This window comes from Streptomyces sp. NPDC001348, from assembly GCF_053597535.1.
Map to the genome: position 1 here is coordinate 213,383 of NZ_JBSFIK010000002.1, position 86,684 is coordinate 300,066.

Below are 86,684 nucleotides of genomic sequence, written 5' to 3' on the forward strand. Positions count from 1 at the left end.
CCGAGCCCGCGGCAGTCCAGCCAGGCCAGACAGGTGGCCTCGCCCGGGCGGTACCGGACGGCGGGCAGGTGCTCGGCGAGCAGACGGGCGAGCAGACGCCGGTTGTCGTCGAGGCCGGCCAGCAGGGCGTCCAGCCAGCCGGTGCCGTCCCGCAGGGCGGCCGTGTGCGCGATGACGCCGACGTGGCTGGGGCCGTGCCCCACCTCCTCGGGCAACCGGGCGAGGTCGGCGGCGGCCTCGGGTCCGGCGAGGGCCAGCGCGGCCTTGAGGCCCGCCAGGTTCCAGCCCTTGGACGCCGACATCAGCGACAGGCCGCGCTCCCCGCCCGGCACGCCCAGGTACGGCACGAAGACGGCGCCCGGGGCGACCAGCGGTGCGTGGATCTCGTCGGCCACGACCCGCACGCCGTACCGCTCGGCGAGCGCGGCGACGGCGGCCAGTTCACCGGCGGTGTGCACGGTGCCGGTGGGGTTGTGCGGGCTGCACAGCAGGTACGCGGCCCGCCCACCGCCGGCGACCGCACTGCGGAAGGCCTCCTGCAGGACGTCGAGGTCGATCCGCTGGTCCGCCCCGAGCGGCGCCTCGACCACGCGCCGGTCCATGTGGGTGACGAACTGGAAGAACGGCGGGTACACCGGCGGGTTGACGACCACCGGATCTCCCGGGCCGGTGACCAGTTTGAGCATCTCGACGACGCCCAGCATCACGTCGGGCACGATCGCCGCGCGTTCCACGGCGAGGCCGTGCCGGCCCCACCGCTCGGCGGCGAACGCGACCAGCGCCTCGGCGTAGGCGGTGCCCGCCGGATAGCCGGTGTCCCCCAGCTCCAGTGCCCGGGTGACCGCGCCGGTCACGGCCGGGGCGAGCGGCACGTCCATCTCCGCCACCCACATCGGCAGCACGTCCGACGGGTAGGTACGCCATTTCATGCTGGTGCGGCACCGGAGGCGGTCGAGGGTGAGTGCGCGCAGCGGATTCGGTTCACCGGATGTGTCGTGAGGGATGCTGCTCATGGGCTCAAGATAGGGGGCCGGAGCGTGACCGGGTACGGGACGCGGCTGGAGACCGCCCGCTCGACCGCTCGTCCCGGCCACGGACGGCCGGGGACGACCGGCGCGGACCGGGCGGAGCCGAGAAGATCACCGCAGCGGTGAACGCCCGCGCCCCGGCGCGCGTATGAAGGACAGGGCGCTCAACGACCGGAGAGCCCCGCGGTGTTGTAGGGGCACCGCACGCGTTCGGGTTCGGGAGCCATGCGATGAGGCACGCACGACGACGGGTCGTCCGGCGGGTGACACAGCTGGCGGCGGTCGGCGGACTCCTGCTGGGCGGGGTGATGGTCACCCAGGCCATGGCGAGCGAGAGTCCCGGCACGTCCGCCGTGCCCTTCAGTACGGCGAGCGGGGCCGGGAACACCGGCACCGCCCTGGTGGCCGAGCTCGGCACCTCGCGCACGGCGGGCAGCTGGATCGGCGCCGACGGGCGGCCGGTCGTCGCGGTCACGGACGACGGGGCGGCGGCCACGGTGAAGAAGGCGGGGGCCGAGCCGAAGGTCGTGCGGCACAGCATGAACGAGCTGAAGTCGGCCACCGCCGCGCTGCGTTCGGCGCCCCGTGTGGCGGGCACGGCATGGTCCGTGGACTACAAGACCAACCAGGTGGTGGTGCAGGCCGACAAGACCGTGTCGGCCGCGGACTGGAAGCGGCTGTCGAAGGTGGCGAAGGGCATCGGCGGCTTCGTGCGCATGGAGCGCACCGGGACCACCTTCACGACCCGCCTCAACGGGGCGCAGCCGATCCTGTCGACCACCGGCCGGTGCTCGGCGGGCTTCAACGTCACCAACGGCAAGAGCGACTTCATCCTGACGGCCGGTCACTGCGGGCCCGCCGGTTCCACCTGGTTCGCCGACAACCAGGGCAACCAGCAACTGGGCACGACGCTCCAGAGCAACTTCCCCGGCAACGACTTCTCCCTGATCCAGTACGCGTCCGGGAAGGCCGGGGACGGCGCGGACGTGGTGGCCATCGGCAACGGCAACGGCGTCCGGATCACCGGAGCGGCCGATGCCACGGTCGGGCAGAAGGTGTTCCGCAGCGGCAGCACCAGCGGCCTGCACGACGGAACGGTGACGGGACTCAACGCGACCGTGAACTACCCGGAGGGGACCGTCACCGGGCTGATCCAGACCAACGTGTGCGCCGAACCGGGCGACAGCGGCGGCCCGCTGTTCTCGGACGGCGTCGCACTGGGAGTGACCTCGGGCGGCAGCGGCGACTGCACCACGGGCGGTACGACCTTCTTCCAGCCGATCACCAAGGCCATGTCGGCGCTGGGCGTCCGGCTGATCGTGTCGGCGCAGAACGCCACCGGGAACCAGGGCGCCTCTCCCGCTCCGTCCGGTGCGGCCACCCAGAGCACCGTCGCGCCCAACGCGGCCTCCCCCGGCTCGTCGGCGCCGGTCACCGGCACCGTGGAGGGCACGACCTTCCTGTCCCGGCTCACCGACACCAGGAACGTCGGTCCCGGCCTGCTGGTGATCGCGGGGAGTCTGATCGCCCTGGTCGCGACGCGGTACTTCCGTTCGGAGCAGGAACGCAGGGCCTACCAGAGGTACTACGGGGCCACGTGGGGCTGATCCGGCCGGAGACGGACGAGAAGGGCACCCGTGCGCTCACGGGTGCCCTGGACGGTACTGCGGGGTCGGCGGATCAGGCCGCGGGGTCCGGCTGAGGGGTGGCGGCGGCCCACTCCAACACGAGCCGCTGGTACTCCTCACGCTGCTCGGTGGTCAGTGTCCCGCCCGACCGGAGCCAAAGGGCCCGGATCTCCTCGTTGACCTCCGCGGCCGATCGCTCGGTGACGGCTTCAACAGTGGTGGACATGATGTGAAGCATATGCCGATCGGCGTGAAGGTGCCGTGAGTAAGTGCATGGAATACGGACATAACGGACCGTGTTGCTCGTCACGTCAAGAGAGCGGCAAGCTACGGCGAGTTCACCCTTCGGCGCCGCCGAGGACCAGCACCTGGATCGCCAGCACCGCCGCCCCGCGGGCCCAGTCGTGGAAGTCGGAGACCTTCGTCTCCAGGCGGACCGGTGCGGCCAGCGGGTGACGGCCTGCCCGGATGCCCTCCTCGACCGTCGCCCCGGCCACGTCCATCAGCCCGACCCCCTCCCCCGCGAGCAGGATCTTCTGCGGCATCGCGAAGTTGGCGATCTGCGCGATCAGCGTGCCCAGCGCCCGCGCCGCGTCGTCGATCACCCGCGCGGCCATCGGCTCGCCCTCCGCGGCGCCGGCGAGGATCTCCTCGTACGTCACGTCGCGGCCGGTGGCGGCCCGGACCTGGTAGCGGATGCTGGGGATGGTGAGCAGGGACACGGCGCTGCCGCGTGCGCCGTCCGGGGTCAGCGGGCCGTGCGGCTGGATGATCCAGTGGTGTCCAAAGCCGCGGTCCTCCCCGGCGTGCGGCACCCGCTTGCCCCCGAGCACCAGCCCGTAGCCGATGCCTGCCCCGATCGTCAGTACGACGAAGCGCTCCAGACCGCGTCCGGCACCGAACCAGGTCTCCGCCTCGACGAGGGCGGCGACGTCGTTCTCGACGACCACGGGCAGCCCGGTGCGCTCCCCCACCAGTCCGGCCAGGGGCACGTCACGCCAGCCCAGGTACGGGGAGTCGCCGACCACGGCCCGCTCCCGGACCAGACCGCCCACGCCGATGCCGATGCCCACGAGCGGGGCGCCGGCGGCGGCGCCCAGTTCGGCGGTCATGGCGGCCAGTGTGCCGGCCACCTCCTCGGGGTCGTGGCCGGTGAGCGGGCGGCCCAGACGTGCCGTGACCTCACTGCGGAGTGTGGTGACGACGCCGTAGACCATGTCACCGGTGACCTTGAACCCGAGGAAGGCACGGGAGCCGGCGACGACATCGAGGGGCTGTGACGGTCGCCCCTGCCGCGCCAGGGCCGTGGCGCCGGTGTCGGGCACCTCCACCAGCAGGCCGGACGCGATGAGCGGCTTGGTCAGCCGGGTGAGACTGCCCGCCGAGAGATCCAGCCGCCGGGCGAGTTCGGTGCGCGAGAGGGGGCCATGGAGGAGCACCTCGATCGCCACGGAGCGCTCCGCGGGGCTCAGAGGGGGCCACCCGAGTCCGGAATTCTTCTGCATCAGAAGTAATGATGCCATCCCGGCCCCGGTCGGGAGCCGAGACGGTGCGCCGGAAGTCGACCCTTGACATCGAGATTCTTTCGGGCCAAAAGTAAGTCCATGACTTTCTCCCTCGGCATCGTCGGAGCCGGACAGTTCTCCGGTCAGTTCGCCACGCTCTTCCAGGCCCACCCGGGGGTCGGCGACGTCTTCGTCACCGACCTGCTGCCGGAGCGGGCCGAACGGCTCGCCGCCGCGCAGGGGCTCGCGGGGACCTTCCCGTCGTACGAGGCCATGCTGGAGTCGACGGCGGTGGACGCGGTCGCGATCTTCACCCAGCGCTGGACCCACGGCCCGCTGGTCCTGCAGGCGCTGACGGCCGGAAAACACGTGTACAGCGCGGTGCCCATGGCGATCACCACCGAGGAGATCGCGGCGATCGTCGAGGCGGTCCGGACTACCGGCCTGACCTACATGATGGGCGAGACCAGCCAGTACAACCCGGCGACCGTGCACGCCCGCAACCAGATCGCCGAGGGCGCCTTCGGGCGGCTGTTCTACGCCGAGGGCGACTACGTCCACGACATGGACCTGGGGTTCTACGAGGCGTACCAGTACAGCGGCGGCGAGAACCGGAAGTCGACCGCCAGCTATCCCCCGCTGCTGTATCCGACGCACTCGGTGGGCGGGGTGCTGGGCGCCTGGCGGACGCACGCGGTGAGCGTGTCGGCGATCGGCGTGGTCGACGAGCGCGGGGACGGCGTGTTCGACAAGGAGGTCAGCCGGTTCGGGAACGACTTCTCCAACGCGACCGCGCTGTTCGAGGTGGCGGGCGGTGGTTCGTTCCGTACCAACGAGTTCCGGCGGGTCGGCTACCCCTCCCACATACGGGAGTCGCGGTTCCGGTTCTTCGGCACGGACGCGAGCATGGAACAGCTCGCCACGGTCGCGCTGTGGCAGGACAAGAAAGGCGTGAAGGACATCACGGAGCTGCTGGAGCCGAAGCCCACGATGTCCCCGGACGACCCCTCGCTCCAGCACATCGCGCCGGAGCTGCGGGCGGCGTTCACCTCGGGGTCGGCGCCCGTGCACGACCGGTCGCGGCTGCCCAGGGAGTTCGACCACCTGCACAACGGCCACGAGGGCAGCCACCACTTCCTGGTGGACGACTTCGTGACCGCCGTGGCCACCCGCACCCTGCCGTCGGTGAACGCGTGGGTCGCGGCCCGCTACACCCTGCCGGGCATCGTCGCGCACGAGTCCGCGCGGCAGGGCGGGGTACGGCTGGAGATCCCCGACTTCGGGGACGCCCCCCGGGCGTGAGGCTCAGGTGCCCGGCTTGCGGCCGTAGACGAAGACGTCGTCGCCGGTCTTCAGCAGCGACCAGTACTTCTTGGCGTCCTTCGTCGTCATGTTGACGCAGCCGTGCGAGCCCGGCGGGTTCCACATGCTGAGGTTCACCGAGTGGAAGGCCTGGCCGCCGTCGAAGAACTGGCTGTAGGGCATCGGCACGTTGTAGACGGTCGAGACGTGGTCGATGTCCCGCCAGTAGATCTTCTTCAGACCGGTGCGGGTCTCGAACTTGTCCCGCCCGGTGCGCACCGGCACCGGGCCGTAGACCAGTTTGTCGCCGTCCTGGATCCAGCTCAGCTGGAGGCTGAGGTTCACACAGGCGATGCGGCCCTTGTTCACCGGGCACTTGCCGTCCTTGTTGGGATTGTTCCCGACGGCCTTCTGCTTGTTCATCAGGTCCATCACACCCCAGGTGACGGGACCCGCGTAGCCGATGGCGGGTGTGATGCCGTGCTTGTTCTGGAAGGCCTGGATCGCCTTGCAGTCGGCGGAGGACTGCTTTCCGTCGACCGGGCGGCCGAGGAACTTCTCCACCTGCTTCTGGTACGGCCCCGCCTGTGTCGTGCAACTCGCCGCCTGCGCCGGAGCGGTGCCCAGCGCGAGCGTGAGCGGCGCCACAAGTCCGGTTATCCCGAGCGCCACCGCGCTCCGTCTGCGTATGTCCCCCATGCCAACCCTCTGCCCTTCAGTCGCGGTCACCATGCCCCCGATGCCGGAAAAGAAGACTCGTGGGAGGGGAGGGCGGTTGTAGGAACCATCACGCTGTGACCGAACAGGGAACTTCGTTACCGACGGGCCCCGATCAGCGGTAGCCCGTGGTGTCGGCCGGCTCGCCCCTGTCCTGTACCTCCACCAGGTAGCGCCAGGCGTCCGGGCGGCTGCCGTCCAGGTCCGTGAAGCCGTACACCCGGGCGAGCCCTCCGCTGGAGAGGGAGGTGCCGTTGAAGCGGGCCACGCCCGGATCGGCGGCGAGGGCGGCGACGGCCCGCCCGATGTAGCGCGGGGTCTCGGAGATGGCGAAGTGGGGCTCGCGCCGCAGGGCGTCGCGCCAGTTGCCCTCCCGTACGCCGAAGGTGTCGAGCATGATCTCGGAGCGCAGCCAGCCAGGGGTCAGGGCCACGGCGGTGGCGCCGCGTGGGCCGAGTTCATGGCCGAGGGCGAAGGCCATGCGCAGCACGGAGGCCTTGGCCAGGTCGTAGAAGAAGTTCACCCGGTAGGTGTCGCGGTTGTAGTCGGCGGTGCCGTCGGTGACCTCGACGACCAGGCCGCCGGGGCGCCGCAGCAGCAACGGCAGCGCGTGGTGGCTGGTGATCGCGTGGGTCTCGACGGCGAGGCGGAGCAGGCGCAGCCCCTTGTCGAGGTCGTGCTCCCACAGCGGGGTGTCCCAGGCGAAGAGGTGCTCGGCGCCCCAGATGTCGTTGACCAGGACGTCGAGGCGCCCGCGTTCGCCGGCGATCCGGTCGACGAGGGCACGGACCTGGTCGGGGTCCAGGTGGTCGGCGGGTACCGGGACGCCCCGGCCGCCGGCCTCGGTGACCAGGTCTGCGGTGTCCTCGATGGTCTCGGGGCGATCGTACTCCGAGCGCCGCGCGCGGGTGCTGCGTCCGCTGACGTACACCGTGGCGCCGGCCGCGCCGAGCTCCACCGCGATCCCGCGTCCCGCGCCGCGCGTCGCGCCCGCGACCAGTGCGACCTTGCCTTCCAGCGGACCCGGCATGTCCGGCCTCCCTTACCTGTACGACTGCTGTCGAGGTTCAGAGTGACGGGGAAGCCGGACACCTTCTGTCGCCATTTTCAGCGGCGCAGCCTGTCCTCCAAGGCGTCGTGTCCGGGGACGAACCAGAGGTGGCCGCCCTGGTTCGACTCGTACACGAAGTCCCGCAGGGCCGTGCTGTCCTCGACGTGCGAAGAGATGTCCCCGACGACGGCGAGCCGCAGCCGGTAGTTCACGAACTTCTGCACGACGGCCCCCGCGACGCCCGACCGCAGCCGGAAGAACTCGTCCGCGACCCGCTCGACCGGCACCGCGACCAGCTCCGCGTCCTGCCCGAAGGCGTCGCCGATCAGCTCGAGCGCCGCGGCCTCGCCGTCGAGGGACGGACCGTCGGCGGCGCAGCGCAGGACGCGGACGTCGTGGAGTGTTTCGAGGGTGTTGGTGGTCATGTCCCTGATCGTACGGCCGAGTTGGGGATCAGTGCCCGCGCTTTGTCCACTCCTCCAGGTGAGGCGCCTCCGCCCCGATGGTGGTCGGATCACCGTGGCCGGTGAGGACCTCGGTCTCGGGGGGCAGGGTGAGGAGGCGGTCGCGGATGGAGCCGATGATGGTCGGGAAGTGCGAGTAGGAACGGCCGGTGGCGCCCGGGCCGCCCTGGAAGAGGGTGTCACCGGTGAAGACGGTGCCCAGTCCGGGGTCGTACAGACACACCGCTCCGGGCGCGTGGCCGGGTGTGTGCAGCACGGTGAGGTCGGCGCCGGCCGCCTCGATGACCTGACCGTCGGCGAGGTGGGCGTCCGGGTCGCGGTCGGGGTGGGTGAGCTTCCACAGGGGCAGGTCGTCGGGGTGCAGCCAGATCGTGGCGCCGGTGCGGTCGGCGAGGGCGGGAGCGGCGTCGATGTGGTCGTTGTGGGCGTGGGTGCACACGATCGCCGTCAGACGGCGGTTTCCCACCGCCTCGGCGATGGCGTCGGCGTCGTGTGCGGCGTCGATGACGATCACCTCGTGGTCGTCGCCGACGATCCACACGTTGTTGTCGACGTCCCAGGTGCCACCGTCGAGAGTGAACTGCCCGGACGTGACGAGGCGTTCGATGCGCGCGGCCATCACAGCACCACCACCGAGCGCAGCACGTCGCCGTGGTGCATCCGCTCGAACGCCTTCTCCACCTCGTCGAGCCGGATGGTCTCGGTGACGAACTTGTCCAGCGGCAGCCGCCCCTGCAGGTGCAGGTCGATGAGCATCGGGAAGTCCCTGCTCGGCAGGCAGTCGCCGTACCAGGAGGACTTCAGCGCCCCGCCGCGGCCGAAGACGTCCAGCAGGGGCAGTTCGAGCTTCATCTCCGGTGTGGGCACCCCGACGAGCACGACCGTGCCGGCCAGGTCGCGGGCGTAGAAGGCCTGCCGGTAGGTCTCCGGGCGGCCGACCGCCTCGATGACGACGTCCGCGCCGAAGCCGCCGGTCAGCTCGCGGATCGCCTCGACGGGGTCGGTCTCCTTGGAGTTGACCGTGTGGGTGGCGCCCAGCGAGCGGGCCGTCTCCAGCTTGCGTTCGTCGATGTCCACCGCGACGATCTTCGCCGCGCCGGCCAGGTGGGACCCGGCGATCGCCGCGTCCCCTACGCCGCCGCACCCGATCACGGCGACGGTGTCGCCCCGGCCGACGTCGCCGGTGTTGATCGCGGCGCCGATGCCGGCCATCACACCGCAGCCCAGCAGTCCGGCCACCTGCGGGGAGACCGACGGGTCGACCTTGGTGCACTGCCCGGCCGCGACCAGTGTCTTCTCCGCGAAGGCGCCGATCCCGAGGGCCGGGGAGAGTTCCGTGCCGTCGGTCAGGGTCATCTTCTGCCCCGCGTTGTGGGTGTCGAAGCAGTACCAGGGCCGCCCGCGCAGACATGCCCGGCAATGGCCGCACACCGCCCGCCAGTTGAGGACGACGAAGTCGCCCGGCGCGACATCGGTGACGCCCTCGCCGACCGACTCCACCACGCCCGCCGCCTCATGCCCCAGCAGGAACGGGAAGTCGTCACTGATGCCGCCCTGCTTGTAGTGCAGGTCGGTATGGCAGACGCCGCAGGCCTGGACCCGCACCACGGCTTCACCCGGCCCCGGGTCCGGTACGACGATCGTCTCGATCCGCACGGGCTGGTCCTTGCCCGGTGCGATCACGCCGCGTACTTCCTGCGCCATGGTCAGGCTCCTTCCGTCGAAGCTCCCGCTTCGGTGATGCTCCTGCACTGCTGACCCTACGTGCGACCGATCCGTGACCGCAGCGCGCACGGCGCAGGTCGCCGAGCTTTCTCGGGGCACCCGCCGCGACGGGCGGACTGCGCTTGCCGAGGCCGCCGGGGCGGAGGAGTCTCGAAAGGAGGGCCCGCGCGGCCCGCTGCTCCTCGCGTCGCGGGCCCTGGAAGGAGATCATCATGGGCACCGCGTCAGGATCCGCCTTCAGCACCGAGACGCTGCGTCGAGGGATAGAGGGCGGCAAGAACACCCTGCTGTCGCTCTACTCGGACGACGCGGAGATCCGCATCGTCGACCGCAACTCCCAGCCCAGTCACCCGAAGGTGCTGCACGGCCGCGGCGAGATCGCCGAGATGCTCGACGACGTCTACAGCCGCGACATGACGCACAAGCTGGACGGCTGTGTCGTGCAGGGCGACCGTGCCGCCTTCACCGAGTCCTGCGAGTACGCGGACGGCGTCCGGGTCCTCGCCGAGTCGATGATCACGTTGCGCGACGGCAGGATCACCGAGCAGATCATGATCCAGGCATGGGACGAATAGGGGGGAGGACCGCGAGGATCCAGGTCAGCTCCCGTCTGACCTGGACCTTCTCCACGCGGGCGGCGCTGGGGCGGACCCGCCGTGCTCTGCCTCGGCGGCCAGGACCGGTTTCCGCAGCAGGTCGGACGGTGTCCGCCGCTCTGCTTCGGTCAGTGCTGCGAGCAGCGCGCTCCCGCCCGCGTCCGCGGACCCGGCCTGTGCTTCGAAGGCGGCGTGCCCTGCCGCGGTGAGCCGCACCCGCATCCGCCGCCGGTCGCCCGTCTCATGGGTACCGATCAGCCCGGCCTCCTCGATCGGCCCGAGCCGGGCCCGACAGCGGCCCCGCGGGTCAGCCCCAGCAGATCGGCCGGCCGGGACGGGCTGCACCCCGGCGCTCGACCGCCGGCGACGGGCCACCACGCCGGGCCGCCGGCCTCCGAGGACCGCAACTGAGCCGCGCGGCACCTCCGTTAGGGTGGGGGCGGGCCGTGACTGGCGCTGAGGTGGAGCACCACCGGGGAGCGGTCCGCACCGTCGATGCCGTGCGCCTGGGCGATGAGGACCGACCAGCTCAGGAGTGGACCATGTCGCAGGCCCGGCTCATGGACGGCACCACGCTCGCCCGCCGCATCGTCGAGGACGCCGCCGGGAAGGCCGCCGAACTCACCGCCCGGACGGGTACGGCGCCCTGTCTGGCGACCGTGCTGGTCGGTGCGGATCCGGCGTCCGTCACCTACGTCCGGATGAAGCAGAACCGCTGCCGCAAGGCGGGCATCGAGTCGCGGCACGTGGCGCTGTCCGCCGCCACGACCACCGGGGAGCTGGTCGGAAGGCTGCGGGAACTCTCCGACGACCCCGGCGTCCACGGGATCCTGTTGCAGCACCCGGTGGGTGACCACATCGACGAGCGGGCCGCGTTCGAGGCGATCGCGCCCGAGAAGGACGTCGACGGCGTCACCTTCGCCTCCTTCGCCACGATGAGCTTCGGTCTGCCCGGGTTCGTGTCCTGCACCCCCGGCGGGATTCTGCGGCTGCTCGACGAGTACGGCGTCGACCCGGCCGGCCGGCGGGCCGTCGTGGTCGGCCGCAGCGCGATCCTGGGCAGGCCGGTCGGCATGCTGCTCCTGGCCCGCGACGCCACGGTGACGTACTGCCACTCACGCACCCGTGACCTGTCGGCGGCGGTCCGCGAGGCGGACATCGTGGTCGCCGCGGTCGGGCGCCCCCGGCTGGTCAAGGGTCAGGACATCAAGCCCGGGGCGGTCGTGATCGACGCGGGCTACAACCCGGGGAACGTCGGTGACGTCGACTTCGACTCGGCCGTGGAGCGGGCCTCGCTGATCACGCCGGTGCCGGGCGGCGTCGGGCCGATGACGATCGCCACGCTCCTGGAGCAGACCGTGGAAGCCGCCGCCCGGCAACTGGAGGCGTGATCAGCGGGTCGCTACGTCAGCGACCACCGCTGGTTGGTCTGGCCGTTGCAGGACCACAGGTCCAGCAGGCTGCCGTTGGCCGTGGCGTTGTTGTACACGTCCAGGCAGAGACCGGTGTTGACATTGGTGATCGTGCCGTCGCCGTTCACGTTCCACTGCTGGTTCTTCTGGCCGTTGCAGTCCCAGACGACGACCTTGGTGCCGTTGGTGGTGCCCTGGTTGTAGGCGTCCAGGCACTTGTTGCCGTAGACCACCAGTTCCTTGCGGGAGGTGTACGTCCAGGACTGGTTCTGGCCGCCGTTGCAGTCCCACACCTCGGCCTGCGTGCCGTTGGCGATGGTGTTGTCGTAGATGTCGAGGCAGCGGCCGGACTGCTTGCCGACGACCAGGGCGCCTGCCGCGCCGGGAAGTGGTCGGACCGTGATGGAGTCGAGGGCGGGGGCGTCGGAGAAGGTGAGCTTGTTGGACGAGCCCTTCGACAGGGCGACCGCGACGGAGACCGTCCCCGCGCTCGACCCGGTGGGCGGGAAGGAGACCGTCGTGCTGCCCTGGCCGTTGACCTGGAGGGTGGCCGTGCGTGCGGTGGAGGCGGTGTTGGTGTAGGAGACGTCGACGGTCTTCACCCCGGTGCTGCTCGCGGCCACGCCGGTGAAGCCCGACGTACCCGAGTACGTGCTGCTCGCGGCCTCGGTGCCACCGGTGACCGTGAGCATCACCGAGCCGCCCGCGGGGACACTTGCCGTGTAGCTCGTGCCGTGGCTGCCCACGTCGGACCGGGCCCACAGGTCGCGGACCGTCGCGGGGGCGTCGGTCAGGCCGAGGTCGGACCAGCGTACGGTGATGTCCTTGGCCGCGGACGTCCGGTTGAGGAGCACGACCGCGCGGTTGCCGTTGCCGGACAGCACCTTGCCGTACACCTGCAGTCCGGTGCCGTCCTCGGCGACCTTGACGCCCTGCAGTCCGCGCGGGTCCTGGTCGACGGCGATGACCTCGGGGTTCTTCAGGATCGAGGCGGTCTCCGACGTCATCGTCGTCAGGTCGTTGCCGGCCAGCAGCGGGGCGCCCGAGATCGCCCACAGGTTCATGTGGGTGCGGTTCTGGGCGGCGGTGAAGCCGTTCATGCCGACCATCAGCATGTCCGGGTCGTTGTAGTAGCCGGTGTGCTGGGCGGTGGGGTGCAGGGTCTGGTCGAAGTTCGACAGCAGGTTCGTCATCGACGGCTTGTTGCCGTAGTAGATGATGTCGGTGCTGGTCCGCCACATCGGGGCCTGGCCCGGCGCCCAGTTCCAGGGGTTCTGTTTGCCCCAGTTGCAGATCGAGAGGGTGAGCGGACGGCCGGTCGTCGCCGTGGCCTTGGCGACCGCGTCGCTGATGGACCGGTACGTCGTCTTCGCGTCGAGTCCCTCGGCGTCGCCGCCGCACCAGTCGACCTTGACGAAGTCGAAGCCCCACTCGGAGAACTGGAGCATGTCCTGGGCGTAGTGGCCCTCGCTGCCCGTGTTCGCGGCGGCGGGCCGGCCGGTCGGGTAGTAGTAGCCGCAGCCGTTCCTGCCCGCGTCGGTGTAGATGCCGGCCTTGAGGCCCTTGCTGTGGATGTAGTCGGCGACGGCGCTCATCCCGCCCGGCCACTCCGAGGTGTCGACGGTGATGTTGCCGTCCCCGTCCCGGGTGCCCTGCCACCAGCCCTCGTCGATGTTGACGTACTTGTAGCCGGCGGCCGGCAGACCCGCGGCGACGAAGGCGTCGGTCTGCTGTTTGATGACGTTGTGGTCGATCTTCGCGGCGAAGCTGTTCCAGGAGGCCCAGCCCATCGGCGCGGTGGGGACCGGAATCTGACGGCTCGTCGCGGCCTGGGCAGCGACCGGCTGGGCGAAGAGGAGCGCGGCGGCCGCGGTCAGGGCCAGGGCCAGGGCGCGTACGGCGGCGGCTCCGCAGCGGCCGACGAGAGCGCCGCGCCGGGGCGGGGGTGGGGGGTACATGCGGCTCCTCCAGAGAATCTTCAAGGCTCGCACGGTATTTCGAACGCAGATCGGCAATCCGAACGCTTCGCGCGCCGACCGTAGAGCCGCCGGAGGGTGAAGTCAACGGATGCGACAGGAGTGACCGGACGGGCATCGCGGACCCGAACGCGACAGCACCACCGGGTCGTTGACCCCCGGTTCGATGGGTGGAGGGTCGCGCGCCACCCGAAAAGGGACCCCGGCCGACGGGGGCTACACGTTCAGCGGCCGCCGGACTCGAAGTGCCGCCGGGCGGACTCGATGTGCCGGAAGTACCGGTAGGTCCATTCGCACATCCCGTCGACCGTGGCCCGCAGTCCGTGGCCCGCTTCGGTGAGGGTGTACTCGACGCGGGGCGGGACCGTGGGATGGACGGTCCGCTCGACCATGCCGTTGCGCTCCAGCATGCGCAGGTTCTGGGTGAGCATCTTGTGGCTGATGCCCTCGACCCGATCGCGCAGCTCACTGAAGCGCAGGGTGCCCTCCCCGAGGGCTTCGATGATCAACAGCGCCCACTTGTTGGCGACGTCGGCGAAGATCTCGCGCCCCAGGGAGTCTGCCCGCCGCAGGTCGGCCTCCTCGGCCGAGCCGCTGAACTGCTTGGTCACCATCAGGTTCCCCAGTCACCGAAAAGTGCGTTCTTCCATGTCAACGGCCACTCTCCTACCGTTCCCGAGTAACCACAAGAGACCACGAGGGTCTGGTTTTGACGAACACCGGCTCGCGAGGGCCCGGACGAAGAGGCGGACAGATGGCCATCACCCTGAAGAACCCCGACGGGCTGCCGAAGATCGATGTCTACCGGCAGGTGGCGATCGCCTCCGGTTCGAAGCTGGTCTTCATCGCCGGGCAGGTCGCCTGGGACGCGGAAGGGGCCACGGTCGGCGAGGGCGACCTCGCCGCGCAGGTCGAGCAGTGCTACCTCAACATCGCCACCGCGCTGGGCGCGGCCGGCGGTTCCTTCGACGACGTGGCCAGGCTGACCGTCTACGTCGCCGACTGGACCGGCGACAAGATGCCCTTCCTCCTGGAGGGAGCCTCCCGGGCTGCCGCGAAGCTGGGTGGCACTCCGGTCCCGCCGGCCACACTGATCGGCGTCGCGGCGCTGGACGTCCCCGAGCATCTGGTCGAGATCGAGGCCACCGCGGTCCTCGACTGAACCGCGGAGGTCGTGTGCCGTGCCGGCCCGCATGCCACGGCGCCATCCGGCCGGCGCGCCGAGGCACTCCCCGCGGCACCGGTCCGTGCGGCTCAGCGCCTTGGCGCCCACCCCTGCGGGCGGAGGATTCCCAGCAGCTGCCGTGCCAGTTCGTCGACCACCTCGTCCAGGGTGGCGTCCACCCACCCGGCGCTCCAGTCGTGGAGCAGGCCGTTGACGCTGCCGATGAAGGCGGTCGCGGCCAGGCGGTAGTCGCGGTCCTCGGCGTCTTTGCGGGCGGCGGCGGCACTCGCCTCGGCGCAGATGAGGTCCACCCAGCCGGCGCGGCGGGCGAGCCTTTGTTCCTCCAGGCGCGGGCTGACGCCGATGATCTCGACGAAGGTGATGCGGATGCGGCGCGGGTCGGAGGTGACGTCGCGGGCGTAGGCACGGAACAGCACGGTGACGCGCTCGGCCAGCGGCAGCGCCTCCGCCTCCGCCAGGGCTGCCAGCACCGCCTGCTCGGCCCAGTCGTTGACCTGCAGGTGCAGTGCCGCCAGCACGTCCTCCAGGGTGCGGAACTCCTCGTAGAACTGACGCGTGGACAGCCCTGCCGCCTGGCTCAGCGCGGCGACGGTCGTCGCCCGGAAGCCCGGACTGTCACCGAACAACTGGAGCGCCGCGTCCAGGAAACGGCGGCGCCGCTCGGCCTGCCGCTCCTCCGCGGACCTGCCGCCGTAGCGGCCCGTCGGCGGCCTGAGTCTGCCCGTCATGCTCCCCCTCCGTCCTCCGCCGATGGCCAATCTTGTCGTGCACGCATCTTGTCGAGTAGGCCACCCCCTCCTTACTTTTCAGTAAGTTCATTTTGAAAGCACCCGTGTTCAGATTCCTCAGAGGAGGGAGCAGTCATGCCTGCCCCCAGATCCAGGCACCTTTGCTCCATAGCCGCCGCCCTCGTCCTGGCCGCCGCCGGCCCCGCCACGGCCGCGTCCGCCGCCTCCACCAGTGCCGCTTCCGACGCCTCCGCCCTGCGCGAGGTGCTGTTCGTGGGCAACAACTGGGACGGCACCGCGGACGTCATCAAGTCCTCAGGGGACTTCGCGAAGGTCGGCCGGATCAACGTCATCCCGGACAAGGACCAGCGGATGGGGGAGATCAACGCCGACCCGATCAAGTGGATCTACTTCCAGGCGATCCGCAACAGTGTCGGCGAGGGCCACGACCAGTTCGCGGACGACATGTACTCGACCCCCGACGGCAAGTCGGTGGTGGTCTCCCGCCCGAGCTTCGCCGACGTCGTCTCCATCGACCTGGCCACCGGGAAGATCAACTGGCGGTTCCCCGTCGCCGGTTACCGTGCCGACCACATGGCCGTCTCCCCCGACGGCACCCGGGTCGCGGTCTCCGCCTCGACCGCGAACAAGGTGCACGTGCTGGACATCAACACCGGCCGGCAGCTCGGTTCGTTCGCCACCGGTGACAAGCCGCACGAGAACATCTTCACCAAGGACGGCAAGTACATCTGGAACATGTCCATCGGGGACGTCAACACCTCCCTCGACGACCCGTCCGCGGACTGGACCAAGGGCGACCGCCACATCACGGTGGTGGACGCGACGACGTACAAGCAGGTCAAGGTCATCGACATGCGGAGCCGACTGGACGCCTTCGGCCTGAAGAACTTCTCCGACGCGGTCCGTCCGGCCGTCTTCTCCCCCGACGAGTCGAAGTTCTACTTCCAGGTGTCGTTCTTCAACGGCTTCCTGGAGTACGACGTCGCCTCCGACAAGATCACCCGGATGAAGACCCTGCCGAAGAACCCGGCGACCAGCGAGGACCGCACCACCTGGGTCAACGACTCGCGCCACCACGGCATCTCGATGAATCCCGCGGGTACCAAGCTGTGCGTGGCGGGCACCATGGACGACTACGCGACCGTCGTCGACCGCGCCACCCTCCAGGAGGGCCCGCTGGTCACCGCCTCCAAGCCCTACTGGGCCACGGTCAGCGGCGACGGCAAGGACTGCATCATCTCCGAGTCCGGCGCCGACCAGGTCACGGCCATCGACTTCACCACCGGCCAGAAGGTGACGTCCGTGCCGGTGGGCGACCACCCGCAGCGCGTCCGGCTGGGGCACGTGCAGGCCGACTGGACGGGGCCGTCGGGCAGTTGACGCCCCTGAGCGGCCTCCGGGGTGCGGCGGCGCCCCGGAGGCCGGCACGGCTCAGAAGTGCGCCGCCGCCCACGCCGCCAGCTCGGACTTCGCCGCGCTCAGCAGGTCCGCGGAGGGGGTGCTCGTCGTGCCGTCCGTGACCAGTGCGTAGTGCAGGACCCCGGAGTCGGTGTCGGTGAGCAGCAGGCGGCGGCTGCCGGTGCCGCCCGGTTCCGGCGCCACGCCCACGGGGGTCGAGGCGGTGTACGCCGGGGGCGCGTACACGGTGCCGAGGTCGGAGAGGACCGTCGTCGCCGAGGCGGGGAAGGACGCCGGGAGGTGCAGTTCGGTGGGTGCCGTACCGCTGCCCGAGCGCCACACCAGCAGACCGTACCGGCCGGAGCCGACCAGCCGGGAGACGTTCGGCAGGGAGCTGGGCACCGGGTTCCAGGTCAGGGTGGTCGAGCCGTCCCGGGAGCGGTCCTCGTAGGTGAAGGCGAGCGTCGTGCCCGCCGTCGCGGCCGGGTAGAGCCGGTCGAGGAGGCGCGCGTCCTGACGCAGGGTCACCGCGCCGGAGTCGTCCAGCCGTACGGCGGACAGGTCCTCGTCGTTCCAGGCGTCGCCCGAGGTGAGCACCTTGCCGGGGTTGCCGTTCATCAGCTCGTGGTGACGGCCGCTGTAGATGTCCCACTGCCACTGGGTGCCGGACAGCACCGGACCCGAGGACGCCGGGCTGTTCCACCAACGCGCTCCCGGCAGACGGGAGTCCAGGGCCTGGTACATGGCCTTGAGCACGGTCGGTGCCTTGTCCGACACCGTCCCCGCCAGCGGGTGCCCGAACTCGCCGACCACGGCCGCGGTCCCGGCCGCCGAAGCCCGGTCGCGGATGGTGCCGAAGTCGGTCGCGTACTGGCCGTCGGCCGCCTTGCCCCACATCAGGATGCCGGAGATGGCCTTCTGGTCGTAGAAGTGGGTGTTGAAGACATAGCGTGATCCGAGGGTGCCCGCGTCCAGCAGGCCGCCCTCCTGTTTCTGGGAGTCGATGTTGGAGTTCCAGAAGAGGCCGGGCTCGACCAGGGCGGGCTTCGCCTGCCAGCCGGCCGCGTCCATCGCGCCACGGAACCTCACGTAGAACGGCCACAGCAGGTCCCGTTCCCAGGTGCGGTTGGTCTGCCCCGAGTCGTAGGTGCCCGCGTACGGCTCGTTGTACGGGTCGAAGCCGACGACGCCCGCGAACTCGGTGTCGCTCAGGTGCTGCGCCAGGTACGACATGGTCGTCCGGGCCGTGGCGAGGAAGGCGTCCTGGAGGCCGTGGTTGTTGTGCCAGAAATCGTAACCCGCCTTCGTCACGGCCGCGTTCTGTGTGATGTTCTGCCCCCAGAGAAAGCAGATACCGCACGACTCGGCCGGGTAACCACCGGCGGTCACCGCCCACTCGGGGGCACCGTCACCCGTGTACCAGCTTCCGGGGCCGAAGAGGTACCGGGAGTAGAGGTCCTGGTGGAAGTCGGGGTAGACGCGTAGCCCCGCGTCGAGGAAGGCGCGCATCTGGTCGGTGACGGCGGCCAGATAGGCGGTGTCGACCTGGCCGCGCACGGGCTCGGCGTGGGCCCAGCTGAGCAGGAACCGGACGGAGTTCGCGCCGCCGAGGGCGCGCAGCGCGGTCGCGGACTTCTTCGCGTCGGCGACCGACGCGAAGGGCAGACCGCCGTTCTCCTCCAGCTTGGTCTCGCCGGAGACGTTGTAGCCGCGCAGGACGACCTCACGGCCCTGCCCGTCGGTGAAGCGGCCGTTCTGCACGGTGAGGGAGGTGCCGTCGAACCACAGGGAGTCGGACGGGACGGCAGTGGCGGGTGGGGCGGCGGTGGCGGGTGGGGCGCCCGCCACCGACAGGAATCCACAGAGGACAACCAGGACAACGGTCAGACGTGCCCGGATTTTCGACATGTCCACTACATTCCGGCGGTGTCAGGACACAGTCAACAGCACTGACTCCGAAGTAAGGACTTTTTTCCTGCCATTTGGCCGGATTCGCGTGTAGGCCCGAGAGGGACGGGTAGGGGGCGCAACAGCAACGGATGAGGCATGCATGTCCTCTGCGGTACTTCCCGGAAGGAGGTCCGTGACAGCGCATCATCCACAGTGCCCGGGCCGCTCCCCATCACGGGGCGGCCCGGATCTCGTTCCGCTCACCGCCGCGGCAGCCGGTGCAGTGCCACCTCCGTCAGCGTGCCGTCCGCGACGGTCGCCGTCAGGTAGGTGCAGTGGGGCTGCCGGCGGCGGTCGGTCGGGGAGCCGGGGTTGAGCAGCCGCAGGCCACCGGGGGCGGTGGTGTCCCACGGAATGTGACTGTGGCCGAAGACCAGGACGTCGAGCTCGGGGAAGCGGGCTGCGCAGCGGACCTCGCGGCCCTGGGCGGGGCCGGTCTCGTGGACGACGCCGAAGCGCAGCCCGCCCAGATCGGCGTACGCCACCTCGGGGAGGCGGGCGCGCAGCTGAGGCCCGTCGTTGTTGCCGTACACGGCGACGAGCCGGCGGCTGCGGACCTCCAGCAGGTCGAGGGTGGCGGTGTCGACCCAGTCCCCGGCATGGATCACGACATCGGCCCGCGGCAGTTCGGCCAGGAGCTCGTCCGGCAGCCGCTTGGCGCGCTTGGGCAGATGTGTGTCGGACATGAGGAGCAGGCGCACGCGGTCAGGCTATCGGGGCGCCTGCCCGAAGCGTCGTCACCCGGACTTGGCGAGGCGCCGGATGCCGCGGAGCGCGGTCACCGCGGCCAGGCCGGTGCCGAGCGCCGTGGCGGCGGGGTGGTGGGCGAGGGTGGTCTGCCAGGAACGGCTGTGGGAGCTGTCGTCGAAGACGCCGTGCGCCCCGTGGTCGTCGCCGGGCAGCCGGTCCACGGGCTCGAAGAGGTTGCTGCGGCCGGTCGGTGCCTCCTTGTCGGTCTGCTGGGACTCGAAGCCGGTGCGGGCCAGATAGCGGTCGAGCAGGGCCGGCACCAGCCGGTTGGCCCAGATGGTGGCCACGGTGGTGGCACCGACGTAGTACTGCTTGCGGCGCGGGTGGTCGGCGGCGTACACCACACCCCGGGCGGCGACCTCGGGCTGGTAGATCGGCGGAACGGGGCTGGGGTGCTTGCGCAGGCGGGAGCGCACCCAGTCGAACTGGGGGGTGTTGACGGCGGGCATCTGGGCGACGGTGACGTGCACGTTGCTCCCGCGGTGCAGCAGCTCGACGCGCAGGGAGGAGGTGAAGCCGTTGATGGCGTGCTTGGCGCCGCAGTACGCGGACTGCAGCGGGATCGACCGCTCCCCCAGTGCCGAGCCGACCTGCACGATGGTGCCGCGGTCGCGGGGCAGCATCCGCCCCAGCGCCGTCCGGGTGCCGTTGACGAAGCCGAGGTAGGTCACCTCGGTCACCCGCCGGTACTCCTCGGCGGTGATCTCGTCGAACGGCGCGAACACGGAGCTGAAGGCGCAGTTGATCCAGACGTCGATGGGGCCGAACTCCTTCTCGGCGGCGTCGGCGACGGCCTCGACCTGGTCGGCGTCGGCGGTGTCCGCGACCTGCACCAGCGGCCGGCCGCCGAGCGCGGCGACCTCGTCGGCGGCGGCCTCCAGCCCGCCACGGCCGCGGGCGACCAGGACGACGTCGGCGCCCCGCTGGGCGTAGAGACGGGCGGTGGCGCGGCCGATACCGGCGCTGGCACCGGTGATGACGACGGTGGCGGGCATGGTCAGCTCCTTCCGGGGTGAGAGTGGTCTCGGCCCAGCCGGGCCGCGGTCTCCAGCAGTACGGCGTGCACGAAGGCCTGCGGGATGTTGCCGCGCAGCTGCCGCTGGGCGACGTCGTACTCCTCGGCGTACAGTCCCGAGGCGCCGCAGGCGCCGCGGTTGCGTTCGAACCAGCGGTGCGCGGACACGGTCCGACCCTGCTGGTGCTCGGCCATCGCCATGACGAACCCGCAGAGCAGGAAGGCGCCCTCGGCGTCCGCGAGGGGCCGGTCGTCGTGGCGGAAGCGGTACAGGAAGTGGTCCTCGGCGAGCGCGCGGCGGCAGGCCTCGAGAGTGGCGCGGGTGCGCGGGTCGTCGGGGGGCAGGGCGCCGCGTACCGGGGGCAGCAGCAGTGCCGCGTCCACGGCGGGGTCGTCCGGGCTGCGCTGCCAGTACCCGTCGGCGTGCACGGAGGTGGCCGTGACGGCGGCGAGCAGGGTGTCGGCGAGCCGGGCGCAGGTGTCCGCGCGGGGGTGGCGCGGTTCGGCGGCGGCGAGGGCGCGCAGTCCGGCGACGCAGACCAGACGGCTGTGGGTCCACTGCCGGGGGGAGAGCTCCCAGATACCGGCGTCGGGCTCGCGCCACCGGTCGGCGACGGCGCGTACGGCGATGTCGGCGGCCTCGGCCGCGGTGGCGTCGAGCCGGTCGTGCCGGGCCGCCGCGGCGAACAGCAGCAGCGCCTCGCCGAAGCAGTCCAGCTGGAACTGCTGCTCCACCCGGTTGCCGACCCGGTCGAAGCCTCCCGGGTAGCCGGGCAGGTCCAGCTCGCGCTGGCCCGGGACGGGTGTGCCGTGCACGGTGTAGGCCGGGGTGAGGCGGGGGCCGTCGGAGCACAGCCGCTCGGCGACGAAGCGGACGGCGTCGTCGAGGAGCTCGGGTACCCCGGCGGCGGCCGCGGCCTGCCCGGCGTAGCTCTGGTCGCGGATCCACACGTACCGGTAGTCGTAGTTGCGTCCCTCCTCGGCGCGTTCCGGGAGGCTGGTGGTGGCCGCCGCGACCATGCCGCCGCCGGAGGTGGTCAGACCGCGCAGGACGGCGCAGGCGAGCCGGGCGTCGCCGGGGGCGATGGTGTGCTCGAGCCGGGGCACCGCCCGCCGCCAGGCCCGCTCGGTCGCCGCCCAGGCCTGTTCGGCGTGCGGCGGGGTGCGCGGGAGCGGGGAGGGGGAGCACTCGAGGACCAGGTCGTGGCTCTCCCCGGGCTTGAGGACCAGTTCGGCGGTCAGCCCGTGCTCGCCGAGAGTGGCGGAGGGGGCGCCCTGCCAGCGCAGCCGGTGGGCGCCGGTGTACAGGTGCCACACGCCGGCGTCGTCACGGTGGGCGGAGTCGAGCGGGGCGCGGCCGTAGTCTGCGTGCGGGTCGAGGACGACGGTGAGGTGCGCGGGGCCGTCGACGGCCTGCACCCGGCGCAGCAGAACCACGCGGTTCGTCTCGCCGGGGAAGGCCAGCGCCTCGCGGCACTCGACGACGCCCTCGGTGGTGACCCAGCGGCTGCGCCGGATCAGGCTGCCGTTCTCGTAGTAGCCGCCGGGTACGTGGGGAGCGCGGGGCGTGACGGCATAGCCGCCCCGGCCGCCGATGAGGGAGGCGAGCACGGCGTCGTCGTGCCAGCCGGGCGCGCACAGCCAGACGACGCCGCCGTCGGGGCCGATCAGCGCGCCGCGTTCGCCGTCGGCGAGCAGGGCGTAGTCGTGCAGTGCGTGCGGGGGGAAACGGCTGCTCATGGGATCTCCTCGCTCAGCGCACGCGGTAGGGCCGGGCACGCTCGGCGGCGAGGGTCAGTCCCAGTCCCGGCGTTCGGCCGGCGCCTGGAACGACGCTGCCACCCGCCGGGTCGAGCACGCCGTCGAAGAGGATCCGCTCGATGCGCACATGGTCGTGGAACCACTCCAGGTGGCGCAGGTTGGGCACCGCGGCGGCGGCGTGCGCGTGGGCGTGCGGGGCGCAGTGCCCGGAGATGTCCAGGCCGCGGGCCTGGGCGAGGGCGGCGGCCCGCAGCCAGACGGTGATCCCTCCGCAGCGCGTGACGTCGGCCTGGAGACAGTCCACCGCGTCGGCGGCGAGCATGTGCTCGAAGTACGGGAGCGTGTAGCCGTACTCCCCCGCCGTCACGTCCATGGGGGCGTGGGCGCGGATCGACGCGAGGCTGGTGAGGTGGTCGGAGGAGACCGGTTCCTCGAACCAGGTCACCCCCTGTCCGGCGAGAGAGTCGGCGAGTCGCAGCGCCTGCTTCGCGCTGTAGCCGCCGTTGGCGTCCACGTACAGGGCGGTGGCGTCGCCGACGCTCGCGTGGGCCCGCTGGACCCGGTCCAGGTCGCGGTCCTCGCGGGTGCCCCAGGACTCCCCGATCTTGATCTTGACGCGGGGGATGCCCTGCTCCTCGGCCCAGCCGCGCAGCTGCCGGTCCTGGCGCCGGTCGTCGTAGGTGGTGAAGCCGCCGCTGCCGTAGACGGGCACGTCGTCGCGGGCGGCGCCCAGCAGGTCGACTAGGGACAGGCCGAGCAGACGGGCCTTGAGGTCCCACAGCGCGATGTCGACGGCGGCGATCGCCTGTGCGGCCACGCCGGGTCCGCCCGCGTTGCGCACCGCGCGGTGCATCTCCTCGTTCAGGCGGGGCACGTCGAACGCCGGGGAGCCGGTGACGACGCCGGCGAGCAGGTCGTTCACGAGATCCGCGGTGGCGGCGGGCGCGTAGGTGTAGCCGAGTCCGCTCGCGTCACCGGCGCGGACGGTGACCAGGACGAGCGTGGTGCTGTCCCAGGCCAGGGTGCCGTCGGCCTCGGGCGCGTCGGTGGGCACGGTGTAGACGGAGGTGTCCACTCGCTCGACGACCGGCTGGTCGGTCATGTCTCCTCCCGGGCGTGGGCCCGTGTCCGGGCGCGTTCGGTGGTGCGGTGGTGCTGCCGGGGTCATCGGTTGCGGCGCCGCAGCCGCAGCGCGGTGCCGGCGGCGGCCGCGCCGGTCAGGGCGGCGACCGAGGCGGTGGTCGCCCAGCGTGCGGTGCGGGAGGGCTCCGGCGGGCGCTGTGCGAGCCGTTCGGGCCGGTCGCTCGGCAGGTTGCCGTCCATCGCCAGGGCCAGCACCTCGGCGAGGTGCAGGGCACGGCGGCCGGTGTCGCCCTGCTCGATCTGGGTGCGGCAGCTGAAGCCGTCGGCGAGCACCAGGCTGTCGGGGGCCGCCTCGCGGACGGCGGGCAGGACGCCCTGTTCGGCGACGGCCATGGAGACCTCGTGGTGGCCCCGTTCGAAGCCGAAGTTGCCGGCCAGGCCGCAGCAGCCCTCGTCGAGGACGCCGGCGTCGAGGTGGGCGCGGCGCATCAGCTCCCGGTCCGCGTCGAACTTCATGATCGCGTGCTGGTGACAGTGGGTCTGCACGGTCGCCTGCCGGGCGAGCCGGGGCGGTTGCCAGTCGTCCGGCGCGTGGTGGACGAGCTGCTCGGCGAAGGTGCGCACCTGCCCGGCGAGCCGGCACACGTCCTGGTCGGCGGGCATCAGCTCGGGCGCGTCGGACCGGAACACGGCGGTGCAGGACGGTTCCAGGCCGATGACCGGGGTGCCCGCCTCCAGGTACGGGCGCAGTGCGTCGAGAGTGCGGCGCAGCACCTTCTTGGCGACGGTGAGCTGTCCGGTGGAGATCCAGGTCAGGCCGCAGCACACCGGTTCGTCGGGTACGGCGACGTGGAAGCCGGCGTCCTCGAGGACCCGTACGGCAGAGATCGCGATGGAGGGGTGGAAGTAGGTGCTGAAGGTGTCGGGCCACAGCACCACGGTCCGCGGGTCGGCCGGGTCGGGCTGCTCGGTGCCGCGTTCCCGCCACCACTGGACGAAGGACTGTTCGGCGAAGACCGGCGCGGGCCGGGCCGCGTCCACGCCCGCCAGCCGCTTGCCCAGCCGGGCGAGGCCCGGCGCGTGCAGCGCGCCGTTGACGAGCGAGGGGGCGACCCGGGAGAGGCGCGCCCACAGCGGCAGCCAGCCCATGGCGTAGTGGGCGGCGGGGCGTACCCGGCCCTCGTGGTGGTGGGCGAGGAACTCCGCCTTGAGCGTCGCCATGTCGACCCCGGTGGGGCAGTCCGACTTGCAGCCCTTGCAGGCCAGGCACAGGTCGAGGGCGTCGTGGACCTCGGTGGAGCGCCAGCCGTCCTTGACGGCGGAGTCGGCGTGACCGTTCAGCATCTCGAACAGCAGCCGGGCCCGGCCGCGCGTGGAGTGCTCCTCCTCCCGGGTGGCCCGGTACGAGGGGCACATCACGCCTCCGGAATGGCCGCGGCAGTTGCCGATGCCGACGCAGCGCATGACCGCACGGGTGAAGGAGTGGTCGTCCTCCGGGTAGCCGAAGTGCGTCTCGGGGGTGGCCGGGCGCCAGGAGGGGCCCAGGCGCAGCTGCCCGTCGACGGGGTTGGGGCGGACGACCTTGCCGGGGTTCATCCGGTCACGGGGGTCGAACAGGGCTTTCAGCTCGCCGAACGCGGTCACCAGCCGCTCGCCGAACATCCGGGTGAGCAGTTCGCCCCGGGACTGGCCGTCGCCGTGCTCGCCGGACAGGGAGCCGCCGTAGGAGGCCACGAGGTCGGCGGCGCGCTCCAGGAAGCGGCGGAAGTCCCCTACGCCCCCGGCGGTCTTCAGGCCGAAGGGGATGCGGGTGTGCACACAGCCCTGTCCGAAGTGCCCGTACAGGGAGGGGTGGTCGTAGTCGAACTCCTCGAAGAGTTTCTTCAGGTCGCGCAGGTAGTCGCCGAGCCGTTCGGGCGGTACGGCCGAGTCCTCCCAGCCCTCCCAGGTCTCGCGGTCGTCCGGGGGCCGCGCGGTGACGCCGAGACCGGCCTCGCGGGCCTTGAGCATCTTCTCCTCGCGGTCGGGGTTGTCGGAGAAGGCGACGTCCTTGTCCTTCTCGTCCCGGCCGATGGCCCGCAGGAGTGCGTGTGCCTGTGCGTCGACGTCGTCCTGGCTGTCACCGCTGTACTGCACCATCAGCCAGCTGTCGCCCTCGGGAAGGACGGCGAGGGAGTCCAGGTAGGCGCCCTCCTCGCGCATCAGCTGAGCCATCCGCCCGTCCAGCGCCTCCAGTTGGCTGGGCGAGCAGTGCTCCAGCAGGCGCGCCACGTCGTCGCCGGCGGCGCAGATGTCGTCGTAGCCGAGCACCAGCAGCGACTTGTACGGCGGCACCGGCACCAGGGCCAGTTCGGCGCGCAGCACGGTCACCAGGGTGCCTTCGCTGCCCACCAGGGCCCGGGCGACGTCGAAGCCGTTCTCGGGGAGCAGGGAGTCCAGGTTGTAGCCGGAGACCCGGCGGGGGATCTTGGGGTAACCGCGGCGGATGTCGGCCAGGTACTCGCCGGCGATGCGGTCCAGTCCGGCGTAGATCTCGGCGAGCCGTCCGCCCTCCGCGGTGATCCGCTCGCGTTCGGCGGCGGACGTCGGTCCCACCCAGGCACGCACGCCGTCGTAGGTGAGGATCTCCAGGCGGCGCACGTTGTCCACGGTCTTGCCGTACGCCTGGGCGGACGCGCCGCAGGAGTTGTTGCCGATCATCCCGCCGAGCGCGCAGTGGCTGTGCGTGGACGGCTTGGGACCGAACTGAAGCTTGTGGTCGGCCAGTTGCCGGTTGAGTTCGTCCAGGACGATGCCGGGTTCGACCACACAGGTGCGTGCCTCGGGGTCCACCGAGACCAGCGCGTTGCAGTACTTGCTCCAGTCGATCACCACGGCGGTGTTGGTGGACTGCCCGGCCAGGCTGGTGCCGCCGCCACGGGAGAGCACGGGGGCGTCGAACCGGGCGCAGACCGCCACCGCCCGCGCGCCCGCCTCGACGGTGCGGGGCACGACGACGCCGATGGGGACCTGCCGGTAGTTCGAGCCGTCCGTGACGTAGGCGCCGCGGCTGCCGGCGTCGAAGCGGACCTCGCCGTCCACTTCCGCGTGCAGCGCCGCCTCCAGTCCGGTCACGTCCGGAGGGGTCATCTGCTCACGTCCTCGAGTCTCTCCCCATGGCCTTCGCCCGGTCACGGACGTGCGAGTACCCAGGGATCGCCGGGTCCAACTGAGCTCCGCGGGCGGCGTCACGAAGACGGCCGACCCCGCCCGGGCCGAGCCGGCTCCTTACCCAGATCGAGCCGATCCCTTACCGAGACCGAACAGACGTCCCCGCAAGTGGCCGGGTTAGCATTCGGCCACGCGCACATGCCACCCAGGCGACGGGTGGCGACCGAAAGGGGCTCGAAAGCCGGATGCCGGTCAAGGTCAGCGTCATCGTCCCCGTGTACAACCCCGGGCCCTACATCGAGGACTGCATCGCCTCGTTGCTGCGGCAGTCACTGCCTCCCGACGAGTTCGAGGTGGTCTTCGTCGACGACGGCTCCACCGACGGGACGCCCGCCCACCTGGACGAACTGGCCGCCGAGCATCCCCACGTCCAGGTGATCCACCAGGCGAACTCCGGCTGGTCGGGCAAGCCCCGCAACGTCGGCATCGAGGCCTCCCGGGGCGAGTTCGTGATGTTCGTCGACAACGACGACTACCTCGGCGACGAAGCTCTCGAACGTATGTACGAGTACGGGGTGGCGAACAAGGCCGACGTGGTCGTCGGAAAGATGGCCGGAAAGGGCCGACCGGTCCCGGTGGAGCTGTTCCGCCGCAACCACCCGCACGCCACCGTCGAGAACGCCCCGCTGATCGACAGCCTCACCCCGCACAAGATGGTCCGCCGCGCGTTCCTGGACCGCACCGGCCTGCGCTTCCCGGAGGGCCGGCGGCGACTGGAGGACCACGTCTTCGTCACCGAGGCCTACCTTCGCGCCGACAACGTCTCCGTGCTCAGCGACTACGTCTGCTACTACCACGTCAAGCGGGACGACGCGTCCAACGCGGGCTTCCAGCGCTTCGACCCGGTCGGCTACTTCAAGAACCTCCGTGAGGCCCTGGACGTCGTCGAGCGGTACACCGAGCCCGGCCCGCTGCGCGACCGGTTGCTGCGCCGCTGGCTGCGCGTGGAGATGGTCGAGCGGATGAGCGGCCGCCGTCTGCTGCGCAAGCCCGACGACTACCGGCGGGAACTGTTCCGGGAGATGCGCGGCGTCGTCCTGGAGCGCTTCGGCCCCGGTGTCGCGACCGGGCTGCGCCCGGGGCAGCGGATCGTCGCCGAGCTCATCCGCGAGGACCGCTACGACGACCTGGTCGCCTACGCCGAATGGGAGAGCGGCGTCACACCGAAGGCGGTGCCCACCGGGGTGGAATGGCGCGACGGGAGACTGCGGGTCGCCTTCACCGCCGAGTACCACCGCGACGGCCGGGCGCTGACCTACCCCGCCGACCCGGCCGTCGCCGCCGCCGACGGCGCGCCCCGGGACCTCGACGAGGCGGCCGCCCGGCTCGGCGGGGCCGCCGTGGACGGTTTCGGCAGGGCGACCGCCCACCTGCTCCTGCGCGACCGCGACAGCGCCGCGTCCTTCTTCCAGAAGGTGGACCTCGCCCGCGAGCGCGTTCCGGCCGGGGACGGCCGCATCCGGCTGGTGCTGCACGGCACGGCCACCGTCGACCCCGCCGACGCGGCGGGCGGCGCCCCGCTGCACGCCGGCCTGTGGGACGCGTACGTGCGGGTCGGCCTCGGCGGCTGGACCAGGGAATGCCGGCTGGGCCCGGCCCCGCGGCACGACCGCCCCGCCCCGCCCGCGGGGCTCGTGGCCGGGCGCGTGGTACTGCCGTACTGGACCAAGCAGCACGACAACTTCTCCCTGGACGTCGACCGGGCGACCAGGGCACTCGGACTCGGCGGACTGACCCCCGAGGACGCGACGGTCTCCGGGGACCGGCTGCTCAGCCTCGCGCTGCCGCTGTACGTCGCCGACCGCACCGAGGTGGTGCTGCGCTGGGTGGGCACCGCCTCCGGCGGCCCCCTCACGGAGACCGGGACGCTGACCCCGGCCGAGGGCGACGGCTCCCTGCTGCGGACCACGCTGCCCCTGTCCGCGATGCGGGAGGCGTCGGGATGGCGGCCGGAGGTGTGTCTGACGCCGGATGCGGCCCCGCCGCGTTTCCTCGCCCTGCCGCTGGCCCTGCACGTCAGTCGTACCGGCCGCGTCCGGTTGGCGGGTCCGCCCGTGCCCGGCCCGGCACGGCGGCTGGCGCGCGCGGCGCGGCGGATGGCGGGCGCGGCCCGGCGCAGGATCGGTTCCACCAGCGAGACACGGAAGGCGTGACGGCGTGCGTGCACTGGAGATAGCGGACGCCTGGGTGCTGGAGCCCAAGGTGTTCCCGGACGCCCGGGGCAGCTTCCACGAGTGGTACCGGGGCCAGGAGTTCCGTGCGGCCACCGGATACGACCTCGCGCTCGCTCAGGCCAACTGCTCGGTGTCGCGGCGGGGCGTGCTGCGCGGGATCCACTTCGCCGACGTACCGCCCGGCCAGGCCAAGTACCTCACCTGCGTGCGGGGCGCCGTCCTGGACGTGGTCGTGGACATCCGCGTCGGCTCGCCCACCTTCGGCCGGTGGGAGGCCGTACGGCTGGACGACGACACCCACAACGCCGTGTTCCTCGCGGAGGGGCTGGGGCACGCGTTCATGGCGCTCACCGACGACGCCACGGTGGTGTACGTGTGCTCGGCCGGGTACGCGCCCACGCGTGAGCACGGGGTGCACCCGCTCGACCCCGCGCTGGGCATCGCCTGGCCCGGGGGCATCGAGCCGCTGCTGTCCGAGAAGGACGCGGCGGCCCCCTCACTGGCCGAGGCGGAGCGGTCCGGGCTGCTTCCCAGCTACGCGGACTGCTCCGCCCACTACGAGCGGCTTCGTGCGAGCGCGCTGCGCAGGTGAACGAGCAGGGAGGACGGCGCCGGGCGGCTCAGGGGCTGACGCCGAGCTGCTGCACCGCCCGGCGCAGGGGTCCCCAGCCGCGGGACCGCTTGGTGCCGCGGTCGCGGGCCGCCACCAGCGGCTTCCAGAAGCCCGCGTCGATCAGCGTCCGGGGCTTCACGGCCGTGGTGCGCTCCAGGATCTGCTCGGGCACCTTCTGCGGGTCCGGGACCTCGAACTCCGCGATGATCTCGTCGTACCTGTCGCCCAGCACCGTGTTGTCCGGGTCGGCGCCGAAGACGACCAGCTGCCCGGTGGGCGCGGTGTCCACCAGGACCGTCACCAGGTCGGGACGGTACCGGTTCAGGATCTCGACGAGCTTGTAGACGTCACCGGTCCAGGCGTCGGTGTGCCGGTCGCGGGCCGCCTCGTCGACGTTGCGCGGGAGCATGTCGTCGAAGACGATCACGCTGGCCCAGTCCGAGTGCTTCTCGATGTTGATGAAGTCGCGCAGCGCGTACTCGAACAGGTGCATGCCGTCGATGAACGACAGGTCCAGGGTGGTGCGCCGCCAGTATCCGAACGGGCTGCGGTTGCGGGCCAGGTTGCGCAGCGGGTGGCGGCCGCCCCTGAGGTGCGCGAGGGGGTTGTCACGGGCGAAGAAGTCGTCGCTGGTCGCCTTGGCCAGGTGGACGTCGCAGCGGATCTCCGTGACCACCTTGAACGCCGGGTCGATCGCGATGCTCGGCACCCGGGACAGTGTCAGGCTGCGGCCGTCGTTGACGCCGATCTCCAGGTAGTTGCGGTTCGCGGTGACCTTGTGGAGTTCCCGCAGGAACTCGTGCCGTTTCACTGAGAGATCTCCTTGCGGATGTGGGGCAGTGCTTCGTGCAGGGCGGACCGCCAGTGCCGCAGCGGTTCCAGGCCCGCCTCCCGCCACCGGTCGTGGCCCAGGACGCTGTAGGCGGGGCGGGGGGCGGGCCGGGCGAAGGCCCGGCTGTCGGTGGGGCGCACCCGGTCCGGGTCGGCGCCGGCGAGCCGGAACACCTCCCGGGCCAGCTCGTACCAGCTGGCCTCACCGGAACCGGTGGCGTGGAAGATACCGTGTGCGGCCGCGTCCCGGGAGGGCTTCGCACCGAGGTCCGCGATCCGGACGGCGACGTCCGCGCTCCAGGTCGGCTGCCCGCGCTGGTCGTCCACCACGTCGAGGGTGTCCCGGCGGCCTTCCAGCTCCAGCATCGTGCGCACGAAGCTGCGGCCGTGGACGCCGTACAGCCAGGCTGTGCGCACCACGGCGCAGGCCCCGGGGAGTTCCTCCAGGACCGCCCGCTCCCCCGCCAGCTTGGTGCGGCCGTAGGCGGTGCGCGGTGCCGGGGGGTGGTGCTCCGCATAGGGGGTGGCGCGGGCCTCTCCGGAGAAGACGTAGTCGGTGGAGACATGGATCAGGCGGGCGCCGTGTCCCGCGCACGCGCGGGCCAGCAGCCTCGGTCCGTCACCGTTGACGGCGAGTGCCCGGGCCTCGTCGGTCTCGGCGTCGTCGACGGCCGTGTACGCGGCGCAGTTGACGACGACGCCGGGCCGGTGCTCTTCGAGGGCCCGGTGGACGGCGTCGGCGTCGGTGATGTCGAGGCCCGCGCGGTCCAGGCCCGTCACGTCCTCACCGCGCCGCCGCAGCTCCTCGACGGTGTCGCGGCCGAGCATGCCGCCCGCGCCGGTGACCAGCCACCTCATCAGGCCCCCTGACGGGTGCGCTGCCTGAGCGGTTCCCACCAGGCCCGGTTGTCCCGGTACCAGGCGACCGTGTCGGCGAGGCCGGTCGTGAAGTCGCGGCGCGGCCGGTAGCCGAGCTCGTCGCGGGCCTTGCTCCAGTCCACGGAGTAGCGCAGGTCGTGCCCCTTGCGGTCGGCGACGTACGCCACCCGGTCCCAGCCCGCCCCGCAGGCGTCGAGGAGCAGCCCGGTGAGTTCCTTGTTGCTCAGCTCCGTGCCGCCGCCGATGTTGTACACCTCGCCGGGGCGGCCCTTGGTGCGCACCAGTTCCACACCGTGGCAGTGGTCGTCGACGTGCAGCCAGTCGCGGACGTTGCGCCCGTCGCCGTAGAGCGGGACCTGCCGGCCGTCGAGGAGGTTGGTGACGAACAGCGGAATGACCTTCTCGGGGAACTGGTGCGGGCCGTAGTTGTTGGAGCACCGGGTGACCCGCACGTCCAGGCCGTGGGTGCGGTGCTGGGCCAGGGCGAGCAGGTCGGAGGAGGCCTTGGAGGCGGAGTACGGGGAGTTCGGGGCGAGCGGGTGGGTCTCGGGCCAGGACCCGGTGTCGATGGAGCCGTAGACCTCGTCGGTGGAGACGTGCACGAACGGGCCGACGCCGTGGCGCAGCGCCGCGTCCAGCAGCGTCTGGGTGCCGAGCACGTTGGTGAGCACGAACTCGCCCGCTCCCGCGATCGAGCGGTCCACATGGGACTCGGCGGCGAAGTGCACGACCTGGTCGGCTTCGGCCATCAGCTTGTCGACCAGGCCGGCGTCGCATATGTCGCCCTGGACGAACTCGAGGCGGGGATGGCCGGCGGGCAGGTTGGTGAGCGTGCCCGCGTAGGTGAGCTTGTCCAGCACGGTGATGTGCGGCGCGTCGGGGCCGTCGTCGGCGAGGAGAGTGCGGACGTAACGGGAGCCGATGAACCCGGCGCCGCCGGTGACGAGGAGATTCATGAACGGATCTGCACCTTGCTGTGGTCGCCGAGGACGAGTCGGTGGGCGCTGGGTACGTCGGGCGCCGGGGTCACCTCGACGTGCCGGCCGATCAGCGAGGACTCGATCCTGCCCACCCCGTCGATGGACGAGTCCCGCAGCACTATGGAGAACTCCAGCTCGCTGTCCGTGATCCGGCAGTTCTCCGCGATGGAGGTGAACGGTCCCACGTAGGAGTCGCCGACGAGGGTTCCGGCGCCGATGACGGCCGGGCCGACGATCCGCGAGTTGACGATCCGCGCGCCCTCCTCGACGACGACCCGTCCGACGGTCTCGGACGCCTCGTCCACCTCGCCGTCGATGCGCCGGTCCATGCCCTCCAGGACCATGCGGTTGACCTCGAGCATGTCGCCCACGTTGCCGGTGTCCTTCCAGTAGCCCCTGATGACCGTGGAGCGGACGTCGGCACGGGCGTCGATGAGGTGCTGGATGGCGTGGGTGATCTCCAGCTCGCCCCGCCAGGACGGCTTGACGGCCCGCACGGCCTCGTGGATCACCGGGGTGAACAGGTAGACCCCGACCAGGGCCAGATCGCTCTTGGGGTGCTCGGGCTTCTCCTCCAGGCCGATCACCCGGCCCGAGGGGGCGAGCTCGGCGACGCCGAAGGAGCGGGGGTCCGGGACCCGGGTCAGCAGGATCTGCGCGTCGGGGCGGCTGACGCGGAAGCCCTCGACCAGGTCGCGGATGCCGCCGACGACGAAGTTGTCCCCGAGGTACATCACGAAGTCGTCGTCGCCGAGGAAGTCCCGCGCGATCAGCACCGCGTGGGCGAGGCCGAGGGGACGTTCCTGGGGTATGTAGGTGACGTCCAGGCCGAACTTGGAGCCGTCGCCGACGGCTTCCTGGATCTCGGCGGCCGTGTCCCCGACGATCACGCCGACCTCGGTGATCCCGGCCGCGGCGATGGATTCCAGCCCGTAGAAGAGCACCGGTTTGTTGGCCACCGGGACCAGCTGTTTGGCGGAGGTGTGGGTGATCGGCCGCAGCCGGGTACCTGCACCGCCGGAGAGCACCAGAGCCTTCATCTGCCACACCTTATCGGCCATAGTCCAAAACCGGCCTTTGTGTGTCGTGCCGGTTCGTTAAGACGATGCGCCTCTGATGTGCGGTTCTGGTGAGACCGGAGTGAAGCGGTCCGCCGATTTTCAGCCGGGAGTCAGTCCTCCCCGCGGACGATATTGCCGTCCTGGCCCTGCGGCGCCTCGCGCGGGCCGCCGCGCTCGACTATGGCCGGCAGGCAGGTACGCAGCCCCTTTCCCCACCGTCGGCGGGCCTTCGCCCAGCCCGTCTCGGCCATGCCGGCGACGGGTTTCTCACTGCTGTACACGGTCACGACGTCTCACTTCTTCCTTGCATCCTCTTACTGCCTTCTTGCCGCCTTTTCACGTACGGCCACCGCCGCCACCGCCGAACGACCCGCTCGAACCGGGCTCCCAGCGCGGGCGCCGCTGATCGTCGGCCCGCTTGGTCCCGGTGGGGTTGAGCTGATGCGGGGTGAGCCGCTCGCTCTCGTCGGCCGCCTGGGGCACCTCGTCCCACGAGCGCGCCTGGCGTTCCTCCTGCACCGGCCCGGATACCGGGCGCGTGGGCTGCTCTTCCGGCCTGGGCGGTGTCGGTTCGCGCCGGCGCACCTTGAATCCCAGCCGGAAGGCCCAGATCAGCCCGGCGACGACGGCGACGCCCACGACGAGGATGGCGATGTACCCGAAGGCGGAGACGGCTCCTGCGGCCTCGCTGATGGCAGTGTCCATGGACGCCGGGTACCCGGGCGGGCGCGGCGAATGCCTTGCCCGGGTGGTTCCGGCGTGGCGTGGGCGGGCCGCTCCGCCGCCCGGGTAGCGTCACGGACGATGTCGGAACTATCGGAGATTCCGGACGGCGGCGACGTCCTCGAGCGGTACACCCGTACAGCACCCCGCCCGGGCCGGGCCCTGGTGCGCTGGGCCACCACCACCGACCACAAGGTGATCGGCCGGCTGTACATGGTCACGGCCTTCTGCTTCTTCCTCCTGGCCGGGCTGCTGGCGCTCGGGATGCGCACCGAGCTGGCGCGTCCGGGCCTGCAGTTCCTGAGCGCCCAGGGCTACGACCAGTTCGTCACGATCCACGGCACGATCATGATGCTGCTGTTCGCGACACCGATGTTCGCGGGGTTCGCCAACGCCGTCATGCCGCTGCAGATCGGCGCCCCGGACCTGGCCTTCCCGCGCCTGAACGCGCTGTCGTACTGGATGTACCTGTTCGGCGGTCTGATCGTGGTGGCGGGCTTCCTGGTGCCCGGCGGCCCGGCCGCCTTCGGCTGGTTCGCCTACGCGCCGCTGAACAGCGCCTACTTCTCCCCCGGCGCGGGCGGCGACCTGTGGGCGATGGGACTGGTGGTCTCGGGTGTGTCGACGACGCTGACCGCGGTGAACTTCGTCGCCACGGTTCTCTGCCTGCGCGCCCCAGGGATGACGATGTTCCGGATGCCGATCTTCACCTGGAACGTGCTGTTCACCTCGATCCTGGTGCTGCCCGCGTTCCCGGTGCTGACCGCGACGCTGCTGGCGCTGGAGGCGGACCGGAAGTTCGGGGCACATGTGTTCGATGCGGCGAACGGGGGCGCGCTGCTCTGGCAGCACCTGTTCTGGTTCTTCGGGCATCCGGAGGTCTACATCGTCGCGCTGCCGTTCTTCGGGATCGTCACGGAGATCCTGCCGGTCTTCTCGCGCAAACCGCTCTTCGGCTACCTGCCGCTGATCGGCGCGACCATCGCCATCACGATGCTGTCCGCGGTGGTGTGGGCGCACCACATGTTCGCCACCGGCGCGGTGCTGCTGCCGTTCTTCTCGATCATGTCCTTTCTGATCGCGGTGCCCACGGGAATCAAGTTCTTCGCCTGGATCGGGACCATCCGGTACGGCTCGCTGTCGTTCGAGACACCGATGCTGTGGTCGATGGGCTTCATGGTGTCCTTCCTGCTGGGCGGGCTCAGCGGGGTGCTGATCGCCTCACCGCCGCTGGACTTCCACCTCACCGACTCGTACTTCATCGTGGCGCACCTGCACTACGTGCTGTTCGGCACGGTGGTGTTCGCGATGTTCGCGGGCTTCTACTTCTGGTGGCCCAAGATCACCGGCAAGATGCTCGACGAGCGGCTCGGGAAGATCCACTTCTGGCTGCTCTTCCCGGGGTTCCAGCTGACCTTTCTCGTCCAGCACTGGCTGGGCGAATCCGGTATGCCCCGCCGCTACGCGGACTACCTGCCCGGTGACGGGTTCACGCTGCTCAACAGCATCTCGACGGCCGGGGCCTTCCTGCTCGGGGTCTCCACACTGCCGTTCCTCCACAACGTCTGGCGCACCGCCACCCGGGCGCCGGCCGTCACGGAGGACGACCCGTGGGGGTACGGGCGGAGCCTGGAGTGGGCGACGTCCTGTCCGCCGCCGCGCCACAACTTCGTGGCGCTGCCCCGTATCCGGTCGGAGGCGCCCGCCTTCGACCTGCACCACCCCGCGATCGTCAGGCGGGCGGAGGAGGAGGGGCTGCGGTGAAGGCCGAGGCGTTCCTGTTCGGCGGTGTCGCGCTGTTCTTCGCGGGGACCGCCGCTCTCTACGGGGCGTGGTCGGGCGAACCGGCGGGTACCGCGGCCCTGGTCGTCGCCTTCGGGATGGCAGGCGTGGTCGGCTTCTTCTGCGCGGTGCAGTACCGGCGCCGGGGGGCGCGGGCCCAGGACCGGGGGGACGCCGAGGTCGCCGACGGCGCCGGGCCGGTGGCGTTCTTCCCGGACCGGAGCCCCTGGCCGGTGGTCACGGCACTCGGCTTCGCCCTGGCGGCCACCGGTGTGGTGTTCGGGCTGTGGCTGTTCCTCATCGGTTGCGGCGTGCTGGCCCGCGGGGTGTTCGGGCTGGTCCTCCAGTACGCGGATCGGTGACGGGCCGCCGGGGGGCACCGGGCGGGAAGGTGTCGGCCGGGCGGTGGGCGCTGTCGTAGCCGCCGGTGACGTCCTGGCGCACCTCGCCGGTGGGCTCGCCCTCGTCCAGTCGGTGCCGTTCCGTCTCCACCAGGGCCAGGCACACCCACCGGGTCAGCAGGAACGCGGCCACCGGGGCCACCACCAGCGCGACGCGCAGCACCCAGGTCAGGGTGTTCAGCGAGATCCGGAAGGTCTGGGCGACGATGTCGTTGCCGCCCGCCAGCAGCAGCACGCCGTAGAAGACGGTCCCGGCGACACCCAGGCCGGTGCGTACGGGGCGCTCGCGCGGCCGGTCGCACAGGTGCCGTTCCTGGTGCCACTCCCCCGTCAGGCGCTGCTCCACGAAGGGGTAGGCGTACAGCACGAGGAACAGCAGGGCGGGGAGCACGACCGCGGGCAGCAGCACGTTCCACATGAAGGTGTGCCCGGCGATGTTCGTCTCCCACGGCGGTGTCAGCCGCAGCGCGCCCTCCAGGAAGCCGACGTACCAGTCGGGCTGGGAGCCGGTGGAGGCCAGGTCCGGCCGGTAGGGGCCGTAGTTCCACACCGGGTTGACCTGGGCGAGGCCGGCCAGCAGCACCAGGACGCCGAAGACGATGAGGGACAGGCCCGCGGAGGAGGCGGAGAACTGCGGTACGAGGGGTTTGCCGAGGACGTTGGCGTTGCTCCGGCCCGGTCCGCGCCACTGGGTGTGCTTGAGGTGGAAGACCAGGACCAGGTGCACGGTGACCAGGGCGATCAGCGCACCGGGCAGCAGCAGGATGTGCACCGGGTACAGCCGGGTGACGATGTCGTGGCCGGGATACTCGCCGCCGAAGACGAAGAAGCTGACGTACGTGCCCACGACCGGCAGGGAGGCCATGATGCTCTGCGCGATGCGCAGCCCGGTGCCGGAGAGCAGGTCGTCGGGGAGCGAGTAGCCGGCGAAACCCTCGGCGAGGGAGAGGACGAACAGGGTGAGTCCGACGACCCAGTTCAGCTCGCGGGGTCTGCGGAAGGCACCCGTGAAGAAGATGCGCAGCATGTGCAGGCCGATCGCGGCGACGAACACCAGCGCGGCCCAGTGGTGGGTCTGCCGGATCAGCAGGCCGCCGCGCACGTCGAAGCTGATGCGCAGGGTCGAGTCGAAGGCCTCCGACATCAGCACCCCGCGCAGCGGCGGGTACGAGCCCGTGTAGACGACCTCGCGCATCTCCGGCCTGAAGAACAGGGTCAGCCAGACACCGGTCAGCACCAGGACGAGGAGGCTGTAGAGCGCCAGTTCGCCGAGGAGGAACGACCAGTGCTCGGGGAACGCCTTGCGCAGCAGCGAGCCGGCCTCGACGACCGGCAGCCGGGCGTCCGCGGCATCGGCGAGCCGTTCACCACGGGGCCTGCGGTCCGGCTCGGGCGGCACGGGTGCCGTCACGTCCCTTCCGGTTCCGCGGCCGCCCGCTGCACCTCCGTCTCGATCTCGGCCCGCGACCTTCCCGTCTCCTTCGCGTACTCGCCGAGCGCCGTCTGCACCTCGCGGGCCAGGTCGCGCCAGGCCCGCAGCGCCGTCTCGTAGGTCGACGACTGGGGGCCGGTCCACTGCCCCTGGGCCGGTGGGCCGTACGCGTCACGCAGTGCCATGGCCCTCTCGTGCGCCGCCGCGGCCGCGCGCTGCTTCTCCACGAGCTCTTCGAAGGTGTGTGCCACGTCAGGAAACCTAGGCAAGGCGGCCGTGCGGACCCGGGCGACCTGCCGTACGCGGCTCGCACCCGCACCCGAGTGGCGGGTCGGCCCCGGTGCCGCGACCGGTCAGTCCTCGAGGGTGAGATCGGCCCAGACCTGTTTGCCGCCGCTGACCGGCAGCGTTCCCCATGCCGCCGACACGGCGTCCACGAGCAGGATGCCGCGGCCTCCGGTGGCCTCCCAGCCGATGCTGGTGGGCTTGACCGGCGTGCGCGGCGAGGCGTCCGTGACGGCGACGCGCAGCCGCCGGCTGACGAAGGTGAGGTCCAGGCGGACCTGGCCGTCGGTGTGCACCAGGGCGTTGGTGACGAGCTCGGAGACGACCAGCAGCACGGCGTCGACGTCGTCGGCGGGCAGGTCCCAGGCGCGCAGGGTGCGCCGGGTGAAGCGGCGGGCGTGCCGGACGGCCTCCGGGACCCGCCACACCGTCCACCCCTCCCGGAGCGGGCGCACCGCCAGTCCGTCGTATCGCAGCAGAAGCAGTGCGACGTCGTCGCCGCGGTGGGCGCCCGTGAGCAGTGTGTCGGCGACGAGGCCGAGGTGGGCGGGGTCGGACGCGGACAGGTCGCGGGCGAGCCGGTCCAGCCCGGCGTCGAGCTCCTCCTCGGCGGACTCCACCAGGCCGTCCGTGGTGAGCGCCAGCACGGTGCCGCGCCGCAGCCGCAGTGGGGTCATGGGGAACTCGGCCTGGGCGGCCACCCCGAGCGGCGGACCGCCCTCCGTCTCCACCACGGTGGTGGTGCCGTCGGGATGGCGCAGCACCGGCGGCAGGTGCCCGGCCCGCACACACCAGGCGGTGCCCTCCTCCATGTCCACGTCGACGTAGGCGCAGGTGGCGAAGAGGTCGGTCTCCATCTCCAGCAGCAGGCGGTTGGTGTGGGAGAGGACCACGTCCGGCGGGTGCCCTTCGGCCGCGTAGGCACGCAGGGCGGTGCGCATCTGGCCCATCAGGGTCGCGGCACCCGCGTTGTGGCCCTGCACGTCGCCGATGACCAGGGCCACGTGGTTGTCGGGCAGCGGGATCACGTCGTACCAGTCGCCGCCGACCTCGAGCCCTGCGGTGGTGGGCAGGTAGCGGGCGACGGCGACCCCGCCGGGCAGCCTGGGCAGACGGCGCGGGAGCAGGGTGCGCTGCAGCATGCCGACGAGCTCGTGCTCGGCGTCGAAGGCGTGGGCGCGCATCAGGGCCTGGCCGGCCAGGGTGGCCGCGGCGGTGAGCAGGGCACGCTCGTCGGGCCCGAAGTCGTGCGGATGGTCCCAGCCGATCAGGCACGCCCCCGCCATACGGCCCTGCGCGGGCAGCGGCAGAACGGCGAGGCCGCCGGGGCCCACCTCGGCGAGGGCGGGCTCCAGCCCGGTCACGGCGGACCAGATCCGGGTGCGGCCCTCCCGGAGCGCGGCGGCCAGGGTGGGCATCGCCCGCACCGGCGCGTCCGGCCACTCGGTGCGCCATTCCGCACGCCACACCTCGGGCCAGACCTCCGGTTCGGGCGGGTCGAGGACGGTGACCACCAGACGGTCGTTCTCCAGCTCGGCCAGGGCGATCCGGTCGGCCTGCAGCGGTCTGCGCAGGGCGGCGACCACGGCCTGGCTGACGTCCCTGACGGTGCCCGCGGTGGCGAGCGCGGCGGCCAGGCGCTGCACCCGGGCCACGTCGGTGACGGCGGACCGCAGGGTGGAGGCGTCCGCGACGGTACCGACCAGGCGGGCGGGCAGGCCCTCACCGCCCGGGAGCAGCCGCCCGCGCAGCCTCAGCCACTTCGGCGGGCCGGACGGCTGCAGGATGCGGAACTCCAGCTCGCGGTCGCCGATGGACATGTGGCCGGCCTCGACGACCGACATCAGCGCGGGCAGGTCCTCCGGCACCGTCCGGCCGAGCAGGGTCTCCACCTTGCCGTCGAACCGGTCCCTGGTGATTCCGAACAGCTCCAGGATCCCCTCGCCGACCTCGATGCGGCCGGTGTCCATGGCCAGGCTGAAGGCGTCGGCGGGCAGTTCACCGGTGTCGGCGGCACCCACCGGGGCGGGCCAGGCGACGGCCCGCGCGATCAGTTCGAGGCAGGCGCGGTCCTCGGTGCCGAACCCCCCGGGGCTCTCGGTGACGGCGAGCAGACAACCACCCCCGTCCATGGGCACCGGCAGGCACGCCAGGGAGAAGTCCGGGGCGGGCGTGCGCCGCCCCTGCGGTCCGCCGGCGATCGCCTCGGGGCCCAGCCACACGGGCCGACCGCCGCGGTGCGCCTCGGCCGCCGCGGACCGGCCGGCGGCGGGATAGCTGTCACGGAGCCCGTACAGCGTGCGCGGCAGGCCCGCCGACTCGACCAGGAACAACGAGACGCCGTTCGCGGCCGGCGCGTACACCCCGGCGAACGCGGCACCGGCGAAGACGAGGGCGTGTTCGAGGACGCGGCGCAGCCGGTCGGGAGAGCCGAGGTCGGCGGTGACCGCTTCGAGGGCAAGTTCGGCACGCTCCGTTCTCGTTCTGTTCACCGCAGCGCCCTCACCGACCACGTTCGCCATTACAGCGCTTATGGGATTCCCGCGCAGCCCCTGTGACAGTCCGGCCGTCCGCGGCAGGCGGCGCTCGAAACGGGCCGAACATGTCTTTACCCATGCGTTCCGCACAGTGATGTCGTGACAGCCGTGACTGTCCGCGTACCCCCGGGGCCTGGGAAGGTCGTTGCGGGCCAAGGAGGGGAAGGCAGGACAAGGCATGGACAAGCGGTACGAGGTGTACGCGCTCGCCGACCGGCACTTCTACGACACGCCCGACCGGCTGTCCGAAGCCGGTCCGGAGGCCGCGCCGCTGTACGACACGGCGCGGCGCGACGTCCCGGAGGGCTGGCACGCGGGCCGGACCGGTGACTGGCTGATGCTCACTCCGCTGGACGCGGACGGCACGCCGCTGCCGTCGCCCGCGCAGGGCTGGAAGATCCACGCCTCGGCGACCCGGGACAACGCGGAGCGGATCGCGGCGACCGTGTGGGACTACTGCGTGCCGCGCCGCATCCCCTTCAAGTTCGTGCCGGCCCCCCACCTGCTGCATCTGCGCAACGCCAAGTACGCGGGCCGGGACACCAGCGGCAAGTTCGTCACCGTGTACCCGGACGGCGAGGAGCAGCTGCACCGGGTGCTGCGTGAGCTGGGGGAACTGCTCGAGGGCTGCGAAGGGCCGTACATCCTGACCGACCTGCGCTGGCACGACGGTCCGCTGTACGTCCGCTACGGCGCTTTCGCGCGCGCCTTCGTCGTCGACGAGCGGGGCTCGCTGGTGCCCGCGGTGCGCGACGGCGAGGGCAGGCTGGTGCCGGACAACCGGGCGCCGTCCTTCCAGGTGCCCGGATGGGTGACGCTGCCCTCCTTCCTCGAGCCGCATCTCGCGGCCCGCAACACCACGACGGTCGGTGAGCTGCCCTACCGCATCGAGAAGGCACTGCACTTCTCCAACGGCGGCGGGGTGTACGCGGGCACCGACACCCGTGACGGGCGCCGGGTGGTACTGAAGGAGGGAAGGCCGCACGCGGGTCTCGCCGCCGACGGCGCGGACGCGGTGGCACGGCTGGAACGGGAGAAGGCCGCCCTGGAACGGGTCGCGGGGACCGGAGTGGTGCCCGAGGTGCGGGACTGGTTCACCCTGGGCGACCACCGTTTCCTGGTGATGGACCTCCTCGAGGGCCGGCCGCTCAACTCCTTCTTCGCCGAACGGCACCCGCTGCTGACCGCCGACCCCGATCCGCGGGCCGTCGCCGACTACACGGCGTGGGCGTTGCGCATCCACCGGGCGGTCGAGGAGGCGGTCGCGGCGGTGCACGACCGCGGACTGGTCTTCAACGACCTGCACGTCTTCAACATCATGGTGGCCCCCGACGAGGAGTCGGTGTTCCTCATCGACTTCGAGGCCGCGGCCCCGGCCGATGAGATGGGCCGCCAGATCGTCGCCCACCCCGGTTTCTTCGCGCCGCCCGACCGCCGGGGCAAGGACGTCGACCGCTACGCGCTGGCCTGCTTACGGCTGGCCCTGTTCCTGCCGGTGACCACGCTGTTCGTGGTCGACCGCGGCAAGGCCGCGCATCTGGCCCGGGTCGTCGCCGAGCAGTTCCCGGACGTGCCGCGCGCCTTCCTGGACGAGGCGGTCGCGGAGATCGGCCGCGACCCGGCCGGGCCGGCCCGCACGGTGGAACCCATCCAGCCGGTGGTGCCGGGCGACTGGCCCTACAGCCGGGACTCGATGGTCAAGGCGATCCTCGCCTCGGCCACCCCGGAGCGCGAGGACCGGCTGTTCCCCGGTGACATCGCCCAGTTCAACGACGGCGGCGGACTCGGCCTCGCACACGGCGCGGCCGGTGTGCTGTACGCGCTGGCCGAGGCCGGAGCGGGCCGCTACGAGGAGGGCGAGCGCTGGCTGCTGGCCCACACCGCGCCACCACCGGCCGGCACACCGCTCGGCCTGTACGACGGCCTCGCGGGCGTCGCCCACGTCCTCGACCGGCTGGGACACCGGCAGCGCGCCCTGGACCTGGTCGACGGGATCCTCCGGGAGAGATGGCAGCACCTCTCCTCCGACCTGCACGGCGGGCTGGCCGGCCTGGGCCTGGTCCTGGACGGCCTGGCGCGCACGACCGGCGAGCGGGAACTCGCCGAGCGCGCCGCCGAGGCCGCGGACCTCCTCGTCGACCGCCTCGCCGAACCCGTCCCGGAGGGCGCCGGACGACGGGCCGGGCTGCTGCGGGGCGCCACCGGCCCGGCACTGTTCCTGCTGCGCCGGTACGAGGCGACCGGCGAGCCCCGCCTGCTGACGGCGGCCGCCGAGGCGCTGCGCCGGGACCTGGCACGCTGCGTGCTGCAGGACAGGACCGGCGGACTCGAGGTGGACGAGGGCTGGCGGACCCTGCCCTACCTCGGTGACGGCAGCGCGGGCATCGGGCTGGTCCTCGACGACTTCCTGGCACACGCCACCGGCGGCACCGAGGAGTTCGAACGGGCCCGGGCCGGCATCGTCACGGCGGCCACCTCCCGCTTCTACGCGCAGCCCGGCCTGTTCCAGGGCCGCGCCGGAATGATCCTGCACCTCAGCCGCACCACCGCACCGGGCGCGACACCGTCGCGGCTGGCCGGCCAGATCACCGGGCTGGGCTGGTTCGCCATGGCCTACCAGGGCCAACTGGCTTTCCCCGGACACCAGATGATGCGGCTGTCCATGGACCTCGCCACCGGAACGGCCGGGTGCCTGCTCGCCCTCGCGGCGGCGCTCGACGGCGAGCACACCGCGCACCTGCCGTTCCTGCCGCCGCCACCGGCGGCCCCCACCACGCGGCTCCGCGTCTGACGGAGTCGTGACACAACCCCCGTCCCCATCAAGGGGTTCAAGGGAACCGACGCACAACCGACCGAAAGGACACTGCAATGGCACTCCTCGACCTGCAGACCATGGAGTCCGACGAGCACACCGGCGGCGGCGGCGCGAGCACGGCGAGCCTGCTCTCCTGCGTCTCGGCGACGAGCGTACTGCTCTGTCTCTGACGAGCACCGGCCCGCGGCTCCGGGCGGCCCTCTCCTGCGGGAGGGGCCGTCCGGGGCCTCACCCATGACGTCGTTCCTCCTCGCCCCCCTCCTCGATGTGAGGCCGCAGACTCATGACGACCCGCGTTGACGACGGCCCGGTGGCCGCCGAGGCCCACGCCCTGCTGCGCGGGGCCGTCCGGCACGACCGGGTGCGCGGCGCCGCGCTGTGCGCGGTGAGCAGCGCGGCCACCGCCGTCGGACTGCTGCTGCCGGCCGTACTGGGCCGGACCCTCGACCTGCTGCTGGCGCACGGCCCGGCGGCCCGCTGGGTGTGGTGCTGCACCGGGCTGGTCGTGCTGCTCGCCGTCCTCGACGGGTGCGAGAGCGTGCTGTCCGGCACGGTCGACGCGCGGGCCACGGCCTGGCTGCGGCGGCGGCTCGCCGGGCACGTGCTGGCGCTCGGCCCGCGCGCCACGGACCGCTTCGCCTCCGGTGACCTCGTCGCCCGCCTGGTCGGCGGCGCGGCTCAGGCGGGGACGGCGCCCGGCGCCCTCGCCGCACTGCTGGCCGCGCTCGCCGGACCCGTGGGGGGCGTGGTGGCGCTCGGCCTCATCGACTGGCGGACCGCGGCCGTCCTGCTCGCCGGTGCGCCGCTCCTCGCGCTGCTGCTGCGCGCCTTCGCCCGCGACACCTCCGAGTGCCTGGCGGACTACCAGCGGGTGCAGGGCTCGATCGCGGCGGCCATGGCGGAGGCGGTCGGCGGCTCCCGCACCATCCGCGCGGCGGGCACCGAGGACCGGGAGACGGCGCGCGTCCTGCGGCCGCTGCCGGAACTGTCCCGGGCGGGACGCCGCATGTGGCGGGTGCAGGGGCGGGCCGCGGCACAGGCGGTGGCCGTGGCACCGCTGCTGCAGCTGGGTGTCGTCGCCGTGGCCGGGTTCCTGCTCACCCGGCACCGGCTGTCCGTGGGCGAGGTGCTCGCCGCCTCCCGGTACGCCGTCCTCGCGGGCGGGGTGGGCGTGCTGGTCGGCCGGGTCGCCGCGCTGTCGCGGGCCCGCGCCGCGGCGGGCAGGCTGGGCGAGGTGCTCGCCGAACCCGCGCCCGTGTCCGGCGCGCGCCGGTTGCCACCGGGCCCCGGGCGTCTGCGGCTGCGCGGCGTCACCGTCCGGCGCGGCGGACGCACCGTGCTCGACGGCGTGGACCTGGACGTTCCCGGCGGTACGACACTCGCGGTGGTCGGCCGTTCCGGCGCGGGCAAGTCCCTGCTCGCGGCCCTCGCCGGGCGCCTGGCCGATCCGGACGCCGGTGAGGTGCTGCTCGACGGGGTGCCGCTCGCCGACCTGGCCCCCGAGGACCTGCGGGCCGCGGTCGCCTACGCCTTCGAACGCCCCGTGCTGCTCGGCACGACCATCGAGGACACCATCGCCCTGGGCCTGGTGTCCCCCGGCCCCGACCGGGTCCGGGCCGCCGCCCGGCGGGCCCGCGCCGACGCGTTCGTACGCCGGCTTCCGCAGGGCTACGCCACCCCCTGCGCGGACGCCCCCCGCTCGGGCGGCGAGTCGCAACGCCTGGGCCTCGCCCGCGCCTTCGCCCGCCAGGGACGGCTACTGATCCTCGACGACGCCCTCTCCAGCCTCGACACGGTCACCGAACACCACGTCACCGAGGCCCTCCTGGGCGACGGCGGCGGCACCCGGCTGGTCGTCGCCCACCGCGCGGCGACGGCGGCCCGCGCGGACGCGGTGGCCTGGCTGGACAGGGGGCGGTTGCGGGCGGTCGGGCCGCACGCCCGGCTGTGGCGGGACCCGGCGTACCGGGCGGTGTTCGGCACCGGGGCGGAGGTGCCGCGGTGATGTCACGGGTCCTGGGGCCGCCCCCGTGGCGGGTCCTGGCACGGCTGGGCGGCTGGTCACTGCTGGAGGCGGGGCAGACCTTCCTCGTCGGATACGCGCTCGCACGAGCCCTGGACCAGGGGTTCCTGGCCGGCCGGGCCGGAACCGGGCTGCTGTGGCTCGGCGTTGCGGGGCTCGGCGCCGTCGCCGGGGCGTACGGGACCGGGCGGGTGTACGGAGCCGTCGCCGCGCTGGTCGAGCCGGTGCGGGACCGGCTCGTGCGGCGGGTCGTGGCACGCGGGGTGCGGGAGGCGGACGGCGGGGCGCTGTCCGGCCTGACCCAGCAGGTGGAGATCGCGCGGGACACCCTCGCGGGCCTGGTGATGGTCGCGCGTTCGTTCCTCTTCACGGCGGCGGGTGCTCTGGTCGGCCTGTTCTCTCTCTCTCCGCGGCTGCTGCTGGTCGTCGTACCGCCGCTGCTGGCCGGGACCGGTCTGTTCGCCGCGACGCTGCGGCCGCTGGCCCGGCGGCAGGAGGCCTTCCTGGTCGCCGACGAGGCCCTGGCCGGGCAGTGGGGCGCGGTGGGCCCGGGACTGCGCGACGTGACGGCGGCGGGGGCCGAGACACAGGTCGGCGCCGACCTGCACCGCCGGGCCGACGCCGAGCTGCTGGCCGCCCGTTCCCTGGCCCGTTTCGGTGTCGTACGGGTGGCCTGCCTCGCCCTCGGCGGGCAGCTGCCGGTCGTCCTCCTGCTCGCCACCGCGCCCTGGCTCCTCGCCCACGGCGTCACCCCGGGTGCCCTGGTCGGTGCCCTGGCCTACGTCACCCAGTCCCTGCTCCCCGCCCTCCAGAACCTCGTGCACGGCCTCGGCACCAGCGGCTCCCGGCTGACGGTGGTCCTGCGGCGCCTGGACCCTCCCGGGGAGGCGCGGAACCGCCCCGCAGCCGCGGAGCCCGCGCCCCCGCCGCCGGGCGCCGGTCCGGCAGGGGCGGGCCCCCGTCCCACGGCCCTTCCGGCCGCGCCCCCCGACGCGCTCGCCCTCACCTCCGTCACGTTCGCCTACGGTCCCGCGAGCGAACCCGTCCTCGACGGGCTGGACCTCCGCGTGCCGGACGGCGGTCATCTCGCCGTGGTGGGACCGAGCGGGATCGGGAAGTCGACGCTGACCGCGCTGGCCGCGGGCCTGCTGGTGCCCGGCGGCGGGACGATCCGGGTGTACGGGCACCCCGTGCCGGGCGGGGACGCGGCCACGCGACGGGTGCTGATTCCGCAGGAGGCGTACGTCCACACCGGCACCCTCGCCGAGAACCTGGGCGGCCTGCGCGCGGACCCGGTGCCCGAGCGGGAACTGCTGGCCGCCGCCGAGGCCGTCGGGCTCACCGCGGTCCTCGAAGCGCTGGGCGGGCCGCACGCCCGGGTCGGGCCGGCGGCGCTCTCCGCGGGCGAGCGGCAGCTGATCGCGCTGACCCGGGCCTATCTGTCCCCGGCGCCGCTGGCACTGCTGGACGAGGCGACCTGCCATCTCGATCCGGAGGCGGAGGCACGGGCCGAGCGCGCCTTCGCCGAGCGTCCGGGCGGCACGCTGGTGGTCGTCGCCCACCGCATCAGCTCGGCACGCCGCGCGGACCGGATCCTGGTGCTGGACGGCCGCCGCACCGCGTACGGCACCCACGACGAGCTGCTCGGCACCTCCCCGCTGTACCGCGACCTCGTCGGCGGCTGGACTCCCGCCCCGGCCACCGGGCCGTCACAGCCAGCCCTCCCCCTGTGAGATACGGATCGCGTCGATGCGGTTGCGGGCCCCGGTCTTGCGGGTGATCGCCGCCATGTAGTTGCGCACCGTTCCGTGCGACAGATGCAGGTTTCCGGCGATCTCCGCGATGGACGCTCCGGCGGCGGCGAGGGACAGCACGCTCAGTTCGCGTCGGGTCAGCGGCATCTGAGCGGCCTTGAGGAAGCCGAAGCCGAGCGAGTCGTCGACGAAACGTTTCCCCTCGGCGACGTGCCGGATCGCGCGCATAAGGCTCTCGGGGGACCCCTCCTTGTCCACGTAGCCGAGCGCCCCCGCCTCGACCGCCTGTCTCAGCAGCCCGGGGCGGTCCACCCCGGCCAGCACGAGGAGCCGTGGGAGCGGGGCGGCGGTACCCGGCGGGCACAGTTCGCCCAGCGGCGGAATGCCGTAACCGCCCGCTGTTTCCAGGTCCGCCGCGCACACGTCCGGCCGTAATGACCGCACCAGCGCGGGCGCGCCCCGCCAGGCCGTGCCGTCCACCCGTATGTCGGGTTCGCGGCTCAGCCATTCCGCCAGGACAGACCGCACCAGACACACGTCGTGGACCAGAAGTACTCGGATCACTACCGCCCCTTCGGCTCGCCGGACATCCAGTGGTTGAGCGCGTGCCCCATTCTTTGCGTCGGGGACAGCTCGTGGGCGCGAAGAACCGGCCAACGGGGTGCGCGGGGGCGCACTCGCGGCGCCCGCGCATGGCTCCGCGCATCGACTGAGGGGGCATGGGACGGGGCGGAGGGGGTAGGCGCGGGCACTCGCCGTGCGCCGGACGCCGGGAGGAGGGAGTCTTGATCCGGGGATGCGACGCGCGGCCGTGCGAGGAGGTGGTCGGCGTGTCCGACGGGCAGACGTCCGGGCCGACGCCCGCCTCCGCGAGGCCGCAGGCCGGACCGCCCGTGCTGTCGGTGGCGCTGGCCTCGATGATGGACGAGGTGCACGCGCACTCGGGGGCGGTGTACCTGCTGGCCCCGGGCCAGTCGGTACTGCAGATGGCGGTGATGGCGGGACTGCCCCGGGCGTTCGCGGCGCCCTGGGAGCGGGTGGGCCTGAGCGCGCCGATCCCGGTCGCCCAGGCGGTGCGGGAGCGGCGGCTGGTGTGGGTGGGCGGCGAGGAGGACATGGCGCGCCGCTATCCGCGCATCGCGGTGGTGCTGCCCTACCCCTTCGCCCTGGCCGCCCTGCCCGTGGCGACCGACAACGCCGCGTACGGCGCGGTCTTCGTGACCTGGCCCGGCTCGCACCCCCCGCTGCTGTCCGAATGGGAGCGGGAGCATCTGACGGCGGCCTGCGACCGGCTGGCGAAGCGGCTGGAGCGGGCCGCGCAGTACAACCGGCCGCCGCCGCACCACGAGCCCGATCTGCTGGCGGCGCCGCCGCTGGCGGGCGCGGCCGGCACGCCGGGCGCGGTGGAGGCGGCCCGGATGGTGGAGCGGCTGCCGTACGGGCTGGTCTCGCTCGACCTGCACGGCAGGATCGTCTTCGCCAACGAGGCGGCCGGCGAACTGCTCGGCAGGGCGGTCGGCGACCTGCTCGGCATCCAGCCGTGGACCTCGGTGCCCTGGCTGAACGACCCGGTGTACGAGGACCGCTACCGGGCCGCGCTGATCAGCCAGCACATCACCTCGTTCGTGGCGCTGCGCCCGCCCGGTACCTGGCTGTCCTTCCGGCTGTACCCGAGCACGAGCGGGCTGAGCGTGCGCATCGGCCGGGCCCGGTCGGTGGCGGAGCTGGCGCGGGACACACCGCGGCCCGGCGACTCGGGCCCGTCCCGGCTGGTGACCATCTCCACGGTGCTCAGCCTGGCCGGAGCGCTGACCGAGGCGGCGGGTGTGCAGGACGTCGTCCAGCTGGTCGCGGACGAGATCGCCCCCGCCGTGGGCAGCACGGCCCTGGTGCTCCTCGGCTCGCGGGGCGGCCGGCTGCACGTACTGGGACACCGCGGGTACCCGGACCCGCGGGTCGTCGAGCGGTTCGACGGACTGCCGCTGAGCGAGCGGACCCCGGGCACCCAGGCCCTCAGCAGCGGGGTGCCCGGCTTCTTCGACTCACCGGAGCAGCTGTACCGGGTGTACCCGAACCGGCAGCGGACCCCGGACGGCTTCGCGGCCTGGGCGTATCTGCCGCTGATCGCGTCGGGGCGGCCGGTGGGGACCTGTGTGCTGGCCTATGCCGAACCCCATGTCTTTCCCGCGGAGGAGCGGGCCGTCCTGACGAGCCTGGGCGGCCTGATCGCGCAGGCGCTGGAGCGGGCGCAGCTGTACGACGCCAAGCACCGGCTGGCGCACGGCCTGCAGGAGGCTCTTCTGCCGCACTCGCTGGCCGCGCTGCCGGGCCTGGAGGCCGCCGCCTGCTATGTGCCCGCCACCCAGGGCATGGAGATCGGCGGCGACTTCTACGACCTCGTGCCCGCGCGTCCGCTGCCGGCGGCGGTGATCGGGGACGTCCAGGGCCACAACGTGACCGCGGCCGGGCTGATGGGGCAGATCCGCACCGGGGTGCGCGCCTACACGACGGTGGGACAGCCGCCGCAGGAGGTCATGCGCAGCACCAACCGGCTGCTCCTCGATCTCGGTGCGGACCTGTTCGCGAGCTGTCTGTACCTCCGCCTCGATCCGGCGCACGGACGGGCCGTCATGTCCCGTGCGGGGCATCCGCCTCCGCTGCTCAGGCGCCCGGACGGGCGGGTGCGCGTGCTGGATCTGGCCGGCGGTCCGCTGCTGGGCATCGACGCGTCGGCGACGTATCCGACGACGCAGGTCTCCCTCGCCCCCGGCTCGGTCCTCGTCCTCTACACCGACGGCCTGGTGGAGTCACCGGGGGTGGACATCGAGGACTCCCTCGCCGAACTGGGCGAGTTGCTGACCGCGGCCGGTGAACTGCCCCTGGACCGGCTGGCGGACGAGCTGGTCCGGCACGCCGCGGCGGCCCGGGAGCCGGTCGACGACGTGGCGGTGCTGCTGTTGCGGGCGCGGCGGGAGGACTGACCGGCCGCGACCGCGGCCTCAGGGCGAGTCCGCCGTGGCCGGAACACCGACGCGGCCCGGCCCTCCCGCCGGAGGGCCGGGCCGTCCACCGTCGGCCGGAACCGCTGGGTGAGGCCGATCGGTGGGTCTCGGTCCCCGAGGACTACTCGCCGCTGCCGGACTGGCCGGCACCGGACTGGCCCGCACCGTTCTGGCCCGCACCCGACTGGTCGGCGCCGTTCTGGCCCGCACCCGACTGGTCGGCGCCGGACTGGCCCGCACCGGACTGGTCACCCGCCGTCGCGGACGGGTCGGCGGTGGCACCGGACTGGTCGCCCGCACCGGCACCGGCACCCGACTGGTCGCCGGCGCCGGACTGGTCGCCCGCCGACGCGGACGGGTCGGCGCTGCCGCCCACCTGGTCGCCGCCGGCCTGCTGGCCGCCGCCCGCCTGGTCACCCGCTCCCGCACCGGCACCGGCACCCGCGCCGGAGTCGCCGAGGGTGGCGCCGGTGGCCTGGAGGGCGGCGGTGACCGGCTGGAAGAAGGTCTCGCCGCCAGCGGTGCAGTCGCCGCTGCCGCCGGAGGTGAGGCCGACCGCGCCGCCGTCCTGGGTGAACAGGGAGCCACCGCTGTCGCCGGCCTCGGCGCAGACGTTCGTCTGGATCAGGCCGTTGACGGTGTCGACGCCGTTGGGGTCGGTCTCGCTCTGGAAGTTGACGGTGGCGTCGAGGCCGGTCACCTGGCCGTTGTGCAGGCCGGTGGTGGAGCCCATCCGGAACACGGTCTCGCCGACCGTGGCGTCCGCGGCCTGGGTGATCGGGACGGTCTGGCCGTTGCCCGCGTTGACCTCGCTCGGCGCCTGGGTGTTGGCGTCGTTGTACTTCACGAGTGAGAAGTCGCCGTCGCCGGGGAACGTCGCCTGGTCGACGGTGGCGATGGGCTGGCCGGTCTCGGAGTCGGACCAGTCCTTGGCCGCGACACCGCAGTGACCGGCCGTCAGGAAGGCGGGGCTGCCGTCCTTGGCGGTGACGTTGAAGCCGAGGGAGCAGCGGACGGTGCCGTTCTGCACCTGGGAGAAGATGGCGTCGCCGCCGGAGACGAGCGTCTTGAACTTGCCCGACGACTTCTTGAGCGTGGCCATGTTGGAGCCGAGACCCTTGACGGTGGACTCCACCCGGTCCCACTTGGCACCGGTGACCGTGCTGTCGGCGGTGACCACGACCTTGTTCGTCTTGGGGTCGACCGCCCAGGCGGTGCCGGGAACGGTCGCCTTGGCCTTCAGGGTCTTCGCGGCGGCCTGCAGTGCGGCCGTGCTGTTCTTGACCTGGCGGACGACCGCGCCGGCCTTCTTCGCCTGCAGGATCACGTTGTTGTCGCCGCTGACCACGTTGACGACGAGCTGCTTGCTGTTGCCGTCGTAGTAGGAGCCGGCGAGCGCGTCACCGAGAAGCTTCTGCAACTGCGAGGCGAGGTTCGAGGCGTCCGACGCCTTCAGAACCTTGGGGGCGGCGACGGAGGTGTCGCCCGAGGCGCCGTCCTGGGACGCGTTGGCGTTCGGCAGCAGGAAGGCCGCCGCTCCGAGTGCCGCAACGCCACCCACCGCTATCGCGGCCTTGCGCTTCGGCATTCGCTTGTGACTCAAACTACTCGACCTCCTGGGAACGGGGGGTCTGCCGCTGTGGGGCAGTGGATCCTGGGCGCCTGGTTGGCTGTTGGTACGCAAGCGGTGGGCGGTGCGTTCAATTGCGTTTGCCAAAAACCTTTGCGCGACGGTGAATCGGCCAGGTGCGGTTGAGTTCCGCCCGTCGCCGCGCGGCCCGTGCACAACCCCCCATATGACGATGACCACCGCCGAAGCCGACAAGATCCTCTCCATCGGCTTCGTGGCCTTGGTCCCGGCACCCGACGGACGGTCCAGACGCCGGTCAAGGACCGCGCGGCACCACGTCTTCCCTGGTCACAGCTGTCGGCAAGGGAGTTTGCGACGCGTCGGGGCAGGCGTTGCCGGTGGCGACCGACACGATGACGGCGACCGTGGTGGCGTCGGCACGCGGCGTCCTCCCACGGATGACGACGATTCGGCGGCCGACGTCCTTCCGGCGGTGGTGACCGGTTCGGCTGTCCTGAACGCCGCGGCGCCGACCGGGTCGGGCCGCCGGACGGCGTTCGCGGACGTCACGCCGGGCAACGACAACGCGAAAGCGCTCGCCGCAGGATCCCGGTGCGCGCACTTCCGAACCGCACACGATCAGCGACCGACCACTCACGTTCGGTTGCGAACACGGAGCGGAATCCCGGCTTCAGGGAATCTGCACATCGAATACCCAACGAGGTCACGGCGTACGGGGATTCTGCACAGATGCGCGCCCCCGGCCATGCCATTGGCGCGGAGTGCCCGATTTCGCCGAGACGGTGCGGGCGCCCGTTCGCACCGATGCCGTGACGGATGTGAAGGAGTCGCCGACAAGCCGTGCCCGCACCTGCACGGATGAGCCGGTCCGGCGGGCAAGTGCGCAGGTGAGAGCGGTTGTTGATTGGAAGCGCGACCCGCGCGCGTGCTTTGATCCATCGCACCGCGGGGGCCGCTCAGGGCTTCCGGAACGGACGCCCGCGGTCGCGGCCGTCATCTGTCCCCAGAGGGGGCCGCTCCCCCCTTGTGAAATACCCATATGTGAAGGGAAGTTCCCCCATGAACTCCACCCCCCAGGTCGAGACCGTCGAGATCTCCGACGCCGAGCTCGACAACGTCTCCGGCGGCCTCTCCGTGAACGCCCTCAACAGCGCCACCGGCGCCCTGAACGGCATCGCCCCGGTCTCCGGCCTGACGGACACCGCCATCGGCACGGTCGAGGGTGTCACCGGTCTGAACACCCAGCCGGTCACCAACCTGGTCGCCGGTCTCTGATCGCACCTCGTTGCCGCTGAGTCCCGGAGCCGTTCCCCGGTTCCGGGACTCTTCGGATGCCGTGACAGTCCCACTCCACAGGTGAGGGATCACTCCCGTGCAGTTCCGCCAACAGGCCCTCGCCAAGCTGCAGTCGCCGGAAGAGCTGGACCTTCCGGTGCGCCTGGCCCGCCCCCAGGGCTGGCTCGCGCTGTCCGTCTCGGTCCTCGCCATGGCAGCCGCCTCCGTATGGGCGGTGACCGGCTCGGTCGCCTCCGCCATCGGCGCGCCCGCCATCCTCACGCACGCCGAGGGCAGTTACGTCCTGCAGAGCCCGGTCGCCGGCCAGGTCACCGCGGTGCTGGCGAAGCAGGGTCAGCGACTGCCCGCCGGCTCCCCCGTACTGAAGGTGCGTACCAGCCAGGGCGAGTCGGTCGTCCGTACGGTCGCCGCCGGCCGGGTCACCGCGCTGGCCGCCACCATCGGGCAGATCGTCAGCACCGGCGCGAACGTCGCCGCCGTCGAGAAGGTCGCCCACGCCTCGGACCCGCTGTACGCCACCGTGTACGTACCGGCCGAGAACGCCGCCTCGATCCCCGCGCACGCCCCCGTCGACCTGACCGTGTCGTCGGTGTCCACACAGGAGTACGGGGTGCTGCGCGGCCATGTGAAGTCGGTGGACCGCACCGCCCAGTCCGCCCAGTCGATCGGCGCGTTCCTCGGGGACAGCCAGCTGGGCGAGCAGTTCACCAAGAAGGGACGGCCGGTGGCCGTGCTCGTCGAACTCGACAAGCCCGCCGAGCCCGACGGGTCCGCCGGGACGAAGGGCCGTTACGAGTGGAGCCGCTCCGCGCCTCCGTACGGACTGGACTCCATGACCCCGGCCACCGCTTCGATCCGGCTGGCCGACCAGCGTCCCGTCGATTGGCTGCTCCCGTGACCACCGCCCAGGAAACCCGCGGCAGACGCCGTGCCGCCCCGCCCCGGCGTGCCGTTCCCAAGAGCCGGGGCCGGGCCGTGCGCACCCCCACCGTGCTCCAGATGGAGGCGGTCGAGTGCGGCGCCGCCTCCCTCGCCATGGTGCTCGGCCACTACGGACGGCACGTCCCGCTGGAGGAGCTGCGCATCGCCTGCGGTGTCTCCCGCGACGGCTCGCGCGCCAGCAACCTGCTGAAGGCGGCCCGTGGTTACGGCCTGACCGCCAAGGGCATGCAGATGGACCTGGCCGCCCTCGCGGAGGTGGGCGCTCCGGCCATCCTGTTCTGGGAGTTCAACCACTACGTCGTCTACGACGGCATGGGCCGCCGCTTCGGCCGCCGCGGGGTGTACGTCAACGACCCCGCCAAGGGACGGCGTTTCGTGCCCATGGAGGAGTTCGACGTCGGCTTCACCGGCGTCGTCCTGGTGATGGAGCCGGGCGAGGACTTCGTGAAGGGCGGGCGCCGGCCCGGCGTGCTCGGTGCCATGCCCGCCCGGCTGCGCGGCACCGCGGGCACGCTGCCCGCGGCCGTGCTGGCGAGCCTGCTGCTGGTGGCGGTCGGCGCGGCGGTGCCCGCGCTGAGCCGGACCTACATCGACATGTTCCTGATCGGCGGTCAGACTTCACTGCTGGGCGTGCTGTTCGCTTCCATGGGCGCCTGCGTGCTGCTCACGGTGGTGCTGACCTGGTTGCAGCAGGCGAATCTGCTGCACGGCCGGATCGTCTCCTCCACCCTCTCCAGCGCCCGCTTCCTGCGCCATCTGCTGCGCTTGCCGGTGACCTTCTTCGCCCAGCGCAGCCCGGCCGACCTGGTGCAGCGCCTGCAGTCCAACGACCAGGTCGCCGAGACACTGGCCCGCGACCTCGCGGCGGCCGGCGTGGACGCGGTGGTGGTCGTGCTGTACGCGATGCTGCTGTACACCTACGACCCGCAGCTGACGTTCGTCGGCATCGGCGTGGCGCTGCTCAACGTGGTGGCGATGCGGTTCGTCGTACGGCTGCGCGCCACCCGCACGGCGAAGCTGCGCGCGGACACCGCGCGGCTGACCAACACCTCCTACACCGGTCTGCAGTTGATCGAGACGATGAAGGCGACGGGCGGTGAGGACGGCTACTTCCGCAAGTGGGCCGGACAGCACGCCACCACGCTGGAGGAGCAGCAGCGGCTCGGCGTGCCCAGTGCCTGGCTGGGCGTGGTGGCCCCGACGCTCGCCACCCTCAACAGCGCGCTCATCCTGTGGATCGGCGGGATGCGGGCGGTCGAGGGCCACGTCTCGGTCGGTCTGCTGGTCGCCTTCCAGGCGCTGGTCACCCGCTTCACCGCCCCGCTGACCCGGCTGAACGGCGTGGCCGGCCGTATCCAGGACTTCGCGGCCGACGTGGCCCGGCTGAAGGACGTGGAGAACTTCCAGGCCGACCCGCTCTACGCCCGCCCCGGCGGCGACTCCACGCGGCGCCTGCACGGGCACGTCGAGCTGCAGAACATCAGCTTCGGTTACAGCCCCCTGGACAAGCCCCTGCTCACCGGCTTCGACCTGGTCGTGGGCCCGGGCCGGCAGGTCGCGCTGGTCGGTGGGTCGGGCAGCGGCAAGTCGACCGTGTCCCGGCTGATCTCGGGCCTCTACACGCCCTGGGAGGGCGTGATCCGCATCGACGGGCAGCGCCTGGAGGACATCCCGCGCGGCGCGCTCGCGGCATCCGTCTCCTTCGTCGACCAGGACGTCTTCCTCTTCGAAGGCTCGGTCCGCGACAACGTGGCCCTGTGGGACCCGTCGATCCCCGACGACGCCGTGGTGGAGGCCCTGCGGGACGCGGCCCTGTACGACGTGGTCATGCGCCGCCCCGGCGGTATCCACAGCAAGGTCGAGCAGGACGGCCGGAACTTCTCCGGCGGGCAGCGACAGCGCCTGGAGATCGCCCGGGCGCTGGTGCGGCGGCCCAGCATCCTCGTCCTCGACGAGGTGACCAGCGCGCTGGACGCGGAGACCGAGCAGATCGTGATGGACAACCTGCGCCGGCGGGGCTGCGCCTGCGTGGTGATCGCCCACCGGCTGAGCACCGTGCGCGACAGCGACGAGATCGTCGTGCTCCAGCACGGCACGGTCGTCGAACGCGGGCGGCACGCCGAACTGGTGGCGCGGGGCGGCGCGTACGCCGCGCTGGTCAGGGAGCGATGAGATGACGTCCGTACCCGAAGGCGACCTCGTACTCGGCGCGCTCGGCACCCTGGGCACGCCGATCGACTGCACGGGCCTGAACCGGCTGGAGCTGGAGGGTCCGCAGGTGCTGTGGCTGGTCGCGGCGGGCGCCGTGGACCTGTTCGCGGTGGACGCCGGGCAGCAGGGCCACTGGCACCATCTCGGCCGTCTGGAGGCCGGCTCGCTGCTGCTCGGGCCGGTCGCCGGCCCCCAGCACACCCTGGTGGCCCGGCCGTTGCGCGACTGCGTCGTGCACCGTATCGGGCTGCGCGAGCTGTACCAGCCCGCAGACACCCAGACCTGGTCGTACGACGAGTACGGCAACCCCCAGTACGTGCCGCCGACCTCGAGCCCGCTGGAGTACGCCCTCGCGCTCGGTGTGGGACGCAGCCTTTCGGTCCTGTTCCAGGCGCCGATGGCCGGGGAGGCGGCCGCCGGGGATGGGGGCGCCCCCGCGCGAGCTGATTCGAGCGTGGGGGACGACGAGGACGTGTTCTGGATGCAGGTGCCGCCGGGCAGCGTCCAGTACGGGTCGCTGTACGGCGCGGAGGCCGCCGCCGACCTGCTGATGGACCCTGCCGTGTGGCAGAGCATGGTCGACCAGCAGTACCGGCTGCTCACCACCCTCGACCGGTGGATCGAGCAGCTGGAACGCACCCACGAGGACCGTACGGCGGCCGGGATCAAGGCCGGTGAGGCGGTCCGCGCACAGGCCGACCGGACCTTGCTGGCGTCCATCGGGAAGGGCCCGGCGAAACGCACGACGGCCGCCGACGCCGACGCCACCTACGCCGCGTGCCGACTGGTCGCCCAGGCGGCCGGGATCCCCCTTGCCGAACCGGCGCAGAACGGCACCGGAGGCGACCGTCTCGACCCGGTCGAGCGGGTGGCGCTCGCCTCGCGGGTGCGTACCCGGGCCGTGCGGCTGAGCGGACGCTGGTGGCGGGAGAACGCCGGACCGCTGGTGGGCCACCGGGCACTGTCGGGGGCGCCGGTGGCGCTGCTGTGGCGGCGCGGCGGCTATGTGGCGGTGCATCCGGCGACCGGCCGGGAGACGCCGGTCGAGAAGGCCAACGCCGAGGAGTTCGAGCCGCGCGCGGTGATGTTCTACCGTCCGCTGCCCGAGCGGCGCCTCGGCCCGCTCGGCCTGCTCCGGTTCAGCATGCGCGGCACCCGCGGCGACCTGCTGAACCTGCTGCTGGCCGGGCTGGTGACGGTGGCCATCGGCTCGCTGGTGCCCATCGCGACCGGCAAGGTGCTGGGCGAGTACGTGCCGAAGGGCCGGCAGGAACTGATCGTCCAGGTCTGTCTGGCCGTGATGGTCAGCAGCGTGGTGGCGGCGGCCTTCATGCTGCTGGAGAACCTCACCATCCTCCGCCTGGAGGGCCGTATCGAGGCCACGCTCCAACCGGCCGTCTGGGACCGGCTGCTGCGACTGCCGACCAAGTTCTTCACCCGGCGCTCGACCGGTGAACTGGCCAGCGCGGCCATGGGCATCAGCGCCATCCGGCGGCTGCTGGCGGGCGTCGGCCCGGTGGTCGCCCAGTCGGTGACCGTCGGCGCGATGAACCTGGGGCTGCTGTTCTGGTACAGCGTGCCGATGGCGATGGCGGCGATCGGCATGCTCGTGGTCATCGCGGCGGTATTCCTGGGGCTCGGCCTGTGGCAGGTGCGCTGGCAGCGGCGTCTGGTGGTGCTCGGCAACAAGCTGAACAACCAGGCGTTCCAGACCCTGCGCGGTCTGCCGAAGCTGCGGGTGGCCGCGGCGGAGAACTACGCGTACGCGGCCTGGGCCGCCGAGTTCGCGCGCAGCCGCGAGCTGCAGCAGAAGGTGGGGCGCATCAAGAACCTCACCACGGTGCTGGGCGCGGTGTACCTGCCGGTGTGCACCCTGCTGATGTTCATGCTGCTGGCGGGTCCGGCCCGCGGGACGATGTCGGCGGCGGCCTTCCTCACCTTCAACACCTCGGTGACCATGCTGCTCACCTCGGTCACCCAGCTGACCGGCTCCTTCGTCTCGGCGGTGGCCGCGTTGCCGCTGTTCGAGGAGATCAGGCCGGTGCTGGAGGCGGCCCCGGAGGTGCGCGACGCGAGCACCCGGCCCGGCCCGCTGTCCGGCGCGGTGGAGGCCCGGCGGCTGTCCTTCCGGTACGCCGAGGACGGGCCGCTGGTCCTGGACGACGTGTCCTTCGAGGTACGGCCGGGCGAGTTCGTGGCGATCGTCGGCCCCAGCGGCTGCGGCAAGTCCACGCTGCTGAGGCTGCTCATCGGCTTCGACAAGCCGGTGTCCGGGAGCGTGCTGTACGACGGCCAGGACCTCGCGGCCCTCGACCAGTCGGCGGTGCGGCGGCAGTGCGGAGTGGTGCTCCAGCACGCACAGCCGTTCACCGGGTCGATCCTGGACGTCATCTGCGGCACCGAGCCGTACACGCCCGAGGAGGCGATGGCGGCGGCCGAGATGGCGGGGCTGGCGCAGGACATCCAGCGGATGCCGATGGGCCTGCACACGATCGTGTCGGGCAGCGGCGCCGTCTCCGGCGGCCAGCGGCAGCGTCTGATGATCGCGCAGGCATTGATCCGCCGCCCGCGCATCCTGTTCTTCGACGAGGCGACCAGCGCGCTGGACAACGACACCCAGCGCACGGTCATCGACAGCACGCGCAAACTGAACGCCACCCGCATCGTGATCGCCCACCGTCTGTCCACCGTGCTGGACGCGGACCGGGTCATCGTGATGGAGGACGGCAAGGTCGCCCAGCAGGGACCGCCCGCCGAGCTCCTCGCGGACACCGGCGGCAGGCTGCACGAGCTGGTGCGTCGGCAGCTGGCGTAGCAGCCCCGGCACGCACGCCGCGCGCCTTGGTGCCGGCGTTCGCGGCACCCCTGCCTCGCGCACCCATCGAAACTTTGCCGTTTCGCAGAAAGTGGTCTAACCTCGGCCCTGCAGGTGTACGAAACCGTTTCGTTTACATGCTCTTTGCTCGCTGCCCAGACCGACTTCCCCGGAGTGGTTCCCCGATGTCACACAAGACCCTGGAGGACGAGGCCCGTCCGGGCGCCGTCCAGGCGCCGCCGGACGCCTCACAGAAGCGGTGGTGGATCCTCGCCGTCGTCGCCCTCGCGCAGCTGATGGTGGTCCTCGACGCCACCATCGTGAACATCGCACTGCCCTCGGCCCAAGCCGACCTCGGCTTCTCCGACGGCAACCGGCAGTGGATCGTCACCGCGTACGCGCTGGCGTTCGCCTCGCTGCTGCTGCTCGGCGGCCGGACAGCGGACCTGTTCGGCCGCAAGACGGCGTTCCTCATCGGTGTCGTCGGCTTCGCGGCCGTCTCCGCGCTCGGCGGCGCCGCGAACGGCTTCCCGATGCTGGTCACCGCGCGCGCCCTGCAGGGTGCCTTCGGCGCGCTTCTCGCACCGGCCGCGCTGTCGCTGCTCAACACCACGTTCACCGACGCCCGGGAGCGGGCCCGGGCGTTCAGCGTGTACGGCGCCATCGCCGGGGCCGGCGGCGCGGTGGGCCTGCTGCTCGGCGGCGTGCTCACCGACGCCCTCGACTGGCGCTGGACGCTCTACGTCAACGTGGCCATCGCGGTCCTGGCCTTCGCCGGCGGCTGGATCCTGCTGGCCAACCACCGGGACGCGGCGAACTCCAAGCTCGACGTGCCGGGCACGGTCCTGGTCGCCGCGGGCCTGTTCTCCCTGGTCTACGGCTTCTCCAACGCCGAGACCCATGACTGGGGCTCGCCGCTGACCTGGGGCTTCCTGATCGCGGGCGGTGTGATCCTGGCCGCCTTCACCTGGTGGCAGACCCGGGCCGAGCACCCCCTGCTGCCCCTGCGCATCCTGACCGACCGCAACCGCGCCGCCTCGTTCCTCGCCGTGCTGATCTCCGGCGCGGGCATGTTCGGCGTGTTCCTGTTCCTGACGTACTACCTCCAGCTGAACCTGGGTTTCAGCCCGACGAAGACCGGTGTGGCCTTCCTGCCGATGGTCGGCGCGCTGATGGTGACGGCCCAGCTCGGCACCACCGTCCTGGTGCCGCGGATGGGACCCAGGGCGGTCGTTCCGCTGGGCTTCGCGGTCGCCGCGGCCGGCATGGCCTGGCTGACCGGCATCGGCGTCGGCTCCCACTACATGAGCGCGGTGCTGCCGCAGCTGCTCGTCACCGGCATCGGCCTCGGCCTGGTCATGCCGCCCGCCATGCAGCTGGCCACCGGCGGGGTGGCGGCCGAGGACGCGGGAGTGGCCTCCGCGACGGTCAACGCGATGCAGCAGGTGGGCGGTTCGATCGGCACGGCGCTGCTGAACACCCTCGCGGCGAGCGCCGCGACCGACTACCTGTCCGGCCGGGACGCCACCAGCAAGCTGGTCCAGGCGCAGGCCACCATCGAGAGCTACACCACGGCCTTCTGGTGGTCCGCCGGCCTGTTCGCCGCGGGCGCGCTGATCGCCTTCACCGTCTTCCGCCGCGGAGTGCCGGAGCAGGACGCGGACGCCGCACCGGTGGTCCACATGTGAGCAGGACCGCTCCGGTCCGGGGGACCTGGGCGCCCTCGGCCCCGCGGGGCCGCCGTCCGCGGCTGGACGGCGGCCCCGCTCACGGTCTGTCCGGCGGTCCGGGCCGCGAGAGACCGGCGGTGCTCATCGATGCCGGTCGCCGAACTCCCCGCCCGCGGAGCCGCCGGACAGGCCCTGGCCGCCGGGACGCAAGCGGAGCCGTGCCCGCCGCCCGGGTGAAGGGCATGACACGGCCGCAGCGGGTACTTGCCAGCCATGCGGATAAGTGTGGTGGACGTGGGCTCGAACACGGTGCGGCTCGTGGTGGCGGACGCGGAGGGCGGGGTGCCGCTGCCGGTGCACACCGCCAAGTGGCGGCTGCGCCTGTCCGAGCAGGTCGAGCCCGGGGGGCGTATCCCCGACGAGGCCGTGGAACGACTGGTGGAGGCGGTGGCCGGGGCGAGCAGGACCGCCGCCAAGTGGGGCGCGGCGGGGCCACTGGCCTTCGCCACCGCCGTGGTACGTGCGGCACCGAACCGGGCGGAGGTCCTGCGGGCCGTCCGCACGGGCACGGGCGTCGACCTGTGCACCCTGCCCGGCGAGGTCGAGGCCGAGCTCACCTTCCTCGCCGCCCGGCGCTGGCTGGGCTGGCAGGCCGGGCCGCTGGCGGTGCTGGACATCGGCGGCGGATCGCTGGAAGTCGCCTTCGGGCGCGGCCGGCTGCCGGACTTCGTGGCCTCGCTGCCGCTGGGGGCGGGGCGGCTGACCCGCGAGTTCCTCGCCGACGAGGACCCGCCCTCGTCCGAACAGCTGCGTGCCCTCAGACGCAGGGTCCGCCATCAGCTGCGGGACGTGGCCGCCCGGATCCGCTGGGAGGGCCCGCGCTCCGCGGTGGCGACCTCGCGCACCTTCCAGCAGCTGGGCCGGCTGTGCGGTGCCCCGCCGGGACGGCACGGACCGTTCGTGGAGCGGGTGCTGCACCGTGACGACCTGCGTGACGCGGTGAGCCGGCTGGCGGCCCTGCCCGCCGTCGAGCGCGCCCGGCTGCCCGGTATCTCCGCACCGCGTGCCGCGCAGAGCCTGGCCGGGGCGGTGGTCGGCCACACCGTGATGAAGCTGACCGGCCTCGGCGCGGTCACCCTCTGCCCGTGGGCGATCCGCGAGGGCGTCCTGCTGCGGCGCATCGAGGACGGCCCGGCCTGGTGGGCGGAGACCACCCGCCGCGCGGAGGAGCCCCCGCCCCCCGAGCCGGTGCCGCTGCACGTCGCGGGCGCCGCGAACTGAGCCGCCGTACCGCGCCTGCGCACGGAACCGGCGTACAGAACATACGGAAGGAGAAGGAGACAGCCATGTCCAAGCCGGAGAACCGGGACGAGCATCCGAAGACGGCCCTCGAGGAGGTCCTCCACGAGGCCGACCGGGCCGAGAAGCGCACCACCGATCCCGCCCGCGCCGAGGAACACCGGGGCGAGGCGGGAGACGCGATCACCCCGAACACACGGGCCCAGGAGGATTCGCAGGGCGACTGACCGGGCGGGATGGCGGGGCACGGTCCGGGTACCCGGGCGGCATGGAACAGCACTCCCAGGGACCCGCGCTGCCCCCCGCCCGCGGCCCGGTCTCCGCGGCCGTCGAGGAGTATCTGCTCGGCACCGGCCCGGCACCGTCCGACGAGGCGGTCGCCGGGGCGGACGCGTGGGGGGACGACCTCCAGCTCGGCCTCTACCTCTGCTACGAGCTGCACTACCGCGGCTTCGCGGGCGTCGCCCCGGACCTCGAGTGGGACCCCGGCCTGCTGCGTGCCCGCGCGGCGATGGAACGGCGCTTCCTCTCCGCGCTGCGCGCCGGAACACCGGTCCACGCCAGCCTCGACGACGCGCTCGCGGAGATCCTCGTGGAGCCCGTCGACGGCTCCGGTGTCAGCCACTACCTGCGCGACGAGGGCGAACTGTGGCAGCTGCGCGAGTACGCGGCCCAGCGCTCCCTGTACCACCTGAAGGAGGCCGACCCGCACGCCTGGGTGCTGCCGCGCCTGTGGGGCCGGGCCAAGGCGGCGATGGCCGCCGTCGAGTTCGACGAGTACGGCGGTGGCCGTCCCGACCGGGTGCACGCCCGGCTGTTCGCCGACCTGATGACGGACCTCGGGCTGGACACCACGTACGGCCGCTACCTGGACGCGGCGACGGCAGAGGTGCTGGCGACCGTGAACCTCATGTCCCTCTTCGGTCTGCACCGGGAGCTGCGCGGCGCGCTGGTGGGCCACTTCGCCGCGGTGGAGATCACCTCCTCCCCCGGTTCCCGGCGGCTGGCCGAGGCGATGCGCCGCACGGGCGCCGGACCGGCCGCGGAGTTCTTCTACGACGAGCACGTCGAGGCCGACGCGGTGCACGAACAGGTGGTGCGCCACGAGGTCATCGGCGGACTGCTCGAACAGGAGCCGCAGCTGGCCCCCGACATCGCCTTCGGCATCGACGCGACCGGACACCTGGAGGAACGCCTCGCCCGCCGGCTGCTGGACTCCTGGCGTGCGGGGCGGTCCTCGCTGCGCACCCCGCTGAGGGAAATGAACCATATTTCCTGAATGCCGGGGTACTCGCGTTCCGTGAATTCACTGGTACTCCCGGGTGTGTACGCCCCGCAGGACGACACCGAGCTGCTGGCCGAAGCGCTGTCCGAGGAGCCGCTGGAACCCGGCGCACGGGTGCTCGACGTGGGTACCGGCAGCGGCGCCCTGGCCCTGGTCGCCGCCCGGCGGGGCGCGGAGGTGACGGCGGTCGACATGTCCCGGCGGGCCGTGTGGACGGCCCGGCTCAACGCATGGCTGGCCCGGCTGCCGGTACGCATCCGGCGCGGCAACCTCTTCGGCCCCGTGCGCGGACGGTCCTTCGACATGATCCTGGCCAACCCGCCGTACGTGCCGGCACCCGACGCCCGGCCGGAGCCACGCGGCCGGGCGCGGGCCTGGGACGCGGGCCGGGACGGCCGTCTCGTCCTGGACCGGATCTGCCGCGACGCCCCGGCACTGCTGCGCCCCGGCGGAGTCCTGCTGATCGTCCATTCCGCGCTGAGCGGCCCCGACCGCACCCTGGAGCTGCTGCGCGCGACCGGCCTCAAGGCCGCGGTCACCCGCCGCCGCTGGATCGCCTTCGGGCCCGTGCTGCGGGCGCGGCAGGGCTGGCTGCGGGATCACGGGCTGCTGTCGGCCGCCGACGAGAAGGAAGAGCTGGTGGTCATCCGTGCCGAACGAGCCCTCTGACGCACAGCGCCCCGCTCCGCCCCGGCACGTACGCATGCAGCGGCGGGGGCCCATCCTCGTCGACGGTCCGGTGGAGGTGGAGCTGGAGGACGGCACCACGGTGTCCTCGGACCGGTTCCGCGTGGCCCTGTGCACCTGCCGGCGCAGCCGCCGCTATCCCTGGTGCGACACCAGCCACCGGCGCAGGGCCTGACAGCCGGCGCTGGGAGCGGCGGCGAGATCTTGAGGTCTTGCCCGGCGCTTCCCGGGATGCCCCGGGACGGGCAGCCCGGGAAGCGGCCGTGATGCCGGGGGACGGCGGGCGGCCCCACTCCGCCCGTCCGGCCCCCGGTGCGAGATCGCGAGGTCCCCGGGACCCTGGTCCGCACTCCCCAGCTGCGGGCCCTGTTCCGGTGGTCGCGGAGACCGGGCGATCCCGGTCCTCAGAACGCGAAGACGGAGGAGCCGTAGGCGTCCTTCACGCACGCGTTGCCGAAGGTGTGCTCGTAGGAGACACGCTTGCCCTGCCAGACACCCTCGACCGTGACGACGACCGGGTCGTACACCTTGGTGCAGAACACGTCGTCGTCGCCCTTGAGGGCGTCGAGGTCGCCACCCGCGCCGCGCAGCTGGGCACAGGCCTCGGCGGCGGCCGGGTGCGTGCCGGAGGCGGTCGGGGCGCAGGACAGTGTGACGGCGCGCTCGGGTGTCGCGGTCGCCGCGCTCTGGCCGTGGCCGGTGGTGAGCACCAGGGCCGAGGGCGCGTAGAGCGACGACGGGGCGCTGACCGGTGCGGCGACGGCGGCCCCGGTCAGGGGTACGCAGACGGCGGTGGCCGTGAGGCCGATGGTCGCTGCCCAGCGCGCGGTGGTTCGCATTGTGTGCATCCTTCCGCTCGATTCGACGGGTCGCCGCCCGGCCCGGTGGGTGCCGGAAACGGCGTGCGCCACTCTGCCGAGTCCGCCGCCGAAACTCACATCGGACCCACAGCTTTCGGTAACCTTGCGTGTTGAATCAGTGGCGCGAAGTCACAGAATTCGAACGTTACAACGCCGGAACTGAGCGGTTCTTGATCGCCTCGAGCGGCCGCGTGGCTGAATCTCACCACTTCGTTAATAGGCCTGAAACATTCCGGTTCCGCCCTCGGCGCACTTCCCGGCACCCCCTTGTGTTCATGTGAATGCGGCGTAATCGTCATTACATGATTACTTCAGAGCAACGCGAGAAGCTGCGCGGCTGGTTCACCGGCCGGTTGCCCGACGACCTCTTCCAGGAGCTGGTCGAGGTGACCGCCGACCGCGAGGAGATCACCGTGATCGGCCGCATCCCCGGGCCCCGGGTCGTCGAGGGCGCCTCGGACGCCGAGCGGGAGGCTGCTGTACAGGGCCGTGTCCAGGAGTTTCGCGAGCGCACCCGGGAAGTCCGGATCTCCGTGGCCCGCGAGGCCGAGCACCACTTCCGCAGGAAGGTCTCCTGGGGCGTGGAGTGCGACGGGGAGCGTGCCCTGTTCACGCACGTGGCGGCACCCGTGATGACCCGGCTGCGCCAGCCCGAGCGCCAGGTCCTCGACACCCTGATCGCCGGCGGGGTCGCACGCAGCCGCAGCGACGCCCTCGCCTGGTGTGTGCGGCTGGTGCAGCGGCACACCGACGACTGGCTCACCGAACTGCGCGAGTCCCTCGAACACGTCCAGCGGGTACGGGCTCAGGGACCGGACGCCGATGAGCCACCCGCCTCGCCCGCCGACGACAGTGCGAACACCGAGAACACCGGCGAGGAGTGAGACCAGCCGACGACCGGCATGCTGCCGGACCTTGCGGCAACCTTGCCGGCATGACCGCCCCGGGGCCGCCTCGCCTACCCGCCGGTATCGTCGGCACGGCGCGCGACCGGCGACGAGAGGCGGGACGTACGGATGGCGAAGCACTGGGCGGACTTCCAGTACGAGATCTATCTGAACGGGACGACGGGCGCCGTGCCGCGTCTGCCCACCGACCTGACCCGGCTCGAGGAACTCGCCGGGCACCGGCTGGGTCCCGGCCCGGTCGGCTATGTGGCGGGCAGCGCGGGCAACGGCAGTACGGCCCGAGCGAACCGGGCCGCCCTGGAGCGGCGGCGGATCCTTCCGCGTCTCCTGCGGGACGTCCGGGAACGGGACCTGTCGGTGGACGTGCTCGGCCGCGCGCTGCCCGCCCCGCTGGCGCTGGCACCCGTCGGCGTGCTGTCGATCATGCATCCGGAGGCGGAGACGGCCGCCGCCCGGGCCGCCGCCGCCGAGGGCGTGCCGTACGTCCTGTCCTCGGCGTCCAGCACACCGATGGAACAGGTGGCCGAGGCCATGGGGGACGGTGAGCGCTGGTTCCAGCTGTACTGGGGCAAGGACCGGGAGGTGACCGTGAGTTTCCTCGGCCGGGCGCGGGCGGCCGGGTTCACGGTGCTGGTCGTCACCCTGGACACGCCGCTGCTGGCGTGGCGGCCGCGCGACCTGGACCAGGCGTACCTGCCCTTCCTGCACGGGGTGGGCACCGCGAACTACTTCACCGACCCGGCCTTCCGGGCGGGGCTGGCGAAACCGGTGCACGAGGACCCCGACGCGGCGGTGCGGCACTTCCTCGGCCTGTTCGGGGACGCCGGTCACACCTGGCCGGACCTGGCGTTGCTGAGGGAGCACTGGGACGGTCCGATCGTCCTGAAGGGTGTCCTGCACCCGGACGACGCCCGGCTGGCCGCCGACGCCGGGATGGACGGGGTGGTGGTGTCGAACCACGGCGGCCGGCAGGTGGCCGGTTCCGTCGCCGCGGCCGACGCGCTGCCCCGGGTCGCTTCGGCGGTCGGTGACCGGCTGACGGTGCTGTTCGACAGCGGGGTGCGCACGGGTGACGACGTCTTCAAGGCCCTCGCTCTCGGGGCCCGGGCGGTGCTGCTCGGGCGGCCGTACGTCTACGGGCTCGGCCTCGACGGGCAGGCGGGCGTCGAGCACGTGATCCGCTGCCTGCTCGCGGAGTTCGACCTCACGCTCGCCCTGTCCGGCCACGCCACCCCGGCCACGGTGGGAGCCGCCGATCTCGTCGAGGAGCCCGCGTGACCCTCCGGAGAAGCCCGTGCGGCCCTCCGGCGGCCGGGGCGGGCCGGCCTGTCCGTCAGCCCCGCGCCTCCCGCTCCGGCAGTCCGGCCGGCCGGGCGGGCGGTGCCTCGGTTCCGGTGACCGACAGGGAGCCGGGGCTCGCCGACGGCGGGTCGATGAGCCAGCGCTGGCCGGCCGATCTGTCACGGACCTTCACGACGATGTCGGCGCCGGCGCCCTTCCCCGCGGTGGCCAGGGCGAGGGTCTCGTCCCAGCGGGGCAGCAACTCGCCCTGCACGGTGAGGTCGTAGCGCACGTCGCCGGCCCGGCGGATCCTGCCGTCCGCGCAGGTACCGAGGACGACCACCCCGGCGTCCGCGTGCGAGTCGAGGCACAGGCCGGGGTCGGCGGCGCTGCGCAGCAGCCCGTCGGTCTCGTACGTCCACTGCTGGGTGGAGGCCGACGAACAGGCCGCCGACCGGACGCCCGCCCCGGCCTCGGGTGTGCCCTGGATGTCCAGGCAGAGCCCGGTGGCCGCGTTGCGCAGATGGGTCCCCGGGGTCGCGGCGGGCAACTGCGCCGCACCGGGCGGGGAGGCGGTGGCGTCGGGCGTGCTCCGGGCACCGGCGGCACCCGTCGAGGCGACGGGGTCGGTGGTGTCCCCACCGTCCGGCCACACTCCGGCCACCAGTACCGTCGTGAGCAGTCCGGCCGAGGCCAGGCCGACGCCGGTGAGCAGTGTCCTGGGTGACGGGGCCGGCCGCGGGACGAGTGCCGACAGGGGAATCCGCCCCAGCATGCGGTGGCGCGCTCCCCCGCCGGGCCGTCCCCCGGTGCGCCAGGAGGTGCCCCGGGTCCGCGACGCCTGCGAACCGGCCCGTCCCGGGCGGGAGTCGAGATAGCGGCGGGCACCCCAGCCGAGCACGGCTTCGGCGAGCAGGATGCTGGTACCGGCCTCGATCTGGCCGAGTTGCTCGGCGGCGTGCCGGCAGTAGCGGCATTCGGACAGGTGCTGCTGCACGTCGGGCAGCAGGTCGCCGCCGCGTCGGATCGGTACGTCGAGGAGGCGGTTGTAGAAGCGGCAGTCCTTGGTGGGCGCGAGCTCCCGGTGGGCGCGGACGCAGCCCCGCCGGAAGGCTTCCCGGGCCTGCTCGAGTCCGGCTGCCGCGGTGTCGGCGTCCAGGCCGAGCAGACCGGCCGGCACGGTGAGCGGCTCGGCCTCGACCTCGGTGTGCCACAGCAGGCACTGGGCGAGCGGCATCAGGCCCCGGTAGGACCGCTCGGCGAGGGCGCGGTTGTCGGGGGTCATGGACTGCACGGTGCGCATGCCGCGGCCCCCGGCCGGTTTCGCCAGGTCCGGCAGCACCTCGGGCAGACGGTCGTCGGCCGACCACTGTGCGACCGTGTCGCGCACGGTCACCAGCAGCCGGGGCCGCAGCGGATCGGCCGGTTCGCCCAGCGCCAGCCGGTCGAGGACCCGATGGAAGGCGGTGGCGGTGACCATGCGGACGACGGCGCCCTGGGCGGCGAGGCAGACGGCCGCGTAGTCCTCGGCCGGCTGCCAGTGCCGTGCCATCAGCAGGGCGACGGCTGCGCCGGCCTCTTCGTCCTCCCGTCCGCGCAGTCGTTCGGCGAGTGACTCGTCGGAATCTCCGGCAGCACCGCCGGAAGGCGGGTACGGAGGACGAGGGGGGTGGGGGGTGGGCACGGGGTGAATCCTTTGGTGCGTGTGCGCTCGAGTGGCTCACCCTTGCACAACTCACCAAAGCCCAACAAGGCGTTGGACCGCATCCATACCTCTCACAGAACTTCGGGCCACCGGTCCGCTCTCGCCGGTCCGTGCGCCCCGTGTGAAGCGCGCGCACACGCCGGCCCGCCGCGCACGCTCCCGGCGCCCGTCGCCGGGGAGTGCACTGGGAGCCGGCCTACTCGCAGGCCCCGCGCAGGACGGCGGCTCTGCTGCGCGATCGACGGCCGCCGGCCCCGTTCCTCCCGCCCTCGGCCGGCGGCCCCGGCCGGCCGGGGCTTCTTCCCCCGCCGGCGGGGGCGGGTGCCGGACCGGCCGTCGGGTCCGGCGATCAGATCTGCCAGGAACGGAGCCGGTCGGCCGCGCCGTAGACATCGGTCTTGCCGGACATCAGGTCCCGGGCGAGGTCGACGAGGGCCCCGTAGGGCGGGTCGATACCGGCCCCGCTGACGAACATGTACGACACCGCCGTGGCACAGGCGAACCGCGCGTTGGCCGACGGCAGCGGCCTGAGCAGGGCGAGGGTGTGCAGCAGGGCCGCGGCCCGCCAGGCCGGGTCGGAGTCCACGCCGAGGCGGGGCGGATCGACCCGGTGCCGGGCGACGGCGGCGACCAGGGCCGAGAAGTCGTTGATCGTCGGCTGCTCCGGCAGCACTTCCTCGTGGCGCTGGAGCAGCCACGGCACGTCGATATGGAGGACGGATGACATGGGTCAGGCGGCCTCGCCCCTGCCGGGGGGCTCGTCGTCCGGGAACGCGGCCGCGAACTCGTCGGCGTGCGTGGCGAAGAAGCGGCGGAACTCCCGGGCGCCTTCCTGCAGCGCGCGGTGCCGGGCGATGTCGGCCGCGGCCGCCTCGCGCACCAGGGCCTTCATCGACGTCCCGCGCTCCTTGGCGATCTGCCGCAGGTCCTCTAGCTCGCGCTCGCTGAACTCCACGTTGAGAGCTGGCATGCCACAAAAATAGCGCGCGGGTACTCAAGCGTAAATGCCCCCAGGTCAGATGAGGTTTCCGCCGGTACCCGCGCACCCGTGCGCTACCTCTGGTCCGCCACGAACGACGCCATCCAGGCCAGGGCCGCGTTCCAGTTGATCGCGGTCTCGTTGGTCGACCAGGACTGGATGTCGTCGATGTAGCAGAACTGACCGACGCAGCCGAGCAGTTTGCTCTGTGCGTACGGGTCCTGGATGCCCGAGTTGGGGCCTCCGGCGAGGGTTCCCCTGGGCGGGTTCGGGAGGGCCGGGTCGAGTTCGTGGGCGTACCAGCGACTGTGCTCGTTGTGGGCGGCGACCTCGCCGTATCCGGTGACGTACGAGATGTTGAGCGCGTTGCGGCCGAGGATGTAGTCCATGCTCTGGACCGCGCCGTCGCGGTACTTCGCGGCGCCGGTGAGGTCGTAGGCGGCCGCGATGACGTGGGCGTTGTTGAGGACCTGGGCGTTGGAGCCCCAGTCGTAGCGGTTGCCGTCCGGCGCGTACGGCATGCCGTACGGCTGCGATCCGGCGGTCGCCAGGTAGGTGTCGGCCGCCCTGGTCACCGACCGGCGCACCTTGTCGCGGCCGGGGAGCTTGCTGGGCACGGTCGCCAGGTCCAGACGTCCCGCCGCGGCGGTACGGCCCCAGTCGAAGCCGAGGCTGCCGAAGATGTCGGCGGTGTGCAGCGGCGAGGAGAGCACGTGGTCGGCGAACTGCTTCTCGCCCGTGGTCAGGTACAGCTCGGCCGCGGCCCAGTAGAACTCGTCGGTGGCGTCGTCGTCGGGATAGGCGCCGCCGCCGGTGCCGTCGTTCGGGTCCGGGTACACCGCGGGGTGGGCGAGGGCCGCCGCCCAGGCCTTGCGCGCGGCCGTCAGGGCGCGGGCGGCGAAGGCGCGGTCGTAGGGGCGGTACAGGCGGGCCGCCTGGGCGGCCGTCGCCGCCAGGTTGAGGGTGGCCTGGGTGGTCGGGGCGTGCAGCTCCCGCTTCTGCGGGTCCTCACTGGGCAGCAGCGGCAGACCGGTCCACTGGGCGTCGTGGACCTTGCTGTGCGCCATTCCGGCGAGCGGCTGTCCGTCCGGTACCTGCATCTTCAGCAGGAACTCCAGTTCCCACCGGGCCTCGTCGAGGACGTCGGGCACCTTGTTGCCGCTCTCGGGGAGGGCGAGGGTGCCGTCGCCCAGTTTCCCGGGTTCTCCGGTGCGGGCGTGCAGGGAGCGTTCGTAGGTGCTCAGCAGCTCCCAGGTGGCGATGCCGCCGTTGACGACGTACTTGCCGTGGTCGCCGGCGTCGTACCAGCCGCCGGTGACGTCGAGGGTGTAGTCGCACAGGCCCGGTTGGCAGGGGACGTGCGCGTCGCCCTGGTTCGGAGCGGTGTTCAGGTGCCCGGCCGGCCTGCCGTAGCCGGGGCGGAGCGCGTCGCTGATCGCGATACCGCTGCGCTGCGTGTAGTAGTACTTCAGCGAGTCCCGGCGCAGCCGCTCGTAGACCTGCGTCCCGATGTCGAAGGGACGGCTGGCCTCCCCGTCGGCGACCAGTGTGAAGCCCTTGCCGCGCCGCCGGTAGGCGCCGAAGTCGATCGACTGGACGTTCTGCGCGGAGGAGGCGTCGGTGCCGCGCGGCACGGTCCAGCCGTGGGCGACCGTCCTGCCGCCGGCGTTCTTCAGCTCCCAGGGCAGCTTCGTGGTGGCGTCGGTGACCAGGGTGGCGTTCTTCGGGCCGCCCGGCAGGTAGCCGGCCTGGTTGACGCGGACGCGCGGCCCGGTGTCGGGCTCGTACACCTCCGGCGGGACGCCGCCCAGCAGCGACACGTCGTCCAGGCAGAACCGCCAGGCGTCCGCGCCGCCGCCGACCTGGAAGGCGACCTGGGCCTGCGTGGTGTCGACGGGCGAGGTGAAGGTGTAGGAGGAGCCGTCACCGGAGGGGGTCAGTTGCGGGCTCGTCTCGTACCAGGTGTCGTACGGGGACACCTGGAGCCCGACGACCGCCCGGACCACGTGCCCCTCGGGCGTACCGGACGCCTTGAAGGAGAACCGGTACGACTCCCCCTTGACCAGGGTGATGTCGTTCTGGCCGATGGCCGAGTCCCAGCGGTTGGCCGTGCCACCGGGCACGTCGGCGCAGAGCCGCCCGTCGGACAGGCCCGCGGTGACGTTGCTGGTCCACCACGGGTCGGCGGTGGTGTCGAAGGTTCCGTTCCTGACCTGTTCGACCTCGTCGGCACCGGCCTGCGCGGCCGGCAGGGCCGTGAAGGCCGCGGCGAACAGGGCGGTCACGGCGAGCAGGGCGGTTCTGCGTCGTTTCACGGCGGGCTCCTCTGATGAGGTGGGAGCGCTCCCAAATGCGGACGCAGGCAATGCTGTGCGAGACATGACACGTCGTCAACGGTCCGGACGGGACGGATTCCCGCCCGGACCCGCTCGACGTCCCGGACGTCCTAGACGTCGAGCCGGGTGATCCGCACCGCCCCCTTGGCCTCACCCGGGTGGGCACTGGTCAGGGTGAGCCGGATGCGCGAACCCCGGACCGCGTCGAAGGTGATCACCGTCGCGGCGTCCGAGGTGGTCGCCCAGTCCACGTTCGCCCCCGTCACCGGCGCGTACTTCGCCCCGTCCCACACGGCGATGCCGACCGACGCGGGCAGCGTGTGCGTCGCGTCGACGGTGAAGGCGGCTTCCACCCGGTCGAAGGTCCGGGTGCGGCCGAAGTCGACGGACACCCAGTCCTCGGGCCTGGCCCCGTTGAACGCGGGCAACAGGGCCGTCGCCGACTTCGAGAAGGCGTTCGACCAGCCGGTCGCCGGGTCGCCGTCGAGCATGGCGGCGGGCAGGGTGTCCGGACGCCCGGAGTAACTGGCGTCCGCGCTGGGGTAGTCGCGCGGCGCCGGGCGGTCGTCCGGGAAGCCGGGGGCCGGCGTGCGGACCACCGAGCGGGCGGGCGTGGTGCGGACGGTCACCGCGTCCCCCCGCAGCCCCTCCACCCGTGCCGCGACCTTCAGGGTGCCCGCCTTCGTACCGGAGCGCACGATGGCCAGCGCCTTGCCGTGGAAGGCGGTGCGGGTACTGGCCTGGTAGCGCTCGGCGCTCTCCTCGCGCCCGTTGTCCAGGCCGGCGAGGGAGCCGCCTCTCACGTCGAAGGCGATGAGGTGTTCGGCGTCGGGCACCACCACCCCGTGCGCGTCGACGATCTCGGCGGTCACGAACACCAGGGAACGGCCGTCGGCCGCCAGGGACGCGCGGTCGGCGCTGAGGCGCACCGCGTGCGGGGCCCCGGCGGTGCGCAGCACATCACTCGCGACCGCCTTGCCGTCCCGCCGGGCCACCGCCCTGAGCTCGCCGGGCGCGTACGGCACCTTCCAGGTCAGATGCAGCTTGCCGGCGCTGCCGTTCGGGCTGGTGTAGCTGCCCGGGTAGGGGCCGTCGGTGAAGGTCTTGTCGTCGCCGGTGGCCTCGGTGGTCTCCAGGTAGGTGCGGCCGTCGGTGGTCTTCTTGGTGTCGAACTCCCGCACACCGAGGGACTTCCCGTTGAGGAACAGCTCGACGGAGGGCACGTTGGCGTACGCCCAGACCTCCACCGTGTCCCCCGGCTCGTGGTTCCAGGTCATCGGCACCAGGTGCACCATCGGTTCGCTCACCCACTGGCTGCGGAACAGGTGGTACATGTCCTTCGGGAAACCGGCGGTGTCGACCGCGCCGAAGAAGGACGCCTTGACCGGGAAGACGTCGTACGGGGTCGGCTCGCCGATGTAGTCGATGCCGGACCACAGGAACTGCCCGGCGAACCACTTGCGGTCCCGGTCCTTCTTGTGGCCGTACTCGCCGCTCATCGTCCAGGAGGCGAGGTTGTTGTCGTAGGAGGAGACCTCCCGCCTGCCGGGGGTGTGGTTCTCGCCGGTGTTGAGGTGCTCGGGCTCCTGGTAGCTGCCGCGGGTCGAGGTCTCGGAGGAGGACTCCGACTCGAAGAGGAACAGCTTGGGGTACTTCGCGTGCAGGGCGTCGACCGATCTGGCGGTGTTGTAGTTGAGGCCCAGGCCGTCCAGCTTGGCGAGCATGAGGTCGGCCGGGGAGCCGGTGGCGGGCACGCCGTGGTACTTGTTCGAGCCGATGACGACCGGCCGGGTGTCGTCCGCCGCCCTGATCGCGCCGATGATCCGGTCCGCCATGGCGAGCCCGGCGGTGCTGGTGGAGTCGGGGATCTCGTTGCCGATCGACCACAGGACGACGGCGGGCGAGTTGCGGGCGGCGAGAACCATCTCGGTGGCGTCCTTCTCGCACCACTCGTCGAAGAACCGCCCGTAGTCGTACCTGGTCTTGCCGGTCTTCCAGCAGTCGAAGGCCTCGACCATCATCACGATGCCGAGCTCCTCGCAGACCTCGATCATCTGGGGTGAGGGCGGGTTGTGCGAGGTGCGGAAGGCGTTGACGCCCATCGACTTCATGATGGTCATCTGCCGGCGCACCGCGTCGATGCTGATCGCCGCGCCGAGGGCGCCCTGGTCGTGGTGGAGGTCGACGCCCTTGATCTTGGCGTGGGTGCCGTTGAGGGAGAAGCCCTCGTCCGGATCGAAGCGGTAGGAGCGGATGCCGAACGTGGTGCGGTAGGTGTCGGCGGTCCGGCCGCCGACCCGGAGCTCGGTGACCGCGGTGTAGCGGTGCGGGGCGTCGAAGTCCCACAGGCGGGGCCGGGCGACGGTCAGTTCGTGGGTCTCGGTCGCCGTGCCGGAGACGGCGAGCGTGGAGGACGTACGGGCGACCGTGCGGCCACCGGGATCGAGGATCCGTGTCACGACCCGCACGTCCGTGCCGCTGCCGGACTCGTTCACCACATCCGTCCGCACCCGGACGACGGCCCGCTCCGCGGTGATGTCAGGCGTGGTGACGTACGTGCCCCAGCGGGCCACGTGCACGGGGTCGGTCACCACCAGGCGGGCCTCGCGGTAGATGCCGCTGCCGGAGTACCAGCGGCTGCTGGGCAGCTGGTTCTGGACCTTGACCGCGAGGACGTTCCGCGTGGTGCCGTCGGTGTGCACCAGGTCGGTCAGGTCGAGGGCGAAGCCGGTGTAGCCGTAGGGGTGACGGCCGGCCTGGGTACCGTTGCAGTAGACGTACGAGTCCATGTAGACGCCGTCGAACTCGACCGAGATCCGCTTGCCCGCACAGGCGGGCGGCAGGGTGAAGGCGAGGCGGTACCAGCCGAGGCCGCCGGGGAAGAAGCCGGTGCCGCTGGTCGTGCCGTGCTCGGTGGTCGGGGTCTGCTCGATGCTCCAGTCGTGGGGCACCGCGACCTCGCGCCAGGCGGAGTCGTCGTACCCCGGGTCGGCGGCGTTCGCGTACGCGCCGGTGGGGTCGGTGATGCCGCCCGGGTTGACCAGCGCGAAGCGCCAGCCGTCCCGCAGGGGGACGATGCGGCGTCCTCCCGCGTCACCGGACGCCTCGCCGGTGCCGAGCGCCTCCGCGGCCCCGGCGGCCGGTGCGCCGAGGAGCGCTCCGGCCGTCGGGGCCGCCGTGGCGGCGACCAGAACCGATCTGCGCGTGACCGTCATGGCGGCTCTCCCTCATCAGGGCCCAGAAGTACTCACAACTGATCGTGAACGCACAGATTCTGACGTGGTGGCACATGGGTCAGTCAAGGGTGCGGGGCCGCGCGTCTGCCCCACGCACGACATCGGCCGGATCCGGCCCTTGACTCCGGTGCTGCTCCCCATGGGGTTGCCCGCAGCCGGACGCACTAGGCTGGACCCCGAGTAACGCCCGTGTTCACAGTGAGTGGCGCGATGGAGTACGACGATGAGCCCGGTGTATCCGTTCGACGATGCCGCGACGGCGCGGGCCGTCATCGACGACCGGGGCACCCTGCTCGAATGGAACTCGGGCGCCCGGCGGCTGCTGGGCTGGAACGCCGCCGACGTCGTGGGCCGCTCCGTCGTGACCATGCTGGCGGGCGGGGACAAGGCCCTGCCCTTCGCCCGGGGCGCGGAGCGCTGGTACGGCATGGTCACACTGTGTCACCGTGACGGCTCGGCGGTGTCCGTGTGGGTCCTGGCCCACCGCACCCCGCCGAACGGCGATCACGCAGGTCGCTGGCTCGTGGTCGCCCCGTTGAACGGGGACGCGCCGCCGTCGCCCGACGACCCACTGGAACGGGCCGAGCTCCTGCAGTCACCCTGCGCGATCGCCATCTACGACGAGCGGCTGCGACTGCGCCGGATGAACGACGCCATGGCCGAGGAACTCGGCCTGCCGCCGGAGCGGCTGCGCGGACTGCGCGTGACCGAGATCAGCGGCAGACCGCAGAGCGCGGACATCGAGCAGCACCTGCACCGTGTGCTCACCACGGGCCGCGGGCACGACGTGCGCTCGTACGTGCCGGCCGGCACCGACGGACGCGGGTACGCCTGGCTGGCCCGCATGGCCCCGATCCGGGACGACTCGGGCCGGGTACGGGGGGTGTGCCTGGCCGCCCACGACTTCACCGAGCACTACCTGGCCCGCGAACGGCTCCAGATAGTCAACGAGGCGAGTGTGCGCATCGGCACCACCCTCGACGTGGTCACCACCGCCCAGGAGCTGGCCGACGTGTGCGTGCCGGCACTCGCCGACTTCGTCACCGTCGACCTGCTCGATCCCCAGGAATACGGCGGCGAGCCCCCGGCCAGCGTCACGGCCCCGGTACGGCTGCGCCGGGTGGCCCACCGGTCCCTGCTGCCGGGCACTCCGGAGGCGGTGGCCAAACCCGGTCAGGCCGATCTCTATCCGGCCGCCTCCCCGCAGGGCGACTCGATCACGGCGGGCCGCACCATCGTCGCCTCCACGGCCTCCGGCGACCTGGAGCAGTGGCTGACCTGGAACCCGGAGCGCGCCGAGCGGGTACGGGAACTCGGCATCCACTCCACCATGTCCGTGCCGATCCAGGCCCGCGGGCTGACCCTCGGGGTCGCGGTACTCACCCGCTACCGGCGTCCCGGCCCGTTCACCGCGGACGACGTGCTGCTCGCCGAGGAGGTCACCGCCCGCGCCGCCGTGTGCATCGACAACGCCCGCCGCTACTCCCGCGAGCGTGACACCGCCCTCGCCCTCCAGCGCAGCCTGCTCCCCCGCACCCTGCCGCGCACGGCCGCCGTGCGGGCCGCGTCCCGCTATCTGCCCGCGGCGCGCGCCGGGGTGGGGGGCGACTGGTTCGACGTGATCCCGCTGTCCGGGATGCGGGTCGCGATGGTCGTCGGGGACGTCGTCGGCCACGGCATACAGGCCTCGGCCACCATGGGCCGGCTGCGCACCGCGGTACGCACCCTCGCCGACATCGACCTCGCCCCGGACGAGCTGCTCACCCACCTCGACGACCTGGTGCTGCGGCTGGCCGAGGAGTCGGGCGGCGACGGCGGCAGCACCGGCGAGGTCGGCGCGACCTGCCTGTACGCCGTCTACGATCCGGTGTCGCGCCGCTGCACGCTGGCCCGCGCCGGGCACCCCGCGCCCGTGCTGCTCCTGCCCGGCAGAACGCCCCGCCAGATCGACCTGCCGGCCGGGCCCCCGCTGGGCCTGGGCGGACTGCCCTTCGAGTCCGCCGAGCTGGACCTGCCCGAGGGCAGCGTCCTCTCCCTGTACACCAACGGCCTGCTCGAGTCCCGCGACCGGGACGCGGAGACCGGCCACCGGCTGCTGAGCGAGGCCCTGGCGGGATACGCGGGCTCGCTGGAGGAGACCTGCGACCTGATCCTGCGCGCCCTGCTCCCGGAGGGCGACTCCGCCGACGACGTGGCACTGCTGCTCGCCCGCACCCAGGGGCTTTCCGCCTCCCAGGTGGCGACGTGGGACATCCCGCCCGACCCGGCCCTGGTCGCCCCGATCCGCAAGCAGGTCGTGCAGCAACTGGAGCACTGGTCGCTGAGCGGGCTGGCCTTCACGGCGGAGCTGGTGGTCAGCGAGCTGGTCACCAACGCCATCCGGTACGGCGCCCGTCCGATCCGGCTACGGCTGATCCAGGACGCGGCGACGCTGATCTGCGAGGTGTCCGACACCAGCCACACCGCCCCGCACCTGCGCCGCGCCAAGACCTTCGACGAGGGGGGCCGCGGACTGCTCCTCGTCGCCCAGCTCACCGAGCGCTGGGGCAGCCGGCACAGTGCGGAGGGCAAGACGATCTGGGCGGAGCTGGAGCTGCTCCCGGAGGACCAGTAGCGCCGGTGGCCGGAGGTCAGGAGACGGTCAGCCAGGGACGTACCTGCTTGCGGGCCTCGTGCAGCCGGGACTTCAAGGTGCCCAGCGGTATGCCGACACGCTCGGCGACCTCCGCGTAGTCCAGCTGGCAGATGTCCCGGTAGACCAGTGGCGCGACCAGGTGCGGGTGCTCCCGCTCCAGTCGGTCCAGGGCGTCCAGCAGGTCGACGCGGGAGCCCGCGATGACGCTGGTGGTGCGCGGGTCGACGTACGCGGCGGGCTCGATCGCGGCCGGCTGCTCGGCGGCACGCCGCTTCAGCTCGCGGTACTTCTGCCGGGCGCAGTTGGCGACGACGGTGTACAGCCAGGTACCGAAACGGCTGCGGCCCTCGAAGGTGGAGATCCGCCGGGCGATCTGCAGCAGCACGTCCTGCGCGGCCTCCTCCGCGTCCTCCCGGCACGGCAGGAAGCGCCCGCAGCGCCGGACGACCTCGGGCCGGACCTCCGCGAGCAACCGCTCCAGGGCCGCCGGATCGCCCGCGGCGGCGCGCCGGGCGAGGTCTTCGGTCAGCGCCGCGTCGTACACCGCAGGTCCCCCTTGGACTCGATCTCCGAGCAGGCATGATAGTCGTATGCACTCCCTCGAGCGGATCGGCCGCTACCGCCTGCAACGACGCCTTGGCTCCGGCGCGTTCGGCACGGTGTGGCTCGCCCACGACGACCAGCTCGAGGCCCCGGTGGCGGTGAAGGTCCTCGCCGAGAACTGGTCGCACCGCCTCGACGTCCGCGACCGGTTCCTGTCCGAGGCACGCCTGCTGCGCAAGGCCGACTCCGGCCGGGTGGTGCAGGTCTACGACATCGGTGAACTCCCCGACGGCAGGCCGTACTTCGTCATGGAGTACGCCGACGCCGGCACTCTCGCCGACCGGCTGGCAGGCGGCCCGCTGCCGGTGCCCGAGGCGCTGCGGCTGACCGCGCTGGCGGCACGCGGCGCGGCGGCCCTGCACGACGCGGGCATCGTGCACCGGGACGTCAAGCCGAGCAATGTGCTGATGCGCACCGCACCGGACGGCAGCCTCCGGGTGCTGCTGGCGGACCTCGGCCTGGCCAAGAGCCTGGCCCAGGCCTCGGGGCTGACCCTGGCCGCCGGTTCGGCCGGATACCAGCCGCCGGAGCAGGCCGAACCGGGCGCCGGCATAGACGCCCGGGCCGACGTCTACGCTCTGGGCGCGGTCGGCTACGAGCTGGTCACCGGCACGGTCCCCGGTCCGCCGGGCAGCGTCGTACCCCCGCGGCGGCTGCGCCCGGACCTCGCCGACGAGGAGCAGCGCGCCCTGATGCGGGCGCTGCAGCCGGACCGCGAGCGTCGTTGGCCGGACGCGGAGGCGTTCGCGGACGAACTGGAGCGGCTGGCCGTGCGGACGGCCCACGCCCCGCGGCGACGCCGGCTCGACGGGGTGCGCGGGAGGATCGGCGCCCTCACCCTCTCGGTCGCCGCGGTCCTGGCCGCCGTGGCCGCGGCCCTCACGGTGGTGCTGGTCCACGGGCGCTCCTCGGCCGGTTCGCCGGCCGACGAGGTGCGGGTCGAGGACTCCACCGGCCGGATCGCGGCGGAGGTGCCCTCCGGCTGGGGCCGCCAACTGCGTGACGCCGGCTGGGACCCGCGGGCGCTGGGCCTGGCCTCGGGTCACGAGCCGGGGCTCGCGGTCGCCGACGACCTCGCGAAGTGGCCTGACCTCGGCGCCGAGGTGGACGGCCTGTTCGTCGGCCTGAGCGAGCACGGCGACGTCACCGCGAAGGTGAACGCGCTCTCCCACGGCGGCTGCCACTACGACGGCAGCCGCGACTACACCGCCGCGGCGTGGCAGGGCCAAATCCGCACCTGGAGCGACTGCCCGGGCGGCGGCTCGATCAGCGAGACCGCGCTGCGCCCGGCGGGCGGCAGGACCCAGCCCCAGGCATACGTGCAGATACGCCAGACCGGGGAGACCGACGCGACGGAGCGCATACTCCGCTCCCTCCGGGTCACCTGACGGGTGAAACGCACCATCCCGGAGGGGAAGATCCCCACGGAGACACCGCGCGGAAAACACCCGTGCGGCAGGAATCCGTACGGAAGAACGGGCGAAAAAGCCGCGCGGACCGCGAACTTCCCGGCCGCTCGGCGCATCGGACTCTCATGACGGCGCACGAGGCGCCGCGGGCACCCGCCGTCGCGGCGCGTGCCACGACCTTGCAGGAGTGTTGACGGACATGGCACACACCTCCCAGTCCTTGCGTGGAGCGGCCGTGCTCGGGAGTGCGGTCGCCGTGCTCGGCCTCATCAGCGCATGCGGCAACGACACCGGGAACGGTGCTCCGCAGAAGGTGCCGGGCAACGCCTCCCCCGCGTCGGACGGCCCGACGGGCGCGACGCACACCCCGGGCGGCAGCGAGCCCGCGTCGCCGAGCGCCGCCTCCCCGGCCGGCACCCCGTCGTCGCCGCGGCCCACCGCCACCGCGCGCACCGGCGGCGACAGCGCGGCGGACGCGGCCAGGAGCACCCGTTGCCACACCTCGGAGCTGAGTGCCGCCGTGGGCCGCAACAACCCGGGCGCGGGTCAGGAGAACTTCCCCGTCGTGCTCACCAACAAGTCCGCCCGCACCTGCACCCTGCACGGCTATCCCGGCGCCGCCTTCGTGAACGCCTCCGGCGCCCAGCTCGGCCCGGACCCGAAGCGCTCCTCCGGCAAGGCCGCCACGGTCACCCTGAAGCCGGGACAGAGCGCCTGGGCCGGCCTGAGCTTCTCCAACCCGGAGATCAGCGAGGCGAAGACGGCGAAGCCCGCCGCGCTGCTCGTCACCCCGCCGGACGAGCGGGACCAGCTCACGGTGAAGTGGACGGCCGGTGCGGTGCCGGTGTCCGGCAACTCCTCGTCCGTCTTCCTGACCGTCATCGCTCCGGGCACCGGCGCCTGATCCACCTGCCGCCGCCCGCCCCTTCCGCGAAGAGCCCTGGCCCGGACCCCGCCGCCACTCCCCCGGCAGCGGGGTTCGTCACTGCCGCGTGCCGACTGTCACAGGACGGGAACAGCCACGGTCCGTCCCGATCTTTTGGCCGCAGCCGCCCATCGAACCCGTCGACCGCAACAGCGATGAGGCCCCCGACGGGGCCGCGACGAGGAAATCGGGGACGAGACATGAGCGGCATCTCACGCAGGCGTCTGCTGACCGCGGGAGCCACGGCGGGCACCCTGGGCGCCCTCTCGGCCTGCTCGGCCGGGGGAATCTCCCTGGGGGGCGACGGCTCCAAGGGCGGCCGGAGCACGGCGCAGGCCCGGCCGCTGAAGAAGATCGGCGACGGTTCCACCGCCGACACCGGGGCCCAGCCGCACCAGCCGAAGGCCACGCGGATGAAGCCGGGGACCCGGCCGCCGCAGTTCGTGGTGTTCTCCTGGGACGGCGCCGGCGAGCTCAGCAACAGGCTGTTCTCCCGGTTCCGCAAGGTGGCCGCCGACCACGGGGCGAAGATGACGTTCTTCCTCAGCGGCATCTACACGCTGCCCGAGTCCAAGAAGAACCTCTACCACCCGCCGCAGCACCCGGTCGGCGCGTCCGCGATCGGCTATCTCGCCGACCGGCACATCCACGCCACCCTCCAGCAGGTGCGCTCCGCCTGGCTGGAGGGCCACGAGATCGGCACCCACTTCAACGGCCACTTCTGCGGCGCGGACGGGGTGCGCAACTGGTCGAGCGCCGAGTGGCGCAGCGAGATAGACCAGGCGGTCCGCTTCGTCACCGAGTGGCGGACCAACACCGGCTTCACCGATCTCGACCCGCTGCCCTTCGACTACCGCAAGGAGCTGATCGGCGGCCGCACCCCCTGCCTGGAGGGCCAGGCCGCGCTGCTGCCGACGGCGGCCGCGCTGGGCTGGAAGTACGACGCCAGTTCGCCCGGCGGACTGCAGATCTGGCCGGGCAAGGTGCAGGGCAACCGGATCTGGGACTTCCCGCTGCAGTCCATACCCTTCTCCGGCCACTCCTTCCAGGTCCTCTCCATGGACTACAACATGATGTACAACCAGTCCGCCGGTAACCCGCTGGGCGACCGCTCCCGGTTCGACGCCTGGCGCACACAGGCCCGCGACACGTACGTGGCGGGATTCCACCGCGCCTACACCACCAACCGCGCGCCCTTCTTCGTCGGCAACCACTTCGAGCGCTGGAACGGCGGCATCTACATGGACGCCGTCGAGGAGGCCATCGGGCGGATGGCCGAGTACGACGACGTGCGCTTCGTCTCCTTCAAGCAGCTGGTGGCGTGGCTGGAGGCGCAGGACCCGGCCGTCCTGCGCAGGATGCGCACGCTGAGCCCGGGGCAGGCCCCGGCCGGCGGCTGGGCGGAGTTCCTGGGCGCGGCGGGCACGGGGGCGTCGTAGGCCTCTTACCGTCGTCTGCTTTCATGGGCGGGCACTCCTCGATCACCGAAGCGAAGGACCGAGCCCTGAACACCCCGCTCGCCGAGGCCCTGTCGGTCGTTCTGCTCGTCGCCGTGCTCGCCTGGGCCGTGGTGCGGCCCTTCGGCTGGCCGGAGGCGGTGCTTGCCGTTCCCGCGGCCGGGGTCGCCGTCGCCACCGGCGCGATCACCCTGGACCACGCCCGGGCCGAGGCCGAGCGGCTGGGCCCGGTGGTCGGGTTCCTGGCGGCGGTGCTGGTGCTCGCCCACTTCTGCGACGTCGAGGGCCTGTTCGAGGCGTGCGGGGCGTGGATGGGCCGCCGGGCGGCCGGGCGGCCGGTGCGGCTGCTGACGGCGGTGTTCGCGCTGGCCTCGGTGATCACGGCGGTGCTCAGTCTGGACGCGACGGTGGTGCTGCTGACGCCGGTGGTGTTCGCCACGGCCGCCCGTACCGGTGTACGGCCCAAGCCGCACGTCTACGCCTGCACCCATCTGTCGAACACGGCGTCGCTGCTGCTGCCGGTGTCCAACCTGACCAACCTGCTGGCGTTCACGGCGAGCGGGCTGGGCTTCACCCGGTTCGCCGCGCTGATGGCACTGCCGTGGCTGGTGGCGATCGGCACGGAGTACGCGGTGTTCCGGCGGTTCTTCGCCCGTGACCTGTCGGCTGCGGCCCCGGGCACCGAGGGGGGCGCGGAGCCACCCGGGCTGCCACTGTTCGCGCTGGTGACCGTGGCGTGCACGCTGGCCGGGTTCGTGGTGGCGTCGGCGGTCGGCGTCGATCCGGCGTGGGCCGCGGCGGCGGGGGCGCTGGTGCTCGCCGGCCGGGGACTGCTGCGGCGGCGGGCGACGCCCATGACGGTGGTGCGGGCGGCGGCACCGGGCTTCCTGGCGTTCGTGCTGGCTCTCGGGATCGTGGTGCGCGCGGTGGTCGACAACGGGCTCGCCGACGCGCTCGGGCACGTGCTGCCGGGTGGCACGGGGCTGCCGGCGCTGCTCGGTACGGCCGCGCTGGCCGCGGTGCTGGCCAATCTGATCAACAACCTGCCCGCCGTACTGGTACTGCTGCCGCTCGCGGCGCCGGCCGGGCCCGGTGCCGTGCTGGCGGTGCTGCTCGGGGTGAACATCGGCCCGAACCTGACGTATGCGGGCTCGCTGGCGACACTGCTGTGGCGGCGGATCGTGCACCAGCACGAACATGACGTGGACCTCGGGGAGTTCACCCGGCTCGGGCTGCTGGCCGTGCCGTCGGCGCTCGCCCTGGCCGTGGTGGCACTGTGGGGGTCGCTGCAGGTGGTGTGAGACACCAGGTGGTGGGAGACAGCTCGTGAGCGACCGAGGGAGGCCGACCGCAATGCGTGTGATCGTGTGGCTCGTCGAGGGCACCTGGCCCGCCTGTGTGGACGCCGTGCGCACCCACGCGCCGAACGCGTCCGACGTGGTGCTGCTGCATGTCAGCGGGCCGGACGTGCCGGGCGTCGCGCACGGCGCCTTCGCCGGGCTGCTGGGCCGCGGCCGTCCCGACCGGGATCCGGGCACCCGCGTGGAGGGCCTCGGCGGCCGCTCGGCCGCGGAGCTCCTCGAGGCGGCGGCCGACCGGCTGGGACGGCCCTGCACCCGGCTGGAGCGGGCCGGGCGGGTCGAGCGGGAGGTGGTGGCCGCCGCCGAGGGCGCCGATCTGCTGGTGCTGGCCCGCGACGGGGACCGGGCACGCCTCGGCCCGCACAGCCTGGGGCCGGCCGTGCGGTTCGCCGTGGACCACGCGCCCTGCCCGGTACTGCTGGTGTGGCCGGAGGCGGCCCCGGCCCTGACCACGATGCCGCCCGCCCCACCGCCGCACCACTGACGCCGGGCCGGCCGGCTCAGCGGCTCCGGTGGCCGAAGCCCGAGCCGTCTCCGTAGCCGGTGCCGCCGCCCCATCCGCCGCCGTACTCGCCGCCGGCGCTGCCGTACTGGCCGCCTCCGCCGCAGTAGTACGGGTTGTAGGCGCACCTGTCGGTGGAGCCGGTGCTCGACGGCGTCGGCTTGGTGCTCGGCGAGGGCGCCGAGCGGGTGTTCGACGGGGTGGGGGCCGGCGCCGGGGCCTTCGCGGACTTGGGCGTGGCCGGGGCCGAGGACGTCGCCAGGGGCGCGCTGTCCGCGTCCCAGTCGACGTTCTGCATCTGCAGGTCCGACTTGGAGGTGTCGATCACCCAGCGCTGGACGTCGCTGTCCACGCGGTTCTTGACGACGAGGGCGCCCGCGCCGTCGGTGGCGGCGGGGGCCAGCGCCAGATCCTGCTCCCCGCGCGGCACGAGGGCTCCCTGGAGGGTGAAGTCGTAGCGCACATTGACGCCGGTCGCGGCCGTGCACGGGGCGAGCTGGACCGAGTAGCCGAGGTGGGAGTCCAGGCACAGGCCGGGGTCGGCGGCATTGCGCAGCTGTCCGTCGGTCTCGTACGTCCACTGCTGGCTCGCCGTCGAGGAGCAGGTGGCGAGCTCGGTCTCGGCGCCCTCGACGGCCTTCTTGCCGACGACGCCGACGCACAGCCCGGAAGCGAGGTTGTGCAGCCGGCCGCGCAGGGTGCCCTTGGCGGTCTGGCCGGACCCGACCCAGGACGGGTTCGTCGTCGAGGCGCCGGGACCGGGCTTCTTGCCGTCCTTGCCGTTCGCGGCCGTGGTGGCGCCGTCGCCGGAGCCGAGCACCGTCCACAGCACCAACGGCAGCACGACCAGCCCGCTCACGGTGGCCACGGCCACGGAGAGGTTGCGCCGCCGGACGCGGCGGGCCGCCCGCTGCGCGGAACGGCGGGAGGCGGGGCTCGAGGCGTCGGTGGCCGCTTCCCCGTCCGGGGCGGACGCGCGGGAGGTGCTCCGGCGCCTGCCGCGGGGTGCGGTGCCGCCGGAGCCGGGGCGTTCGGCGCGACGCGCGCCACGCGGTCGGCGGGGTTCGCCGCCGGGCGCGGGTGCGGCGGGGGCGGCCCCGACGCCCGTCATCGGGGCGGGTTCCGGGGCGGCCTGGGAGGCGCCGCCCGGCAGGCCCGCTGCCGGGCGGCTGAAGGGATCGCCTGCCGGGGCTCCCGGGGCCGGATCGATGAAGGACTCACCGCCGGCCAGGTCGGGGGCCGCGCCGGTGACGGGCCTGCCGCCGGTGAGGTCCGCCGCGATGGCGGCCGCGTGCTCGCCCCCGGCCGACGGGGTGCCGGCTTCCTGCCCGGCGGGTGCCTCGGTGCGGGCCGCCCTGGACTCCACGTAGGCCGCGGCGCCCCAGCCGAGCACCGCCTCGGCCAGGGAGAGGCCGAGCCCCGAGTTGAACCGGTCCAGCTGGTCGGCGGTGTCCCGGCAGTGCCGGCAGCCGTTCAGATGGTGCCGGAGGTCCGGGTCCACGTCGACGCCGCCCCGGCGGTAGGTCACGTCCAGCATCCGTATGTAGCGCAGGCACTCGCCGTCCTCGGCGAGTTCGCGGTGGGCCTGCAGACACTCGTCGCGCAGCCGGTCGAGGGCACGCCCGAGCTCCACGCGGGCGCACTCCTCGTCCAGGCCCAGCAGTGCGGCCGGGGTGGCGAGGGGTTCGGCCTCGACCTCGGTGTGCCACAGCACGGCGCGGGCGGACTGGGGCAGCCGCTGGAACGCGCGGGCAACCAGTCGCCGGTACGCGGGGGGCAGCATCCGGACCGCCGCGCGTTCGCCGTCGCCGGCACCGGAGCGCAGCTCGGGGTGGAGGAGTTCCTGCCGGCCGTCGTTGTCCCATTCCGCCGCGATACGGCGCACGGTGACCAGCAGTTCGGGTCTCCAGGCCGAGGTCGGCCCCGCCTGTCTGATGGTGGCGCCGAAGAGCCGGGTGAAGGCCGCGGTGGTGAGCATGCCGGCCGCGCGCGGCCCGTCGGTGCACAGCCGGGCGTAGGCGAAGGCCGCTTCCCAGTGCCGGTCGAGGAGTTCGCCCACGGGATGCAGCGCGGGTGTCGCTCCTGTCCACTTCTTCAGCTCCGCGCTGAGCTGTTCGTCCGGGATGTCGAACGGCTGGGGCGGAGTGGGGGAATTCGACAGGCCTGCGTCATTCACCGGTGCATTCCTCCAAGACGCCACGCGGGATTTAGTCCATACCAGGGGGTATGGTATCCGGCCCTGCGACACGACCCGGACACCCGTACGGGATTCGGCACCTCGGACGTCCGGCTTCGGCGGCTCTTTTGAAGCACCGGCCAGGCGTACGGGAGCGGCTTCGAGCGTGCGGAGTGCGACACGGAATTGTCCGCCCGCGGGCAGGGCACACCTTTGCACAGGCCGACGGGCCGGAACAAGTACCCCCGGTTTTGCCCTTTGCTCTTCCACCCGGCAATTCGACGAATCGTCAACAGCCTGTTTTCGGGGTCTGCCCCGCCCCGGCACGGTAATCACCCGTTACGCGTCCGGCCGGGCCCCCGTAACGTGGAAGCCATGACAGCCAGGGAGAACAGCGCCGCCGTCGCCTCCGAGGCCCTGCGGAAGCGGGTCGAGGAGTTCCAGCGGTCGGGGTTCACGGTGGTGCGCGGACTGTTCGGGCACGACGAGATCGACCGGCTGTGCGCCGAGTTCGCGGCACTACGCGCGGCCGGTCCGGTGCCCGGGCACTTCGAGCCCCGCACCCCGGTACCGGACGACGGCCCGGCCGACCCGCTGGACGCGTACCCGAGGGTCATGCATCCGCACGAGATCAGCCGCCTCGCGCGGGACTTCCTGCTCGACGCCCGGCTGCGCACGGTCCTCCGGGCGCTGCTCGGGGAGGAGGTGCTGGCCGCG

The 86,684-nt window shown here is 72.5% G+C and carries 69 protein-coding genes, 1 pseudogene and 1 riboswitch; of the genes and pseudogenes, 34 read left to right on the plus strand and 36 right to left on the minus strand.

Annotated features, from left to right (window positions below; genetic code table 11):
- Nucleotides 1-1,013 (minus strand): aminotransferase class I/II-fold pyridoxal phosphate-dependent enzyme (locus ACWC21_RS02775; protein WP_450877404.1); only part of this gene is annotated, 1,013 nt, incomplete at its 3' end.
- 245 nt (nt 1,014-1,258) lie between these two features.
- On the opposite strand from ACWC21_RS02775, the gene ACWC21_RS02780 reads away from it, so the two are divergent.
- Entirely contained in the window at nt 1,259-2,635 is a 1,377-nt protein-coding gene (locus tag ACWC21_RS02780) for a S1 family peptidase (protein WP_450877406.1), read from the plus strand.
- Between the two features lie 73 nt (nt 2,636-2,708).
- On the opposite strand, the gene ACWC21_RS02785 is transcribed toward ACWC21_RS02780, so the two are convergent.
- Together ACWC21_RS02785 and ACWC21_RS02790 are read right to left on the minus strand one after the other, a co-directional pair.
- Nucleotides 2,709-2,894: a hypothetical protein gene (locus ACWC21_RS02785; RefSeq protein ID WP_450877408.1), complete on the minus strand. Its 186-nt coding sequence runs from the start codon at nt 2,892-2,894 to the stop codon at nt 2,709-2,711.
- A gap of 100 nt (nt 2,895-2,994) precedes the next feature.
- Nucleotides 2,995-4,161 carry an ROK family transcriptional regulator gene (locus tag ACWC21_RS02790; RefSeq protein ID WP_450877410.1) on the minus strand — a complete coding sequence of 389 codons (1,167 nt, stop codon included), beginning with the start codon at nt 4,159-4,161 and terminating at the stop codon, nt 2,995-2,997.
- 99 nt (nt 4,162-4,260) lie between these two features.
- Between ACWC21_RS02790 and ACWC21_RS02795 the strand changes: the two genes are divergently transcribed.
- Nucleotides 4,261-5,463 (plus strand): Gfo/Idh/MocA family protein, encoded by a 1,203-nt coding sequence (locus ACWC21_RS02795; RefSeq protein WP_450877412.1) that lies wholly within the window; start codon nt 4,261-4,263, stop codon nt 5,461-5,463.
- Nucleotides 5,464-5,466: 3 nt separating this feature from the next.
- Here ACWC21_RS02795 and ACWC21_RS02800 read toward each other — a convergent pair whose 3' ends face one another.
- The 5 genes from ACWC21_RS02800 to ACWC21_RS02820 all read right to left on the minus strand — a co-directional run bounded on the left by ACWC21_RS02800 (nt 5,467) and on the right by ACWC21_RS02820 (nt 9,399).
- Nucleotides 5,467-6,162: a L,D-transpeptidase family protein gene (locus ACWC21_RS02800; protein WP_450877414.1), complete on the minus strand. Its 696-nt coding sequence runs from the start codon at nt 6,160-6,162 to the stop codon at nt 5,467-5,469.
- Between the two features lie 133 nt (nt 6,163-6,295).
- Entirely contained in the window at nt 6,296-7,210 is a 915-nt protein-coding gene (locus ACWC21_RS02805) for an SDR family oxidoreductase (protein WP_450877416.1), read from the minus strand.
- A gap of 77 nt (nt 7,211-7,287) precedes the next feature.
- The gene (locus tag ACWC21_RS02810; protein ID WP_450877418.1) at nt 7,288-7,656 is read right to left on the minus strand and encodes a DUF4180 domain-containing protein; all 369 of its coding nucleotides are present in this window, start codon (nt 7,654-7,656) and stop codon (nt 7,288-7,290) included.
- 28 nt (nt 7,657-7,684) lie between these two features.
- Nucleotides 7,685-8,314 carry an MBL fold metallo-hydrolase gene (locus ACWC21_RS02815; protein ID WP_450877420.1) on the minus strand — a complete coding sequence of 210 codons (630 nt, stop codon included), beginning with the start codon at nt 8,312-8,314 and terminating at the stop codon, nt 7,685-7,687.
- A complete protein-coding gene (locus ACWC21_RS02820; RefSeq protein ID WP_450877422.1) occupies nt 8,314-9,399 on the minus strand; it encodes an S-(hydroxymethyl)mycothiol dehydrogenase in 1,086 nt (361 codons plus the stop codon). The genes ACWC21_RS02815 and ACWC21_RS02820 overlap by 1 nt, the downstream gene beginning before the upstream one ends.
- Before the next feature lie 233 nt (nt 9,400-9,632).
- Between ACWC21_RS02820 and ACWC21_RS02825 the strand changes: the two genes are divergently transcribed.
- Together ACWC21_RS02825 and ACWC21_RS02830 are read left to right on the plus strand one after the other, a co-directional pair.
- Complete coding sequence (locus ACWC21_RS02825) at nt 9,633-9,995, plus strand: nuclear transport factor 2 family protein (RefSeq protein ID WP_450877424.1); 363 nt, start codon at nt 9,633-9,635, stop codon at nt 9,993-9,995.
- 457 nt (nt 9,996-10,452) lie between these two features.
- A riboswitch (ZMP/ZTP riboswitch) is annotated at nt 10,453-10,535 on the plus strand.
- Nucleotides 10,536-10,558: 23 nt separating this feature from the next.
- Nucleotides 10,559-11,407 carry a bifunctional 5,10-methylenetetrahydrofolate dehydrogenase/5,10-methenyltetrahydrofolate cyclohydrolase gene (locus ACWC21_RS02830; protein WP_450877426.1) on the plus strand — a complete coding sequence of 283 codons (849 nt, stop codon included), beginning with the start codon at nt 10,559-10,561 and terminating at the stop codon, nt 11,405-11,407.
- Nucleotides 11,408-11,418: 11 nt separating this feature from the next.
- On the opposite strand, the gene ACWC21_RS02835 is transcribed toward ACWC21_RS02830, so the two are convergent.
- Both ACWC21_RS02835 and ACWC21_RS02840 read right to left on the minus strand, forming a co-directional pair.
- The gene (locus tag ACWC21_RS02835; protein ID WP_450877428.1) at nt 11,419-13,386 is read right to left on the minus strand and encodes an RICIN domain-containing protein; all 1,968 of its coding nucleotides are present in this window, start codon (nt 13,384-13,386) and stop codon (nt 11,419-11,421) included.
- A 242-nt stretch (nt 13,387-13,628) separates the two neighbouring features.
- Nucleotides 13,629-14,018, minus strand: coding sequence for a winged helix-turn-helix transcriptional regulator (locus tag ACWC21_RS02840; RefSeq protein ID WP_450877430.1), 390 nt, complete (start codon nt 14,016-14,018; stop codon nt 13,629-13,631).
- Nucleotides 14,019-14,158: 140 nt separating this feature from the next.
- On the opposite strand from ACWC21_RS02840, the gene ACWC21_RS02845 reads away from it, so the two are divergent.
- On the plus strand, nt 14,159-14,566 hold the full coding sequence (locus ACWC21_RS02845; RefSeq protein ID WP_450877432.1) for a RidA family protein: 408 nt from the start codon (nt 14,159-14,161) through the stop codon (nt 14,564-14,566).
- Nucleotides 14,567-14,658: 92 nt separating this feature from the next.
- Here the strand turns inward: ACWC21_RS02845 and ACWC21_RS02850 are convergent, their stop codons facing one another.
- The gene (locus ACWC21_RS02850; RefSeq protein ID WP_450877434.1) at nt 14,659-15,318 is read right to left on the minus strand and encodes a TetR/AcrR family transcriptional regulator; all 660 of its coding nucleotides are present in this window, start codon (nt 15,316-15,318) and stop codon (nt 14,659-14,661) included.
- A gap of 135 nt (nt 15,319-15,453) precedes the next feature.
- Here ACWC21_RS02850 and ACWC21_RS02855 point away from each other — a divergent pair, with 135 nt between their 5' ends.
- Nucleotides 15,454-16,719: a YncE family protein gene (locus ACWC21_RS02855; protein ID WP_450877436.1), complete on the plus strand. Its 1,266-nt coding sequence runs from the start codon at nt 15,454-15,456 to the stop codon at nt 16,717-16,719.
- Nucleotides 16,720-16,770: 51 nt separating this feature from the next.
- Here ACWC21_RS02855 and ACWC21_RS02860 read toward each other — a convergent pair whose 3' ends face one another.
- The 6 genes from ACWC21_RS02860 to ACWC21_RS02885 form a co-directional block, all read right to left on the minus strand.
- Nucleotides 16,771-18,645 carry a cellulase family glycosylhydrolase gene (locus ACWC21_RS02860; RefSeq protein ID WP_450877438.1) on the minus strand — a complete coding sequence of 625 codons (1,875 nt, stop codon included), beginning with the start codon at nt 18,643-18,645 and terminating at the stop codon, nt 16,771-16,773.
- Between the two features lie 242 nt (nt 18,646-18,887).
- Nucleotides 18,888-19,388: a metallophosphoesterase family protein gene (locus tag ACWC21_RS02865; RefSeq protein ID WP_450877440.1), complete on the minus strand. Its 501-nt coding sequence runs from the start codon at nt 19,386-19,388 to the stop codon at nt 18,888-18,890.
- Nucleotides 19,389-19,424: 36 nt separating this feature from the next.
- The gene (locus tag ACWC21_RS02870) at nt 19,425-20,432 is read right to left on the minus strand and encodes an SDR family oxidoreductase (RefSeq protein ID WP_450877442.1); all 1,008 of its coding nucleotides are present in this window, start codon (nt 20,430-20,432) and stop codon (nt 19,425-19,427) included.
- 2 nt (nt 20,433-20,434) lie between these two features.
- On the minus strand, nt 20,435-22,192 hold the full coding sequence (locus tag ACWC21_RS02875; protein WP_450877444.1) for a glycoside hydrolase family 15 protein: 1,758 nt from the start codon (nt 22,190-22,192) through the stop codon (nt 20,435-20,437).
- A gap of 13 nt (nt 22,193-22,205) precedes the next feature.
- Nucleotides 22,206-23,315, minus strand: coding sequence for an enolase C-terminal domain-like protein (locus ACWC21_RS02880; protein WP_450877446.1), 1,110 nt, complete (start codon nt 23,313-23,315; stop codon nt 22,206-22,208).
- 62 nt (nt 23,316-23,377) lie between these two features.
- Nucleotides 23,378-26,425, minus strand: coding sequence for an FAD-binding and (Fe-S)-binding domain-containing protein (locus tag ACWC21_RS02885; RefSeq protein WP_450877448.1), 3,048 nt, complete (start codon nt 26,423-26,425; stop codon nt 23,378-23,380).
- 266 nt (nt 26,426-26,691) lie between these two features.
- On the opposite strand from ACWC21_RS02885, the gene ACWC21_RS02890 reads away from it, so the two are divergent.
- Both ACWC21_RS02890 and rfbC read left to right on the plus strand, forming a co-directional pair.
- Complete coding sequence (locus ACWC21_RS02890; protein WP_450877450.1) at nt 26,692-28,659, plus strand: glycosyltransferase family 2 protein; 1,968 nt, start codon at nt 26,692-26,694, stop codon at nt 28,657-28,659.
- 4 nt (nt 28,660-28,663) lie between these two features.
- Entirely contained in the window at nt 28,664-29,272 is a 609-nt protein-coding gene (rfbC, locus tag ACWC21_RS02895; RefSeq protein WP_450877452.1) for a dTDP-4-dehydrorhamnose 3,5-epimerase, read from the plus strand.
- A 28-nt stretch (nt 29,273-29,300) separates the two neighbouring features.
- Here the strand turns inward: rfbC and ACWC21_RS02900 are convergent, their stop codons facing one another.
- The 6 genes from ACWC21_RS02900 to ACWC21_RS02925 form a co-directional block, all read right to left on the minus strand.
- The gene (locus ACWC21_RS02900) at nt 29,301-30,104 is read right to left on the minus strand and encodes a class I SAM-dependent methyltransferase (RefSeq protein WP_450877454.1); all 804 of its coding nucleotides are present in this window, start codon (nt 30,102-30,104) and stop codon (nt 29,301-29,303) included.
- Nucleotides 30,101-30,982 (minus strand): dTDP-4-dehydrorhamnose reductase, encoded by an 882-nt coding sequence (gene rfbD, locus ACWC21_RS02905; RefSeq protein ID WP_450877456.1) that lies wholly within the window; start codon nt 30,980-30,982, stop codon nt 30,101-30,103. The genes ACWC21_RS02900 and rfbD overlap by 4 nt, the downstream gene beginning before the upstream one ends.
- A complete protein-coding gene (gene rfbB / locus ACWC21_RS02910; protein ID WP_450877458.1) occupies nt 30,982-31,959 on the minus strand; it encodes a dTDP-glucose 4,6-dehydratase in 978 nt (325 codons plus the stop codon). The genes rfbD and rfbB overlap by 1 nt, the downstream gene beginning before the upstream one ends.
- Nucleotides 31,956-33,023, minus strand: a complete 1,068-nt coding sequence (locus ACWC21_RS02915; RefSeq protein WP_450877460.1) for a glucose-1-phosphate thymidylyltransferase — start codon at nt 33,021-33,023, stop codon at nt 31,956-31,958. Before ACWC21_RS02915 ends, rfbB begins: the two co-directional genes overlap by 4 nt.
- A 131-nt stretch (nt 33,024-33,154) precedes the next feature.
- Nucleotides 33,155-33,331: a hypothetical protein gene (locus tag ACWC21_RS02920; protein ID WP_450877462.1), complete on the minus strand. Its 177-nt coding sequence runs from the start codon at nt 33,329-33,331 to the stop codon at nt 33,155-33,157.
- A gap of 49 nt (nt 33,332-33,380) precedes the next feature.
- Entirely contained in the window at nt 33,381-33,749 is a 369-nt protein-coding gene (locus tag ACWC21_RS02925) for a DUF6479 family protein (RefSeq protein WP_450877464.1), read from the minus strand.
- 99 nt (nt 33,750-33,848) lie between these two features.
- Between ACWC21_RS02925 and ctaD the strand changes: the two genes are divergently transcribed.
- Together ctaD and ctaF are read left to right on the plus strand one after the other, a co-directional pair.
- A complete protein-coding gene (ctaD, locus tag ACWC21_RS02930) occupies nt 33,849-35,531 on the plus strand; it encodes an aa3-type cytochrome oxidase subunit I (RefSeq protein WP_450877466.1) in 1,683 nt (560 codons plus the stop codon).
- Nucleotides 35,528-35,911: an aa3-type cytochrome oxidase subunit IV gene (gene ctaF / locus ACWC21_RS02935; RefSeq protein WP_450877468.1), complete on the plus strand. Its 384-nt coding sequence runs from the start codon at nt 35,528-35,530 to the stop codon at nt 35,909-35,911. Before ctaD ends, ctaF begins: the two co-directional genes overlap by 4 nt.
- Here ctaF and qcrB read toward each other — a convergent pair.
- The 3 genes from qcrB to ACWC21_RS02950 form a co-directional block, all read right to left on the minus strand.
- On the minus strand, nt 35,847-37,349 hold the full coding sequence (qcrB, locus tag ACWC21_RS02940; RefSeq protein ID WP_450877696.1) for a cytochrome bc1 complex cytochrome b subunit: 1,503 nt from the start codon (nt 37,347-37,349) through the stop codon (nt 35,847-35,849). The two genes, ctaF and qcrB, sit on opposite strands and share 65 nt — an antisense overlap.
- An 8-nt stretch (nt 37,350-37,357) precedes the next feature.
- Nucleotides 37,358-37,633, minus strand: coding sequence for a hypothetical protein (locus tag ACWC21_RS02945; RefSeq protein WP_450877470.1), 276 nt, complete (start codon nt 37,631-37,633; stop codon nt 37,358-37,360).
- A gap of 102 nt (nt 37,634-37,735) precedes the next feature.
- Nucleotides 37,736-40,189, minus strand: coding sequence for a SpoIIE family protein phosphatase (locus ACWC21_RS02950; RefSeq protein ID WP_450877472.1), 2,454 nt, complete (start codon nt 40,187-40,189; stop codon nt 37,736-37,738).
- Nucleotides 40,190-40,382: 193 nt separating this feature from the next.
- Here ACWC21_RS02950 and lanKC point away from each other — a divergent pair, with 193 nt between their 5' ends.
- The 4 genes from lanKC to ACWC21_RS02970 all read left to right on the plus strand — a co-directional run bounded on the left by lanKC (nt 40,383) and on the right by ACWC21_RS02970 (nt 46,775).
- Nucleotides 40,383-42,995 (plus strand): class III lanthionine synthetase LanKC, encoded by a 2,613-nt coding sequence (gene lanKC, locus ACWC21_RS02955; protein WP_450877474.1) that lies wholly within the window; start codon nt 40,383-40,385, stop codon nt 42,993-42,995.
- Nucleotides 42,996-43,072: 77 nt separating this feature from the next.
- Entirely contained in the window at nt 43,073-43,189 is a 117-nt protein-coding gene (locus tag ACWC21_RS02960) for a SapB/AmfS family lanthipeptide (protein ID WP_388793707.1), read from the plus strand.
- 113 nt (nt 43,190-43,302) lie between these two features.
- Nucleotides 43,303-45,024 (plus strand): ABC transporter transmembrane domain-containing protein, encoded by a 1,722-nt coding sequence (locus ACWC21_RS02965; protein ID WP_450877476.1) that lies wholly within the window; start codon nt 43,303-43,305, stop codon nt 45,022-45,024.
- Complete coding sequence (locus tag ACWC21_RS02970; RefSeq protein WP_450877478.1) at nt 45,024-46,775, plus strand: ATP-binding cassette domain-containing protein; 1,752 nt, start codon at nt 45,024-45,026, stop codon at nt 46,773-46,775. Before ACWC21_RS02965 ends, ACWC21_RS02970 begins: the two co-directional genes overlap by 1 nt.
- Here the strand turns inward: ACWC21_RS02970 and ACWC21_RS02975 are convergent.
- Complete coding sequence (locus ACWC21_RS02975; RefSeq protein ID WP_450877480.1) at nt 46,752-47,360, minus strand: LuxR C-terminal-related transcriptional regulator; 609 nt, start codon at nt 47,358-47,360, stop codon at nt 46,752-46,754. The two genes, ACWC21_RS02970 and ACWC21_RS02975, sit on opposite strands and share 24 nt — an antisense overlap.
- Nucleotides 47,361-47,617: 257 nt before the next feature.
- Here ACWC21_RS02975 and ACWC21_RS02980 point away from each other — a divergent pair, with 257 nt between their 5' ends.
- Complete coding sequence (locus ACWC21_RS02980) at nt 47,618-49,777, plus strand: SpoIIE family protein phosphatase (RefSeq protein WP_450877698.1); 2,160 nt, start codon at nt 47,618-47,620, stop codon at nt 49,775-49,777.
- A 142-nt stretch (nt 49,778-49,919) separates the two neighbouring features.
- Here ACWC21_RS02980 and ACWC21_RS02985 read toward each other — a convergent pair whose 3' ends face one another.
- Nucleotides 49,920-51,386: an alpha-lytic protease prodomain-containing protein gene (locus ACWC21_RS02985; protein ID WP_450877700.1), complete on the minus strand. Its 1,467-nt coding sequence runs from the start codon at nt 51,384-51,386 to the stop codon at nt 49,920-49,922.
- Between the two features lie 1,062 nt (nt 51,387-52,448).
- Between ACWC21_RS02985 and ACWC21_RS02990 the strand changes: the two genes are divergently transcribed.
- The 10 genes from ACWC21_RS02990 (at nt 52,449) to ACWC21_RS03035 (ending at nt 63,769) form a co-directional block, all read left to right on the plus strand.
- Complete coding sequence (locus ACWC21_RS02990; RefSeq protein ID WP_389142151.1) at nt 52,449-52,664, plus strand: type A2 lantipeptide; 216 nt, start codon at nt 52,449-52,451, stop codon at nt 52,662-52,664.
- A gap of 97 nt (nt 52,665-52,761) precedes the next feature.
- Complete coding sequence (locus tag ACWC21_RS02995; RefSeq protein ID WP_450877482.1) at nt 52,762-53,583, plus strand: HlyD family efflux transporter periplasmic adaptor subunit; 822 nt, start codon at nt 52,762-52,764, stop codon at nt 53,581-53,583.
- A complete protein-coding gene (locus ACWC21_RS03000; RefSeq protein WP_450877484.1) occupies nt 53,580-55,799 on the plus strand; it encodes an NHLP family bacteriocin export ABC transporter peptidase/permease/ATPase subunit in 2,220 nt (739 codons plus the stop codon). Before ACWC21_RS02995 ends, ACWC21_RS03000 begins: the two co-directional genes overlap by 4 nt.
- Nucleotide 55,800: 1 nt before the next feature.
- Nucleotides 55,801-58,653: an NHLP bacteriocin export ABC transporter permease/ATPase subunit gene (locus tag ACWC21_RS03005; protein WP_450877486.1), complete on the plus strand. Its 2,853-nt coding sequence runs from the start codon at nt 55,801-55,803 to the stop codon at nt 58,651-58,653.
- A gap of 185 nt (nt 58,654-58,838) precedes the next feature.
- On the plus strand, nt 58,839-60,341 hold the full coding sequence (locus tag ACWC21_RS03010) for an MFS transporter (RefSeq protein ID WP_450877488.1): 1,503 nt from the start codon (nt 58,839-58,841) through the stop codon (nt 60,339-60,341).
- A gap of 255 nt (nt 60,342-60,596) precedes the next feature.
- Nucleotides 60,597-61,604 (plus strand): Ppx/GppA phosphatase family protein, encoded by a 1,008-nt coding sequence (locus ACWC21_RS03015; RefSeq protein ID WP_450877490.1) that lies wholly within the window; start codon nt 60,597-60,599, stop codon nt 61,602-61,604.
- A gap of 65 nt (nt 61,605-61,669) precedes the next feature.
- Nucleotides 61,670-61,849 carry a hypothetical protein gene (locus ACWC21_RS03020; RefSeq protein WP_450877492.1) on the plus strand — a complete coding sequence of 60 codons (180 nt, stop codon included), beginning with the start codon at nt 61,670-61,672 and terminating at the stop codon, nt 61,847-61,849.
- A gap of 41 nt (nt 61,850-61,890) precedes the next feature.
- Nucleotides 61,891-62,901: an iron-containing redox enzyme family protein gene (locus ACWC21_RS03025; protein ID WP_450877494.1), complete on the plus strand. Its 1,011-nt coding sequence runs from the start codon at nt 61,891-61,893 to the stop codon at nt 62,899-62,901.
- Complete coding sequence (locus tag ACWC21_RS03030; RefSeq protein ID WP_450877496.1) at nt 62,902-63,576, plus strand: HemK2/MTQ2 family protein methyltransferase; 675 nt, start codon at nt 62,902-62,904, stop codon at nt 63,574-63,576.
- Complete coding sequence (locus ACWC21_RS03035) at nt 63,557-63,769, plus strand: CDGSH iron-sulfur domain-containing protein (RefSeq protein ID WP_450877498.1); 213 nt, start codon at nt 63,557-63,559, stop codon at nt 63,767-63,769. Before ACWC21_RS03030 ends, ACWC21_RS03035 begins: the two co-directional genes overlap by 20 nt.
- A gap of 229 nt (nt 63,770-63,998) precedes the next feature.
- On the opposite strand, the gene ACWC21_RS03040 is transcribed toward ACWC21_RS03035, so the two are convergent.
- Complete coding sequence (locus tag ACWC21_RS03040; RefSeq protein WP_450877500.1) at nt 63,999-64,433, minus strand: protease inhibitor; 435 nt, start codon at nt 64,431-64,433, stop codon at nt 63,999-64,001.
- A 323-nt stretch (nt 64,434-64,756) separates the two neighbouring features.
- Between ACWC21_RS03040 and ACWC21_RS03045 the strand changes: the two genes are divergently transcribed.
- Together ACWC21_RS03045 and ACWC21_RS03050 are read left to right on the plus strand one after the other, a co-directional pair.
- The gene (locus tag ACWC21_RS03045) at nt 64,757-65,338 is read left to right on the plus strand and encodes a hypothetical protein (RefSeq protein WP_450877502.1); all 582 of its coding nucleotides are present in this window, start codon (nt 64,757-64,759) and stop codon (nt 65,336-65,338) included.
- A 132-nt stretch (nt 65,339-65,470) separates the two neighbouring features.
- The gene (locus tag ACWC21_RS03050; RefSeq protein WP_450877504.1) at nt 65,471-66,640 is read left to right on the plus strand and encodes an alpha-hydroxy-acid oxidizing protein; all 1,170 of its coding nucleotides are present in this window, start codon (nt 65,471-65,473) and stop codon (nt 66,638-66,640) included.
- Between the two features lie 55 nt (nt 66,641-66,695).
- On the opposite strand, the gene ACWC21_RS03055 is transcribed toward ACWC21_RS03050, so the two are convergent.
- The 5 genes from ACWC21_RS03055 to ACWC21_RS03075 all read right to left on the minus strand — a co-directional run bounded on the left by ACWC21_RS03055 (nt 66,696) and on the right by ACWC21_RS03075 (nt 74,878).
- Nucleotides 66,696-68,327 (minus strand): RICIN domain-containing protein, encoded by a 1,632-nt coding sequence (locus ACWC21_RS03055; protein ID WP_450877506.1) that lies wholly within the window; start codon nt 68,325-68,327, stop codon nt 66,696-66,698.
- Between the two features lie 370 nt (nt 68,328-68,697).
- On the minus strand, nt 68,698-69,075 hold the full coding sequence (locus tag ACWC21_RS03060; protein ID WP_450877508.1) for a toxin Doc: 378 nt from the start codon (nt 69,073-69,075) through the stop codon (nt 68,698-68,700).
- Between the two features lie 3 nt (nt 69,076-69,078).
- The gene (locus tag ACWC21_RS03065; RefSeq protein ID WP_450877510.1) at nt 69,079-69,318 is read right to left on the minus strand and encodes a hypothetical protein; all 240 of its coding nucleotides are present in this window, start codon (nt 69,316-69,318) and stop codon (nt 69,079-69,081) included.
- 83 nt (nt 69,319-69,401) lie between these two features.
- Nucleotides 69,402-71,642 carry a glycoside hydrolase family 9 protein gene (locus ACWC21_RS03070; RefSeq protein WP_450877512.1) on the minus strand — a complete coding sequence of 747 codons (2,241 nt, stop codon included), beginning with the start codon at nt 71,640-71,642 and terminating at the stop codon, nt 69,402-69,404.
- A 131-nt stretch (nt 71,643-71,773) separates the two neighbouring features.
- On the minus strand, nt 71,774-74,878 hold the full coding sequence (locus tag ACWC21_RS03075) for a glycoside hydrolase family 2 TIM barrel-domain containing protein (RefSeq protein WP_450877514.1): 3,105 nt from the start codon (nt 74,876-74,878) through the stop codon (nt 71,774-71,776).
- 244 nt (nt 74,879-75,122) lie between these two features.
- On the opposite strand from ACWC21_RS03075, the gene ACWC21_RS03080 reads away from it, so the two are divergent.
- Nucleotides 75,123-77,513: a SpoIIE family protein phosphatase gene (locus ACWC21_RS03080; protein ID WP_450877516.1), complete on the plus strand. Its 2,391-nt coding sequence runs from the start codon at nt 75,123-75,125 to the stop codon at nt 77,511-77,513.
- Nucleotides 77,514-77,529: 16 nt separating this feature from the next.
- On the opposite strand, the gene ACWC21_RS03085 is transcribed toward ACWC21_RS03080, so the two are convergent.
- Nucleotides 77,530-78,078, minus strand: coding sequence for an RNA polymerase sigma factor (locus tag ACWC21_RS03085; protein ID WP_450877518.1), 549 nt, complete (start codon nt 78,076-78,078; stop codon nt 77,530-77,532).
- A gap of 46 nt (nt 78,079-78,124) precedes the next feature.
- Between ACWC21_RS03085 and ACWC21_RS03090 the strand changes: the two genes are divergently transcribed.
- From ACWC21_RS03090 to ACWC21_RS03110, 5 genes are all read left to right on the plus strand, one after another.
- A complete protein-coding gene (locus ACWC21_RS03090) occupies nt 78,125-79,525 on the plus strand; it encodes a serine/threonine-protein kinase (RefSeq protein WP_450877520.1) in 1,401 nt (466 codons plus the stop codon).
- A gap of 220 nt (nt 79,526-79,745) precedes the next feature.
- Entirely contained in the window at nt 79,746-80,450 is a 705-nt protein-coding gene (locus ACWC21_RS03095; protein WP_450877522.1) for a DUF4232 domain-containing protein, read from the plus strand.
- 221 nt (nt 80,451-80,671) lie between these two features.
- Nucleotides 80,672-81,910: a hypothetical protein gene (locus ACWC21_RS03100; RefSeq protein WP_450877523.1), complete on the plus strand. Its 1,239-nt coding sequence runs from the start codon at nt 80,672-80,674 to the stop codon at nt 81,908-81,910.
- Between the two features lie 23 nt (nt 81,911-81,933).
- Complete coding sequence (locus ACWC21_RS03105; protein WP_450877525.1) at nt 81,934-83,229, plus strand: SLC13 family permease; 1,296 nt, start codon at nt 81,934-81,936, stop codon at nt 83,227-83,229.
- Between the two features lie 52 nt (nt 83,230-83,281).
- Nucleotides 83,282-83,773 (plus strand): universal stress protein, encoded by a 492-nt coding sequence (locus ACWC21_RS03110; RefSeq protein WP_450877527.1) that lies wholly within the window; start codon nt 83,282-83,284, stop codon nt 83,771-83,773.
- A gap of 16 nt (nt 83,774-83,789) precedes the next feature.
- On the opposite strand, the gene ACWC21_RS03115 is transcribed toward ACWC21_RS03110, so the two are convergent.
- Nucleotides 83,790-85,967: a ricin-type beta-trefoil lectin domain protein gene (locus tag ACWC21_RS03115; protein ID WP_450877529.1), complete on the minus strand. Its 2,178-nt coding sequence runs from the start codon at nt 85,965-85,967 to the stop codon at nt 83,790-83,792.
- 375 nt (nt 85,968-86,342) lie between these two features.
- Between ACWC21_RS03115 and ACWC21_RS03120 the strand changes: the two are divergent.
- Nucleotides 86,343-86,684 (plus strand): annotated as a pseudogene (locus tag ACWC21_RS03120) (phytanoyl-CoA dioxygenase family protein); the annotation flags it as partial.

Bases quoted from the DNA above. Each gene is read 5' to 3' on its own strand.
- ACWC21_RS02780 (WP_450877406.1), top strand. From the start codon at position 1,259: ATGAGGCACGCACGACGACGGGTCGTCCGGCGGGTGACACAGCTGGCG.
- ACWC21_RS02785 (WP_450877408.1), bottom strand. From the start codon at position 2,894: ATGCTTCACATCATGTCCACCACTGTTGAAGCCGTCACCGAGCGATCG.
- ACWC21_RS02790 (WP_450877410.1), bottom strand. From the start codon at position 4,161: ATGCAGAAGAATTCCGGACTCGGGTGGCCCCCTCTGAGCCCCGCGGAG.
- ACWC21_RS02795 (WP_450877412.1), top strand. From the start codon at position 4,261: ATGACTTTCTCCCTCGGCATCGTCGGAGCCGGACAGTTCTCCGGTCAG.
- ACWC21_RS02800 (WP_450877414.1), bottom strand. From the start codon at position 6,162: ATGGGGGACATACGCAGACGGAGCGCGGTGGCGCTCGGGATAACCGGA.
- ACWC21_RS02805 (WP_450877416.1), bottom strand. From the start codon at position 7,210: ATGCCGGGTCCGCTGGAAGGCAAGGTCGCACTGGTCGCGGGCGCGACG.
- ACWC21_RS02810 (WP_450877418.1), bottom strand. From the start codon at position 7,656: ATGACCACCAACACCCTCGAAACACTCCACGACGTCCGCGTCCTGCGC.
- ACWC21_RS02815 (WP_450877420.1), bottom strand. From the start codon at position 8,314: ATGGCCGCGCGCATCGAACGCCTCGTCACGTCCGGGCAGTTCACTCTC.
- ACWC21_RS02820 (WP_450877422.1), bottom strand. From the start codon at position 9,399: ATGGCGCAGGAAGTACGCGGCGTGATCGCACCGGGCAAGGACCAGCCC.
- ACWC21_RS02825 (WP_450877424.1), top strand. From the start codon at position 9,633: ATGGGCACCGCGTCAGGATCCGCCTTCAGCACCGAGACGCTGCGTCGA.
- ACWC21_RS02830 (WP_450877426.1), top strand. From the start codon at position 10,559: ATGTCGCAGGCCCGGCTCATGGACGGCACCACGCTCGCCCGCCGCATC.
- ACWC21_RS02835 (WP_450877428.1), bottom strand. From the start codon at position 13,386: ATGTACCCCCCACCCCCGCCCCGGCGCGGCGCTCTCGTCGGCCGCTGC.
- ACWC21_RS02840 (WP_450877430.1), bottom strand. From the start codon at position 14,018: ATGGTGACCAAGCAGTTCAGCGGCTCGGCCGAGGAGGCCGACCTGCGG.
- ACWC21_RS02845 (WP_450877432.1), top strand. From the start codon at position 14,159: ATGGCCATCACCCTGAAGAACCCCGACGGGCTGCCGAAGATCGATGTC.
- ACWC21_RS02850 (WP_450877434.1), bottom strand. From the start codon at position 15,318: ATGACGGGCAGACTCAGGCCGCCGACGGGCCGCTACGGCGGCAGGTCC.
- ACWC21_RS02855 (WP_450877436.1), top strand. From the start codon at position 15,454: ATGCCTGCCCCCAGATCCAGGCACCTTTGCTCCATAGCCGCCGCCCTC.
- ACWC21_RS02860 (WP_450877438.1), bottom strand. From the start codon at position 18,645: ATGTCGAAAATCCGGGCACGTCTGACCGTTGTCCTGGTTGTCCTCTGT.
- ACWC21_RS02870 (WP_450877442.1), bottom strand. From the start codon at position 20,432: ATGCCCGCCACCGTCGTCATCACCGGTGCCAGCGCCGGTATCGGCCGC.
- ACWC21_RS02875 (WP_450877444.1), bottom strand. From the start codon at position 22,192: ATGAGCAGCCGTTTCCCCCCGCACGCACTGCACGACTACGCCCTGCTC.
- ACWC21_RS02880 (WP_450877446.1), bottom strand. From the start codon at position 23,315: ATGACCGACCAGCCGGTCGTCGAGCGAGTGGACACCTCCGTCTACACC.
- ACWC21_RS02885 (WP_450877448.1), bottom strand. From the start codon at position 26,425: ATGACCCCTCCGGACGTGACCGGACTGGAGGCGGCGCTGCACGCGGAA.
- ACWC21_RS02890 (WP_450877450.1), top strand. From the start codon at position 26,692: ATGCCGGTCAAGGTCAGCGTCATCGTCCCCGTGTACAACCCCGGGCCC.
- rfbD (WP_450877456.1), bottom strand. From the start codon at position 30,982: ATGAGGTGGCTGGTCACCGGCGCGGGCGGCATGCTCGGCCGCGACACC.
- rfbB (WP_450877458.1), bottom strand. From the start codon at position 31,959: ATGAATCTCCTCGTCACCGGCGGCGCCGGGTTCATCGGCTCCCGTTAC.
- ACWC21_RS02915 (WP_450877460.1), bottom strand. From the start codon at position 33,023: ATGAAGGCTCTGGTGCTCTCCGGCGGTGCAGGTACCCGGCTGCGGCCG.
- ACWC21_RS02925 (WP_450877464.1), bottom strand. From the start codon at position 33,749: ATGGACACTGCCATCAGCGAGGCCGCAGGAGCCGTCTCCGCCTTCGGG.
- ctaD (WP_450877466.1), top strand. From the start codon at position 33,849: ATGTCGGAACTATCGGAGATTCCGGACGGCGGCGACGTCCTCGAGCGG.
- ACWC21_RS02950 (WP_450877472.1), bottom strand. From the start codon at position 40,189: ATGGCGAACGTGGTCGGTGAGGGCGCTGCGGTGAACAGAACGAGAACG.
- lanKC (WP_450877474.1), top strand. From the start codon at position 40,383: ATGGACAAGCGGTACGAGGTGTACGCGCTCGCCGACCGGCACTTCTAC.
- ACWC21_RS02960 (WP_388793707.1), top strand. From the start codon at position 43,073: ATGGCACTCCTCGACCTGCAGACCATGGAGTCCGACGAGCACACCGGC.
- ACWC21_RS02965 (WP_450877476.1), top strand. From the start codon at position 43,303: ATGACGACCCGCGTTGACGACGGCCCGGTGGCCGCCGAGGCCCACGCC.
- ACWC21_RS02970 (WP_450877478.1), top strand. From the start codon at position 45,024: ATGTCACGGGTCCTGGGGCCGCCCCCGTGGCGGGTCCTGGCACGGCTG.
- ACWC21_RS02985 (WP_450877700.1), bottom strand. From the start codon at position 51,386: ATGCCGAAGCGCAAGGCCGCGATAGCGGTGGGTGGCGTTGCGGCACTC.
- ACWC21_RS02990 (WP_389142151.1), top strand. From the start codon at position 52,449: ATGAACTCCACCCCCCAGGTCGAGACCGTCGAGATCTCCGACGCCGAG.
- ACWC21_RS03005 (WP_450877486.1), top strand. From the start codon at position 55,801: ATGACGTCCGTACCCGAAGGCGACCTCGTACTCGGCGCGCTCGGCACC.
- ACWC21_RS03010 (WP_450877488.1), top strand. From the start codon at position 58,839: ATGTCACACAAGACCCTGGAGGACGAGGCCCGTCCGGGCGCCGTCCAG.
- ACWC21_RS03015 (WP_450877490.1), top strand. From the start codon at position 60,597: ATGCGGATAAGTGTGGTGGACGTGGGCTCGAACACGGTGCGGCTCGTG.
- ACWC21_RS03020 (WP_450877492.1), top strand. From the start codon at position 61,670: ATGTCCAAGCCGGAGAACCGGGACGAGCATCCGAAGACGGCCCTCGAG.
- ACWC21_RS03025 (WP_450877494.1), top strand. From the start codon at position 61,891: ATGGAACAGCACTCCCAGGGACCCGCGCTGCCCCCCGCCCGCGGCCCG.
- ACWC21_RS03030 (WP_450877496.1), top strand. From the start codon at position 62,902: ATGCCGGGGTACTCGCGTTCCGTGAATTCACTGGTACTCCCGGGTGTG.
- ACWC21_RS03040 (WP_450877500.1), bottom strand. From the start codon at position 64,433: ATGCGAACCACCGCGCGCTGGGCAGCGACCATCGGCCTCACGGCCACC.
- ACWC21_RS03045 (WP_450877502.1), top strand. From the start codon at position 64,757: ATGATTACTTCAGAGCAACGCGAGAAGCTGCGCGGCTGGTTCACCGGC.
- ACWC21_RS03050 (WP_450877504.1), top strand. From the start codon at position 65,471: ATGGCGAAGCACTGGGCGGACTTCCAGTACGAGATCTATCTGAACGGG.
- ACWC21_RS03060 (WP_450877508.1), bottom strand. From the start codon at position 69,075: ATGTCATCCGTCCTCCATATCGACGTGCCGTGGCTGCTCCAGCGCCAC.
- ACWC21_RS03065 (WP_450877510.1), bottom strand. From the start codon at position 69,318: ATGCCAGCTCTCAACGTGGAGTTCAGCGAGCGCGAGCTAGAGGACCTG.
- ACWC21_RS03075 (WP_450877514.1), bottom strand. From the start codon at position 74,878: ATGACGGTCACGCGCAGATCGGTTCTGGTCGCCGCCACGGCGGCCCCG.
- ACWC21_RS03080 (WP_450877516.1), top strand. From the start codon at position 75,123: ATGAGCCCGGTGTATCCGTTCGACGATGCCGCGACGGCGCGGGCCGTC.
- ACWC21_RS03090 (WP_450877520.1), top strand. From the start codon at position 78,125: ATGCACTCCCTCGAGCGGATCGGCCGCTACCGCCTGCAACGACGCCTT.
- ACWC21_RS03095 (WP_450877522.1), top strand. From the start codon at position 79,746: ATGGCACACACCTCCCAGTCCTTGCGTGGAGCGGCCGTGCTCGGGAGT.
- ACWC21_RS03100 (WP_450877523.1), top strand. From the start codon at position 80,672: ATGAGCGGCATCTCACGCAGGCGTCTGCTGACCGCGGGAGCCACGGCG.
- ACWC21_RS03105 (WP_450877525.1), top strand. From the start codon at position 81,934: ATGGGCGGGCACTCCTCGATCACCGAAGCGAAGGACCGAGCCCTGAAC.
- ACWC21_RS03110 (WP_450877527.1), top strand. From the start codon at position 83,282: ATGCGTGTGATCGTGTGGCTCGTCGAGGGCACCTGGCCCGCCTGTGTG.